Source organism: Pseudoclavibacter sp. VKM Ac-2867, assembly GCF_015351275.1.
Classification (GTDB): domain Bacteria; phylum Actinomycetota; class Actinomycetes; order Actinomycetales; family Microbacteriaceae; genus Pseudoclavibacter.
Genome location: NZ_JADKSL010000014.1, coordinates 1 through 113,309 on the forward strand (window position 1 = coordinate 1; position 113,309 = coordinate 113,309).

General features: G+C 68.0%; 106 protein-coding genes, 1 tRNA gene and 1 pseudogene (1 of these 108 running past the window's edge). 34 read left to right on the forward strand and 74 right to left on the reverse strand.

What is annotated here, in order from left to right:
• Positions 1-81: 81 nt before the first annotated feature.
• Complete coding sequence (locus tag ITJ67_RS13565) at positions 82-957, reverse strand: PHP domain-containing protein (RefSeq protein WP_194678002.1); 876 nt, start codon at positions 955-957, stop codon at positions 82-84.
• Positions 958-1,043: 86 nt separating this feature from the next.
• Here ITJ67_RS13565 and ITJ67_RS13570 point away from each other — a divergent pair, with 86 nt between their 5' ends.
• Both ITJ67_RS13570 and ITJ67_RS13575 read left to right on the forward strand, forming a co-directional pair.
• Complete coding sequence (locus ITJ67_RS13570; protein ID WP_194678003.1) at positions 1,044-2,099, forward strand: endonuclease/exonuclease/phosphatase family protein; 1,056 nt, start codon at positions 1,044-1,046, stop codon at positions 2,097-2,099.
• Between the two features lie 241 nt (positions 2,100-2,340).
• The gene (locus ITJ67_RS13575; RefSeq protein ID WP_194678055.1) at positions 2,341-3,747 is read left to right on the forward strand and encodes an aminopeptidase P family protein; all 1,407 of its coding nucleotides are present in this window, start codon (positions 2,341-2,343) and stop codon (positions 3,745-3,747) included.
• A 21-nt stretch (positions 3,748-3,768) separates the two neighbouring features.
• Here the strand turns inward: ITJ67_RS13575 and ITJ67_RS13580 are convergent, their stop codons facing one another.
• Complete coding sequence (locus ITJ67_RS13580; RefSeq protein WP_160072328.1) at positions 3,769-4,542, reverse strand: general stress protein; 774 nt, start codon at positions 4,540-4,542, stop codon at positions 3,769-3,771.
• 96 nt (positions 4,543-4,638) lie between these two features.
• On the opposite strand from ITJ67_RS13580, the gene ITJ67_RS13585 reads away from it, so the two are divergent.
• From ITJ67_RS13585 to ITJ67_RS13595, 3 genes are read left to right on the forward strand one after another with little or no spacing between them, the layout of a single operon-like run.
• On the forward strand, positions 4,639-5,979 hold the full coding sequence (locus tag ITJ67_RS13585) for a magnesium transporter MgtE N-terminal domain-containing protein (protein ID WP_104242117.1): 1,341 nt from the start codon (positions 4,639-4,641) through the stop codon (positions 5,977-5,979).
• Positions 5,966-6,643 (forward strand): DUF1003 domain-containing protein, encoded by a 678-nt coding sequence (locus tag ITJ67_RS13590; protein WP_104331544.1) that lies wholly within the window; start codon positions 5,966-5,968, stop codon positions 6,641-6,643. The genes ITJ67_RS13585 and ITJ67_RS13590 overlap by 14 nt, the downstream gene beginning before the upstream one ends.
• A 5-nt stretch (positions 6,644-6,648) precedes the next feature.
• Entirely contained in the window at positions 6,649-7,773 is a 1,125-nt protein-coding gene (locus ITJ67_RS13595) for an Mrp/NBP35 family ATP-binding protein (protein ID WP_416362330.1), read from the forward strand.
• 65 nt (positions 7,774-7,838) lie between these two features.
• Here the strand turns inward: ITJ67_RS13595 and ITJ67_RS13600 are convergent, their stop codons facing one another.
• Positions 7,839-8,249 carry a Sec-independent protein translocase TatB gene (locus tag ITJ67_RS13600; protein ID WP_194678005.1) on the reverse strand — a complete coding sequence of 137 codons (411 nt, stop codon included), beginning with the start codon at positions 8,247-8,249 and terminating at the stop codon, positions 7,839-7,841.
• Positions 8,250-8,384: 135 nt separating this feature from the next.
• Here ITJ67_RS13600 and ITJ67_RS13605 point away from each other — a divergent pair, with 135 nt between their 5' ends.
• Positions 8,385-9,014, forward strand: coding sequence for an O-methyltransferase (locus ITJ67_RS13605; RefSeq protein WP_194678006.1), 630 nt, complete (start codon positions 8,385-8,387; stop codon positions 9,012-9,014).
• Between the two features lie 86 nt (positions 9,015-9,100).
• On the opposite strand, the gene ITJ67_RS13610 is transcribed toward ITJ67_RS13605, so the two are convergent.
• Positions 9,101-9,271 (reverse strand): DUF3117 domain-containing protein, encoded by a 171-nt coding sequence (locus ITJ67_RS13610; protein WP_082775374.1) that lies wholly within the window; start codon positions 9,269-9,271, stop codon positions 9,101-9,103.
• Positions 9,272-9,488: 217 nt separating this feature from the next.
• On the opposite strand from ITJ67_RS13610, the gene ITJ67_RS13615 reads away from it, so the two are divergent.
• Positions 9,489-10,085: a superoxide dismutase gene (locus ITJ67_RS13615; RefSeq protein WP_104298556.1), complete on the forward strand. Its 597-nt coding sequence runs from the start codon at positions 9,489-9,491 to the stop codon at positions 10,083-10,085.
• Positions 10,086-10,169: 84 nt separating this feature from the next.
• On the opposite strand, the gene ITJ67_RS13620 is transcribed toward ITJ67_RS13615, so the two are convergent.
• The 3 genes from ITJ67_RS13620 to dapE form a co-directional block, all read right to left on the reverse strand.
• Complete coding sequence (locus ITJ67_RS13620) at positions 10,170-10,895, reverse strand: hypothetical protein (RefSeq protein WP_194678007.1); 726 nt, start codon at positions 10,893-10,895, stop codon at positions 10,170-10,172.
• A 133-nt stretch (positions 10,896-11,028) separates the two neighbouring features.
• On the reverse strand, positions 11,029-12,291 hold the full coding sequence (locus ITJ67_RS13625; RefSeq protein ID WP_160072334.1) for a hypothetical protein: 1,263 nt from the start codon (positions 12,289-12,291) through the stop codon (positions 11,029-11,031).
• On the reverse strand, positions 12,273-13,403 hold the full coding sequence (gene dapE / locus ITJ67_RS13630) for a succinyl-diaminopimelate desuccinylase (protein ID WP_194678008.1): 1,131 nt from the start codon (positions 13,401-13,403) through the stop codon (positions 12,273-12,275). Before dapE ends, ITJ67_RS13625 begins: the two co-directional genes overlap by 19 nt.
• Before the next feature lie 75 nt (positions 13,404-13,478).
• On the opposite strand from dapE, the gene dapD reads away from it, so the two are divergent.
• The gene (gene dapD, locus ITJ67_RS13635) at positions 13,479-14,462 is read left to right on the forward strand and encodes a 2,3,4,5-tetrahydropyridine-2,6-dicarboxylate N-succinyltransferase (RefSeq protein WP_104331550.1); all 984 of its coding nucleotides are present in this window, start codon (positions 13,479-13,481) and stop codon (positions 14,460-14,462) included.
• 192 nt (positions 14,463-14,654) lie between these two features.
• Here dapD and ITJ67_RS13640 read toward each other — a convergent pair whose 3' ends face one another.
• From ITJ67_RS13640 to ITJ67_RS13665, 6 genes are all read right to left on the reverse strand, one after another.
• Positions 14,655-15,989, reverse strand: a complete 1,335-nt coding sequence (locus ITJ67_RS13640) for a citrate synthase (RefSeq protein WP_160072338.1) — start codon at positions 15,987-15,989, stop codon at positions 14,655-14,657.
• Between the two features lie 130 nt (positions 15,990-16,119).
• Positions 16,120-17,250 carry a succinyldiaminopimelate transaminase gene (dapC, locus tag ITJ67_RS13645; protein WP_323741465.1) on the reverse strand — a complete coding sequence of 377 codons (1,131 nt, stop codon included), beginning with the start codon at positions 17,248-17,250 and terminating at the stop codon, positions 16,120-16,122.
• Positions 17,247-17,573, reverse strand: coding sequence for a ferredoxin (fdxA, locus tag ITJ67_RS13650; RefSeq protein ID WP_104241603.1), 327 nt, complete (start codon positions 17,571-17,573; stop codon positions 17,247-17,249). Before fdxA ends, dapC begins: the two co-directional genes overlap by 4 nt.
• Positions 17,574-17,587: 14 nt before the next feature.
• On the reverse strand, positions 17,588-18,040 hold the full coding sequence (locus ITJ67_RS13655) for a hypothetical protein (RefSeq protein WP_160072342.1): 453 nt from the start codon (positions 18,038-18,040) through the stop codon (positions 17,588-17,590).
• 45 nt (positions 18,041-18,085) lie between these two features.
• A complete protein-coding gene (gene typA / locus ITJ67_RS13660; protein ID WP_160072344.1) occupies positions 18,086-20,002 on the reverse strand; it encodes a translational GTPase TypA in 1,917 nt (638 codons plus the stop codon).
• Between the two features lie 106 nt (positions 20,003-20,108).
• The gene (locus tag ITJ67_RS13665) at positions 20,109-21,902 is read right to left on the reverse strand and encodes an ABC transporter ATP-binding protein (RefSeq protein WP_160072346.1); all 1,794 of its coding nucleotides are present in this window, start codon (positions 21,900-21,902) and stop codon (positions 20,109-20,111) included.
• Positions 21,903-21,982: 80 nt separating this feature from the next.
• Between ITJ67_RS13665 and ITJ67_RS13670 the strand changes: the two genes are divergently transcribed.
• Complete coding sequence (locus tag ITJ67_RS13670) at positions 21,983-22,588, forward strand: hypothetical protein (protein WP_146080229.1); 606 nt, start codon at positions 21,983-21,985, stop codon at positions 22,586-22,588.
• Between the two features lie 44 nt (positions 22,589-22,632).
• Here the strand turns inward: ITJ67_RS13670 and ITJ67_RS13675 are convergent, their stop codons facing one another.
• The 3 genes from ITJ67_RS13675 to ITJ67_RS13685 all read right to left on the reverse strand — a co-directional run bounded on the left by ITJ67_RS13675 (position 22,633) and on the right by ITJ67_RS13685 (position 27,383).
• Entirely contained in the window at positions 22,633-23,772 is a 1,140-nt protein-coding gene (locus ITJ67_RS13675; RefSeq protein ID WP_104331556.1) for an ABC transporter permease, read from the reverse strand.
• A 14-nt stretch (positions 23,773-23,786) separates the two neighbouring features.
• Complete coding sequence (locus ITJ67_RS13680) at positions 23,787-25,361, reverse strand: ABC transporter permease (RefSeq protein WP_160072348.1); 1,575 nt, start codon at positions 25,359-25,361, stop codon at positions 23,787-23,789.
• A gap of 153 nt (positions 25,362-25,514) precedes the next feature.
• Positions 25,515-27,383, reverse strand: a complete 1,869-nt coding sequence (locus tag ITJ67_RS13685) for an ABC transporter family substrate-binding protein (protein ID WP_194678009.1) — start codon at positions 27,381-27,383, stop codon at positions 25,515-25,517.
• A gap of 189 nt (positions 27,384-27,572) precedes the next feature.
• On the opposite strand from ITJ67_RS13685, the gene ITJ67_RS13690 reads away from it, so the two are divergent.
• On the forward strand, positions 27,573-28,379 hold the full coding sequence (locus ITJ67_RS13690; RefSeq protein ID WP_160072352.1) for a CPBP family intramembrane glutamic endopeptidase: 807 nt from the start codon (positions 27,573-27,575) through the stop codon (positions 28,377-28,379).
• Positions 28,380-28,441: 62 nt separating this feature from the next.
• On the opposite strand, the gene ITJ67_RS13695 is transcribed toward ITJ67_RS13690, so the two are convergent.
• The 7 genes from ITJ67_RS13695 to ITJ67_RS13725 form a co-directional block, all read right to left on the reverse strand.
• Entirely contained in the window at positions 28,442-28,987 is a 546-nt protein-coding gene (locus tag ITJ67_RS13695; protein WP_160072354.1) for a hypothetical protein, read from the reverse strand.
• 143 nt (positions 28,988-29,130) lie between these two features.
• On the reverse strand, positions 29,131-31,269 hold the full coding sequence (gene malQ / locus ITJ67_RS13700) for a 4-alpha-glucanotransferase (protein WP_194678010.1): 2,139 nt from the start codon (positions 31,267-31,269) through the stop codon (positions 29,131-29,133).
• On the reverse strand, positions 31,266-31,703 hold the full coding sequence (locus ITJ67_RS13705; RefSeq protein ID WP_160072358.1) for a Rieske (2Fe-2S) protein: 438 nt from the start codon (positions 31,701-31,703) through the stop codon (positions 31,266-31,268). Before ITJ67_RS13705 ends, malQ begins: the two co-directional genes overlap by 4 nt.
• Before the next feature lie 80 nt (positions 31,704-31,783).
• A complete protein-coding gene (locus tag ITJ67_RS13710) occupies positions 31,784-33,184 on the reverse strand; it encodes an MFS transporter (RefSeq protein WP_194678011.1) in 1,401 nt (466 codons plus the stop codon).
• A gap of 159 nt (positions 33,185-33,343) precedes the next feature.
• Positions 33,344-33,754 carry a VOC family protein gene (locus tag ITJ67_RS13715; RefSeq protein ID WP_194678012.1) on the reverse strand — a complete coding sequence of 137 codons (411 nt, stop codon included), beginning with the start codon at positions 33,752-33,754 and terminating at the stop codon, positions 33,344-33,346.
• A gap of 123 nt (positions 33,755-33,877) precedes the next feature.
• Entirely contained in the window at positions 33,878-35,443 is a 1,566-nt protein-coding gene (locus ITJ67_RS13720; protein WP_323741466.1) for a cryptochrome/photolyase family protein, read from the reverse strand.
• 31 nt (positions 35,444-35,474) lie between these two features.
• A complete protein-coding gene (locus ITJ67_RS13725; protein WP_194678014.1) occupies positions 35,475-36,725 on the reverse strand; it encodes an NAD(P)/FAD-dependent oxidoreductase in 1,251 nt (416 codons plus the stop codon).
• 138 nt (positions 36,726-36,863) lie between these two features.
• Here ITJ67_RS13725 and ITJ67_RS13730 point away from each other — a divergent pair, with 138 nt between their 5' ends.
• A complete protein-coding gene (locus ITJ67_RS13730) occupies positions 36,864-37,226 on the forward strand; it encodes a TraR/DksA family transcriptional regulator (protein ID WP_194678015.1) in 363 nt (120 codons plus the stop codon).
• Positions 37,227-37,231: 5 nt separating this feature from the next.
• Here the strand turns inward: ITJ67_RS13730 and ITJ67_RS13735 are convergent, their stop codons facing one another.
• Positions 37,232-37,591: a DUF2695 domain-containing protein gene (locus ITJ67_RS13735; RefSeq protein ID WP_194678016.1), complete on the reverse strand. Its 360-nt coding sequence runs from the start codon at positions 37,589-37,591 to the stop codon at positions 37,232-37,234.
• A gap of 69 nt (positions 37,592-37,660) precedes the next feature.
• The gene (locus ITJ67_RS13740) at positions 37,661-38,059 is read right to left on the reverse strand and encodes a VOC family protein (protein ID WP_160072371.1); all 399 of its coding nucleotides are present in this window, start codon (positions 38,057-38,059) and stop codon (positions 37,661-37,663) included.
• 179 nt (positions 38,060-38,238) lie between these two features.
• On the opposite strand from ITJ67_RS13740, the gene ITJ67_RS13745 reads away from it, so the two are divergent.
• Positions 38,239-38,673: a hypothetical protein gene (locus tag ITJ67_RS13745; protein WP_194678017.1), complete on the forward strand. Its 435-nt coding sequence runs from the start codon at positions 38,239-38,241 to the stop codon at positions 38,671-38,673.
• 52 nt (positions 38,674-38,725) lie between these two features.
• Here the strand turns inward: ITJ67_RS13745 and ITJ67_RS13750 are convergent, their stop codons facing one another.
• From ITJ67_RS13750 to ITJ67_RS13760, 3 genes are all read right to left on the reverse strand, one after another.
• Positions 38,726-39,337 (reverse strand): dihydrofolate reductase family protein, encoded by a 612-nt coding sequence (locus ITJ67_RS13750; RefSeq protein WP_160072375.1) that lies wholly within the window; start codon positions 39,335-39,337, stop codon positions 38,726-38,728.
• Positions 39,338-39,404: 67 nt separating this feature from the next.
• Positions 39,405-41,177: an HSP90 family protein gene (locus tag ITJ67_RS13755; protein ID WP_194678018.1), complete on the reverse strand. Its 1,773-nt coding sequence runs from the start codon at positions 41,175-41,177 to the stop codon at positions 39,405-39,407.
• Positions 41,174-43,411: a hypothetical protein gene (locus tag ITJ67_RS13760; RefSeq protein ID WP_194678019.1), complete on the reverse strand. Its 2,238-nt coding sequence runs from the start codon at positions 43,409-43,411 to the stop codon at positions 41,174-41,176. Before ITJ67_RS13760 ends, ITJ67_RS13755 begins: the two co-directional genes overlap by 4 nt.
• Before the next feature lie 152 nt (positions 43,412-43,563).
• Between ITJ67_RS13760 and ITJ67_RS13765 the strand changes: the two genes are divergently transcribed.
• A complete protein-coding gene (locus tag ITJ67_RS13765) occupies positions 43,564-44,757 on the forward strand; it encodes a N(5)-(carboxyethyl)ornithine synthase (RefSeq protein ID WP_194678020.1) in 1,194 nt (397 codons plus the stop codon).
• Between the two features lie 41 nt (positions 44,758-44,798).
• On the opposite strand, the gene ITJ67_RS13770 is transcribed toward ITJ67_RS13765, so the two are convergent.
• The 3 genes from ITJ67_RS13770 to ITJ67_RS13780 are packed head-to-tail and all read right to left on the reverse strand — an operon-like array spanning position 44,799 to position 46,165.
• Positions 44,799-45,539 (reverse strand): mismatch-specific DNA-glycosylase, encoded by a 741-nt coding sequence (locus ITJ67_RS13770; RefSeq protein ID WP_194678021.1) that lies wholly within the window; start codon positions 45,537-45,539, stop codon positions 44,799-44,801.
• A 49-nt stretch (positions 45,540-45,588) separates the two neighbouring features.
• Entirely contained in the window at positions 45,589-45,909 is a 321-nt protein-coding gene (locus tag ITJ67_RS13775; protein ID WP_194678022.1) for a HigA family addiction module antitoxin, read from the reverse strand.
• Entirely contained in the window at positions 45,884-46,165 is a 282-nt protein-coding gene (locus ITJ67_RS13780) for a type II toxin-antitoxin system RelE/ParE family toxin (protein WP_160072387.1), read from the reverse strand. Before ITJ67_RS13780 ends, ITJ67_RS13775 begins: the two co-directional genes overlap by 26 nt.
• A gap of 389 nt (positions 46,166-46,554) precedes the next feature.
• Here ITJ67_RS13780 and ITJ67_RS13785 point away from each other — a divergent pair, with 389 nt between their 5' ends.
• The gene (locus tag ITJ67_RS13785) at positions 46,555-46,908 is read left to right on the forward strand and encodes a hypothetical protein (RefSeq protein ID WP_194678023.1); all 354 of its coding nucleotides are present in this window, start codon (positions 46,555-46,557) and stop codon (positions 46,906-46,908) included.
• A gap of 83 nt (positions 46,909-46,991) precedes the next feature.
• Here the strand turns inward: ITJ67_RS13785 and ITJ67_RS13790 are convergent, their stop codons facing one another.
• Together ITJ67_RS13790 and ITJ67_RS13795 are read right to left on the reverse strand one after the other, a co-directional pair.
• Positions 46,992-47,933 (reverse strand): hypothetical protein, encoded by a 942-nt coding sequence (locus ITJ67_RS13790; RefSeq protein WP_194678024.1) that lies wholly within the window; start codon positions 47,931-47,933, stop codon positions 46,992-46,994.
• A gap of 94 nt (positions 47,934-48,027) precedes the next feature.
• Positions 48,028-49,524, reverse strand: a complete 1,497-nt coding sequence (locus tag ITJ67_RS13795; protein ID WP_194678025.1) for an ATP-dependent nuclease — start codon at positions 49,522-49,524, stop codon at positions 48,028-48,030.
• Between the two features lie 521 nt (positions 49,525-50,045).
• On the opposite strand from ITJ67_RS13795, the pseudogene ITJ67_RS20460 reads away from it, so the two are divergent.
• Positions 50,046-50,981, forward strand: a pseudogene (locus ITJ67_RS20460) (IS481 family transposase).
• Positions 50,982-51,041: 60 nt separating this feature from the next.
• A complete protein-coding gene (locus tag ITJ67_RS13805) occupies positions 51,042-52,298 on the forward strand; it encodes a hypothetical protein (RefSeq protein WP_194678026.1) in 1,257 nt (418 codons plus the stop codon).
• An 82-nt stretch (positions 52,299-52,380) separates the two neighbouring features.
• On the opposite strand, the gene ychF is transcribed toward ITJ67_RS13805, so the two are convergent.
• On the reverse strand, positions 52,381-53,454 hold the full coding sequence (gene ychF / locus ITJ67_RS13810; protein ID WP_104242123.1) for a redox-regulated ATPase YchF: 1,074 nt from the start codon (positions 53,452-53,454) through the stop codon (positions 52,381-52,383).
• A 68-nt stretch (positions 53,455-53,522) separates the two neighbouring features.
• Between ychF and ITJ67_RS13815 the strand changes: the two genes are divergently transcribed.
• Together ITJ67_RS13815 and ITJ67_RS13820 are read left to right on the forward strand one after the other, a co-directional pair.
• A complete protein-coding gene (locus tag ITJ67_RS13815; protein ID WP_228502886.1) occupies positions 53,523-54,152 on the forward strand; it encodes a 3'-5' exonuclease in 630 nt (209 codons plus the stop codon).
• A gap of 30 nt (positions 54,153-54,182) precedes the next feature.
• Positions 54,183-55,406, forward strand: coding sequence for a DNA recombination protein RmuC (locus tag ITJ67_RS13820; protein WP_194678027.1), 1,224 nt, complete (start codon positions 54,183-54,185; stop codon positions 55,404-55,406).
• A gap of 163 nt (positions 55,407-55,569) precedes the next feature.
• Here the strand turns inward: ITJ67_RS13820 and glpX are convergent, their stop codons facing one another.
• The gene (glpX, locus tag ITJ67_RS13825) at positions 55,570-56,502 is read right to left on the reverse strand and encodes a class II fructose-bisphosphatase (RefSeq protein WP_228502914.1); all 933 of its coding nucleotides are present in this window, start codon (positions 56,500-56,502) and stop codon (positions 55,570-55,572) included.
• Between the two features lie 232 nt (positions 56,503-56,734).
• Between glpX and fbaA the strand changes: the two genes are divergently transcribed.
• The 6 genes from fbaA (at position 56,735) to ITJ67_RS13855 (ending at position 62,037) form a co-directional block, all read left to right on the forward strand.
• Positions 56,735-57,760, forward strand: a complete 1,026-nt coding sequence (gene fbaA / locus ITJ67_RS13830; protein WP_104241631.1) for a class II fructose-bisphosphate aldolase — start codon at positions 56,735-56,737, stop codon at positions 57,758-57,760.
• Positions 57,757-58,203: a DUF6264 family protein gene (locus ITJ67_RS13835; RefSeq protein ID WP_146081981.1), complete on the forward strand. Its 447-nt coding sequence runs from the start codon at positions 57,757-57,759 to the stop codon at positions 58,201-58,203. Before fbaA ends, ITJ67_RS13835 begins: the two co-directional genes overlap by 4 nt.
• A gap of 210 nt (positions 58,204-58,413) precedes the next feature.
• Positions 58,414-59,694, forward strand: coding sequence for an exodeoxyribonuclease VII large subunit (gene xseA / locus ITJ67_RS13840; RefSeq protein ID WP_258063774.1), 1,281 nt, complete (start codon positions 58,414-58,416; stop codon positions 59,692-59,694).
• Positions 59,691-59,927 (forward strand): exodeoxyribonuclease VII small subunit, encoded by a 237-nt coding sequence (locus tag ITJ67_RS13845; RefSeq protein ID WP_104241634.1) that lies wholly within the window; start codon positions 59,691-59,693, stop codon positions 59,925-59,927. The genes xseA and ITJ67_RS13845 overlap by 4 nt, the downstream gene beginning before the upstream one ends.
• Positions 59,927-60,574 (forward strand): DUF4245 family protein, encoded by a 648-nt coding sequence (locus tag ITJ67_RS13850; RefSeq protein WP_160072395.1) that lies wholly within the window; start codon positions 59,927-59,929, stop codon positions 60,572-60,574. The genes ITJ67_RS13845 and ITJ67_RS13850 overlap by 1 nt, the downstream gene beginning before the upstream one ends.
• 59 nt (positions 60,575-60,633) lie before the next feature.
• The gene (locus tag ITJ67_RS13855) at positions 60,634-62,037 is read left to right on the forward strand and encodes a class II fumarate hydratase (protein ID WP_416362327.1); all 1,404 of its coding nucleotides are present in this window, start codon (positions 60,634-60,636) and stop codon (positions 62,035-62,037) included.
• An 86-nt stretch (positions 62,038-62,123) separates the two neighbouring features.
• Here ITJ67_RS13855 and ITJ67_RS13860 read toward each other — a convergent pair whose 3' ends face one another.
• The 3 genes from ITJ67_RS13860 to ITJ67_RS13870 all read right to left on the reverse strand — a co-directional run bounded on the left by ITJ67_RS13860 (position 62,124) and on the right by ITJ67_RS13870 (position 65,210).
• Positions 62,124-62,750 carry an A24 family peptidase gene (locus ITJ67_RS13860; protein WP_194678028.1) on the reverse strand — a complete coding sequence of 209 codons (627 nt, stop codon included), beginning with the start codon at positions 62,748-62,750 and terminating at the stop codon, positions 62,124-62,126.
• A gap of 105 nt (positions 62,751-62,855) precedes the next feature.
• A complete protein-coding gene (locus ITJ67_RS13865; protein ID WP_236558560.1) occupies positions 62,856-64,175 on the reverse strand; it encodes a PhoH family protein in 1,320 nt (439 codons plus the stop codon).
• Between the two features lie 258 nt (positions 64,176-64,433).
• Positions 64,434-65,210 carry an isoprenyl transferase gene (locus tag ITJ67_RS13870; protein WP_374953192.1) on the reverse strand — a complete coding sequence of 259 codons (777 nt, stop codon included), beginning with the start codon at positions 65,208-65,210 and terminating at the stop codon, positions 64,434-64,436.
• Positions 65,211-65,280: 70 nt separating this feature from the next.
• Between ITJ67_RS13870 and trhA the strand changes: the two genes are divergently transcribed.
• Positions 65,281-66,021, forward strand: a complete 741-nt coding sequence (trhA, locus tag ITJ67_RS13875) for a PAQR family membrane homeostasis protein TrhA (RefSeq protein ID WP_323741467.1) — start codon at positions 65,281-65,283, stop codon at positions 66,019-66,021.
• On the opposite strand, the gene ITJ67_RS13880 is transcribed toward trhA, so the two are convergent.
• Positions 66,018-66,371, reverse strand: a complete 354-nt coding sequence (locus ITJ67_RS13880) for a hypothetical protein (protein WP_416362328.1) — start codon at positions 66,369-66,371, stop codon at positions 66,018-66,020. The two genes, trhA and ITJ67_RS13880, sit on opposite strands and share 4 nt — an antisense overlap.
• Entirely contained in the window at positions 66,368-67,264 is an 897-nt protein-coding gene (mca, locus tag ITJ67_RS13885; RefSeq protein ID WP_258068455.1) for a mycothiol conjugate amidase Mca, read from the reverse strand. Before mca ends, ITJ67_RS13880 begins: the two co-directional genes overlap by 4 nt.
• A 94-nt stretch (positions 67,265-67,358) precedes the next feature.
• Between mca and ITJ67_RS13890 the strand changes: the two genes are divergently transcribed.
• A complete protein-coding gene (locus tag ITJ67_RS13890) occupies positions 67,359-67,799 on the forward strand; it encodes a DUF4307 domain-containing protein (protein WP_194678030.1) in 441 nt (146 codons plus the stop codon).
• A gap of 67 nt (positions 67,800-67,866) precedes the next feature.
• A complete protein-coding gene (gene greA / locus ITJ67_RS13895) occupies positions 67,867-68,352 on the forward strand; it encodes a transcription elongation factor GreA (RefSeq protein ID WP_104241642.1) in 486 nt (161 codons plus the stop codon).
• A gap of 88 nt (positions 68,353-68,440) precedes the next feature.
• Here the strand turns inward: greA and ilvA are convergent, their stop codons facing one another.
• From ilvA to ITJ67_RS13925, 6 genes are all read right to left on the reverse strand, one after another.
• Positions 68,441-69,688 carry a threonine ammonia-lyase gene (ilvA, locus tag ITJ67_RS13900; protein ID WP_160072403.1) on the reverse strand — a complete coding sequence of 416 codons (1,248 nt, stop codon included), beginning with the start codon at positions 69,686-69,688 and terminating at the stop codon, positions 68,441-68,443.
• On the reverse strand, positions 69,685-70,917 hold the full coding sequence (locus ITJ67_RS13905) for an AI-2E family transporter (RefSeq protein WP_160072405.1): 1,233 nt from the start codon (positions 70,915-70,917) through the stop codon (positions 69,685-69,687). The genes ilvA and ITJ67_RS13905 overlap by 4 nt, the downstream gene beginning before the upstream one ends.
• Before the next feature lie 40 nt (positions 70,918-70,957).
• A complete protein-coding gene (locus ITJ67_RS13910) occupies positions 70,958-71,527 on the reverse strand; it encodes a LemA family protein (protein WP_160072407.1) in 570 nt (189 codons plus the stop codon).
• 39 nt (positions 71,528-71,566) lie between these two features.
• Complete coding sequence (lipA, locus tag ITJ67_RS13915) at positions 71,567-72,559, reverse strand: lipoyl synthase (protein ID WP_160072409.1); 993 nt, start codon at positions 72,557-72,559, stop codon at positions 71,567-71,569.
• Positions 72,556-73,203 carry a lipoyl(octanoyl) transferase LipB gene (lipB, locus tag ITJ67_RS13920; RefSeq protein WP_194678031.1) on the reverse strand — a complete coding sequence of 216 codons (648 nt, stop codon included), beginning with the start codon at positions 73,201-73,203 and terminating at the stop codon, positions 72,556-72,558. Before lipB ends, lipA begins: the two co-directional genes overlap by 4 nt.
• A gap of 97 nt (positions 73,204-73,300) precedes the next feature.
• The gene (locus tag ITJ67_RS13925; RefSeq protein ID WP_194678032.1) at positions 73,301-73,669 is read right to left on the reverse strand and encodes a hypothetical protein; all 369 of its coding nucleotides are present in this window, start codon (positions 73,667-73,669) and stop codon (positions 73,301-73,303) included.
• A 495-nt stretch (positions 73,670-74,164) separates the two neighbouring features.
• Between ITJ67_RS13925 and ITJ67_RS13930 the strand changes: the two genes are divergently transcribed.
• Positions 74,165-75,643 carry an ATP-binding cassette domain-containing protein gene (locus ITJ67_RS13930; protein WP_194678033.1) on the forward strand — a complete coding sequence of 493 codons (1,479 nt, stop codon included), beginning with the start codon at positions 74,165-74,167 and terminating at the stop codon, positions 75,641-75,643.
• Between the two features lie 51 nt (positions 75,644-75,694).
• Here ITJ67_RS13930 and ITJ67_RS13935 read toward each other — a convergent pair whose 3' ends face one another.
• The 9 genes from ITJ67_RS13935 to hisS all read right to left on the reverse strand — a co-directional run bounded on the left by ITJ67_RS13935 (position 75,695) and on the right by hisS (position 83,703).
• Positions 75,695-76,510: a shikimate 5-dehydrogenase gene (locus ITJ67_RS13935; protein ID WP_194678034.1), complete on the reverse strand. Its 816-nt coding sequence runs from the start codon at positions 76,508-76,510 to the stop codon at positions 75,695-75,697.
• Between the two features lie 49 nt (positions 76,511-76,559).
• Positions 76,560-77,132, reverse strand: a complete 573-nt coding sequence (locus ITJ67_RS13940) for a GNAT family N-acetyltransferase (protein WP_160072417.1) — start codon at positions 77,130-77,132, stop codon at positions 76,560-76,562.
• Between the two features lie 50 nt (positions 77,133-77,182).
• Positions 77,183-77,256: transfer RNA gene (locus ITJ67_RS13945), tRNA-Leu, on the reverse strand.
• Positions 77,257-77,308: 52 nt separating this feature from the next.
• Positions 77,309-78,835 (reverse strand): FAD-dependent oxidoreductase, encoded by a 1,527-nt coding sequence (locus ITJ67_RS13950; RefSeq protein WP_160072419.1) that lies wholly within the window; start codon positions 78,833-78,835, stop codon positions 77,309-77,311.
• 51 nt (positions 78,836-78,886) lie between these two features.
• Complete coding sequence (locus tag ITJ67_RS13955) at positions 78,887-79,417, reverse strand: DUF501 domain-containing protein (RefSeq protein WP_228502888.1); 531 nt, start codon at positions 79,415-79,417, stop codon at positions 78,887-78,889.
• Positions 79,418-79,487: 70 nt separating this feature from the next.
• Complete coding sequence (locus ITJ67_RS13960) at positions 79,488-80,174, reverse strand: FtsB family cell division protein (protein ID WP_160072421.1); 687 nt, start codon at positions 80,172-80,174, stop codon at positions 79,488-79,490.
• A gap of 119 nt (positions 80,175-80,293) precedes the next feature.
• Positions 80,294-81,574 carry a phosphopyruvate hydratase gene (gene eno / locus ITJ67_RS13965; RefSeq protein WP_104241653.1) on the reverse strand — a complete coding sequence of 427 codons (1,281 nt, stop codon included), beginning with the start codon at positions 81,572-81,574 and terminating at the stop codon, positions 80,294-80,296.
• A 104-nt stretch (positions 81,575-81,678) separates the two neighbouring features.
• Positions 81,679-82,266: a hypothetical protein gene (locus ITJ67_RS13970; RefSeq protein WP_160072423.1), complete on the reverse strand. Its 588-nt coding sequence runs from the start codon at positions 82,264-82,266 to the stop codon at positions 81,679-81,681.
• 120 nt (positions 82,267-82,386) lie between these two features.
• Positions 82,387-83,703, reverse strand: a complete 1,317-nt coding sequence (gene hisS, locus ITJ67_RS13975; RefSeq protein ID WP_160072425.1) for a histidine--tRNA ligase — start codon at positions 83,701-83,703, stop codon at positions 82,387-82,389.
• Positions 83,704-83,728: 25 nt separating this feature from the next.
• Here hisS and ITJ67_RS13980 point away from each other — a divergent pair, with 25 nt between their 5' ends.
• A complete protein-coding gene (locus ITJ67_RS13980; RefSeq protein WP_160072427.1) occupies positions 83,729-84,979 on the forward strand; it encodes a winged helix-turn-helix domain-containing protein in 1,251 nt (416 codons plus the stop codon).
• 135 nt (positions 84,980-85,114) lie between these two features.
• On the opposite strand, the gene ITJ67_RS13985 is transcribed toward ITJ67_RS13980, so the two are convergent.
• The 6 genes from ITJ67_RS13985 to ITJ67_RS14010 all read right to left on the reverse strand — a co-directional run bounded on the left by ITJ67_RS13985 (position 85,115) and on the right by ITJ67_RS14010 (position 92,423).
• The gene (locus ITJ67_RS13985; RefSeq protein ID WP_194678035.1) at positions 85,115-85,966 is read right to left on the reverse strand and encodes a MazG nucleotide pyrophosphohydrolase domain-containing protein; all 852 of its coding nucleotides are present in this window, start codon (positions 85,964-85,966) and stop codon (positions 85,115-85,117) included.
• Positions 85,967-85,968: 2 nt separating this feature from the next.
• On the reverse strand, positions 85,969-89,583 hold the full coding sequence (gene mfd, locus ITJ67_RS13990; protein ID WP_416362329.1) for a transcription-repair coupling factor: 3,615 nt from the start codon (positions 89,581-89,583) through the stop codon (positions 85,969-85,971).
• A 72-nt stretch (positions 89,584-89,655) separates the two neighbouring features.
• Positions 89,656-90,093, reverse strand: a complete 438-nt coding sequence (gene dtd / locus ITJ67_RS13995) for a D-aminoacyl-tRNA deacylase (RefSeq protein ID WP_160072429.1) — start codon at positions 90,091-90,093, stop codon at positions 89,656-89,658.
• Positions 90,090-90,683 (reverse strand): aminoacyl-tRNA hydrolase, encoded by a 594-nt coding sequence (gene pth, locus ITJ67_RS14000; protein ID WP_194678036.1) that lies wholly within the window; start codon positions 90,681-90,683, stop codon positions 90,090-90,092. The genes dtd and pth overlap by 4 nt, the downstream gene beginning before the upstream one ends.
• A gap of 131 nt (positions 90,684-90,814) precedes the next feature.
• Positions 90,815-91,414 (reverse strand): 50S ribosomal protein L25/general stress protein Ctc, encoded by a 600-nt coding sequence (locus ITJ67_RS14005; RefSeq protein ID WP_160072433.1) that lies wholly within the window; start codon positions 91,412-91,414, stop codon positions 90,815-90,817.
• A 175-nt stretch (positions 91,415-91,589) separates the two neighbouring features.
• Positions 91,590-92,423 (reverse strand): hypothetical protein, encoded by an 834-nt coding sequence (locus ITJ67_RS14010; protein ID WP_194678037.1) that lies wholly within the window; start codon positions 92,421-92,423, stop codon positions 91,590-91,592.
• 212 nt (positions 92,424-92,635) lie between these two features.
• Here ITJ67_RS14010 and gndA point away from each other — a divergent pair, with 212 nt between their 5' ends.
• Complete coding sequence (gndA, locus tag ITJ67_RS14015) at positions 92,636-94,108, forward strand: NADP-dependent phosphogluconate dehydrogenase (protein WP_160072437.1); 1,473 nt, start codon at positions 92,636-92,638, stop codon at positions 94,106-94,108.
• Between the two features lie 507 nt (positions 94,109-94,615).
• On the opposite strand, the gene ITJ67_RS14020 is transcribed toward gndA, so the two are convergent.
• From ITJ67_RS14020 to nirB, 6 genes are all read right to left on the reverse strand, one after another.
• Positions 94,616-95,470, reverse strand: a complete 855-nt coding sequence (locus tag ITJ67_RS14020) for a formate/nitrite transporter family protein (RefSeq protein ID WP_194678038.1) — start codon at positions 95,468-95,470, stop codon at positions 94,616-94,618.
• Positions 95,471-95,619: 149 nt separating this feature from the next.
• The gene (locus ITJ67_RS14025) at positions 95,620-96,333 is read right to left on the reverse strand and encodes a sirohydrochlorin chelatase (RefSeq protein ID WP_194678039.1); all 714 of its coding nucleotides are present in this window, start codon (positions 96,331-96,333) and stop codon (positions 95,620-95,622) included.
• 26 nt (positions 96,334-96,359) lie between these two features.
• Positions 96,360-97,541 carry a uroporphyrinogen-III synthase gene (locus ITJ67_RS14030; protein ID WP_194678040.1) on the reverse strand — a complete coding sequence of 394 codons (1,182 nt, stop codon included), beginning with the start codon at positions 97,539-97,541 and terminating at the stop codon, positions 96,360-96,362.
• A complete protein-coding gene (cobA, locus tag ITJ67_RS14035; RefSeq protein ID WP_194678041.1) occupies positions 97,538-98,773 on the reverse strand; it encodes a uroporphyrinogen-III C-methyltransferase in 1,236 nt (411 codons plus the stop codon). Before cobA ends, ITJ67_RS14030 begins: the two co-directional genes overlap by 4 nt.
• Positions 98,770-99,159 carry a nitrite reductase small subunit NirD gene (gene nirD, locus ITJ67_RS14040; RefSeq protein ID WP_194678042.1) on the reverse strand — a complete coding sequence of 130 codons (390 nt, stop codon included), beginning with the start codon at positions 99,157-99,159 and terminating at the stop codon, positions 98,770-98,772. The genes cobA and nirD overlap by 4 nt, the downstream gene beginning before the upstream one ends.
• Positions 99,156-101,741, reverse strand: coding sequence for a nitrite reductase large subunit NirB (gene nirB / locus ITJ67_RS14045; protein WP_194678043.1), 2,586 nt, complete (start codon positions 101,739-101,741; stop codon positions 99,156-99,158). The genes nirD and nirB overlap by 4 nt, the downstream gene beginning before the upstream one ends.
• A 358-nt stretch (positions 101,742-102,099) precedes the next feature.
• Between nirB and ITJ67_RS14050 the strand changes: the two genes are divergently transcribed.
• Both ITJ67_RS14050 and ITJ67_RS14055 read left to right on the forward strand, forming a co-directional pair.
• Positions 102,100-102,747, forward strand: coding sequence for an isochorismatase family protein (locus ITJ67_RS14050; protein WP_194678044.1), 648 nt, complete (start codon positions 102,100-102,102; stop codon positions 102,745-102,747).
• A 4-nt stretch (positions 102,748-102,751) separates the two neighbouring features.
• On the forward strand, positions 102,752-103,603 hold the full coding sequence (locus ITJ67_RS14055; RefSeq protein ID WP_194678045.1) for a Cof-type HAD-IIB family hydrolase: 852 nt from the start codon (positions 102,752-102,754) through the stop codon (positions 103,601-103,603).
• A gap of 37 nt (positions 103,604-103,640) precedes the next feature.
• Here the strand turns inward: ITJ67_RS14055 and ITJ67_RS14060 are convergent, their stop codons facing one another.
• The 4 genes from ITJ67_RS14060 to ITJ67_RS14075 form a co-directional block, all read right to left on the reverse strand.
• Positions 103,641-104,699 (reverse strand): magnesium and cobalt transport protein CorA, encoded by a 1,059-nt coding sequence (locus ITJ67_RS14060; protein ID WP_194678046.1) that lies wholly within the window; start codon positions 104,697-104,699, stop codon positions 103,641-103,643.
• Positions 104,700-104,847: 148 nt separating this feature from the next.
• Positions 104,848-105,789, reverse strand: coding sequence for an alpha/beta hydrolase (locus tag ITJ67_RS14065; protein WP_194678047.1), 942 nt, complete (start codon positions 105,787-105,789; stop codon positions 104,848-104,850).
• 109 nt (positions 105,790-105,898) lie between these two features.
• Positions 105,899-107,140 carry a glycoside hydrolase family 1 protein gene (locus ITJ67_RS14070; protein WP_194678048.1) on the reverse strand — a complete coding sequence of 414 codons (1,242 nt, stop codon included), beginning with the start codon at positions 107,138-107,140 and terminating at the stop codon, positions 105,899-105,901.
• A 44-nt stretch (positions 107,141-107,184) separates the two neighbouring features.
• Positions 107,185-108,534 carry an MFS transporter gene (locus ITJ67_RS14075; protein WP_194678049.1) on the reverse strand — a complete coding sequence of 450 codons (1,350 nt, stop codon included), beginning with the start codon at positions 108,532-108,534 and terminating at the stop codon, positions 107,185-107,187.
• A gap of 139 nt (positions 108,535-108,673) precedes the next feature.
• Here ITJ67_RS14075 and ITJ67_RS14080 point away from each other — a divergent pair, with 139 nt between their 5' ends.
• Together ITJ67_RS14080 and ITJ67_RS14085 are read left to right on the forward strand one after the other, a co-directional pair.
• Positions 108,674-109,264 carry a TetR/AcrR family transcriptional regulator gene (locus ITJ67_RS14080; protein WP_194678050.1) on the forward strand — a complete coding sequence of 197 codons (591 nt, stop codon included), beginning with the start codon at positions 108,674-108,676 and terminating at the stop codon, positions 109,262-109,264.
• 117 nt (positions 109,265-109,381) lie between these two features.
• Positions 109,382-112,045: an alpha-L-rhamnosidase gene (locus ITJ67_RS14085; RefSeq protein ID WP_194678051.1), complete on the forward strand. Its 2,664-nt coding sequence runs from the start codon at positions 109,382-109,384 to the stop codon at positions 112,043-112,045.
• A 9-nt stretch (positions 112,046-112,054) separates the two neighbouring features.
• Here the strand turns inward: ITJ67_RS14085 and ITJ67_RS14090 are convergent, their stop codons facing one another.
• The 3 genes from ITJ67_RS14090 to ITJ67_RS14100 form a co-directional block, all read right to left on the reverse strand.
• On the reverse strand, positions 112,055-112,237 hold the full coding sequence (locus tag ITJ67_RS14090) for a hypothetical protein (RefSeq protein ID WP_194678052.1): 183 nt from the start codon (positions 112,235-112,237) through the stop codon (positions 112,055-112,057).
• Positions 112,238-112,364: 127 nt separating this feature from the next.
• Positions 112,365-112,862 (reverse strand): Asp23/Gls24 family envelope stress response protein, encoded by a 498-nt coding sequence (locus ITJ67_RS14095; protein WP_160075224.1) that lies wholly within the window; start codon positions 112,860-112,862, stop codon positions 112,365-112,367.
• 127 nt (positions 112,863-112,989) lie between these two features.
• Positions 112,990-113,309: the 3' portion of a GMC family oxidoreductase gene (locus ITJ67_RS14100; protein ID WP_228502891.1), read on the reverse strand. Its footprint extends 1,276 nt past the window's final position; 320 of the gene's 1,596 nt are visible here — the last part of the coding sequence; its start codon lies off the right edge, out of view — the gene reads right to left on this strand; the stop codon is at positions 112,990-112,992.

Here is a 113,309-nt window from a genome sequence, read left to right on the forward strand (position 1 = left end):
CGCCGAGCATCCGCTCGGCGCCGTCTGCCATTTCACGCGAAGGGCCGTCGACGTGCCGGTCAGCAGAAGGTGACGCGGCTGCTACAGCCGCAGCCCAGCGCCGCGCACGGGTTCACTTCCCGTCGCCTGTTCGATGATGCGCCGCAGCTGCCCGAGCTCGGTCGTGTTCTCGCCGAGCTGGTTGGGCTTCCCGGTCCCGTGGTAGTCGCTGGAGCCGGTGACGATCAGGTCGTGCTGCGCTGCGACCTCGAGGAGCATCGCTCTGCTGGCTGCGTCGTTCTCGCGGTGCCCGACCTCGAGCCCGCCGAGGCCCGCCTCGATCAGGCCTTCGAGGGTCTCCGTGTCCATGCCGCGCCTCCCCCTCGAACCCGGATGCGCGAGGACGGGGACGCCACCCGCTCGGCGGATGAGCTTGACGGCGTCGAAGGGGCTCGGGGCGTAGTGCGCCACGTAGTAGCCGCCGCGCCAGTGGAGGATCGTCTCGAAGGCGGCGACTCGGCTCTCGACGAGTCCCTTCGACACCAGCGCGTCGGCGATGTGCGGCCGGCCCACCGTCGCACCCGGCTCCGTGACGGCGAGGACGTCGTCCCAGGTGAGGTCGTGGTCACCGCCGATCATCTGCACCATGCGCTCCGCTCGCGAGACACGCGACTCGCGAACCTGCTGCATCTCGGCGAGCATGACCTCGTCTGCAGGGTCGATGAGGTACCCGAGCACATGCACGCTCGCGTGGTTGAGCTGCGAGGAGAACTCGATGCCCGGGATGAAGGTGATGCCCACGTCGACCGCGGCGGCTCGGGCCTGCGCCCAGCCTGCCGTCGTGTCGTGGTCGGTGAGCGCGACGGCGTCGAGGCCGGCTCTCGCCGCCTGCCGGATGACCTCCCCTGGTGCCTCGGTCCCGTCGGAGACCACCGAGTGGGTGTGGAGGTCGATGCCTGGCTTGTCGAAGGTGGTCATGCTCCGATCAAAGCACAGGGCCCGGATGGGCAATCGCCATGCGCCTCCCAGGCTCCCCGCTCGACGGAGACTACGCTGGGGCGGTCATGCCGAGTACCTCACCTCCACGCAGAAGATCCTCCATCGCCGGCTACCGGGCGGCGGGGCTCGTCCTCGGGCTCATCGCGCTCGCAGCGGCGGTCGTGCTCGGCTGGCCACAGTTGCTTGACCTGCAGCGGGCACCGCTCGTGGCCCAGGCGATCTCGTTCCGACTTCCCGTGGCGATCGGCGCGACGGCGATCATGCTGCTGCTCCTCATTCCGGTCCTGGCTTCCCGGAAGGCACGTGCGGTGCTCGGGATGACGACCCTCGTCATCGCCATCTTCGTCGCGTCCACGGCGGCGGTGCTTGTCGACCGGGGTCTGGGCTCCCCCGTCGCGGGGAGCGATTCGCCGGAGAGCATCAACATCCTCAGCTGGAACACCCGCGGCGATGCGCCCGGTTCTCCCTCGGTCGCTGAGCTCGCCGTCGAGGTCGGTGCCGATGTCGTGGTGCTGCCTGAGACGACGGAGGAGCTCGGCGTCGAGATCGCGGCACAGATGTCCGAGGCGGGTTCCCCGATGTGGGTGCACACGCACACGGTCGACGAGGACTACAAGGCGACCTCCACGACGCTGCTCATCTCCCCTGACCTCGGCGACTACGAGGTAGTCACCGATCGAGGCGACACGAGCACGCTGCCGACCGTCATCGCGGTGCCCGTGGATGGTGACGGGCCGACGATCATCGCGGCGCATCCGGTCTCCCCGACTCCAGGCAACATGAGCGCGTGGAACGCCGACCTCGAGTGGCTCGCCCAACAGTGCTCGAGCAACACGATCATGGCGGGCGACTTCAACTCGACCCTTGATCACCTCTCCGGCCTCGGGGTCGACGATTCGAGCCAGCTCGGTGCCTGCGCTGACGCAGCGCTCGCGACAGGCAATGGGTCCGTCGGCACGTGGACGGCAGGCGTCCCGCCGCTGCTGGGCGCGAACATCGACCGCGTCATGGCGACCAGCGAGTGGAGCGTCACGGGCTTCGAGGTGCTGCTCTCCCGCGACATGGCGGGCAGCGACCACCGTCCCGTCTTCGCGCAGCTGACACCGTCCTCCTCGGGCTGAGCCTGTCCGCTCGCGTGGTTCGGTCCTGCTGACCGCGCCACCCAGTTTTCCGCGCGAGAATGTGGGGGTGACTACTTCCGACCGCGCCAGCACCCTGTCCGCCACAGCCGCCCCCGCCGTCGCTCCAGCGACCGATGAGGCTGCCGAGACCGCAGGAGGCGTCAAGCCCGGCGAAGCGCCAGCGAGCGAGAACGAGAACCGCAGCACGACTCCGAAGAGCGATGCCTTCCGGGCGCAGATCATGCGCGGCTGGGCAGATCGAGACGAGCCCCTCCCCGAGGCTCGGGTCTCCGTCCCGACCGCTGCTGGCCACCGCGAGGCGATCTCGGCCAGGCACCGCGGGGCGCGACTCGTCGTGCCGGCCGGAAGCCTCAAGCAGCGCTCGAATGACACCGACTACCGGTTCCGCGCTCACTCGGCCTTCTCGCAGCTGACCGGATGGGGTTCCGACGCCGAGCCCGGGGCCGTCCTGGTCCTCGATCCGGTCGACGACGGGCACGAGGCGACGGTCTACTTCCGGGAACGTGCTGGTCGAGACAGCGATGAGTTCTACGCGAACTCCGAGATCGGCGAGTTCTGGATCGGGCCGCGCCCGTCGATCGCGCAGACCGCAGCCGACCTCGACGTCGCCGCCCGCGATCTGAGCGAGTTCTCCGAGCTCGGTCTCGTGACGAACGCCCGCACCCTGGTGCTTCGAGAGGCGGACCCGGACCTGACGGGGCGCGTCGACGAGGCTCGGCGCACCATGTCGCTGCCTGACGCCGAGTTCGACGCCCTGCTCGCAGAGGACGCGCTCCTCGCCCAGGACCTCAGCGAGCTCCGGCTCGTCAAGGACGCCTACGAGGTCGCTCAGATGCGCGAGGCCGTCGCCGCGACCGCGGCTGGCTTCGACGACATCGTCGGCTCCCTGGCGAGGGCAGCTCAGCACCCGCGTGGTGAGCGCATCGTCGAAGGGGTGTTCCAGGCGAGAGCCCGCCTCGAGGGCAACGACGTGGGCTACGACACGATCGCCGCCTCTGGCAGCCACGCGTGCATCCTGCACTGGACCAAGAACTCAGGAGCTGTGAACGCGGGCGAGCTGATCCTGGTGGATGCGGGAGTCGAGGTCGACTCGCTCTTCACCGCGGACATCACCCGCACCCTCCCCGTCACGGGCCGCTTCTCCGAAGAGCAGCGCCTGGTCTACGAGATCGTGCTCGAAGCCGCTGACGCCGCGCTGGCGATCGTCCGCCCAGGCATCACCTTCCGCACCATCCACGACACGGCGATGGAGGTCATCGCGGCGCGGACGCAGGAGCTCGGGATGCCTCTTGGCGTCGAGGGCACCGACCCCGCCGAGCAGCTCTACCGCCGCTACATGGTGCACGGCACGAGCCACCACCTCGGCATCGACGTGCACGACTGCGCGAAGGCGCGTCGCGAGCTCTACCTGGACGGCGTGCTCGAGGCCGGCATGGTCTTCACGATCGAGCCGGGACTCTACCTGCAGCCCGATGATCTGACCGTGCCGGAGCAGCTGCGGGGCATCGGCGTTCGCATCGAGGACGACATCCTCGTGACCGCCGACGGAGCGGAGAACCTCTCACGGGGCATCCCGCGCACCGTCGAAGAAGTCGAGGCCTGGCTCGCGAGTCGCATCTCCGACTAGCTCAGGTGCGGGCCGCCCGGGTCAGGACTGCGCGCTCGGCCCGGAGCGGTCTTCCGCGGCCTGCTTGGCTCGCTGCTCGCGCTCGAGGCGACGCATCTCCGCCTGCGCCTCCGAGTAGGTCCGACGGGGGGCCGCAGGCTCCTGCGACTCGGGAGTCGGCGCAGCCTGCCCGGCTGGTGCCGGCTCCGCACCCGGAGCGTGCGGGGCGGCCGAAGGCTGCTGCGGCGGCTCCGGGGCGAGCGCCGTCGGACGCGGAGCGGAGGCTGGCTCCCCGGGCACGTGCTGGGCCGGCGTGGCACTGACTGCCCCCTGCGGCGTTCCAACGAGGCCACGCGCCTTCGCGGCGTGCTCACGGGGAACGACGACGTCGAAGTGCGTCGCGACGACCTGCATGACCGACGTGAACTGCCTGCGCTGCGGGTTCAGCGCGTAGCCGATGACGCTCCAGATCACGGAGAAGCCGATCGCGACCGGGAGGATCGCGATGAGCGTCTCGAAGCCGACTCCAGGCGTGATGATGAGGACGAGGAGCCCGACGAAGAGGCCGAGCATCACGCCCGTGCCCACGGCGCCGAGCGCGGCCTTGCCGAACGACATGCGGCCCGTGACGCGTTCGACGGTGCGCAGGTGGCTGCCCAGGATGGAGACGGTGGAGACCGGGAAGTCCTGCTTCGCGAGACCGTCCACGACGGCGCGAGCAGCCTCGTAGCTGTCGAGGCTGGCGATCACGTCTCCCTCGGGAACCTTGGGGAACCGGCTGCGGGCGCCACGTGTCGTCGTGCCTGGGGTTGTCATGCCGCCATTCTCTCAGCACGTGCCTTGGAATGGCGGCGGACTGGTCACATGTTCGCTGTTGGCTGGCGAGTCGCCCGCGGCGACTACCATTGGCCCGTGAGCGTCTCCAAGGTCTTTACAGCGCGTCTTTCCGCGTGCCCCGTCTTCGACGAAGACGGCGACCGGATCGGCAAGGTCCGCGATGTCATCGTCGAGTACCGCGCGGCACACTCGCCGCGCGTCAACGGGCTCGTCGTCGAGACGAAGAGCAAGCGCCTGATCTTCATCCCCATCCGGCAGGTCGAGTCGATCGGGTCCGGTCAGATCGTCGTGAGCGGCGAGATCGACTCGCGCCCCTTCGTGCAGCACGGGCAGGAGGTGCGTGTCCTCGCGGACCTCGCCGACCGAGCTGTGACGTTCAACGACGGCACCGCATCCGGGACCATCGAGGACGTGCAGATCGAGGAGGACGCGCAGGGGAACTGGAGCGTCGGCCAGCTCTTCGTGCGCCTGCCCCGCAAGAGCAAGCAGCTGTTCGGGACGGGGCCGACCCGTTTCGCGCCATGGGGAGAGGTCACTCCTGAGCTCACCATCGGCGAGCAGCAGGCGGCGACGCAGTTCCTGACCGCGCACTCGGACATGAAGCCGAGCGACTTCGCCACGGCGCTCCTCGACCTGCCGGATGCACGCCTCAAGGAGGTCGTCAGCATGCTGCCGGACGAGCGGCTGGCGGACGTGCTCGAAGAGATGCGCGAGTCCGACCAGGTCACGATCATCGAGTGGCTCGACGAGGAGCACGCGGCCGACGTGCTGGACCGCATGCAGCCCGACGACGCCGCCGACCTCGTGGCGAAGCTCGACGCCGTGAAGAGCGAGGCGCTCCTGCAGCGCATGGACCCGGAGGAGGCCGAAGAGGTTCGCATGCTCCTCGAGTTCGCTCCGGACACCGCCGGCGGGCTGATGACCACGGACCCGGTGATCCTGCCCGGTGACGCGACGGTCGCCGAAGCGCTTGTGCTCATCCGCCGCAAGGACCTCCCCGCGGCACTCGCGACGAGCGTCTTCGTGACCCTCTCCCCCTACGAGCCGCCCACGGGCCGCTACCTGGGCCTCGTGCACTTCCAGCGGCTCCTCAGATATCCCCCGCACGAACGACTCGACACGATCCTGGACCGCGAGATGGAGCCTGCGCCCACGACGATGCGCGATGCCGAGGTGGCGCGCGTCCTCGCGAGCTACGACCTCGTCGCGCTTCCCGTCATCGACGACGCGCACCGCCTCGTCGGCGTCGTGACCATCGACGATGTTCTCGACCACCTCCTGCCGGAGGACTGGCGTCAGGTCGACGCCGAGGGCGAGGTCGTCCCCAGTCGCGTCTCGCAGCGCGTCGGCACCAAGCGTGTCGTCACCGCCCCTGCCAACTCTCCAGCCGCCCGGAGGACTCATGGCACGTCGTGAAGACGATCTCGAGCGCCCCAAGGTGAAGGGCCTCCATCTCCGACGCCCACGGCCGAAGCCGCGGCGTGACTCCCGCGACCCGCGCGATTCGCGCGGGGATGACTCGGAGAACCGCGACCACGACCGGAGCGACGCATTCGGCCGGGGAATGGAGGCGTTCGCGCGTGCCATGGGCACGCCGGCCTTCCTCGTCGGTCTCTCGCTCTTCGTCGTGTTCTGGGTGGTGTGGAACTCGATGGCTCCCATCGAGCTGCGCTTCGACTCCGCTGACCTCGGCTTCATCGCCTTGACCCTCATGCTGTCGCTGCAGGCCTCCTACGCGGCGCCCATGCTGCTGCTCGCGCAGAACCGGCAGGACGACCGCGACCGGGTGCAGATCGCCCAGGACCGGCAGCGAGCGGAGCGCAACTCCGCCGACCTCGAGTACCTCGCGCGCGAGATCGTGGCGCTCCGAGTGCTCACGAAGGACCTCGCTTCGAAGGACTTCATCCGCGCCGAGCTGCGGGCCCTCCTCGAGGACATCGAGGACCTCGATGACCCAGACGAAGACGGCTCAGAGACCATCTCGCGCGAGCAGCAGCGGGTGAGCGACTCGGCGAGGCGCCGCGCCGAGGCGATCCGAGACAGGAAGCGCGCAGCCAAGTCGGCAGAAGAGTCGGTGTGAGCGACGTGACGACCGCCGACAGCATCTGGAGCGCGCTCGCTCTCGTCAGCGACCCCGAGCTTCGCCGACCGCTGACGGAGCTCGGGATGATCGAACGCGTCGACGAGCGCCGCGACGGGTCCTTCGAGGTCGAGCTGCGGCTCACCATCGTCGGTTGCCCGGCAGCGCGTCAGATCGAGCGGGAGGTGCGCTCGGCGATCGAGTCTGTCATCGACGTCGCCGAATACGACCTCGAGATCGGGGTCATGACGCGCGAGCAGCGGACGGCCCTCACGGAGCGCCTGCGGGGCTCCCGCGCCGGCCGCGTGCATCCCTTTGGCCGTGATTCGCTGACCCGCGTCATCGCCGTCACGAGCGGCAAGGGCGGCGTCGGAAAGTCCACGGTCACCGCGAACCTCGCCGCGGCCTTCGCGCGTCGTGGCCTCAGCGTCGGCCTCATCGACGCCGATGTCCACGGCTACTCCATCCCCGGTCTCTTCGGGCTGGACCACGATGTTGCCCCAACTCGCATAGGGGACATGATCGTGCCCCCTGAGTCGCACGGCGTGAAGCTCATCTCCATCGGCATGTTCCTGGGCGACGACGCTCAGGTCGTCGCGTGGCGCGGCCCAATGCTGCATCGCACGATCGAGCAGTTCCTCACCGACGTCTACTTCGGGGATCTCGACGTGCTGCTGCTCGACCTGCCACCTGGCACCGGCGACATCGCGATCTCGCTCGGCCAGCTTCTCCCGAACGCCGAGGTCGTCGTCGTCACGACTCCGCAGGCGGCTGCCGCCGACGTCGCCTGGCGCTCAGGGGCACTGGCCAGGAAGACCGGTCAGAGAGTCGTCGGTGTCATCGAGACGATGTCGCCGTTCGCGTCGACGGACGGGGGCCGGGTCCCGCTCTTCGGCGAGGGCGGAGGGTTGGCTGTCGCGGAGCGCCTCAGCGCGGAGGGTGACGCCGTTGCCCTGCTCGCCGAGGTGCCAGTGAGCCAGACGCTCCGCGAGTCCGGAGACGCCGGCACTCCCCTGCTGCGGACGAAGCCCGCGGAGCCTGCGGGCGAGGCCCTCCAGCGTGCAGCGGATGCCCTGCTCGCTCAGCCTCGCGGCCTCAGCGGTCGAAGGCTTCCGGTCTCGCTCGTCTAGGCTCCCGGGCTCGCTCGTGTCTGGGTCGAGTGACGGGTGCGCCGACGACTCGGATCAGACTCGGATCAGGTGGCCTCGGCGTCGAACGGCACTGGGCCGACGATCGATGCGGATGGCAGCGCGCTCGAAGCCCAGCTCGGCCGCGAGGCGCTCCCGGGCGCGGCAGCTGCTGCTGCCCCGGCCGCGAGAGTCGCGGCGCTCGCAGTCGCAGAAGCGGCATTCACGGGGGCCGGCTGCGGCGCTGCCGGCTCGTCCTCGGCGAGGAGGGCATCACGGATGATGCGGCGAGGGTCGTACTGGCGAGGATCGAGCTTCCGCCAGTCGACATCGGCGAAATCGTCGCCCATCTCCTCTTTCATGCGCGACTTCGCGTTCGTGGACGCGCCACGAAGCCACTTGACCGCATCAGCGAGACGCTCGGCAGCTTTCGGGAGCTTGTCGGGACCGATGATGAAGGCCGCGATAATGCCGATCAACAGCAACTTCTCAAACGTCAGCCCAAACACCGTCCCATCATAGGGTCTGGGATGCGCCGACGGCTCACCCCGAGAGGCCAGAACCCGGATGCGGGAATCGGACTCCGGGACCTCGCCCGCCGCTAGTCTTGAGGAATGTCTGAACTGGAGCTCAGCTCGCGCTACATCAACGAGCGAATCGTGGACGACGCCCTCGTCCGGGATGCTCGTCAGCTGACGCTCGAGCTGGGACTGCCGCTCCCCTCTGCCGCAACCGCGGCTCACCTGACGTTCCTCGCGGCTGCGACAGGAGCATCCACGATCATCGAGATCGGGACCGGCGCGGGAGTGCTCACGCACGCCGTCTGGCGTGGGGCGCCGAAATCGACGATCACCTGCATCGACGCAGAGCCCGAGTATCTCGGGCACGCGCGGCGTCTGCTGATCTCCGCCGGCGCGCGCGGTGCGAGCCTCCGCTTCATCACGGGTCACCCGCAGGACGTGCTGCCTCGGATGACCGAGGGCGGCTACGACCTCGTCGTCATCGGAGGCGACATCGCGCACATCGGCGCACATCTGCAGCATGGTCTGCGCCTCATCCGCCCCGGCGGCACGATCGTCGCACTCGGCGCGCTCAACGGCGGCAAGGTCGCCTCACCCGCTCGACGCGACGCGCTGACCAGCGGCCTGCGCGCCCTCTACTCCGAGTTCGATCTCCAAGAAGACCTGCGCCTGGCCCTGCTGCCGCTCGACGGCGGCATCCTCCAGCTCACGAAGCTGCGCTGAGCGCAGCGCACTGAACGCAGAAACGAGGAACACAGAAGAAAGGCGCCGACCGTGGTGGTCGACGCCCTTCTCTCCGTGCGAATCGGCTATTCGCCGACGACTGCGCTCAGCGCGTCGCGAAGCTCGCGGGCCTCGTCGTCGTTGACGGACACCACGAGGCGCCCGCCACCCTCTAGGGGTACACGAACGATGATCAGCCGTGTTTCGCGGATGGCTTCCATAGGTCCGTCACCAGTACGCGGTTTCATCGCGGCCATAATTGCGCCTCCAAGATTTGTGCAGTGTCTCCCTAGTATCCCAAATTCGCGGACCGAGTGTGCATTCGGCCCTCCGGAATGCGAAAACTCGTGGATCGAATTCGGTCCGACTTGCGAGGAAACGGCGAGGGGAACGGCCAGAACCGAGGTGTAGCGTCGAATTTCGTTGGCGTCGATGGCGCCTTCTGCCCTGGCCAGATGATCGAAAGGACCTCACGTGGCTGAATACACGCTTCCCGACCTCCCCTACGACTACGCGGCACTCGAGCCCCACATCTCGGCACGCATCATGGAGCTGCATCACGACAAGCACCACGCGACCTACGTGAAGGGTGCCAACACGGCACTCGAGCAGATCGCGGAGGCACGCGACAGCGGCAACCTCGCGAACATCAACAAGCTCGAGAAGGACCTCGCCTTCAACCTTGGCGGGCACGTCAACCACAGCGTCTTCTGGACCAACCTCTCGCCGGAAGGCGGAGAGCCTGCTGGTGGCATCAAGGATGCTATCGACGAGCAGTTCGGCGGTCTCGAGAAGTTCCAGGCGCAGTTCACCGCTGTGGCGCTCGGCGTGCAGGGCTCCGGCTGGGCCGTGCTCGGCTACGACCAGACGGGTGGCAACCTCACCACGTTCCAGCTCTTCGACCAGCAGGGCAACATCCCCTTCGGCGTCACTCCCCTGCTGCAGCTCGACGTATGGGAGCACGCCTACTACCTCGACTACCAGAACGTCCGGGCCGACTACATCAAGGCCTTCTGGAACATCGTCAACTGGGAGAACGTGGGCCAGCGCCTCGACGCGGCGCGCGGCTGACGCGAACCCAGCACTCACCGCAGACGGCGATCGCCGCATCCAGTGACGGATGCGGCGATCGCCGTCTTGCTCGGGGCCGAAGGGTCAGCTCTTCGCGATGGTGAGCACCTGCTCGAGCGCGGCGACACACTGCCCGTCCGTCTCGCGCACGATCGTGACGACGGTCTGCCCCTCGACGTAGTGGCAGATGTCCGCGGGCACGGTCTCGCCGTGGGTCTTGTTCTCGAGGAGGTAGACGGTGCCGTCGCCGAGCCCCTGCGTCGCGTAGGGGTTCGTGCCGACCGAGATCCCCTCCGTGAAGCTCTCGAACTCGTCGAACATCGTCGCGGTGTCGACCGCCTCGCTGCCCTGGAGCGTCGCGATGTGCAGGAACGTCGAGCGCCACTTGCCATCTGGCCCGCCGCCACCGGTTCCTTCGACGTCTCCAGCCCTCGACGGAACCCAGTTGCAGAGCTCGGGAGCAGCAGCTGAGAGCTGTGCAAGATCGGGGTGCTGCTCGAGCGAGAAAGCCTGCTCGAAAGGCACGAGCCGCGGAGCGTTCAGCTCACCCAGCATGGCGTCGGTGAAGAGCCCGCACTCCTCAGCCGCGCCGATCGAGGAGATGCTCCAGGCCGCCGCGGGCTGCTCCGTCTCCTCGGGCATCGCCGCTGCGGTCGCGCTCGCAGTGGCCTCGGGCGCCGTCGAGGCGAGAACGGTGGCTGACGACGTGACCGCCGGAGCGGCACCCCCTTCTGTGCCCTGGCAGCCAGAGAGCGCCAGTATCCCGACCGTCGCCAGCACGGTGATCCGCCCAACCCCGAGTAGTTCCATCCTGATCTCCCCACGTCCTCGCAAAGCAGACGCGCCTGTACCGGCGTCTGCACTCAATGTAGGGCCTGACCTGGGTTTTGCGAGGCCGAGGCGGTAACGCTCCGGACACGGAACGGTGACGGTTCGGACCGGGCTAAGCGGGGGTCCAGTCACCCTCCACGGTGTACCAGCAGAAGTAGAGCCACAGGAGCTGCCCGACGAGCATGAGCACGACGACGCTCACCCGGTAGAGCGGGGACTTGGGGATCGCGACGGCACCGAGGATCGGGAACATCGGCATGAGCAGCCGGAACGTGCTCGACTGCGGGAAGAACACGGCGAAGAGGTACGTGAAGTAGCTGAAGAGCCAGATGCGGATCTCGATGCCGAGCCTGCGCATGATCGGCAGCGCGATGGCGCCGACCACGACGATGACGAACAGCACCACGATGATCGCCCCGATCGGCTGGCCGAACCAGAACGTCGAGCCGTGGAACCACCCCGTGAACGGCTCCAGCTCGATGGGCCCCGTGTAGTGGATGCGCCAGGCGAGCTCCGTGTCGATGTAGGCGGATGGGACCCCGGTCACGGCCCACGCGATGAGCAGCCAGCCGAAGCCTGCGACCGCAGAGAGCAGCCCGGCGGCCATGACCTTGATGACCTCAGGCCGTGGGAACGCCTCGCGTCCCTTCGCGTGCATCCACCAGCGTGCGAGGAAGTAGAGCCCGAGCGTCATGGCCCACGCGAGCCCTGTGGGACGCGTGAACGAGGCGAGCACGATGACGGGAAGCATGACAAGCCACTGTCGCTTGATGAGCAGGTACAGCAGCAGCGCGACGAAGAAGCTCTGCGCGCTCTCCGCGTAGCCGAGCTGGAGCAGCGGGCTCGTCGGTGCGATGCAGAAGAGCAGCGTCGCGAACGCCGTCGTGCTCTTGTCGACGACGAGCGCGAGGGTGCGGTTGAAGACCCAGGCCGCAGCGAACCCGAACGCCGTCGCGACGAGCACGGAAGCCACTTCCCACGGCAGCGTCGTCGCCACCATGAGGCCACGGACGAGGACCGGGTAGAGCGGCATGAAGGCCCACGCGTTCTCGGTGACCTGACCCTCATCGTTCCGAGGCAGCTCGCTCGAGTAGCCGAACGGCCCACCGGTCGCGATGCGCTCGAACCAGGCCGAGTCCCACAGGTTCGAGAAGGTCCACAGGTCGGGCTTCGCCGGCGACTGCCAGGTCTCCTGCTGCTGGGACGCGAACGCCAGCAGGAACACGGTCGTCACGACCCGTGTTCCGAAGAAGATGATGGCGACCTGCGCCAGCGCCGGGAGACGACTCCAGTAGTACGAGAAGTACGTCGGCCTGGTGTCCGCGGCGATCGTGAACTCCTCGCGGCCCGTTCTCGCTAGCGTGAGGTCAGCCACGTCCGCAGCCCCTCCTCGACACGCGTGATCTCGGAGAGCAGCACCCGTTCGTCGTCGGCGTGCGCCTTGAGCGGGTCGCCCGGACCGTAGTTCACGGCCGGGATGCCGAGCGCCGAGAACCTGGCCACGTCCGTCCACCCGTACTTGGGCTTCGCCTCGGCGCCGACAGCCTCCAGGAATCCGCGCGCCAGAGGGGCGTCGAGACCCGGCCTCGCGGCGGGAGAGCGGTCGACGAAGTCGAGCTCGAAGTCGCCGAACCATGCCATCAGCTTCGCCTCGGCTTCATCGAGCGTCTTGTCGGGGGCGAAACGGTAGTTGACGTGGACGACGCACTCGTCGGGGATCACGTTGCCGGCGACCCCGCCCGAGATGCGGACGGCGTTGAGCCCTTCCCGGTACTCGAGGCCCTCGACGGGCACCGTCGCCGGCTCGAACTCCGCAAGCCGCTCGAGGATCGGTGCCGCCTTGTGGATGGCGTTCTCCCCCACCCACGCGCGTGCCGAGTGGGCCCGCTTCCCCCTGGTCCGGATGTCGACGCGGATGGTGCCGTTGCAGCCGCCTTCGACCTCGCCCTTCGTGGGTTCGCCCAGGATCGCGAAGTCGGCGGCCAGGAGCTCCGGCCGGGCAGCCGCGAGCAGCCCCAGCCCGTTCAGCTCGGACGCGACCTCCTCGTTGTCGTACCAGATCCATGTCACGTCGACGGCGGGCTCCACGAGCTCGGCTGCGAGCCTCAGCTGCACGGCGACGCCGGCCTTCATGTCGACCGTGCCGCGCCCCCAGAGGTACTCCCCCGCCGGCGTATCCGGCACATCTGCCGCGGCCTGCTCGGGCGAGAGGACCTCGAGGCGCGTCGGGAGGTTCTCGTTGATCGGCACGGTGTCGATGTGCCCCGCGATCGCGACGCGCTGGGCCCGCCCGAGCGAGGTGCGCGCGACGATGGTGTTGCCGAGCCGCTGCACCTCGAGATGCGCGAACGGCGCCAGCGCGGCCTCGATGGCATCGGCGATCGTCGCCTCGTCGCCGGAGACGGACGGAATGTCACACAGCAGGCGCGTGAGCTCGGTCGAGGGTCGCGTCAGGTCGAGGGCGTCGCCACTCGCGAAGGAAGACATGGGTTCAAGCCTAAGTGCTCGGCAAGAGCACAGCGTGGTGCCCGCGCGGGCCCTTCGCTGGGTAGCCTGGAGCGCATGACCAACGATGCACCCACCTCCCACGACCAGCGGACAGCCTGGGGCGACGGCCTCGCCACGATCACGAACGACGGACAGGTGCTCGATGCCTGGTTCCCGACCCCCGCACTCGGCCCGCTGCCCGAGGGCCGCGACCCGCACATCTCTCCTGCGAGCTTCGCGGCACTCTCCTACGACGACGAGCGTCGCCAGGTGCAGGTCAGCCCGGTCACCGTGACGGTGCGGCTCGATGAGCCCGTCGAGAGCGTCGTCGACGCCTACCTCCGCCTGCACCTCCTGAGCCACCTCATCGTCGAGCCGAACAGCATCAACCTCGATGGCATCTTCGGCCACCTGCCGACCAACGCCTGGACCAACGTCGGCCCCATGCGACCCGACCTGGCCGCCTCGTCGCGCGCGATCCTCCAGCGTGAGGGCATCCAGGTCTACGCGATCGACAAGTTCCCGCGCCTCCTCGACTACGTGATGCCGGCGGATGTGCGCATCGCCGACGGCGGACGGGTCCGCCTCGGCGCGCACCTCGCACCAGGCACGGTTGTCATGCACGAGGGCTTCGTGAACTTCAACGCCGGCACCCTCGGCCGCTCGATGGTGGAAGGGCGCGTCTCGCAGGGCGTGATCCTCGGAGCCGGCAGCGACATCGGCGGCGGGGCATCCATCATGGGCACGCTCTCCGGCGGCGGCAAGGAGCGCATCCGCATCGGCGAGCGCGCCCTGCTCGGCGCGAACTCCGGCATCGGCATCTCGCTGGGCGACGACTCGATCGTGGAGGCCGGCCTGTACGTGACCGCCGGAACCAAGGTCTCGCTCATCGGCCAGAGCGACCCTGATGGCCAGATCGGCGAGCCGCAGTCGGTCAAGGCGTCGGCACTCTCCGGTGTCCCGAACCTGCTGTTCCGCCGGAACTCGCTCAACGGCGCGGTCGAGGCCCTCGCACGGACCGGGGCTGGCATCCAGCTCAACGACGCCCTGCACGCCTGACCCGGAGCAACTCCGAACTGAGGCTCCAGTCAGCACCCTGGAGACAGAACAACACTCCCCGCTGGCCACCTGTCGTGCGGCTCGAGCGGGGAGTGTCTTGTTCGATCAGCGTAGAACGCGTGCCGTCGCAGCGGAACCCCTCACAGGTGATTCCAGGCTGCGGCGGCACGCGTCGCCTGCGCGGGTCTGACGTCAGAGCAGCTGGAAGCCGCGGTTCTCCGGGTAGTGGCGCTCGGCCTCACCCGTGTAGAGCTGCTGCGGGCGCCCGATCTTGGTCTTGGCGTCCGCGTTCGCCTCACGCCAGTGCGCGAGCCAGCCTGGGAGGCGTCCGATGGCGAACAGCACCGTGAACATGCGCGTCGGGAAGCCCATCGCCTTGTAGATGAGACCCGTGTAGAAGTCGACGTTCGGGTACAGGCTTCGCTCTTTGAAGTAGTCGTCGCTCAAGGCGACCTGCTCGAGCTGCGTCGCGAGCTCCAGAAGCGGGTCGTTGACGCCGAGCGCGGCGAGCACCTCGTCCGCGGACTCCTTGACGAGCTTCGCACGGGGGTCGTAGCTCTTGTACACCCGGTGGCCGAAGCCCATGAGACGCACGCCGTCTTCCTTGTTCTTGACTCGCTCGACGAAGCGGTCGACGCCCTCGCCGGATTCCTGGATCTGCGCAAGCATCTTGAGGACGGCCTCGTTGGCGCCACCGTGCAGCGGGCCGTTGAGGGCGCTGATGCCGGCGGAGATCGAGGAGTACATGTTCGCCTCGGTCGAGCCGACGAGGCGCACCGTCGAGGTCGACGCGTTCTGCTCGTGGTCGGCGTGCAGGATCAGCAGGCGCTCGAGCGCCTTCGAGAGCACGGGGTTGACCTCGTAGGGCTCCGCGAGGTTGCCGAAGTTGAGCTTGAGGAAGTTGTCGACGAAGTCGAGCGAGTTGTCCGGGTACAGGAACGCCTGACCGATGCTCTTCTTGTGCGCATAGGCGGCGATGACCGGGATCTTCGCGAGGAGGCGGATGGTCGACTGCTCGACCATCTCAGGGTTGTGGACGTCGAGGGAATCCTCGTAGTACGTCGAGAGCGCGTTGACCGCGCTCGACAGCACGGACATCGGGTGCGCGTGCGGCGGCAGTGCCGTGAAGAAGCGCTTGAGGTCCTCGTGCAGGAGCGTGTGGTGCCGGATGCGGTCGGTGAAGTTCTCGTACTCCGACTCGGTCGGCAGCTGGCCGTAGAGCAGCAGGTACGCGACCTCGAGGAAGCTCGACTTGGAGGCGAGCTCCTCGATCGGATAGCCGCGGTAGCGGAGGATGCCGTTGGCACCATCGATGTACGTGATCGCCGACTTGGTCGACGAGGTGTTGACGAAGCCCTGGTCGAGCGTGGTGTACCCGGTCTGCTTCATGAACGTCGAGATGTCGACCGCGTCAGCGCCTTCGGTGGCGCGCAGAACCGGGAACTCAGCTGTCCTGTCGCCGATCCTGAAGGTGGCTGAGTCCGCCTCATTCCGGTGGGCCTCAGCCTGCTTGTGCTGTTCAGTCACAGATCCTCCTCGAGCGGGTGGGGGATGCTCCCCGGCGAGCACGCAGAACGCGCAGTGTTCTCATAGCCTAATCGGTCGACCAGGTGACTATGCGAATCCACAATGAAAGTCGCGATGTGCTGTTCGATACCTACTGAGCTTGCGCGGAATGGTCAGAAGTTGCCGCGAGGAGCCGCCGCGCGGCCTCGTCGATGTGCGCATCCGTGGCCGTCAGGGAGACTCGGACGTGCCGCCCGCCGGCTTCCCCGTAGAAGACCCCGGGACCCGCGATGATGCCGAGCTGCGCGAGCTCTTCGATCGTCACCCAGGAGTCGTCGCCCTTGGTGCCCCACAGGTAGAGGCCCGCCTCGCTGTGCTCGATGCGCAGTCCCCAGGCCTGGAGCGCGGGAAGGAGCACCTCTCGGCGACGGAGGTAGCGGTTGTACTGCTCGACGGCATGCTCGTCGTCGCCAAGCGCAGCCACGACGGCCGCCTGCACCGGAGCGGGGACGATGAGCCCCGCGTGCTTGCGTGCAGTGAGCAGCCGGGAGATGAGCTGCGGGTCACCCGCGACGTAGGCGGCCCGGTAGCCCGCCAGATTCGACCGCTTCGAGAGCGACGAGCACGCGAGGATGTTGCTCAGGTCGCCGCCCGTGACCCGCTCGTCGAGGATGCTCGGGATGCGCTCCCCCGACCAGTCCCCCCAGCCGAGTTCCGCGTAGCACTCGTCGTTGATGATGACGGCGCCCAGTTCGCGAGCACGGGAGACCGCGGCCGCCAGCTCCTCGACGCCGAGCACTCGTCCGTCGGGGTTCCCTGGACTGTTGAGCCAGATGAGCTTCGTCGATTCCGGCCAGGCCGCGGGGTCGTCGCCCGCGAAGCCCTCTGCTCCGGCGAAGACCGCGCCGATCTCGTAGGTCGGGTATGCCCGGGCAGGGTAGACGACCGTGTCGCCCGCACCGAGTCGCAGGAAGAAGGCCGTCGTCGCGACGAACTCCTTCGAGCCGACCGTGAGCATCGCGTTCGCGCGCAGCAGGCCGCTCACACCACGGCACCGCGCGAACCAGGCGACGACGGCGTCCCTGGCCTCCGGTGTGCCGATCGTGGTCGGGTAGGAGTGCGCGTCGGCGTGCTCCCGCAGCGCCGCGCGGACGACCTCCGGCGTCGGGTCGACGGGAGAGCCGATCGAGAGGTCGAGGGCGCCGTCCGGGTGCGCGTTCGCCTGGTCGATGTACGGCGTCAGCTGATCCCAGGGGTAGTCGGGGAGCTCGCCCAGCGTCACGCGCCCTCTCCCTGCGGTTCGAGCGCCGCGATGACCGGGTGGTCGTGGTGGATCACGCCGACCTTCGCCGCTCCCCCTGGCGAGCCGATCTCGGAGAAGAAGTCGACGTTCGCGGTGTAGTACTCGCTCCACTCCTCGGGCAGGTCATCCTCGTAGTAGATGGCCTCGACGGGGCAGACAGGTTCGCAGGCACCGCAGTCGACGCATTCGTCGGGGTGGATGTAGAGCATCCGATCGCCCTCGTAGATGCAGTCGACGGGGCACTCATCGATGCAGGCCCGGTCTTTCACGTCGACACAGGGAAGGGCGATGACGTAGGTCACTGAGGTGACTCCTCCTAGCTCGGTTGCGATCTCTCATCGTACTCGCCGCCGCCGGTCGCCGTTCGCGATCGGCGGCTGGGCAGGGCGGGCCAGAACGCGCAGCCCGCCGCGATGAGGGACGCCAGGGCGAGCCACGCGAGGCCGACCACGTCACCGACGACGACGACGCTCGAGCCGGGATTCCAGACGCCGAGGCCGACGACCGCGACGATGACCCCCACAGCGAACCCGGTGCTCATCCACCGGTCGACGAGGTACAGGCGCAGCCCGATGCCGAGGCACAGGATGCAGGCGAGGCCGAGCACGATGCCCACCCAGAGCGTCGTCTCGAAGAGCTCGACGCGGCCACGGTGGAGGAACGTCGTCACGGTGCCGACGATGAGGCCGAAAAGCGCGTAGAGCAGCGCCCCGAGGATGCGTTCCCCGGTTCGCTGCTCTGCGGCAGGCTGTTCGATGACTTCCGTCATACGACCTTACTGTTCACGTGTTGCCGTGCGAAGGCGCACGCGCAACTACTGCTTCTTGGCGCGCGACGTGGCACGCGCACGCGCGTTGCCGTCGAGGAGCAGCTTGCGGATGCGGATCTTCTCGGGCGTGACCTCGACGCACTCGTCCTCGCGGGCGAACTCGAGGCACTCCTCGAGCGTGAGCTGACGAGAAGGCGTCATCGACTCGAACGTGTCCGCGTTGGCGGAACGCATGTTCGTGAGCTTCTTCTCCTTCGTCACGTTGACGTCCATGTCGTCGGCGCGCGAGTTCTCGCCGATGACCATGCCCTCGTAGACCTCTTCGGTCGGCTGCACGAAGAACGACATGCGCTCCTGCAGTGCCTGCATCGCGAACGGCGTCGCGACTCCGGCGCGGTCGGCGACGATCGAACCCGAGATGCGGGTCGTGATCTGGCCGGCCCACGGCTCGTAGCCGTGCGAGATCGCGTTCGCGATACCGGTTCCACGCGTGCTCGTCATGAACTCGCTGCGGAAGCCGATGAGGCCTCGCGACGGGATGATGAACTCCATGCGGACCCAGCCCGTGCCGTGGTTCGACATCGACTCCATGCGGCCCTTGCGCGCGGCGAGAAGCTGCGTGATGGCACCGAGGTGCTCTTCCGGCGAGTCGATCGTGAGGTGCTCGTACGGCTCGTGCGTCTTGCCGTCGACGATCTTCGTGACCACCTGCGGCTTGCCGGCGGTGAGCTCGAAGCCCTCGCGGCGCATGTTCTCGATGAGGACGGAGAGCGCGAGCTCGCCACGACCCTGGACTTCCCAGGCGTCCGGGCGTCCGATGTCGAGAACGCGGATCGAGACGTTGCCGATGAGCTCGCGGTCGAGGCGGTCCTTGACCATGCGCGAGGTGAGCTTGTGGCCCTTGACCTTGCCCATGATGGGCGAGGTGTTCGTGCCGATCGTCATCGAGATGGCTGGCTCGTCGACCGTGATGCCGGGAAGCGGACGGATGTCCTCGGGGTCGGCGATCGTCTCGCCGATCATGATCTCGGGGATGCCGGCGACGGCGACGATGTCACCTGGGCCAGCGGAGTCGGTGGGGACGCGGTCGAGCGCCTTCGTCTCGAGCAGCTCCGTGATGCGCACGTTGTGCACCGAGCCGTCGTTCTTCACCCAGGCCACGTTCTGGCCCTTCTTGAGCGTGCCGTTGAAGACGCGCAGCAGCGCGAGACGACCGAGGAACGGGGAGCTGTCCAGGTTCGTCACGTGCGCCTGCAACGGCGCCTCTGGGTCGAAGGCCGGCGGCTGGATGTGCTTGAGGATCGTCTCGAAGAGCGGCTCGAGGTCGTCGTTGTCCGGCAGCTCTCCGTCGGCGGGCTGGTTGTGCGAAGCGGCACCAGCGCGGCCCGAGGCGTAGAGGACGGGCAGGTCGAGGAGCGCGTCGATGTCGAGATCGGGCGCCTCGTCGGCCATGTCGGAGGCGAGACCGAGGAGCAGGTCCTGGCTCTCGGCGACGACCTCGTCGATGCGCGCGTCCGGACGGTCGGTCTTGTTGACGCAGAGGATGACCGGGAGGTTCGCGGCGAGCGCCTTGCGGAGCACGAAGCGAGTCTGCGGGAGGGGGCCCTCGGAGGCGTCGACGAGCAGGACGACACCGTCGACCATGGACAGGCCGCGCTCGACCTCGCCGCCGAAGTCGGCGTGGCCGGGGGTGTCGATCACGTTGATCGTGATCGGCCCATCCGTGGCGTGCTTCCCCTTGTAGGAGATCGCCGTGTTCTTGGCGAGGATGGTGATGCCCTTTTCACGCTCGAGGTCGTTCGAGTCCATGACTCGGGCTTCGGTCGAGTTGCTGTCGTGCTCGCCAAACGAGCCCGTCTGCTTCAGCATGGCGTCGACGAGGGTCGTCTTGCCGTGGTCGACGTGCGCCACGATGGCGACGTTACGGAGTTCAGAACGGTGGGCGACAGGCACAGCAGTCATTCAGGGGTGCTTTCATTTGAGAAAAGGGCAGTTCATCCTACGTCACGGAGGACACGCCTCCCGACCAGCGTGAGATGGCCCCACGCTGGTCGAAGTTTCTACCGAGTCACTGGCCGGATTCGCGCTCCTCCGCCTCGGCCCGCAGGATGTCCTCCTGCTGTGCCGAAGGAGCATCGGAGGCCACGATGTCGTCGCCGAGGACCTCGGACGTGACCGCACCCTCGGTTGCGCGCTTGAGTGCGGCCCGCTCGGCTCGGCGGATCGCCTGCTCGTCGGGGTCCGGCACCGGCACGGCGGCGACGAGGCGCTGCGTGTACGGGTCCTGCGGCGCACGGAGGATCTGGTCCGTCGGCCCCTGCTCCACGATCTTGCCGTGGTTCATGACGATGACCCGGTTCGCCAGCTGGTCGACGACGGCCAGGTCGTGCGTCACGAACAAGACGGCGAACTGCAGCCGCTGCTGGATCTCCACGAGCAGCTCGAGCACGCGCTTCTGCACCGACACGTCCAAGGCGGAAGTGGGCTCGTCGGCGACGAGGAGCTTCGGTTCGAGCGCCAGGGCGCGGGCGATGCCGATGCGCTGACGCTGTCCGCCGGACAGCTCGTTCGGGTAGCGGTTGCGGAACGAGCGGGGAAGCTCGACCTGGTCGAGCAGCTCGCCGACTCGGGCCTCGATCTCCGCCTTCGTCAGCTTCTTCTCGAGGATGAGCGGCTCGGCGATCGACTGCCCGACTGGCCACCTCGGGTTGAGCGACGAGCCCGGGTCCTGGAAGACGATGCCGATATCGCGGCGCACCTTCGCGAGGTCGTGCCTCGAGACCCCGTTCAGCTCGACGCCGTTGAGCTTCATCGAGCCGGCGGCGACCGGCAGCAGTCCGACGACAGCGCGAGCGACCGTGGTCTTCCCCGATCCCGATTCTCCGACGACGCTCACGATCTCGCCTGGGTAGATCTCGAAGGTCGCGTCCTCGACAGCCTTGAAGGCGGGGACGCGGCCCTGCTTCGGGTACTCGATGTCGGCGTTCTGCACGACGAGCGCCGGCTCACCCGTGAACTCGCGCGCATCCAGTCCGCTCGCCTCTCCGGTCCCCAGGTGCGGAACCGCGTCGAGCAGCGTCTTGGTGTAGGCGTGCTGCGGGTTCTTGAAGATCTCCCGCACGGTGCCGCGCTCGACGATCTCGCCGCCCTTCATCACGATGACGTTGTCAGCGATATCGGCGACGACGCCCATGTCATGCGTGATGATCACGATCGCCGAGTTGAGACGCTCGTGCAGCGAGCGCATGAGCTCGAGGATCTCGGCCTGGATCGTCACGTCGAGGGCCGTCGTCGGCTCATCGGCGATGAGGAGGTCCGGGTCGCAGCTGAGCGATTGCGCGATCATGGCGCGCTGTCGCTGTCCGCCGGAGAGCTGGTGCGGGTACGAGTCGAACGCCTTCGACGGGTTGGGCATCTCGACGAGACGAAGGAGCTCGAGCGCACGCTCTCGGGCGGCGTTCGGCGTCATCGTGGGGTTGTGGATGCGCAGCGCCTCGGAGATCTGGAACCCGATGGTCAGCACCGGGTTGAGCGCCGTCATGGGCTCCTGGAAGATCACCGCGATGTCGTTGCCTCGAGCGCGGCGCAGCGTCGACTGCGGCGCCCCGATGAGCTCGGTGCCGTTGAGCTTCGCGCTGCCCGAGGTGCGCCCGTTCTTCGGGAGGAGGTCGAGGAGCGTCATGGACGACACGGACTTGCCGGAACCCGACTCGCCGACGATGGCGAGCACCTCGCCCGGCCGGACCACGTAGTTGATGTCCTTCGCGGCGGTGACCCAGTCGCCACCGACCCAGAACTCGACACTCAGATCCTGGACCTCGAGGATCGGCGTCGTGTCGTCTTTGCGTGAAGTCGAGCTCATGAGCGTGCCTCCCGGTGGGCTGCGGTTGCAGTGCGTGCTGTCTGGGGTGTGGGCCGTGCGGCCTCTGCGAGAATGGGCGGGTGTCCGAGCGAACCGTTCTCCGCCCCCGTATGGGTCTTGTCGTCTACGGCGTCATCGCCGCGATGGCGCTCGTCGCCGTCATCTCCGTGATGATCACTCCGGGAGCCGAGCGGCACCTGCTCTCGGTGCTGCCGCTGCCCATCCTGGCCCTCGGCCTCGGATGGATCACCCTGGTGAGCCCGAGTGTCGTCTTCACCGACGAGGCGCTCGAGGTGAACAACCCGCTCAAGAAGACGGTTGTGCCCTACGGGCAGATCGAGCTCGTCGAGACGACGCGCGGCTTCACCGTCACGACGCCGGAGGGCAAGGTCAGCGCGTGGGCCGCTCCCCCGCCCGACCGACTCAGCGCTGAGCGCATGGACCCGCGCGATCCGCTCCTCTGGAAGGACCCGCGCCGGCTCACGGACGAGTCCCAGAGCATCCGCACGAGCGCGGCTCCCGGAACCTACTCCGGCGACGCCGCCGTGAACCTCACGCATCGCAGGGCTCAGCAGCAGCGAGACGCCGGAACGCCGATCGGTCCGGTCGTGCGCACCCAGAACGTGGTGAACACGGTTGTGCTCATCACGACGGTGCTCGTGGTCGGCGCGCTCATCGCCATCTAGCCCGTCGAGGACCAGGCGAGGGGCGCGCTCTGCAACGAGGCGCGTCACGCATCCGCCTTGCTTGCGTCACCCGTGCTCGTGTCGCCCTTGGTGGGGCGTCCGTCGCGCGACGAGAGCGTGCGCCACATGCGCGACCAGGTGCCGTTGCCCGGGATCTTGCGCTGGCGCGGGTCGAACGCGTCGCGCAGGCCGTCGCCGATGAAGTTGATGCACAGCGCGATGGCGACGATGAAGGCACCTGGGAACCAGAACAGCCACGGGCGAGTGGCGAACGCACCCTGGTACTCCTGCACGATCTGACCGAGCGAGACGTCTGGCGGCTGGATGCCGAAGCCCAGGAACGACAGGTTGGCCTCGAGGATGATGGCCGCGCTCATGAGCAGGGTCGTGGAGACGATGACCACGCCGAGGGCGTTCGGCAGGATGTGTCGGAAGATGATGCGGCGACCTGATGCACCTGCGACGCGCGCCGCGTCGACGAACTCGCGCTCACGGAGCGTGAGGAACTCTCCGCGCACGAGGCGGGCAAGCGACATCCAGCCGACGAGACCGAGCACGACGGCGAGCGAGACGGCACCGTAGGCCCGGAGGACCTCGTTCTGGCCGGCGAGCTGGCCGAGGACGGCCGCGAAGACGAGCGTCGGGATGACGAGGAAGAGGTCGGTGACGCGCATGAGCACGTTGTCGACCCATCCGCGGTAGTAGCCCGCGATGCCGCCGACGATGATGCCGATGACCGCGGCGAGGATGCCGTAGATGAACATGACCGTGAGCGACTGCTGCGTTCCGCGCATGACGCGGGCGAAGATGTCGCGGCCGATCTCGTCCTGCCCGAACGGGTGCGAACCCCAGTCGAACAGGCTCACGAAGGTCGGGTTGCCGCCGTTCTCGATGGGGGCGATGGAGTTCCAGTCGTAGGCCCACCAGCCGGGGACCTGGATCTGCGTGAACTTGCCCTCGGAGAAGTCCCACCACGGCACGACGATGCCGACGGAGGTGAAGACGAGCAGCACGATGACCAGGAGGACGGCAGTCGAGACCATCGCCCCCGTGTGGCGCACGAAGCGGCGCCAGACGATCTGGCCCTGGCTCAGGCCGATGGTCTCTCGCTGCTCGATGGTCAGCTCGTCCCCGGGGCCGTGCGGCTGGGGTGAGGTGATCTCAGTGAAGTTCGGAGTCGTCATAGCTCAGCCCTCTCTCAGCTCAGGCGGATTCGCGGGTCGAGGACGGAGTACAGGATGTCGGCGATCAGGTTGAAGATCACCGTGAGGGCGGCAGTCACGAGGACGTAGCCCATGAGCGGATTGAGGTCGACGTTGCGCAGCGACTCGGAGAAGATCGAGCCCATCGCCCTCCAGCCGAAGATCTGCTCGGTCACGATCGCGCCGGAGATGATGGCTCCGACGTCGGCCGCGACGATCGTGGTGATCGGGATGAGCGAGTTTCGCAGTGCGTGGCGCATGACCACCGTGCGCTCCGGCAGGCCCTTCGCGCGAGCGGTCCGCACGTAGTCCTGGTTCATGATCTCGAGCAGGCTCGAGCGGGAGTACCGGCTGTAGCTCGCGATGGAGATAACCATGATCGCGATGGTCGGCAGCAGCAGGTGCGTGAAGCCGTCGAGCATCTGCAGCCAGATGGACGGGTCGGAGCCGAGCTGCGGGCTGGATGCGCCGACCGTCGCGATCGGTCGTCCGCCGGTCTGGTCGTAGTAGCCGGACCAGGTCTGCATGACGCGGTCGATGACGAGCAGCAGCGAGACGACGAAGCCGACGATCGCCGCGTTGCCTGCGACGTTGCGCTTGTCGAGGCCGCCGAAGAACTTGCCGACGAAGTAGGCGATGGCCGTGAAGGCGACGATGAGGACGATCGGGAACCAGGCGCCGATCTCGTTGGTCATCGCGAACTGCAGCGGGTACCATAGCGCTCCCCCGACGACTGCGACCGCGCCGGTGACGATGAGGTTGCGACGGTGGGAGAGGCCGACGGTCAGCGCCGCGGTGATGAGCACCGTCGCGAGGCCGAGGAAGATGATCAGCACCGTGCCGAGGCCCGGGTTGCGGAACCAGTCGAGCAGCTCCATCCCGAAGAGGATCGCGATGCTGCCAGCGGTGCCGGCGCCGAACACGATGGCTCGCGTCTTTGCGGGCCCTCCGATGATCGACATGAAGATGAAGCCGATGACCACGCCGATCAGCAGCAGCATCGGTATCGGTATCTGAGGCTCCTGCAGGAAGTCGTTGAAGCCGATGGCCATGTACTGCTTGAGAAGCACGGCGACGAAGAAGATCGGCAGCGAGTACGTGAGGAACGACAGGAACGTCACCGTGTAGTCGTAGCCAGAGTACTGGCGCAGGGCGGTCGTCACGCCGACGGCGACGCCGATCACGACGGCGATGAGCGTCGCGGCGGTGACGAGCTGCAGGGTCTGGCCGACCGCGGAGGCGATGAGCGGTCCCACGTCCTGGCCGACGATGTTGACGCCCATGGAGAAGTTGTTGCCGAGGAAGCCGAACAGCCCGTTCGGGTCATTGAAGGTCGGGATGAAGAACCCGAGGATGCCGCCGAGCCAGATGAAGAATCGGGCCGGGGCGGGCACATCCAGTTGCAGGAGCTCCACGCGCGCGGCGATGAGCTGCTCCTTGTTGGGAGCCGTGGACTCCAAGATGTCCGCGAGCGGGTCCTTCGAGATCGCGACGAGGTTGTACACGATGAAGAGCGCGCCAAGCAGGATGAAGATCGACACGAAGAGGCGTCGGAGGGTGAATCTCAGCACAGAGGTGTCCTGTTCTGGAGGAGGCATTCGGCCGGGGTGTGGCCGCGAACAGACGAGGCGGGAGTCCCGCAGTCGAGAAGACTACGGTACTCCCGCCGTCGCTTGGTCTGACCGCGCGGCGGTCAGCGCGTCGAGAGATCGACGCTGGTGTGACTACTCAGCGGCTTCCACGGGCGCCCACTCCCAGGCGTTCCAGAAGTACTGCGGGGAGAGGAATCCGGGCTTGACGTTCGCGACCTGGTCGCTCCAGGCGACCACGCCGGGGAACTGGAAGATCGGCACGGACCAGGACTTGTCCATGATGATCTTCTCGGCGTCGACGAGCTTGCCCTGAGCCTCAGCTGGGTCGAGGGTGACTTCGACGTCCTTGAGGATCTGGTCGAGCTCGGGGTCGCTCCAGCCGTAGTAGTTGTTGATGCCGCCCGTGATGTAGTTCGGGGACGGCTCGCCGACACCGAGACCCTCGGACTGCCATCCGAAGAGGGCCGCGTCGTAGGCGTCGGTCTGCGTCGTGAGCACGGTGGACCAGTCCTCGGCGCTCGCGTCGACGATCGTGAAGCCGGCCTTCTCAGCCGATGCCTTGATGAGCTGCAGCTCCTGCTGGCGGCGCGGGTTCGACGATGCCGTCATGAAACGGACGGACGGGTTGGCCTCGCCGGCCTGCGCGAGGAGGCCCTTGGCCTCTTCGATGGCCGCGTCGTCGCCCGAGTAGCGGTCGACGCCGCTGGCGTCGACGGATTCCTCGTAGCCGTCGGCTCCGGGGAGGAACACGAGCGAGTCGCGGGTGGTCGCATCCGGTGCGATCGGCGTGATGAGCTTCTCGACGATCTCCTGGCGCGGGATCGTGAGCAGGAAGGCCTCGCGGATCTGCTGAGCCTTGGCCTCGTCGCCGCCGTAGGTTGCGGGGTCGAAGACGCCGCCGTTGGCGACCTGGAGGTCGACGTGCTCGTAGGTGCCCTCGAGCGAGGACTCCCATTCGATGCCCTCGGTGGCCTCGAGCTGCTGCAGGAGGTCGGTCGTCGGCTGGCCGGAAACGATCTGGACTTCACCGTTCTGGAGCGCCTGCACCTGTGCCTGCGGGTCCGGGATGAAGCGGATCGTGATGGTCTCGTAGTGCGGCAGCGGGCCCCACGTGTAGTCCTCGCGGGCCGTGAGCGTCACGTACTGGTTCTCGACGAGATCAGTGATCGTGTACGGGCCGTTGGAGAGCGTCTTCTGCGGCTCCTCGGGCATCGAGGTGTAGTCGTAGCCCGTGCGGTACTCGGACGCGACCTTGCCGAGGAAGGCGGTGTCGTTGTCGTTGACGGCCGCGATGAAGGCATCCTTGGCGGCCTGTGCGTCGTCGTACTCGCCCGGGTAGGCGAGCTGGACGGTGCCGTGTGCCGAGATCGCCGTCGTGTCCGGCGCGAACATGGTCTTCCAGTCCGCGTACGGCTGGTCGTAGACGACCGTGAACGACTTGTTGTCGTCTGCCAGCGTCGGAACCGCGGATGCGAGATCGAGCTGCAGGCCGGGAGCCGGGTCGGTTCCCCAGTAGACACCGGCGTCTGCGGCCGCGTCGATCGCGTCCTGGTTGGTGACGTTGCCCTCGTCGTCGTACTCGGCCTCTGGGACCTCGCCGGCGGAGCGGTGCGTCGTGTTCGCAGCCCAGGTGAGGAGCAGGTCGGCGCCGTCGAACGGCGTTCCGTCGCTCCAGGTCACCGCGTCGTTGACCGTGTACTTGATGGTGAGCGGGTCGCTCGAAACCTCTTCGACGCTGCCGAACTCGGTGTTCTCCACGAGCTCAGGGGTTGGGTCGTAGTCGATGAAGCCGTCCGACGTGACGTGGACGATGTTGGCGTTCGCCGCGGCGTTGTTGGCCGAGGTGTTGACGTTGAACGCGAAGAACGGGTCGTTCCAGGCAACCGTGATGGCGGAGCCACCGACGATCTCCGGATCGCGGTTCGGGGCGGAGCAGCCAGCGAGCACCAACGCGCTTGTGGCGACGATGGCTCCCGTGGCGATAACTCGTGATGTCCTCATAGGACCTCCTTGGGGAAAACATGGGGCTGTGAGCGTCGAAGATCCACGGACTCTGTGAATTCTCGACAAATACCCGTTGAACCTACGCCCCCGCGCGCGCGCCCTCTTGCCAATTCAGAAGATTGTTACGCACACGAAACGGGTCTTGTTCATCTCACACAAGCCCGTCGGCGTTCGTAGACTGCCGACATGTCACATTCGCGCATTGACGTCACGGTCAGTGAAGGTCCCTCACCCCTGGACCGTTCCGCGCGCATCCGCACGCGCTGGGAGATCTGGATAGTCCTCGCGCTGGCGATCCTCCCGTCCAGCCTCTACGCCATCATCTCGCTCACCGAGCGGGCCACCCGCGACACGGCCCTCGCCGACCAGACCACCACGCTGAATGCCTCCCGCGACGCCAGACCGCTCTTCGACGCGCTCCTGCAGCTCATGAGCGTCGCAACCGACCTCGTCCCCGTGGCGCTCGTGATCTGGCTGCTCTGGACGCCGACGGTCTCCGGCTTCCGGAGGCTCGGCCTGGATGCGCGCCAGCCGGCCCGGGACGTGGGCCAGGGACTCCTGCTCGCCGCCTGCGTCGGCATCCCCGGCATCTTGTTCTACCTGGCGACGCGGGCCCTCGGCCTCACGCTCTCCGTTGAGGCGAGCGCCCAGGAGATCACCTGGTGGACCGTGATCCTGCTGCTGCTGGCCGCGCTCAGAGCGGCACTGCTGGAGGAGGTCGTCGTCGTCGGCTACCTCGTGACGAGACTGCGTGAGCTCGGGTGGGCGACGTGGCAGATCATCGTCGCCTCGTCACTGCTGCGCGGTTCCTACCACCTGTACCAGGGGCCGGGGATGGCCCTCGGGAACGTGGCCATGGGCGTGCTGTTCTCGTGGTGGTTCCTGCGCAGGGGACGCGTGGGCGGGCTCGTGGTCGCCCATTTCATCCTCGATGCCGTCTCGTTCCTCGGCTACCCCCTGGCTGCGGCAATCCTCCCCCAGCTCTTCACCTGAGCCCGCGGTCGAAGCGGTTCGCGGGTATCCCCTGCACCCCCCTCATCACGGCGTGAGGGTCATCACTGCATGAGGTTGACGTAGCGGAACGTCTGCTCCCCGTACTCCCAGACGACGTCGAACTTCTTCTTGGGCACGTCGAAGACGAGGTAGCCGGACTCCGCGCCGACCCCGTACTCGCGCTGCTCCACCGAGCCCTCCATGCAGTCCTCGGCGATGGCACCGCCGAGGCGCGACTCGGAGTTCTTCTCGAAGAGCTGCAGCTCGTTCAACCCGAAGACGGGGCCGTAGCCCGCGCCGTCACGCTCTGCCCCCAACGCGCCGTAGCCTTCGACCTGCAGCTGGATGGCCACGTAGCTCCCCTTCGCCTTCGGCGCGCCCTCAGCGAGGCACTTCACGCCGAAGACGACCCCCGTGACCGTGAAACGCCCGACGGGCTCTCCACTCGCTCCGAGAACCGTCGCCCACTGCCCGCGGGTGAAGCGCAGCTCGCCGTCGACCGGCTTGGGGTTCTCGTTCTCGGCGACGCGGGGGGCCGCCACGACCTGGACGTTCACGGGGCTTGAGGTCGCCGTCGGAACAGGCGTCGCCCCCGGAGTCGCGATCACGTCGGCCGCCTCAGCCGGGCCAGGAGAGGGCGCAGGCCACGCTGGCGAGCAGGCCGAGAGCAGCAGAAGGAGCACGAGCGCGCCGACCAGGGGAACGCCCCGGCCCCGCCGGGACCACCACCGGTCGACACGCCTTGTGGACATCACTCAGATCTTGCCGAGGAGGCCGCGATCCTCGCTGCAAGCGGCGAGGCGAGCAGCTCCTCGAGCAGCACCAGACGACCACTCGCATCTGTCATCGGGACGCGCCAGTTCGGGTACTCGTCAGCTGTGCCCGGCTGGTTCACGCCGCGGCGGTCACCGGCCAGATCGGAGACCCCGACGCCGAAGAGCTGGGCCGAAGAAGCCGCCAGGTATTCGTGGAGCGCGACGACGAGGTCCTCGTTGGAGGGATCCTCCCCCACCAGACCTGATGCCCGGAGCTGGTCCACGACCTTCGAGATCGTCTCGGTCTCCTCGGCCCGCGCATCCTCGACGGAGCCCTCGAGGAGGCCGAGACGCTCGCGAACGTCGAGGTGCTCGAGGGCCAGGAACCCGGCCGTCGGCGGAAGATCATGCGTTGTGACCGTCGCCAGGCAGGCGCGCCGGTAGTCTTCCGCGGCGAGTGGGACACCATTCTCATCCCATTCGAACCAGAGCACCGAGGCGCCGAGCATGCCCCGCTCAGCCAGCGCATCCCGAGCCTCGGGCGGCACCGTACCGAGGTCCTCGCCGATCACGACGGCGCCGGCGCGCTCGGCCTCGAGCGCGAGGATGCCGAGCATGGCCTCCGCGTCGGTGCGCACGAAGCAGCCGTCCTTCGCGGTGTTCCCCTCCGGGATCCACCAGAGGCGGAAGAAGCCCAGGATGTGGTCGATGCGGACGGCGCCCGAGTTGCGGAACACGGCGCGGAGCATGTCCCGGTACGGCGCGTAGCCGAGCTCGGCGAGCATGTCGGGGCGCCACGGCGGCTGGGACCAGTTCTGACCGAACTGGTTGTACTGGTCAGCAGGGACCCCGACCGTCACGCCACGGGCCATCGCCGCGCCGAACGACCAGGCGTCAGCTCCGCCTGCGTGCACGCCGACGGGGAGGTCGTGCACGACCCCCAGCGACATGCCGGCGGCCCTGGCCTCGGACTGCACCCGCCTCGCCTGGACTTCGAGGAGGCACTGGAGCCACACGTGGAACTCGGTGTCCTCGGCGTGCGCGATGGCGAACGGGAGCACCTCGGCGCCGCTGGCCGTCGCGAGCTCGCCCGGCCACTCGCGGGAGTCGCGGCCGTGCACTCTCGAGATGGCGCAGAAGACGCCGAACCGCTCGAGCGGCTCTCCCGAGGCTCGTCGGAAGTCCTCGAACTCATCATCGACCACGTTCGCCGACCGCCAGGCCTCGAACAGCGCGCGCAGGGCGGGTTCCTTCAGCGCCCAGGCCTCGTCGCGGTCGATCGTGTCGACGCCGTTCCCGACGATCGCCGCGGCTGCGAGCCCCGAGAGGAGCTCGATCGTCGAGGCCGAGAGCGGCGCGCGCTCCCCGACGAAGACGGCCGCCCAATCGATGTTGAGGATGAGGGGGTCGACGAACTGCCTCGAGGTCGGCAGGTACGGGGAAGGCTCGAGCGGTGACACCGGGGGGTTCGCGTTCAACGGGTTGACGAGCACGAAGTCGGCATCGCGCTCGGCTCCCCAGGCGGTCAGCACCGAGAGATCGCGGAGGTCGCCGATGCCCCAGGACGTCGAGGAGCGCAGCTGGTACAGCTGCGTGAAGAGTCCCCACGAGCGCTGCTCGGGCCATGGCGTGGTCGTCGGCACGACGATGAGCGTGCCAGACTCCGCCGGTTCCACGGCGGCAGCTCCCTCGCCGACGCTGGCGGAGATCGAGTGCCAACCCGTCGGCAGGTCGGTCGGCACGGCGAACGTGGCTCGCCCGACGAGCGCGCCGTCGATGCTGCGCGGGTCGACCCAGTTGTCGACCTGCTCGAGCTGGCGGACGGTGCCATCCTCGAGCCGCACCTCTGCGGTGACGGCGCTGCCGTGTGGCACGTGGATGAAGACGCTCGCGGAGCTCCCTGCTCGCACGGTCGTGCAGGCGGGCACCGTGCGCCGCCAGGGACGCTCCTCGAAGGCGACGGTCGATGCGGTCACCTCGTCATCGGTGTTCGCCGACAGCCCGAGCGCATCGAGCACCGCCGCCAACGTCTCCGGCGACACCTGCTCCTTCTCGCCCCGCCAGCCCCAGTACTCGACTTCCAGGCCGGCGTTCGCCGCGAGCTCGCGAATCGCCTCGATGTTGGTGATGCTCACGAGTATTCGACCTCAGTTTCGGTGACGGTGACGGTGCGCGGGGAGAGGGCCTGGTTGGCTGGTCCGGAGACGGGCTCGCCGGTCCTCGTGTCGTAGTGGCTCGAATGGCATGGACAGATGATGTGCTCCGCGGTGACCTGCGAGACCGGGCATCCCTGATGCGTGCAGATCGAGCTGAATGCGAAGAACTCGCCAGCCGCCGGCTGCGTGATGACGGTCTCGGTGGCTGCGACGATGGCCCCACCGCCCACGGGCACCTCGCTGAGCGGGATTGATCCGCTTGCCGCCGCATCGGCTTCTGCAGCGGAACCGCCGGCACCTTCGCCGTCTGGTCCTCCGCAGGCCGCGAGCAACGCCGCCGTCGCGATTCCACCGCCGACCGCCGCACTTCCCCGTATGACCCCGCGTCGTGAAGGATCCTGTCGTTCGCTCACGGCTCCAGGCTAGTCGGCGACCGCCTGGGGCGAGCTGCGGCGCGCGCTGTCGGCGCACGGAGCAGGGGCTGCACGCGACGCTACTCCTCGAGCTCGGTCCCCATGAGCTCTGGAAGGGTGAATGCCGCCGCGGCCGCGAGGAGGAAGGCCGCCGAGAAGACGCTGAAGACGAGCACGCCTCCGCCGGCGGCCAGCATGACCGGGACAAGCAGCGGCGCGATGATCGATGCGATTCTGCCGAAGCCGGCCGCTGCCCCGGTTCCGGATGCCCGCAACCTGGTCGGGTAGAGCTCGGGGCCGATCGCGTACAGGGCACCCCAGGCGCCGAGGTTGAAGAACGACAGGCACATTCCTGCGGCCAGGATGGTGCCTTCCGTGGTCGCGAAGCCGAACCAGAAGGCGGCACCCGCCGAACCGAGCAGGAAGATCGCCAGCGTCGCCCTCCTGCCGATCCGCTCGATGAGGAAGGCGGCTACGACGTAGCCAGGCAGCTGCGCGAGCGTGATAATCAGCGTGAACTCGAACGACTTCACGAGCGTGAACCCCTGGCCGACCAGCAGGCTCGGGATCCAGATGAACGCGCCGTAGTAGCTGAGGTTGATGCAGAACCACACCGCCCAGAGCGCCGCCGTCCTGCGGCGCAGCGCCGGAGCCCACAGGTCGCGCCACCGGGCCGGCCGCGCGCCGGACGCCGCACTCGCGCGCTCAGCGGCCTGCGCGCGGTCCGTGGCCTCGACGGCCGACGTTCCCGGCGCATCCACCCCCGCCGACTCCTCGAACTGTCGAACGGCGCGTTCGGCCTCGCCGTACCGGCCCTTGCTCTCGAGGAAGCGCACCGACTCCGGCAGCCCGAAGCGCACGACGACCGCGTAGATCGCGGGCAGCAGGCCCGTCAGCAGCGCCCAGCGCCAGCCGTCGTCGGACAACGGGATGATGAAGGCGCCGATGAGCGCCGCGCCGATCCACCCCACGGCCCAGAAGGCCTCGAGCAGCACGACGACTCGACCGCGAATGCGCTTCGGCGCGTACTCGCTCACGAGTGTGGACGCGACGGGGAGCTCGGCTCCGAGGCCGAGGCCGACGACGAAGCGGAGCACGATGAGCGCCGCCACTGACGCCGCGAGCGCCGAGGCTCCCGTCGCGAGGCCGTAGATGAGCAGCGTGGCGGCGAAGACCTGACGCCGCCCGAGCTTGTCGGCGAGCAGACCGCCGAGGCTCGCCCCGATCGCCATCCCGACGAATCCGATGGACGCGATGAACGAGAGCGTCGTGGCGTCGAGACTCCATTGCACCGCGAGCGCGGCCATGACGAACGAGATGAGGCTCACGTCCATGGCATCGAGGGCCCAGCCGATGCCGGAGCCGAAGAGCAGCTTCCGGTGCCTGCCCGTGAACGGGAGCCGGTCGAGGCGCTGGTTGCGCGTGAGGGGTACCTGCGGTGCTGCGGCGGCGGGGCTGTCTGCCGGGCGAGGCTCGGTCATGTGCGTATCCAAGGGTGCTGGAGTGGAGTGGACGCCTAACCGTGCCAGACGGGAATCGGCTCCACCAGTCCCTGTGCCGCAATCGGCAATGGAGCCAGGTGGAGCCGTGGTGCCGAGAGCTCACGCTGGGCGTTCGCCTGTGGGGTTGGCGCCGGCTGGCTACGCCTCAGGCGCGGCCATGTGGAAGACCTCCCACAGGTGCCCGTCGAGGTCATCGAAGGCGGCGCCGTACATGCCGAACTCGTTGGCTTCCGCGGGACGGTGGATCTTCGCACCACCCGCCTCGGCCTTCGACGTGATCTCGTCGACCTCCGCGTCGCTGCCGAGGAGCAGGGCTGTTGTGCTCTCGTGACGGTTGCCACCGAGGATCGCCTCTGCCCCCTCGGGGAGGAAGCCATGGAAGCGTTCCGTCTGCAGCAGCATGATCGCCACGTGCTCGTTCACGACGATGCAGCTCGTGCTGTCATCGGAGAACATCGGATTCACGGTGAAGCCGAGGCTCAGGTAGAAGTCGGTCGCAGCCTTGACATCGGCAACAGGGAAGTTCGGGAAGACCATGGACGCAACCATGAGCGGCTCCTTTGCACGTAGATCATGTGATGACGGGATCTTGTGATGGCGCGGTCCTCGTCGTCTCATGATTCTAGAAGGTGAACGCAGGTTTTCGGGCGCTGCGGTGGCCGATTTCGTGGATCAGCTATCCGCGTCTGCCCCCGCTGCTGACGGACGCAGGATCTCGGCCGCGGTCGCCAGGTGCTCGGCCAGCTTCTCCGGCTCCATCCGGTCGAGGAGCGCGACGGTCATCTGGGTGCGCGGGTTCCGCGCGAACACCGCACGATGGTCGTCCACGAAGGCCCAGTAGAGGGCGTCCCACCGAGCGGTCCAGTCGCCAGCGGGCAGGTCGGACATCTTGCGCAGGTAGTTGCTGCTGGAGACGTACGGCTTGGTCGTGATGTCCGCGCCCGCCGCGAACTGGCTCATCGCGTAGACGTTCGGCACCATCACCCAGTCGTAGGCATCGACGAACAGCTCCATGAACCAGCGGTAGACCTCGTCGGGGTGGATACGCAGCAGCGACATTGCGTTGCCGAGCACCATGAGCCGCTCGATGTGGTGGGCGTAGCCGGTCTCGAGGACACGGGAGATGACGAGGTCAACCGGCTCGAGTCCGGTCGTGCCCCGCCACCAGCCGGGCGCCAGGCGCCCATGATGGTCCAGCGCGTTCGAGGTCCGCAGCTCCCGCCCGCGGACCTGGTAGGTGGCCCGCATGTACTCGCGCCACCCGATGACCTGGCGAACGAAGCCCTCGAGGGAGGCGAGAGGCGTCTCCGCGTCGGCCGCATCCAGCGCGGCTCGGACAACCTGCCTCGGGTCCAGCAGGCCGATGTTCAGCGCCGGGGTCAGGAGCCCATGGTTGAGGAACGGATGCTCGCTCGAGATCGCATCCTCGTAGGGCCCGAAGTCGCGAAGCCGCTCCCGGACGAACTCCGCCAGGTGGCGTCGGGCCTCGTCGGCGTCCGTCGGCCACGCGAACGTCGTGGGGTCACCTGGGGCATCCGGGAACTCGCTGGCGACCCACTCGATGGCATCCTCGACATCGGCGTTCCTGGGCTCGGCGCTCCCTGCCGCCGACTCCTCCCCCAGGAGCGCGTCGAGGTCGAACGTCCCCTCCCGCTGCAGCACGGGGTGCCCCTCGAAGCGTGCGACCTTCGGTGGCGCGTACCCGCGGGGCAGCTTCTTGCGGTTCTCGGCGTCGAACGACCACCGCCCGCCGAGGGGCTCACCGTCTTCGTCGAGCAGGAGTCCGAGTCGCCGGCGCTGCCAGATGTAGAAGGCGTGCATTCGAGCATCGTTGCCGGAGAACCACGTGTCGATCTCGGCTCGCCCCGTGAGGAAGTTGGGCGACTCGAGCTCATCGTCGCCGCTCCACGTGTAGCCACCCGCTTCGAGCGCGCCGAGGAGGTCACGCTCGAGCCAGTCGTCGACCACGTCGAACCACGTGACCCGGCGGGGCGCCTCTCGGCGGATGAGCTCGGCCAGCTGCAGCCTGGATGGCAGCTCCTTCCTGCTCTCGAGGTACTCGACGGCGAAGCCGCGACCGATGAGCCTCTTCGCGAACCGCGCAAGGGAGGCCCGGTGGAGAACCAGCTTGTGCGCGTGGAATCGGTACTGGCGGAAGAGGAGCTCGTGCTCGATCAGCACGAAGCGGGTGCCGGACGGTGCAGCGAGATGCTCCTCGAACAGCTGGTGCGGGAACACCAGCCGCAGGCTGCCGCGCTTCCTGGCCGGATCAGGCAAGGGACTCGGCGACTGCCGCTGCCGCTCGCTGGCCGGCGACGAGTGCCCCTTGGATCGACCCCGTCTCGCGGTGGTCCCCTGTCACGACGACCCGCTCGCCCAGGAGCTGTGGCCCGCGGTCCCGCAGGGGTGGCAGCTGGACCGGAAGCGTGTGCGGGATGACGTGGTGCGTGATCACCTCCCAGTCGGCGGTGGAGGTCTTGTACAGGCGTGCGAGATCGCGGCGCACCTCTGCCTCGCTCGCCAGACCGTCCAGGCGATCGAGCAGGGTCGTCGCCTGCACGAGGTGCGCTCCTGCTGGGGCGTATGAGCGCGCGACCTCCGAGATGACGGCGGTGTTCCAGATGGGCCCCGCGGGTCCCCCGCCGGCTCGCGAGGCGTCGAGCAGCAGGAAGGGGCCGGTTCGCGGCTCACCCGTGGCGCGGAACCACCAGGTCGTCAGCCCGTGGGTCTCCGGTGCCTCTTGGCCTGTCACCGCGGGCAGTTCGTCGGGCGCCACCGCGACGATCGCGGCGCGAGCCAGGATGGTGCCGCGGTCCGTGGTCACCCTCACCCCGCCAGACGTCTCCTCGACGTCGCGCGCCGCGGTGCCGAGCCGCACGGGTTCGTGGAGCCCCGCGGCGATCTGTGCCGGCAGCGCGCGCATGCCGTCCTTGGGGAGTCCCGGTGCGCCGAGGGCGAAGTATCGAACCAGTTGCTTGACGTATGCGGCAGACGAGGTGCCGCTGCTGTCGGCGAGCACACCGGCGAGGAAGGTGTCGAGCAGGTCGGTGCGGAGGCGGCCGGTGAGCCCCGCATCGTCGAACGAGGCGCGGAGCTCCTGGTCGGCGCCTGCCTGCTCCGAGTCGGGTCTCATCAGCGTCGGGCCGAGCCACCGGGCAAGCGCGACGAGATCGGAGAGCGGGGTGTGCGCGCTCAGCAGGGTGGGCAGCGCGTGCTGAGGGTGGCGGATCGGATGCGCGAGCGTCGTCGTCTTCTCGCCTGACCGCACGATCGCCCCGACGCCGAAGCTCTGCAGGTCGAGCGCCCCCAGGTCGACGCACTCCCTGAGCGCCGGGTAGGCGGGGTTGAGCACCTGGAAGCCTCGGTCGCAGAGGAACCCGTCGATGGCCTCGGTGCGGACTCGTCCGCCGACCTCTTCGTGCGTCTCCAGGACGACCACGCTCTGTCCACGAGACTCGAGGCTGTGCGCTGCCCGAAGGCCGGCGAGTCCGGCTCCGATGATGACGACGTCCGTGTCCATAAAGCTCCGTTCGATGGCGTAGTGCGCCATTGTCCGGGAGCAACCCGGGCCGCCCCTGAGCGCTTCAAGTACTTCAGGCACTTCAGGCGGTTCGGGTTCCGTCAGGACTTCTGGCGCCTGCTGGACGAGAATGGCGGCATGGATGGAGCTGACCCGCACGCGGAACGCCTGGAGGCCCTGCGGTTACTCGCTGCGGGGCGCGTCGCGAGCACTGATGCCGCCCTCGAGACGCTGGTGCATGATCGTGCGTCACTCAACGATGACGACGAGCACGACCCCGATGGGGCGCCCCTCTCGGCGGAGTGGTCGAGGCTCGCGGGTCAGTCCGACGCCGCGAAGTCGGAGCTCCGGCAGATCGAAGCAGCGGCGCTGCGCCTGGACGCGGGCAGCTACGGTGTGTGCGTGACGTGCGGCAGGCGAATCCCGGACCAGCGCCTGCGCGTGCGCCCGTTCGCCGAGCAGTGCGTCGCCTGCGCGGAGCGGTCGCTCCCGCGTCGCTGACCGGGTCAGTAGGCGCTTCCGCGCTCAGTCCACCAGAGCCTGCATGGCTGCGTCGAGCCGCGGCGAACGCCCAGACAGGCTGGAAGAACCTGGGCTTCGCCCTCGCCGGCATCAGCGGCGTTCAGGAAGATCTCGCAGTCGCAGTAGGCGCCCATGCGGCCGAGTCGCTCGAGCAGAGCGGTTGCCCGCGGCGCCTGGCGCTCCTGGTACCACTTCGAGAAGCGATGCGTTCCATCGCAGCCGAACTCGTCCAGCTGGTCGGCGACGTAGCAGAGCACGCACTCCCCTGTTCTCGGCGCAAGGAGCTCACCGGCGAGGCTCCGCACGAAGGACTCGGCTTCTCTGTCAATTCGTTGATCTGTCATGCCGACAGTTTGGACCGGACCACCGACATTCCGACGGGCCATGGGCGGGGGTGGTGTGCGGGACGGCGCTCAGGACTCCCGAGACGAGAGGACGCAGAATTCGTTGCCCTCTGGGTCGCGCAGCACGACCCACGTCGTGTCCTCCCCCTGCCCCACGTCAGCTCGGCTGGCCCCGCGGGCGAGCAGTGCGTCGACATGCGCCACCTGGCTTTCGTGCAACGGGGCGGCGAGGTCGATGTGCAGCCGGTTCTTCACGGTCCGCTCGTCCGCGACCGGCACGAAGACGAGTCCGGGCCCGACCTGCTCGAACGGTACCCCCGGGCTGTCCTCGTCGAGCCACTTGGGGATGATCGCTGCCTCGTTCTCATCCTCGAAGCTCACCTGCCAGTCGAGCGTCTCCGCCCACCAGGCCGCGAGCGCGCGATGGTCGTGCGCGTCGACGACGGTCGAATACCAGCGAAGTCCCATGCGTGCCTCCTCAGACCTGCCCATCACGACCAGCCCATCCTGCTGGCCGGAGCTGGGTGCGAGCGGAATGCCGCGGGTCCTCGATGGCGAGTCCGAGCAGTTTCAGAGAAGCACGGAGCCCCGATGGGTCGTACGTTGGTTCTGAACCACCGGTCAGGAACACGGAGAAGGAGCTCGCTATGGCGGAGAAGACGGCTGGACTGTCGAAGGACGAGCGGGACGCGGTCAAACAGCGCGCCGCAGAGCTGCGCGCTGAGCAGAAGGCCGGGAAGAACCGCGCCGCTGGCGACGCCGCCATTCAGAAGGCCATCTCAGAGATGACGGACGAGGATCGAGTGCTCGCCGAGGGCGTCGACCGCATCGTCAAGGAGGTCGCCCCGCAGCTCATGCCGAAGACCTGGTACGGGTTCCCCGCCTACACCGACGCCGACGGCAAGGTCGTCGTGTTCTTCAAGGCGGCATCGAAGTTCACGACGAGGTACGCGACGCTCGGGTTCGAGGAGGCAGCGAGGCTCGACGACGGCGACCTCTGGGTCACGTCGTTCGCGCTCATCAGCCTCACCCCTGAGACGGAGGAGACCATCGCGGACCACGTCCGCAAAGCCGCCGGCTGAGCTGAGCCCCGCGAGGAGAATCGACCGGCAGACTGCTGTCGGCCTGGTGCGGTCAGCGCTGGGCCGACCTCCGGTAGCGGATGTGCGTCGACAGGGGCGAGTGCAGCACCTCGACGGGCTCGTAGTCGAACGCCTCGACGCCGTCGAACATCCGCTCGCCGGAGCCGAGCAGCACGGGCGCAACGTCGAGCGTGAGCTCGTCGACAACCCCCGCGTTGAGCGCCTGTCGAACGGTGGAAGCGCCGCCGGCGATGTCGACGCCCTTGCCACCGGCGGCCTCGACGGCCCTGGCGTAGGCCGCGTCGAAGCCGCCCGTGACGAAGTGGAAGCTCGTGCCGCCCTGCATCTCAATGGGGTCGCGTGCGTGGTGCGTGAGCACGAAGACCGGCGCGTGATACGGCGGCTCGTCACCCCACCACCCGCGCCAATCCTCATCCCACTCGCCGCGAACGGGACCGAACATGTTCCGCCCCATCACGTAGGCGCCGCGAGGTCGCATGAGCCAGCCGGTCGCGACCTCGTCGGCGTCGGTCGCCCGTGGGTCGCCGATGTGCCAGCCGTGCAGCTCGTGCCCTCTTCGGCCGAGCGGATGCTCCGCGCTCTGCTCGGGACCCGCGACGAAGCCGTCCAGGGAGATGGACATGTGGCAGGTGGTGTCGGACATCGGGAGTCCTTCCGTCGACGTGAGATCGGCCCGTGACCGCGACCCTACTCCCGGTCTCCTCGCCCTGTCACTCCCGGGAGCCCGCCGCGGCGATCAGCGTGTGCAGCGTGCTGCTGAGCAGCTCACCGTGCCGCTCGTCGAGCGTCTCGCCGGCCCGCAGGAGGCCGATGACGTACAGTCCGCTGATCGCTTCGGCACGCACGCGCTCGTCGCGCACCTGCCCAAGCGAGCGCACCGCGTCGCTCGACACGTTCATGACGAGCCTCGGCCGCGTGGGCGGCGACGCCGGTGCGCTGAGGAGGTCCGCCCACGGGTCCGCTTCCGCGTCGGCATCTGCCGGCTGGCCCCGGTACTGCTCGCTCGGTGCAGCGACGAACAGGGACGGGGTGGATGCCGGGGCGAACTCCCGCAGGTCGAGATCGACCCCGAGCCGGTCGAGGACGATGCGCGCCTGCGGCTCGAATCCTCGAGCCGCAGCGTCATCGTCACGCGGCTCCGGCAGCTCGTCGAGGAACGAGTGCGGGTCGAATGCCCGAACGCGCGCCGCGTGCCCACGACGCTCGCGCACCTTGCGCAGGATCTCGCTCCCGTACACGTAGGAGCCGTTCACCAGCAGCGCCTTCCTCGCGCGGAGCAGCGGCGCGAACGCCGTGAAGTCGGTCATCGAGGCGGTGTACTGCACGTCGTCCGAGATGCGCAGGATCTGGGCGAGGGTCATCGTGCCCTCGCTGGTCTGCCAGGGCACGTGGCCGATCACGAGGTCGAGCATGTCGTCGTCCCCCGCCGCCATCGCGAGGATGCCCTTCGCGTGCACCTCCATGAATCGGTCGAAGCCGACGGGATCGCGCAGCGCGAAGTGCTCGATGCCCTGCCGGAGCTGCGTCCCGATCTGCGCCTTCACCTCGCCGATCGCCGACGAGTCCTGGAGGGACTCGCGGGACGCGGTCAGGGGCAGGTCGCCGCCCTCGACGGCGAGCCGCACGAAGTAGGCCCAGTTCGGAGCGAGCTGCACGTTGTCGTCGGCGACGAACATGCCGTGCGAGTAGACCGTGTCGCCGTGTCGGTTCCCGACCCGCCCCGGGCTGTCCGAGATGAAGGCGACGCCGACCACACCCGCGGTCGGGACGTCGACGGGGAGCACTGCGAGGGGCGTGAACCCGAGCTCACGGCGACACCACTCGGCTGCCTCGAAATCGGAGCTCCGCCACGGTGGCGTCCTGGTGCTGACGAGCTCCGCCGGCTGCCGGGGAGTCGTTCGCAACGAGATCGGGAGCTCAAGCAGGCTGGCGAAGCGCTCGGCGAGCAGATGCACCCGCACCGGGTCGACCCATTCTCGGTCGTCGGCGCGAGCTTGTACTCGCACCTCAGTGCCCGCGTCCGGCAACGGGGTCTCCGCGGGTGTGATCGTGAACGTGCCGTCCGAGCTCCCAACCCAGCTCATCGTCGGTGCGTCCGCCGAGCGCGCGCTGCGCGAGCGCACCTCGATGCGATCCGCGATGAGGAAGCAGGAGAGGAGGCCGATGCCGAACTGCCCGAGGTACTGTCGGCGCACTCTGGTGAAGTCGCTGCGCTTGCTCGACGCGCCGATGGTAGCGAGCACCGACCGCATCTCCTCCTCGGTCAGCCCGATGCCATGGTCGCGGACCAGCACGGCCCCGCCGTCCTCGACCTCGACCGCGATCTCCTGGGGCGCGGTCGGATCGAGCTCGCTCCTGGCGACGACCGCGTCCCTGGCGTTCTGGATGAGCTCGCGGAGGTACACGCGCGGACTCGAGTACAGGTGATGGGACAGGATGTCGACGATGCCGCGCAGGTCGACGCGGAAGCTCTCGCCACTCATGCGGTCACCCCGAAGGAGGCGTTGCCAGGGAACCATCTGTCGCGCACCCAGGTGCTCCACCGGTCATCGCCGTTTCGCGCGTCCAGCCGGCGGGTGATGTCGGCGGCGCGCGCACGGAGGTCCGGCCCGCGAGGGTCGTCGGGGGCCGTGGCGAGCAGGGCGCTGCCGCACGCGGCGAAGATCATCAGGTCGCTCGGCGACTCGTCGACGTCCGCGAGCAGCGCGTCGATGAGCGGCCCAAGCTCGGTGCCGGGTGCGGCTATCCCCTCGAGCAGCACCCATCCGGGCAGCGGACCGAACGCGTCCACGTCGCCGTCGACACTCTCGAGGATGCGGGCCAGCTCGGCCGAGGCGGCAGCCCTGTCCCCTGACCGAGCGTCCAGCCAGCACAGCCAGGCCGTCGCGGCGCGCACCTGCTCAGCATCGCCGTCCGCGAGGATCCTTCTCGCGGTGGCCGCCGCGAACGCAGGTGCCGCGAACGCGGTGAGGCGAACGACTTCGAGGTCGACCGTGACGCGATCGAGCAGCTTGCCCTCCGCTTCGAGCTGGGGTCCGAGCTGCGAGAGGGCGGCGCGCAGCGACGCCGTGTCGCCGCGGTGAGCCGCCACTTCCGCGCGCGCGAGCGTGAGGTGGGCGGTGGGTCCCCCGGTGACCGCTCGGAGGCGCACCTCCGCCTCGATGAGCTCCTCGATCTCCGGCCACGTGACCTCGGGCGCGGCGACGGCCTGGTCGACGGTCACGGCGAAGAAGCGCTCGCCGATGGCCGCGATGGAGTCCTCGATCGCGTCCGAGTCGTTCCGAAGCTCCACCTGAGCCGCGCGGAAGTCGCGCACGAGCGTCGCGATATCGCCCTGCTGACCAGCGCGCAGGCCATGCAGCAGCGGCACGCAGTACCGAGTGGTGGCGCACTTCAGCTGCTCTGAGCGTGCGGAGAGCGAGGCCGCGAGGGCGTCGGCATCCTCGGATGTCTCGGCGGAGAGAAGGTCCATGGTGGCGCCGAGGTGCGCGACGTAGCGGTGCTTGATGGAGATGGGCGGCTCCTCCATGCTGACCGAGGCGGTGCGCGGCAGCCAGCCGGACGCGAGGATCGTCTCCGCTCGCTCTTCCACGTCACCCCAGACGTCCTCGTCGTCGACCACCTCCGGTCGTGTCGGTGCGGGCAGGCCGGCCCACCAGAACTCGTCGAGCTCCCGCGAGTGCACGTCGGTTCCGCCGCGTCGGTCGAGCGAGGCGGCAGCCTCCACGGCGAGCGCTCGCAGCAGCCCGCCCTCGTCCCCGATCGGATCGGCGAGGATGCTGTTGCGCGCCGTGGCGGCGGTGGCCTCCCAGTCGCTCCCCTCGAGGTGCAGGTTGCGGAGGGTGTGGTCGACGGCCTCGAGCGCGGCCTCCGGACGCTCCTCGAGGACTGGGATGAGGAACTCCGCGACCCCGTCTCGCGCGAGTCGGGAGGCCCCGATCCCGGCGAGGAGCTGGTCGGCGATGAGGTTCGCATCGCTTCGACGGCCGGCGCGCACGTAGAAGAAGGCGAGGAGGATGAGGAGGGGCGTGGCGTTCTCCGCGTCGGAGCGCGTGGCGTCGAGCTGGCCCGGGTCGATCTCGAGCATCCGCAGCCGCTGCTCGAGCGTCTCCGTCGCGCGCGGCAGATCGAAGCGTGCGACGAGCGGCAGCTCCATCTGGATGACGCCGGAGTCGTCCGGCCGCCACTCGACGCTGTTCTCGGATCGCCACCGTTGGATCCAGTCGAACGTCGCCTCGGCGTCTCCCCTGGCCGCGGAGACCACGGCTCGCGCCACGTAGACGCCCACGATGTCGGCACCGCGCTGTCGTATCTGCTGCTCGACGAGGTCGATGGCGCGGGTGATCTGCTCGAGCGGCACCGTCGGGTCGTCGACGAGCCTCATGCTCGCGGTCGCGATGGAATTGAGCATGCGCCCGACGTTCTCGGGCGCGATGAGGTCGCCGTGGCGGTGGATGACCTGCATGAGCCGCACGTACGCATCGAGCGCTGGGACTGCGAGTCCCGCCTTGACGAGGGTCGTGTACTGGCCGAAGCGGGCGCTCGCGATGAGGTGGGGGAACTCCGCGCGTTCGCAGTCCTCGATGAACTCATCCCAGATCTCGAGCTTGCCCTCGTCCTCGGGAAGATCCCAGATCGCGGAGCTGCGTTCGAACAGGGCTTGGATGCGTTCGTGCTGCTCGGGGTCGAGCGTGGCGATCTCTGAGTACGCGATCATCTGGGCCTCCAGGCTGCGGTCTGCTTCCCGAGGTCACCGCACGCTTGGACGCTGGGGAAGGTGGCTGCCGGTCACCCTAGCGAATGTGCCTGCCCGAAATGGGCGTACTGTCAGGGCAGGAGCTGACTCTGGTTCCCCAATGATGGGATCCCATGTCGTCCGCTGTCGCCTACACCCGTGCTCCGCTGCTCTCGCTCGGTGTCCTCGCCGACTCCTCGATGGAGAACGAACGCCGGCTTCCCCTCCACCCGCATCACCTCGATCGGATCGACGCGGACGTGCGGGCTCGCATGATCGTGGAGCGCGGCTACGGGGCCGACTTCCAGCTCGAGCCCGGCTACGTGGAATCGCGTGTCGGCAGGGTCGCCGAGCGAGCCGAGGTCCTCGCATCCGCTGACGTGCTCCTGCTCCCCAAGCCGCAGGCTGCGGATGTGGCGGCGCTCGCACCAGGGAGGGTGCTCTGGGGGTGGCCGCACTGCGTCCAGGACCCCGAGGTGACGCAGCTCGCGATTGACAGGAAGCTGACGCTGATCGCGTTCGAGGCCATGAACCACTGGACGCCGCAGGGTGACATGAGCCTGCATGTCTTCCACAAGAACAATGAGCTCGCCGGCTACTGCTCCGTCATCCACGCGCTCAGCCTCATCGGGCTGACGGGCCTCTACGGCCCTCGCCTCAGGGCCGTGGTGATCGGCTTCGGTGCGACCGCTCGAGGCGCGGTGACGGCGCTCAACGCGCACGGCATCCACGACATCGAGGTGCTCACGCAGCGCGGCGCGGCGGCCGTGGGCTCCCCCATCCACAACGCGCACATCACGCAGCTCAACACGGATGACGGGCCGACGCACCTCAGTACCGTCAGCACCGAGCAGGGCGATTGGCTGCTCCCCGATTTCCTGGCCACCTACGACATCGTCGTCAACTGCACCTTCCAGGATGTCGCCGCACCGTTGACCTACCTCCTCACGGAGAACCTCGCACGGTTCTCGACGGGGAGCCTCATCATCGACGTCTCCTGCGACGAGGGCATGGGGTTCGAGTGGGCACGGCCCACGACGTTCGAGCAGCCGATGTTCACGGTCGGGCAGGGCGTCAACTACTACGCCGTCGACCACAGCCCGTCCTACCTGTGGAACTCCGCCACCTGGGACATCAGCGAGGCCCTGCTCCCGTTCCTCCGCCCCGTCCTCGAAGGCCCGGAGGCGTGGGCTGAGAGCGCGACGCTCACTCGCGCGATCGAGATCCGGGACGGCGTGATCCAGAACCCGAGCATTCTGAGCTTCCAAGGGCGCGATGCCGAGTACCCGCACCGCGTTGCCGCCGCCCAGGTGCCGCTCGCATCCTGACGGAGCATGCCCGGAGTGTTCATGACGCGAGGTCTGCGTCGTCACTCAGCAGGAAGCGAATCCCAGACTTCTCGCCATTTGGCGGCGAGGGTGTCGATCGTCTCGTGCGCGTTCAGCCCGCTGGGCTGAGGGACGACCCACAGGGCGACGTCCTCCGGCCAGCCCACGACAGTCCCCGTCTCCTGACGCCCGAGCTTCGATTTCGGCAGGCCGAACGCGGTGCGGAAAGCGGTGATCCCGGCGACGGCAACTGCCTCGGGCCGCATCTCGTGCACGCGCTCGATGACTCGCCGCCCACCGTCGCGCAGCTCAGAGGGCGCCAGCTCGTCGGCACGCGCCGTCGCTCGGCCCACAAGGTTCGTGAGCGCGATGCCCCGGCCGAGCAGCTGCTGCTCGTCTGGCACAGAGAGGCCCCGCGATGCGTCGACCGTGTGGTCGGTGAGGCCCGCCCGGTTCAGTGATGGCCAGAATCGGTTCCCGGGCCGCGCGAAGGGGGCATTGACCGCCGCCGTCCACAGTCCCGGGTTGACGCCAACGATGAGCAGCCGCACCGTCGCGAGGTCGACGGGGAGGATGTCGTCCATCGCGTGCTCATCCGGCGTCTGGAACTGTGCCAGCTCGGCGGTCACGGGCTTGCGCCCGCCGAGTGGGGACGCGCGACGCTCCCTGGCCGGGACGTGCGAGGAATCCGGCGGGTCGATCTCGACTCCAGCCCCATGAGGCGAAGCGGGGAACGACCGCTTCACGCCATCCGCGGCATCCGGAGTCACTGGGACTGGCATCCAGCGTCGACGACGTCACCGTGCGCAGAGACACCGATCGACAGATCCGTCATGCGACCTTCAACGGTGTGATCGCGGCGACCTTGTCGTGCAGAGCCCTGCGCTCGAGCCGCAACTCGTAGTTCGACTGCAGGTTCATCCAGAACTCCTCCGACGTCCCGAAGTACCGCGCCAGTCGGATCGCTGTGTCGGCGGTGATGCCGCGCTTGCCGTGCACGATCTCGTTGATCCGACGCGGAGGCACACCAATGGACACCGCGAGCTTGTTCTGCGTGATGCCGAACCCCTCGAGGAAGTCCTCCATCAGGATCTCCCCCGGGTGGATCGGCTCGATCGCATCCGCGTCAGTGATAGTCGATGAGCTCGACATCTTCCGCCCCTCCCTCTCTCCAGACGAAGCAGATACGCCACTGGGAGTTCACACGAATGCTGTGTTGACCACGTCGATGGCCACCCAGCTTCTCCAGGCGATTCCCCGGAGGGATCGTCAGATCTTCCGCATCTTTCGCCGCATGGATCAGCTCGAGCTTCCTCAGGGTTGCTCGTTGAACCGCCCGATCGACGCCCTTGACATACCGCTCCCGCCAGATGCGCTCGGTTTCCTTGCTCCCGAACGATCTGATCACGAGGTCAGCGTATAACGCAGAGCGTCAATAACGCTAGACGTTAAAGCGGAACTTCTTCCGCCTGCGGCACAGCTCGGATGACCTGCACCGCGAGCTCGACGGATACTCGGTCGAGGCCACGATGGAGCACCGGCGCGCTCCGCGGACGCGCTCGACGACCGCCGACGTGTAGCGCCGCGCGGCGGGCTCGCACAACTGGCGGGACGACCTCCGGAAGCGGTGCGACGCCGCCGCGGCGCAGGCGAGCAGTGTGGGCGACTACATGAACAGGCTTCAGGCGGTCGGCGTCGAGGTCCTCCGCTCGGGCGGGCGGATCGAGGAGGCGAGGGGTCCCGAATGGCATCGGAGCGCGCTTCCTCCAGGTCCACGGGGAACGCTTCGGCGCTTCCGTGCTCGCGGCGCTGCACGAGCGCGAGGCCAAGAAGCAGGCGGTCAGCGAAGCGTACGAGGAGATGAAGGAACACCACGACCGCACGGTCGAGCTGCGCGAGCAGGGGATGCGCGACGACAAGACCGCCTCGGACAAGGCCTTCAAGAATGCCAAGAAGCAGCACGAAGCCCTCAGGGAGGAGCTGAGCGCGAGCGAACAAGACTCGCCTGCGGACAAGGCGGCGAAGGCGAGGGAGAAGGCGCTCGAGGCGAGCGGCGGCCTCGCCGAGAAGGTCAAGGACAGGGAGGAGCTGTTCAAGAGGGATAGCTTCCGGCGCGGCGCGTACGAGCAGCAGGAGTCGCCAGAGCTCTGACCGAGTCCTAAAGACGCACACCACCGCCCACGAGGGCACGAGCACCCTGCTGCACCGTGCTCTGCTCGCGGAGCGACGGAGCGCTAGCCGAACGTACCGCGTAGCGCGAGCCCCGTGATCGCCTCGACGGCGCCGGCAACGGCGGCGCTGACACCCTCGATCCCGATCCGCTGCGCGACCGAGCTCAACTTCCCAGCTCTCTTGACGACCTCACCAGTGTCAGGCTCGTCGCCGTCTGCTTCCGCGCGGAGCTCCTGAAGAGCTTCGAGCAACTCGTTTCGCTGGTCAGAGTCTTCAACGACCTGCGCCTGGCTCTGGACCGCGCCCATGAGCTGAAGTGCGTCCTCCAGGGTCAGTCCTTGGGTCGTAGTCTTCGCCCTGTTGCCGATGGCGGTGGGGCCGCTCGCCGCGTGAATGGTGGTGTTGTACTGGGTCCCAATGTGCTGGCCCACGGCGGCGTCCACTGCTGCCTTGCCTGGCAGGCTGGTCAACGGAACGCCTGCCGTGAGGTCGGCGACTACCTCGATCAGTTGGGTTCGCACTTTGCCGAGCAGCCCGATGATCACCGAGCCCGACATCTCGAAGCTCATGTCGGTGATCTGCTGGAAGTCACTCTCGAGCTGCCCGTTCCACACGACCTTCGCGTAGGCGAGGCTGTCGTGCTGCAGCGTGAGCTGGTGTGTGCCGGCCAGAGATTCGAGCTCTTCCACGCTCTGTCCCAGCCTCAGATAATCCGGGATGCGCTCAGCAGCCTTAGCAGGCAAGTCGAAGCGACTAATGCGCTGTCCGGTCGCAAAGTTGTTGCCCGAGACATAGTTCATCTTGATCACGGGGACGGGCACGCGCCTGTAGCTCGGCACCTCGACCTCGGCACCGTAACCGTTCAGCTCGTTCCTCGCCCAGTCGCGCAGTGAGCTCGAGCCGGTCTGGGCGCCAAGCAAGAGGCACTTACGAAGCAGCCCTGCGAGCGACTCTGATTCATCCATCAGTTGGCCCCTCAGGGACGTAAGCACCGTGGTCGTCATGTCGTTCTCCTGGCATGGGGCGTGGTTGCGGTGAGACGTCCCCAGTATCTGCGGGAATCGGAGACGCACGCAGATCTGGCCATGAGTTCGAGGCTCATTCCACGCTCTCGAGTTCAGCCTCGCGCTCGTTCTCGAGACCCTCGACGATCCGCACGAGCTGCTCAGTCGCTTCCAGCAGCTCAGCATCGGAGACCGGAGCGTTCCTGTTGTTCTCGGGGTGGTGGATCGAGTTGCGGACAAAGACCGGGAGGGTTCGTTTGTCCGTCTGACGCTCATGGCGCGTCCAGTCCTTGGCCCGCGGCAGACCCTTCAGGAAGAGGAACTCGTCGATCGCCTTCTCGCTCGCGAACGCCCCGTCGCGGCCCAGCTCCATGTGCCACTGCACGCGACCGAAGAGCTCATTGTGGAAATCGTTGCTACAGATTCCGAACGCTCGATAGTTGATCTCGCCCCAGGTGGGCTCCCCCGCCCCGAAGAGGCCGAACTCGGTGTGCGCATTCACACGGCGGCTCGCCCCGGTGCCCGCCAGCACCGTGAGTCGGTGACTGCCCGCGTCGAACTTGCGGATCAGGTATGGCGAGTGCGTGACGATAAAGACCTGTTCGTGTTCTCCAATCTTGCTCAGGGCCTCCCCCAGTTTTAGTTGAGCATTGGGGTGCAGCCAGGTCTCGGGCTCATCAAGCATGAGCACCAGAGGCGCATGGCTCCCCGCGTCGAGGAGCGCCGATGAACGGGCGTAAAGCTGGATGAAGCCGAGCGCGATGGCTCGCTGCATCCCGGACCCCTTGCCGTCCACGGGGGTCTCGCCGGACCCGTCGTCCACGTGCAGTCGCCCCTGCTTCATGAACACGGTCGAGTCGGGAAGGCCGAAGTCGAATCGGTAGCTGGCCGCGCCGTATTGCTCGTCCACGAGCCCCTTGATCTTGCCTGCGAGCTCTTGCGCCTCGGTCAGGAAGGAACCCTCACCCTCCGAGGAGAACGCCGTCTCGTGAGCCGTCTTGAGAGCCTCCCACTGAGGTGTCGTGACGAATCGCTTGAAAGCCGAGTCGAGGAGGCGTCCAAGCGTCTTAGTATTCGCGAAATCGATGTGATCTCCAGGCTGCGCGTCGGCCCAGACTGCCTCGAAGTCGAACAGCGATTTCACGCTGGCGTCGATGCCCGTGACATTCTCGAACTGCTTTCGGTCGGGGTGCCAGAAGCAGACTGCCTTAACGTTCACTTGCTTCGGCTTGCCGCCCTGCTCGACCGTGCGCTCCTCACTGCTGCGATCGAGGCGCAGCACCTGCTGCCCGTCATCATCGAAAATGAAGTCCGCGAACCGCTTGAACTTATCCTGCGTCACGAGCTCTCCGAGGTCTCCAGTGATCTCGACCTCGACGCGAGTCGGCCCGGTCGCACCTGTGGAGTAGAACTTCTCGGGCGGATTCTTCGCTGCGGATGACCCCTCAAAGAGGAAGATCAGCGCCTCCATAACCGTGGACTTCCCGCTGTTATTGTCGCCTACGAAGTAGTTCACGCCTCGCCCCAGGTCGAACCGCTGCTTGCCGCGGAAACTCTTGACGTTCTCGACAGTGACGCTTCTGATGTACATGGATACCCCGCAGCCTCGGCCTCCTCGGTCTCGGAAGCTCCAATTGAGGCCGAGCGTACTGGCGCTGTGCATGCTCGTAAAGCAATAGATCTCCGCGAGTCGAATCCCCATATCGACCCGGACAAGTACCTTTCCACCTCAGAGACATCAGTCACGGAACACTCATACCTAGCCGCCCTAGGCGTCAGCGACGGTGTCCCGGGCTCGATGTCGCGGCTGCACTTGCCTAGTCGACGGAGGGCTCAAGGCCCTCGGGGAGGCGATCGAGGAGGCCCGTGTCGCCGTCCAGCTCCTGCACGTAGCCCTTGAAGCTAGGCCAGCGCCCCGCCTAGGCCTCCACGAACACCTCCACGCTCGGTCGGCCTTCCTCGTCGAGCTCTCGGAAGTGGCCGTGTTCGCCCAGGCCCGCAGCGGCGATCTGAGAGCCTGCTGGACGGACTCGATCAGCCTGGCCAATGGCGGCGCGAGCTGCGGCGAGATCTCGTCATCACCAGGATGTGCTCGTGTTCTAAGACCCGGAGATCGTTGTTCTGGCCCCGCGGCACCGTTTGCGTCTCGCGCGTCCGATCGTCGAGGACGGGTGGACGCTCGCTGCCACCGCCCGATTCTTCCGAGTATTCTGGCCCACCTCCAATCGCTGGGCTTCCCGATACATCGCGCTGGGTAAGGCCGCGATGCAGCAGCGGTCGTCTCGCTCGCATCGCTCACCAACGAGTGACATCTTGTCCACTCGTGAAGCGGATAATCGCGTTGCGGTGGTGTAAGCGGTCGAGTTCACCGGGCAGCTGCACGTTCCGGCATCGACCGTGCACCCGGCCCAGCCCGCCTGATTCGACTCCCGCATGTCGATGTCAGAACCAGGGAGCCATTCCGTAGCTTGGAATTGCCCTGACGCGATGATTCACGTCGAAGTGAAAAAGCTCGGCAGCATCCTCGACGGCGCGGCTAATGCTTCGTCGGGAGACGAAAAGTCGACCGAAACCGCGCCGCGACGTCGGGTACGCCCCGCAACGTCTACCGGAACCCGAAGCTCGAGACCGCGTTCGTGCAGACCGTCATCGATGACCACTCCAGGGTCGCGTCCGCGGTGCTCCACAACGACGAGAAGGCGGTCGCCGAGATCGGGGTGCTGCACCCAGGCGCTTCCTGGTTCCGGGACCGCGGAGTGATCGTCGAACGAGTTCCCTCCGACAGCTGCTCCGCCTACACGTCCCACGCCTTGGTGCGACGCCTGCCGCGACCTCGAAATCACGCCGAACAAGGCGCTCCCCTACCGGCCGCAAACGAACGGCAAGATCGAACGCTTCCACCGCACCCTCGCCGCAGGGTGGGCCTGCGCCCGCCATTACCCGAACTAAACCACGCGTCGCTCAGCACTCCCGACCTGGCTCCACGCCGCAATCAGGAAGACCACCCCCATCAGCAGATTGACCAACCCACCCGAGCAGTTCACATAGCGCAAGATTCTGATGAACGGTGGAGGATCAAATTTCGGGACACGCTGAGATCATGTAGCTATGGCCGCGAGAGAAGAGCGCACGGTGACTCTGTCAGCAGACAACTACAGCATGTGGATTCTCGACTGGAAGGCGAACCAGATTCGCATAGTTATGCAATCGGGTGAAGTTCACGTCGCTCCGATGGACTCTGGTATGCGTCGACCTAGCGATGAGATCGCGCGAACTTTCTTCGACTGGGACCGTTGGTGGCTGACCATAGAGACAGAGAAGGGCCATCTCGTGGTTTCCGAGGTTTGGAGCCCTGTTGGCGATCTTGTCAAGGGCCGGCCGTCCGTTTATCTCGACCAAAATCACTGGAGCACGATTGCTAAAACGGTGGTCAAGCCGGAGGCGGTTTCTGCACAGGATCGCGCCGCCGCACAACGACTCATCAAGCTCGGGCACGATGGTGGCATCAGACTCCCCCTCTCGTCAGCAACGCTGCAGGAGACAGCCGCCCTGTTCGGAGACAGGCGCTACGAAGTCGGCATCACGATTGCATCGCTTAGCGGAGGCTGGCAACTTCGCGACCCGCTCGAACTTCGTCGTCAAGAATTCGCCGCGTGGTTTGCCGAGCGTCTCTCCATAAATGCGAACGTTCCTGAGTCTGACCCAGTCACGCTGGAGCCAGGAAGCGTGTTCGGCGACCGCGTCGCCCCTGCGCCAGACATCGACCTAAGCGACAGCATGCGGAGGTTCATGGACGCCCTAACGTGGCCATCAGTTCTAGTCTCTATCTTGATCGACTCCGAATCCATCCCTAGCGTTCGACCCACGCGTTGGGCCGACAGTAACGGCGACATCTCGAAGCGTGTGGCCTCGCTGACAAAGCCACACCGATCGTCCGCAACTACGTTGGCTGCGATCCGGGACAACGAGGGCTTGATGTCGTCTGCGCTATCACTCATCGGCGCACCCTCGTTACTGGACAGTCGTCTCGGCCCACGGGATATCGCTGATGCGGTAGCTAATACTCGTTTCGGCGGCCTCTACACCGCCGTCATGGCCGAGCGGCATCGAGATCCGAACCGCCGATGGTGGCCCAATGATCTCAACGACATCATGTTCCTGACCTGCGCTGCAACATACTGTGACTATGTAGCTGCCGAACGGTCGACCGGTCGCCAGCTGATGCGACTGTTGGCGCGACGCAACGAACGGCTGAACGTCTACACGAGTCTTCCCGACCTGGTCGAAGCACTTGACCGTGACGACGTCCGTTCTGTGTCCGAAGGAAAAGACCGTCACTCCAAGACCGCGACGAACAACCCCTAAGTACGGGCATGAAAGTAACCGTGGGTTCAGGCAGAAACTAGCGGCTACGACGGCAACGCAACTGTGGCCCACGCCGCTCGGTCTAGACGTTGAAGCGGAACTCCACGACGTCGCCGTCCTGCATGACGTACTCCTTGCCCTCCATGCGGGCCTTGCCCTTGGCGCGAGCCTCAGCAGTGGAGCCGGTCTCGACAAGGTCCTCGAACGAGATGACCTCGGCCTTGATGAAGCCGCGCTCGAAGTCGGTGTGGATGACACCGGCCGCCGCTGGCGCCTTCCAGCCCTTGCGGATCGTCCACGCGCGCGACTCCTTGGGGCCCGCGGTGAGGTAGGTCTGCAGCCCGAGCGTGTCGAAGCCGATGCGGGCGAGCTGGCTGAGGCCCGACTCGTCCTGACCGAGCGACGCGAGGAGCTCGGCGGCTTCCTCGGGGTCGAGGTCGATGAGCTCGGACTCGGTCTGCGCGTCGAGGAAGATTGCCTTCGCCGGAGCGACCAGCGCCGCGAGCTCAGCCAGCTTCTCCTCGCTGCTCAGCGCGGCCTCGTCGATGTTGAAGACGAAGATCATGGGCTTGGCCGTCAGCAGGCCGAGCTCCTTGATGGGCTCGAGGTCGATCTTGGTGGCCGAGAGGAGCGTGCCCTCGTCGAGCGCCGCCTTCGCCTCGTTCGCCGCCTCGAGCACGGAGGAGTCAAGACGCTTCTGCTTGACCTCCTTCTCGAAGCGCGGGAGCGCCTTCTCGATGGTCTGCAGGTCGGCGAGGATCAGCTCGGTGTTGATCGTCTCCATGTCGCTCGCGGGCTCGACCTTGCCGTCGACGTGCACGACGTCGCCGTCCTCGAAGCCACGCACGACCTGGACGATCGCGTCCGCCTCGCGAATGTTCGCGAGGAACTGGTTGCCGAGCCCCTCGCCCTCGCTCGCGCCACGCACGATGCCCGCGATGTCGACGAACGACACGGCGGCGGGCAGGATGCGCTCAGAGCCGAAGATCTCGGCGAGCACCTTCAGCCGTGCATCGGGCAGCTCGACGACCCCCACGTTGGGCTCGATCGTGGCGAACGGGTAGTTCGCCGCGAGAACCTGGTTCTTCGTGAGTGCGTTGAAAAGGGTCGATTTGCCGACGTTGGGCAGGCCGACGATGCCAAGAGTAAGAGCCACGAGCACCTATCGTACTTGCCCACCGGATGCGCCACACCCGATTCGACCGGCGCCAGGTTCGTGCCACCATGAATGACGTGACCATCGACTTCACCGCGATCGACTTCGAGACCGCCAACGGCTCCCCCGCCTCAGCGTGCGCCGTCGGACTCGTCAAGGTGCGGGACGGTGCCGTCGTCGAGCGCGCGAGCTGGCTCATCCAGCCCCCGCAGCCCCACGACGCGTTCCTGCCCTTCAACGTCCAGCTGCACGGCATCAGCCGGGAGATGACGCGCAGTGCTCCGACCTGGGAGGAGCAGCTCCCCCGTCTCCTGGCCTTCGTCGGGGACGATGTGCTGGTCGCGCACAACGCCCGTTTCGACATCGGCGTGGCAGTCACGATCAGCCTTGCGACGAACACGACGCTCCCACCGCTCGCCTACTTCTGCTCGCTCCGACTCGCAAGACGCAGCTACGAGCTGCACTCCTACCGCCTCCCGGTGGCCGCGGAGGCGGCAGGGTTCACGACGCTCGTGCACCACGACCCCGTCTCCGATGCGGAAGCGAGCGCCGCCATCGTCGTCGACGTCTCGCGAAGGCTGGGCGCTGTGGAACTCGCCGACGTGGGCGCGTCGGCGGGCGTCGACATCGAGCGCATCGAGCTCAGCAGGGAGCGGGAACTCGCCGCGACACTCACCGCGGCGGCCACCTTCGCCTGAAATGTCGGAGGTACCTGCGAGGGTGGATGCATGGACCTTCTCCCGCTCGTCATCGGCCTCCTGCTCGGCCTCATCGTCGGATTCGCGATCGCCGCGATGCGAGGAGCGAACCAGCGCCAACAGCTGGCGACCGAGCTCGCGGGTGCCAGCGCACGCGCCCTCGCAGCGAGCGAGGCACGCTCCACCGCCGAGCAGCATCTCGAGGAGGTGCTCGCACGGGAACGCTCGCAGCTCGAGGCGCGCCGCACGAAGGACGTCGGCGAACAGCAGGTGCTCACGGCGCTCGCCCCGGTGAACAAGCAGCTCGAGCTCATGCGCCGCGCCGTCGCCGCCATCGAGGAGCAGCGCCTGCAGCAGCACGGCGAGCTCAGCGAGCAGCTCCGCAACCAGCACGAAGCAGACGAGCGCCTGCGGGCGACAACCGACTCGCTCGCCTCCGCGCTGCAGTCCAACCAGGCACGAGGCGTGTGGGGCGAGGCCCAGCTTCGCAACATCGTCGAGGCCTCCGGAATGATCGAGCGCGTCGACTTCGACACGCAGGTCACGCTCACCGGGGAGCAGGGCGCGGGCCGCCCGGACATGATCGTGCACCTGCCAGGGGGCAAGCACCTCGTCATCGACGCGAAGGCCCCGATGGCGAAGTATCTCGCCGCGAGCCAGCTCAGCGAACTCGGCGACCAGGAAGAGACCGCACGCCGGCGCAGCCTCATGAGCGACCACGCGAAGGCCCTTCGCTCACACGTCACCGCCCTCGCCGCGCGCGGCTACCCGAGCGCGGTGCCCGGATCCCCCGAACTGGTCATCGCGTTCGTTCCCAGCGAGTCGGCGCTCTCGGCCGCAGTCGCCTCCGACCCGTCGCTCCTGGAAGACGCGATCCACCGCGGAGTCGCGGTCACGTCTCCCGTCTCGCTCTGGGCCACCCTCCGCGCCATCGCCTACGCCTGGCAGCAGGACGTGCTCGAAGACCAGGCCCACGCGATCTTCGAACTCAGCACCCAGCTCCACACGCGTCTCGGCACGCTGGCCACGCACATCGACAAGCTCGGCCGGTCGCTGGCTGGTGCCACCACCAGCTACAACGCGTTCCTGGGCTCCCTCGAGACGCGAGTCCTCCCCACCGCTCGAAAGCTGGACGCCCTCAACATCGGCTCCCCCATCAGCACGCCGCGCCCCGTCGAGGAGCAGCTCCGCGGGCTCACCGCGCCCGAACTCACCGAGCATCGAGAAACGCAGCCCGAGCTCACGGAGTACTGACCCCGACCCCTCGAACGGGCGAACTCCCGGAAGAACCGCACGCGAACGGCTCCTCAACGACAGACGCTGCCAGCCCGATGCCGCGACGGTGAACGCCGGGAACATCAGACTGGCAGCGCTTTGGCGGCAGCTCCGGAAGAACTGCGTCAGCTGCCGAAGGAGATCAGAGCCACTTGTCCGCGAGGTGCTCGGCCGTCACACGACGCACGGTGCCGGAACGGGACCGGAGCACCACCGAGTCCGTGAAGATGCGGTTGCCGGACCGGCGAACCCCGGCGCACAGTCCACCGTCAGTCACACCCGTCGCCACGAAGTACGTGTTCTCGGTGCGGACCAGGTCGTCCTGCGTGAGCACTGCGTCGAGGTCGTGCCCGGCAGCGATCGCCCGCTCGCGCTCCTCGGCGTTGCGCGGGTACCAGCGTCCCTGCAGCACGCCGCCGAGCGCCTTGATCGCGCACGCCGTGATGATGCCCTCAGGAGTGCCGCCGATGCCGACGCACATGTCGATGCGACCAGTGCCGCGCGCAGCATTGATGCCACCGGCGACGTCGCCGTCGAGCATGAGCTGCGTGCCGGCACCCGCCGCGCGGATCTCGTTGATGAGCTCCTCATGACGCGGACGGTCGAGCACGGCGATGACCATGTCCTCGACCGGCTTGTTCTTCGCCTTGGAGAGGGCGCGGATGTTCTCGGCGATCGGGCGAGCCAGGTCGATGACGCCGACGCCCTCGGGACCCGTGACGATCTTCTCCATGTAGAAGAGGTCCTTCGGGTTGTACATCGAGCCGCGGTCGGCCACGGCGATGACGCTCAGCGCATTCTGCCGGCCAGCGGCCGTGAGGCTCGTTCCATCGATCGGGTCGACGGCGATATCGCAGTCGGGGCCCTGCCCGTTGCCGACCTGCTCGCCGTTGAAGAGCATCGGGGCTTCGTCCTTCTCGCCCTCGCCGATGACGACGACGCCGGCGAAATCGACGGTCGAGAGGAACTTGCGCATGGCGTCGACGGCCGCACCGTCGGCGGCGTTCTTGTCACCTCGCCCGATGAACGGCGTGGCCCGAATGGCCGCAGCCTCGGTCGCACGCACCAACTCCATAGCGAGGTTGCGGTCGGGGTTCGCGAAGAGCTGCCCGTGCTCCGGAGTTGAAGTGGCGGAAGATGAGGTCACAAGGGTCCCTTTCGCTGGCGTTATGGACGTTCTCGCCGAGCAATCACACGACACCATTGCTCCGCGCCATCCGGTTCTCAACCCTAGTACGCGCGCTCGGAGAAAGTCGGCGGCCCTGGCTAGACTTCAGTCGTAAGTTCCAAGCGCTGAAGGAGCACATATGCCCATCGCAACACCGGACCAGTACGCCGAGATGCTGAACCGAGCCAAGGAAGGCGGCTTCGCGTACCCAGCGATCAACGTCTCCAGCTCGTCGACGATCAACTCCGTCCTCCAGGGTCTCACCGAAGCCGGCTCAGACGGCATCCTCCAGGTCACCACGGGCGGTGCCGACTACTTCGCCGGCCAGTCCGTCAAGGCTCGAGCCTCCGGTGCCCTCGCCATGGCCGCATTCGCGCACGAGGTCGCGAAGAACTACCCGATCACGGTCGCGCTGCACACCGACCACTGCCCGAAGGACGCGCTCGACGGCTTCGTCTACCCGCTCCTCGAGGCATCCGCTGACCAGATCAAGCGCGGCGGCGAGCCGATCTTCCAGTCGCACATGTGGGACGGCTCCGCAGTGCCGCTCACGGAGAACCTCGAGATCGCGTCGAAGATCCTGAAGCTCACGCAGGCCAACAACCAGATCCTCGAAGTCGAGATCGGCGTCGTCGGCGGCGAGGAAGACGGTGTCGCGCACGAGATCAACGAGCACCTCTACACGACGCTCGACGACGCCATCGCGACCGTCGAGGCGCTGGGCCTCGGCGACCGCGGCCGCTACATGGCCGCGCTCACCTTCGGCAACGTGCACGGCGTCTACAAGCCGGGCAACGTCAAGCTGCGCCCCGAGCTCCTCGCGGAGATCCAGGCAGGCCTCGCAGCCAAGTACGGCACCGGTGCCAAGCCGCTCGACCTCGTCTTCCACGGCGGATCGGGATCGACCGACGAGGAGATCGCCGAGGCGGTCCGCAACGGCGTCATCAAGATGAACATCGACACCGACACGCAGTACGCGTTCAGCCGCTCCGTCGCCGACACCGTCCTGAAGAACTACGACGGCTTCCTCAAGATCGACGGCGAAGTGGGCAACAAGAAGGTCTACGACCCCCGCTCGTGGGGCAAGAAGGCCGAGACCGCCATGGCGGCTCGCATCATCGAGGCCACCAAGCAGCTCGGCTCGTTCGGTCACTCGGCCGCGTGAGCGTGACGCCGGGATCCGAGCCGCAGGACTCGGTGCAGGAGGTAAAGCGGAAGAACGACCGCTTCCTCGGCATCGGGTTCCTCGTGCTCGGCCTCGTCGCCACAGTCCTGAACATGACGACGTTCACGGAGAACTCGTTGGCGGGCCAGATGGCCCTGCTCTACGAGGACTTCGGGATCAGCGGCTACGTGCGACCTGAGGGTCTCGGCTCCCTGTCCACCACCGCTGTCCTGGTACTGCCGGCGATCTACGCCCTCACGCTGTACCTGACGCTCGTCCGCTGGAAGGCCGGCAAGCGGGCCATGTGGATCCCGATCATCGGCGCCGTCGTCACCCTCATCACGATCTTCGGCTTCACGATCGCCGCAATCCTGATGCACGGTGAACTGCTCGAGGCCATCTCGAGCGGTGCCCTGCCGATGCCGACGCCAACCTCCACGTAGGACGTTGCGACAGCAGTCCCGCTGACGTCGCCACGTGCCTGCCCGGGCGAGCCACCTGGCCACCCGGGCAGGCTGGGTTCTCCACAGCACTGAAGCATCGGCCGCCGCACGCGATATCCTCGATCTCGCCTGCGGCGGCCGATTCTCTGCGCCCAGCAGCACGCTCCCTCCGCGACCGCAGCGGGAGACATCAGATTCGAGAAGAGGCACGTGGTCGTCATCCAGCCCCCGAAGTCAACGCCGGATGCGCCGTGGCCCGTCAGCGTCGTCTCAGAGCTCGTCCGCGACTGGATCGCACGGCTCGGGTCGGTCTGGATCGAGGGAGAGCTCACCGGCTGGAGCATCCGCGGTGGGCACGCCTACGGGAAGATCAAGGACCTCGACGCGGACGCAACCCTGTCCGTGACCGCTTGGCGCAGTGTCGTGCAGCGCCTCGACGGCGAGTTCAAGCAGGGCGACCGCGTCATCGCCAGCATCAAGCCCGACTTCTGGGTCAAGGGCGGAACGCTGTCGATGCAGGTCTCTGACCTCCGGCACGTTGGGCTCGGCGACCTCCTCGAACGGCTCGAGCGACTCCGCAAGCAGCTGGCCGCAGAAGGCCTCTTCGCCGACGAACGCAAGAAGCCCCTCCCCTTCCTGCCGGGCACCATCGGTCTCATCACTGGCCGCGAGTCCGACGCGGAGAAGGACGTGCGCCGCAACTCCGAGCTCCGCTGGCCAGCGGTGCAGTTCCGCACCATCCACACCCCCGTGCAGGGCGAGCGCACGGTTGCCGAGGTCTCGGCCGCGCTCCGCGAGCTCGACGCCGACCCCGAGGTCGACGTCATCATCGTCGCTCGCGGCGGCGGCGACTTCCAGCATCTGCTGCCGTTCAGCGACGAGAGCCTCGTGCGCCTCGTCGCGACGCTCTCCACGCCCGTCGTCAGCGCCATCGGCCACGAGGCGGACCGTCCGATCCTCGACGACGTCGCCGACCTGCGCGCCTCCACCCCGACAGACGCCGCCAAGCGCGTCGTACCGGACGTCGCGGAGGAGCTCGCCGGCGTCCAGCAGGCCAGAGCCCGCATCCTGCAGCGCATCGTCGACCGTGTGCGCAGCGAGTCCAACGCCCTCGAGTCGCTCGTCTCACGGCCAGCGCTCGCCAACCCATCGTGGATCATCGACCAGCGCGGCGAGGAGCTCATGCGCGCCTCCCAGCGTGGCGAAGAGCTCATCACTCGGCGAATCGACCGAGAGCATGACCGGCTCGAGTCGCTGGCGAGGCACCTGCGTGGCCTCTCGCCGCAGGGCACTCTCGAGCGCGGGTACTCCATCGTCGAACGCGTCGACGGTGATGCGAAGTCACTCGTCACCGGATGGCAGGACGCACCCGCGTCGACCGAGCTCCGCATCCGCACGGCCGATGGCCGCATCTCAGCCTCGTCGCTCGGCGGCGAGGCCATCATCACACCAGGCGCCCCGGACGGCGCAACGGAGGCGAACGTAGAATGACGACCATGCAGGAACAGACCGACATCGCCGAGCTCAGCTACGAGCAGGCACGCGACGAGCTCATCTCGGTCGTGAGCCAGCTCGAGCAGGGCAGCGCCTCCCTCGAGGCGTCGCTCAAGCTCTGGGAGCGCGGCGAGCAGCTCGCCGCGCACTGCGAGTCCTGGCTCCTCGGCGCCAGGAAGCGCCTCGAGGCGGCACGTCGACGCGACGACGAAGCTCTGGACGAGGCCTGATGGCCAAGCAGAAGCAGCCACCGGTCGTCGCGGAGCTCGGACGACCGGAAACCCCGGAGGAGACGTTCGCGCGCAAGGCCGAGTCTTCGCGGCTGTACCGGAAGCGCAAGACGATCAACAACCTCGTCTACTCGCTCCTGGTGTCGCTCGGCCTCGTGCTGTTCATCGTGGCGATCGTGCCGCGCAACGACACTCCCGTGACCTTCGACGTCGATTTCGCGTCAGAGGCGCAGAGCGCGCAGGGCGACTTCGCCGCCCCGCTGGTCGTGCCCCAGGTTCCGGCGGACTGGACGGCGAACGAAGCCGAGATCCGCACGAGCGCCGACGGCGTCAGCGAGTGGTACATCGGCTTCCTGGTCGGGCCGCAGGGCGCCCCCACCGAGTACGTCGGGGTCAGCCAGGGCATCGGCGTCAACCCGACCTGGCTGCTGGACGCGACACGCGAGCGCACTCCGACGGGCACCGTGCAGGTCGGTGGCCTCGACTGGATCGAATACGACGCGACCGACCTCAGCCCGGAGGACGCAGGCAACCGGGCCTACATGCTCGTCCACGAGCAGGACGGCCAGGCCTACCTCGTCTATGGCAACAACTCCCCCGAGACGGTCACGAAGCTGGCAGAGCTGGTCGCGGCCGACCTCGGCTGAGGCCAGGACTCGGTAGGCTGGCTCGGACAGAGATCGGCTACCTGGAAAGGTCACACAACGTGGTGGAAAATCAAGACGAGTACCGCATCGAGCACGACACGATGGGCGAGGTCCGCGTTCCCAAGAACGCCCTCTACGCCGCGCAGACGCAGCGCGCAGTCGAGAACTTCCCCATCTCCGGTGCAGGTCTCGAGCCGGGCCAGATCATCGCCCTCGCGCGCATCAAGCGCGCCGCCGCGATCGTGAACGCGAAGCTCGGAATCATCGAGCAGCCGGTGTCCGACGCGATCGTCGAGGCCGCTGAGCAGATCATCGGCGGCAAGCACCTCGACCAGTTCCCGGTCGACGTCTACCAGACCGGGTCCGGCACCTCCTCGAACATGAACATCAACGAGGTCCTCGCAACGCTCGCGACGCGCGGCCTCGGCGGCCCCGTCCACCCCAACGACCACGTCAACGCGTCGCAGTCGTCGAACGACGTCTTCCCGACCTCCGTGCACGTCGCCGTGACAGACGCACTCCTCAACAACCTCATCCCGGGGCTCACGCACCTCGCCGAGGCCCTGGATCGCAAGGCGCAGCAGTGGGCATCCACCGTCAAGGCCGGGCGCACGCACCTCATGGACGCCACCCCGGTCACGCTGGGACAGGAGTTCGCGGGTTACGCCCGTCAGATCCGCCTCGGCATCGAGCGCGTGCAGTCCACCATCTCGCGCGTCGCAGAGGTCCCCCTCGGCGGCACCGCGACCGGCACCGGCATCAACACGCCGGCTGGCTTCTCGCAGCAGGTCATCGCCGAGCTCGCCGACAACGCGAAGCTTCCCCTCACCGAGGCCCTTGACCACTTCGAGGCTCAGGGCGCACGCGACGGCCTCGTCGAGGCCTCCGGCGCGCTGCGCACCATCGCCGTGAGCCTCATCAAGATCAACAACGACCTCCGCTGGATGGGCTCCGGCCCGAACACGGGACTCGGCGAGATCCAGATCCCCGACCTGCAGCCTGGCTCCTCGATCATGCCTGGCAAGGTGAACCCGGTCGTCCCGGAGGCCGTGCTCATGGTCGCCTCGCGCGTCATCGGCAACGATGCTGCCATCGTCTTCGGCGGAGCGTCCGGCTCGTTCGAGCTCAACGTGCAGATCCCGGTCATGGGAACCGCGCTCCTCGAGTCGATTCGCCTCCTCTCCAACGGCGTGCGCGTGCTCGCCGACAAGACCGTCGACGGCCTCGTCGCGAACGAGGAGCGTGCCCGGGCGCTCGCCGAGTCGTCGCCCTCGATCGTGACGCCGCTCAACCGCATCATCGGGTACGAGGCGGCAGCCAAGATCGCGAAGTACTCGGTTGCCAACAAGGTCACGGTGCGTCAATCCGTGATCGACCTCGGCTACGTCGAACGCGGCGACATCACGGAAGAGCAGCTCGACGAGAAGCTCGACGTGCTCAGCATGACCACGCCCAACCTGTAGGCGAAGAGCCGACAGCAGAAGGCCCGCCGGGGCAACCCGGCGGGCCTTCTGCGTGCCCAGAGGCCCGCGCCTCGCGGGCCCGTGCATCACCCGAACGGCACGGCAAGCCAGACGGCGGGAATCCAGTACCCGGCGAGCAGCGCCGGCCCGAAGGCGATGCTACGACGGCGGTCTCGGGTCCGTGCCAGGACGATGACGCTCTGCACTCCCCCGATGAGGATCGCCAGCACGCCGAGGAGTGCGGCGAGCGAGGGCTCGACGAGCGCCGCCGCCCAGCTGAGCACGGCTCCGAGCTTCACATCGCCCATGCCCAGTCCGCCGGTGAGCGCCAGGACGAACAGGACGGCCCCTGCCGAGGCGCCGGTGACGAGGGCGGGGAGATCCGGCGTTCCGTGCAGCGCCCAGTCGGCGAGCCAGGCGAAGAAGACCCCGATCGCCCCGAGCGCGACGAGGCGATTCGGCAGCCGGTGCTCGCGAGCATCCACCGCCACGAGTCGCGGAGTGACCGCTGCGACCGCGAGCGACGCCGGCAGGAGCTCCGGGTGCTGCGGGAAGGCCGAGGTCACGCCCACCACGAGCAGCGCCCCGACGCACAGCGCCTCCCCGACGCGCGACCACCGTGACCGCGGGGCCGGACCCTGCGCGGCCGAAGCACTGCGCAGGGGATCCGGCCCCATCACAGTAAGGGGGTCGGCCTGCGCTCGTTCTGCCATGCCCGGACACTAGTCAGCTCTCGAGCCTCCCGCAGAAGTTCCCCACAGGCCAGGTCGACGAGGCCCGACTCGGTGCAGCGCAACCGAGCCGGACCCGCGTCCCCATCACACCTCGTAGTCTCCGAGCAGCTCCGTGACGAGCGCCGCGATGTCGCTGCGCTCGGACCGCGTGAGCGTCATGTGGGCGAAGAGCTTGTGCCCCTTCAACGTCTCGATGACCGATGCCACCCCATCGTGCCGGCCGACGCGCAGATTGTCCCGCTGCGCCACATCGTGGGTGAGCACCACGCGAGAGTTCTTGCCGATCCGAGAGAGCATCGTGAGCAGCACGTTCCGCTCGAGCGACTGCGCCTCGTCGACGATCACGAACGCATCGTGCAGCGAGCGGCCCCGGATGTGCGTCAGGGGCAGGATCTCGAGCATCCCCCGGTCCATGACCTCGTCGATGACGTTCTCCGACACGATCGCCGACAGGGCGTCGTAGACCGCCTGGCCCCACGGGTTCATCTTCTCGCCTTGATCGCCGGGCAGGAAGCCGAGCTCCTGCCCGCCGACGGCGAAGAGCGGCCGGAAGACCATGATCTTGCGGTGCAGCCCGCGCTCGAGCACCGACTCGAGCCCTGCAGCCAGGGCGAGGGCACTCTTCCCAGTGCCCGCGCGCCCGCCGAGGGAGACGATGCCGATCGACGGATCGAGCAGCAGGTCGATGGCGAGCCGCTGCTCTGCAGATCGCCCGTGCACGCCGAACACATCCAGGTCTCCGCGGACGAGTCGGACGGCGCCCTTCCCCGACACGCGTCCGAGTGCTGATCCGCGGTCCGAGTGGATCACGAGGCTCGTGTTGATGGGCAGCTCGTCGACGGTGGCGGTCGTGACCGTCTCGTCCGTGTACAGCGTGTCCAGCTCGTCTGCGCCGAGGGATATCTCGGCGACCCCCGTGTAACCGGTGTCGCGGGCCAGCTCAGCTCGGTACTCCTCAGCAGCCAGGCCGATCGCCGAGGCTTTCACGCGCATCGGGAGGTCCTTGGACACCACCGTCACGGCGAGGCCTTCACCAGCGAGGTTCTGCGCGACGGCCAGGATGCGCGTGTCGTTGTCCCCCAGCTGCATTCCGCTGGGGAGGACGCTCATGTTCGAGTGGTTGAGCTCGACGCGCAGCGTGCCGCCTGCCTCCCCGATGGCGATGGGGAAATCGAGGCGCTCATGCTTGATGCGCAGCTCGTCGAGGAACCTGAGCGCCTGGCGGGCGAAGTACCCGATCTCCGGGTCGTGGCGCTTCTTCTCCAGTTCCGTGATCACGACCACGGGGATGACGACCGCGTGTTCCGCGAAGCGGAAGAGGGCCCTCGGATCGCTGAGCAGCACCGACGTGTCGAGCACGTAGGTGCGGGTCGAGATGGACGAGTCGGGAACCGCGGCATGCACGGCGCCCCCTTCCTCGTTCTCGAGGTGGTCGGTGTTGCGCTGTGCGGGTATCACGGCAGTTCCGCTCCTTCGCCAAGCTCTCGCTCGTCGCTGGGTTACGTTCCGACCACAGGGGCACTCGGTAGGGGGAAACGAACTTCGGGAACCTGTGGCCGTTTCGATCAGGCACCGTACCTGATGGCATTAACGTACGACGGCGGGGACCACGCCACGCGCAGGTGAAAGTTAAATTTTGTGTCGTGTCTGGGAGCGTCGCGACTACTGGCCGTAGCGTCGCTGGCGGGACGCGAAGTCGCGCAGCGCGCGGAGGAAATCGACCTCGCGCAGGTCGGGTCCCAGGGCCTCGACGAAGTAGAACTCTGAGTGCGCAGACTGCCACAGCATGAAGTCGCTGAGCCGCTGCTCACCGGAGGTGCGGATGACCAGGTCGGGGTCCGGCTGGCCGCCCGTGTAGAGGTGCTCGGCGATGAGGTCAGGCGTGAGGATGTCGGCGAGAGCCGCGACGTCGCCACCATCTGCCGCGTGGGCGCGCACGATCCTGCGCATCGCGTCGACGATCTCGCTGCGGCCTCCGTACCCCACTGCGAGGTTCACGTGCATGCCTCGCCGCTGCGCCGTGTCGCGTTGCAGACGCTCGAGGGTCGCCCCGAGTCCGGAAGGGAGGTGCTCGGGAGATCCGGCGTGGTGCACCCGCCAGCGTGCGTTGTCGGCGATCTGCATCGCGAGCTTCTCGATGATGTCGATGAGCGCGTCGAGCTCTTCGCTGCTGCGGTTCTTGAGGTTGTCGTTCGACAGGAGGTAGAGGGTCACGACCTGGACGCCTTCACGGTCGCACCAGGCGAGGAACTCCATCATCTTGGCGGCCCCCGCTGCATGCCCCTGGGCCGCATCCCGCAACCCGAGCTGCCTGGCCCAACGCCGGTTGCCGTCGATGATCATCGCGACGTGCTTCGGCTTGGGACGACCGTGCAGAGATCGGCGCAGTCGCCTCGTGTACAGCCCGTACAGGAAGCTCCGCAGGCTCGTGGGAATCATCGACATGGTTCGAACAACGTACCGGACCACGGGTCAGATGCACGTGCACGGGGCCGCGTAGAGTGCGAGGGTGGCTTCAGAACATCACGCGGATTCGGAACTCGACTCGGGCCAGGAGCCCACCGTGCACTTGCCCCTGCTCGAAGCCGAATCAGGCGCGAGCGTCGCCGAGGCGAAGCCGTCGTGGCGCGGCTGGGTGCACGCCGGCACGCTTCCCGTCTCGATCGCGGCGGGGATCGTGCTCATCGTGCTCGCCGAGGGCACGACGGCGAAGCTGGCCTGCACGCTCTACGCGATCTGCTCCTGGCTGCTCTTCGGCATCTCTGCGCTCTACCACCGCTTCAACTGGAGCGAGAAGACGCGTGTCGCCCTCAAGCGGTTCGATCACGCGAACATCTTCCTGCTCATCTCTGGGACCTACGCGCCCATAGCGCTGGTCGCGCTGCCGCCGGAGAAGGGGTGGCCGCTGTTCGCGATCGTGTGGGGCGCAGCGCTGCTTGGCATCTGCTTCCGCGTGTTCTGGATCGGCGCCCCGCGGTGGCTGTACGTCGCCCTGTACATCGCGCTTGGCTGGGCTGCCGTCGCCTACCTCGGCGACATCGCCGCTGTGAACGTGGCCACTGTGGTGCTCATCGTCGTCGGCGGCCTGTTCTACACGGCTGGAGCCGTCTTCTACGCGCTCAAGCGCCCCAACCTCTGGCCGGGGCACTTCGGCTTCCACGAGCTCTTCCACGTGTTCACGGTGCTGGCGTTCCTCAGCCAGTGGACTGGCATCCTGCTGCTCTGCATCGACCCGCCGGTCTTCGCCTAGGGCTTGGCCGCCGGAGGTTCGTGGTCGGGTTCGCGACCCTCAGTCGCCGCCTGCCCCTCGGGCTCCTGGCCGAGCTGAGGGCTCTCGGTGCCCTCGGCCGCCGCACCCTCTTTCGCTGCCATCTCGGCCTGCAGCTGTTCGCGGATACGAGCCCTCGCCTGCACCCGGCTCGTGCGGCGGATGAGGTCCATCACCAGGAGGCCGGTCGCGACGGCGACGAAGATGAAGACGAAGAAGCCGAGCGGGCCCGGCGTCACGTCGTCCGGGTTGAAGGGCAGCTCCTCCCCTGGTGTCGGCGCCGTCGCCGCAAGCGACAGCACCCAGGACTGGGCGGAGGCGAGCAGCATCACTCGGAGGCCTCCGCAGCGCCCTGCTTGTCGTCGTTGCGTTCGTCGACGCCGGAGAACAGGTCAGTCTCTGGCGTCGGGGCATCCACTCGGGAGTCGACGAGCTCGAAGTCGTCGTACGGGTACGCCGCGGCCTCGATGTCGCGCGGAATCGCGAAGAACCCGCTGTCAGGTGCCACCTGGCTCGCATGCGAGCGGAGCGCCGAGTCGCGGGCGTCGAAGAACTCGTCGATCTGGATCTGCGTGGTCACGTTGCTCGGCTTGTCTCGCATCCAGGCGAGCATCTGCTCGAGGCGCTCGAGCAGCGGCGACTCCGGGTCGAGCGCCTTGATGTGCTGCAGGAGGCTGTCCGCACGCTTCCCGTTCATGGTGCGGTCGTAGTACAGCTTCGAGATGCGCCACGGCGAGCCGAGCTCAGGATGCGTCGCGAGGCCCGACTCCCGCCACACGCGCATCGAGATGTCGTGGGTGCGGATGTGGTCGGGATGCGGGTAGCCGCCGTTCTCGTCGTACGTGACGAGCACGTGCGGCCGGAACTCCCGGACCAGGCGCAGCAGTGGACGTGCGGAGATGTCGAGGGGGATGCTCGCGAAGGAGTTCAGCGGCAGCGATCCGTCCTCCGAGGCCATGCCGGAATCGACGTACCCGAGCCAACGGTGCTCGACGCCGAGGAACTCCTGGGCGGCAGCCATCTCGACGCGCCGGAGTCCCGCCAGGTCGCGCTGGGCGTGCGAGACGGACTCGAGACCCGGGTTGAGGATGTCGCCGGCCTCGCCTCCGGTGCAGCTCACCACCATGACCTCGGCGCCCTTCGCACGGTACGCGGCGTATGTCGCGGCGCCCTTGCTGGACTCGTCGTCGGGATGGGCGTGGACCGCCATCAGTCGAAGTGTCACTGGTCTCCTCGTGGAACGTTAACCTAGACAGAGAGCCTATCTCGCGCGGCCCGCACTTTCTGGCCGCGCCCGCCCTCAGCCGAGAGGAATCCACGTGTCAGCTGAACGCGAGACCCGCGCCGACACCGCCGCCACGTCAGCTGACCTCGTCGACCGCTACGGCACACGCGCACCCCGCTCGGAGAAGAAGCCGGAGCGCTGGATCTGGATGGTCGTCGGCATCTTCGTCATCGCCGTCGTCGCCTTCTGGGCGACGACCACGGTGGGCCCCGTGTCCTCTTCCGCGATCCGAGCCGACACCGTGCGCTTCTCCATCGTCGACGACGCGAACGTGAGCTTCGACTACCGAATCACCGCCCCTGCCGGAACCGAGGCGACCTGCGCGATCGAGATCCGCGACGAACAGCAGGCGGTCGTCGGCTGGGACATCGTCGACGTCCCGGCGACCGACGGGGCCTCGCAGGTCCTCAACGCGCAGGTGCGCACCACGAAGGCCGGGACAACGGCTTTGGTGAAGGAATGCTGGTTGCCGTAGAATGGCACCAGAGGCCCTGACTCGCGTCAGGGCTTTGGTCGTATCCGGCTGCACAAGGAGTTCCAGCATGGCTAACCCATCGGTGACCTGGCTCACCCAGGAGACGTATGACCGCCTCAAGGCGGAGCTCGACGAGCTCGCTGTGAACGGTCGCGAAGAGATCGCCAAGCGCATCGAAGAGGCGCGCGAAGACGGCGACCTCAAGGAGAACGCCGGCTACCACGCGGCGAAGGACGAGCAGGGCAAGATCGAGGCCCGCATCAACCAGCTCGAGACGATGCTGAAGAACTCCGAGGTCCGCGAAGCGCCAGAAGCATCCGGCATCGTCGAGACGGGCACCGTCGTGACGGCGAAGATCGGCGGCAAGGAGCAGAAGTTCCTCCTCGGCAGCCGCGAGATGGCTTCGCAGACCCAGTTGCGCGTCTACTCGGGCGAGAGCCCGCTCGGAGCCTCGATCCTTGGCCTCGCGATCGGCGCATCCACGAGCTACGAGGCGCCGAACGGCAACTCCATCGACGTCGAGATCACCGAGGTCGAGACCTTCCACCCGTAGCCGTCCGACGCGGCCACGCACTCGGACACACACGAAGAGGACCTCCCGAGGGAGGTCCTCTTCTCGTTCCTGCGAGGGTGCACGCAGCTCAGGGAAGCGGGGACGCGTCCCTGCTCGTCCGCGGCTGGTAGCCCAGCGCACGCAGAGCATCCATCACCTGGTGGGAGTGCTCGGTGCCTCGAGTCTCGACCGACACCTCGAGCTCGACGTGACTCACCTGCAGACCCTTGTTGTGGCGGGTGTGCAGCACCTCCACCACGTTCGCGTTCACCTCGCTGATGGTCTTCGCGATCAGCGCGAGCTGGCCGGGAACATCCTGCAGCTCGATGACGAGCTTCAGGTAGCGGTCCGAGGCGGCGAGGCCGCGGCTCAGCACCTTCTCGAGCATGAGCGGGTCGATGTTGCCGCCGGACAGGATGGCCACGGTGGTGCCCGCGTCCTTGATCTTGTCCGCGAGGATGGCCGCGACGGCGGTCGCACCGGCCGGCTCGGCCACGAGCTTGGCCCGCTCGACGAGGAGCAGGATGGCCCGCGAGATGTCGTCCTCCGAGACGGTGACGACCTCGTCGACGAGGTCGCGGACCACCTCGAAGGTGATGTCGCCTGGCATGTCGACGGCGATGCCGTCGGCGATGGTCGGGCGAGCCTGGATCTTCACGGGGTAGCCGGCCTCGAGCGAGACGGGGAACGGCGCCGAGTTGGCTGCCTGCACTCCGATGATGCGGATGGGGCGCCCGCGCTGCTCACCGAGGAGCTTCGCCGCGACGCTCACGCCCGAGATGAGCCCGCCGCCGCCGATGGGCACGATGATCGTGTCGACGTCGGGCGCCTGCTCGAGGATGTCGAGCGCGAGGGTGGCCTGGCCCGTGATGATGTCCGCGTGGTCGTACGGGTGGATGAACTCGGCCCCGGTATCGACGGCGAACTGCTTGGCCGCGACCAGCGCATCCGCCACGTTGACGCCGGTCAGGACGACCTCAGCACCGTAGCCGCGGGTCGCCTGCAGCTTCGGCAGCGGAACGCCGACCGGCATGAAGATCGTCGCCTTGATGCCAAGCTCGCGCGCCGCGAAGGCGACGCCCTGCGCGTGGTTGCCGGCCGAGGCGGCCACGACTCCACGCGAGCGCTGCTCCTCGCTCAGCCGCGAGAGGCGGTACGTCGCCCCGCGGATCTTGTACGAGCCCGTGCGCTGCATGTTCTCGCACTTGAGGAGCACAGGAGAGCCGAGCTTCTCGGACAGGAACCGGGCCGAGTCGATGGGGGTCTGGGAGATGACCTGCCGCACGATTTCACGTGCGGCGACGATCTGTTCCAGCGTGATGGTGGGAGCGGTCATACCGTGCTTGCCTTCTTCTCGCGCTTGGCCTTCTCGCGCTTGGATACGGGGGTTTGCGTGATCTTCGTCGGGTCTGGGTCATCGCGCCAAGTGCCACGCGAGATGAACTGGACCATGACCTTGCCTGCAGCGACAAGGGGGACGGCGAAGACGGCGCCGGCGATTCCGCCGAAGATGGTTCCTGCGCTCACCGACAGCAGCACTGCGAGCGGATGCAATTTCACGGCGCTGCCCATGATGAGCGGCTGCAGGATGTGCGACTCGATCTGCATGACCGCGACGACGACGATGAGCATGATGAGCGCATTGAGGAAGCCGTTGTAGGCCAGCGCCACGGCGACGGCGATCGTGCCGGCCGAGATTGCGCCGATGTAGGGGACGAACGACGCGAGGAAGACGATCACGCCGATCGGCAGCGCGAACGGCACCTGCAGGATGACGGCACCGAGGTAGATGCCGACGGCGTCGATGAGCGCGACGAGCACCTGGACGCGCACGTAGTGGCCGACCGAGATCCAGCCCCGCTGGCCAGCCCCGTCGATGGCGGCGCGCGCCTTCTTGGGGAAGATCGACACGATGAAGAGCCAGATGCTGCGGCCGTCGAGGAGATAGAAGATCAGGGCGAAGGCGGTGACGAGCGTGCCGGCGAGGAAGGCGACGACGTTGGAGCCGACCGAGACCGCCTGAGACGCGATGGAGTTCACGTTCGACTGCACCCAGCCGACGATCTCGCTGAGCCCCGCGTCGACCTGCTCCTCGGTGACATGCAGCGGGGAGTCCCTGAGGAACTGCAGCGCCAGCTGGTACTGGGCCTCGAGCTTGCCCAGGTCGAGGTTGAAGCCCTGCGCGAACTGGCTGACGACCAGGCTGATCAGCGTTCCGATCGCGAGCAGCAGGACGATGAGCGACAGGATGAGCGCCGCCCACCTGGGGAGGCCGACACCCACGAGCCACTTCATGAGCGGTGCGAGCAGCGACGCCAGGAGCGCGGCCACGAGCAGGGGTATGACGAGGATCGAGGCCTGTGCGACGAGCCACCCGAGGGGAATCAAGGCAAGCAGGATCGCCACGGTGCGCCAGGCCCAGGCCGCGCCGATGCGCAGCCCGCGGGGCACGAGCTCGTCCTCGCTCTCGTTGCGGAGCGCTGGCGTGGGGTTCTGCGCCAGGGTGGAGCCGGTTCTCGTCGATGCAGCCTTGTCGGCAGGCTCGTCGAGGTCGCGTTCGGTCATAGGCTCAATACTAGGAGCGCCCGCGGACGCTGCGATGCCACTAGAACTGCACCCGAGGGGGCTGCGAGATGGCAGCTCGATCGGCGACCTCGAAGAAGGTCCGCTGCTCGAAGTGGAGCGGCCCCGCGACGAGGTTGTTCGGGAACACCTTCACCTTGGTGTTGTATTCGCGCACTCCCCCGTTGTAGAAGCGACGCGACGCCTGGATGCGGTTCTCCACGTCGACGAGGTCTGACTGCAGCTGCAAGAACTCACGGCTGGACTGGAGCTGCGGGTACGCCTCTGCTGCGGCGAACACACCGCGGAGCGAGCCCTGCACCAGGTTCTCGGCGGCGCTCACCTCTTCGGGTGTCGTCGCGCGAGAACTCGCAGCGCGAGCCTCCTCGAACGCCGCGAAGACCTTGTCCTCGTGCGTCGCGAGACCCCGCACTCGAGTCTCGAGCTGCGGGAGCAGCTCCTCTCGGGCCGCCAGCTGCGTCGTGATGTCGCTCCAAGCTCCGTCGACGCGGGCGCTCAGGCGCTTCAGCGAGCGATTGGTGACGACGACGTAGACGACTACGGCGATGACGATGAGGAGCACGGCTCCGACGGCGATCCAGACTTCGAGCATGCCGGAATGGTAACCCGCTTCGACTGCGAGACGGCGGGGTCAGCCCACCGCCTGGGCGAATTCGCTGGATGCAGAGTCCGCGAGGTGCTGAAGATGCTGCGGGATGGGCATCCCGCGGCGTCGAGCAGCTTGCGCCCAGAGTCGACCGGCGCGGTAAGAGGAGCGGACGAGCGGGCCGGCGAGCACCCCGAGGAAGCCGATCTCCCCAGCCACGGCCTTGAGCGCGATGAACTCCTGCGGCTTGACCCACCGCGCCACGGGTAGATGCCTCGGGCTCGGCCGGAGGTACTGCGTGAGCGTGATGATGTCGCAGCCAGCCTCGTGGAGGTCGACGAGCGCCTGCTCGATCTCGTCGCGCTCCTCCCCCATGCCGAGGATCAGGTTGGACTTCGTGACGAGACCCGCGGCCCTGGCCTGCGTGATGACGTCGAGCGAGCGCTCGTATCTGAAGGCGGGGCGGATGCGCTTGAAGATGCGGGGAACGGTCTCGACGTTGTGCGCGAAGACCTCGGGCCTCGAGGAGAAGACCTCTCCGAGAAGCGCAGGGTTGCCGGAGAAGTCCGTCGCGAGGATCTCGACCCCGGTCCCCGGGTTCTCGGCGTGGATGCGCCGGACCGTCTCCGCGTGCAGCCAGGCGCCCTCGTCCGGCAGGTCATCACGGGCGACTCCGGTCACGGTCGCGTAGCGCAGCCCCATGGTCGTGACGGACTCCGCCACCCGGCGCGGCTCGTCGGTGTCGTAGTCGGCAGGCTTGCCCGTGTCGATCTGGCAGAAGTCGCAGCGACGCGTGCACTGCGAGCCGCCGATGAGGAACGTGGCCTCCCTGTCCTCCCAGCATTCGTAGATGTTCGGGCAGCCCGCCTCCTGGCAGACGGTGTGCAGGCCGCCCGCCTTGACGAGCTCCGAGACCTGCCGGAACTCCGGCCCCATCTTCGCTCTCGTCTTGATCCACTCCGGCTTGCGCTCGATGGGGGTCTGCGCGTTCCGTGCCTCGACGCGAAGCAGTTTGCGGCCCTCGGGCTTGATCGTCACGCCGCGACTCCCGCTTCGACATCCAGGTGAGCGGCGAGCAGTTCCGCTGCTCTCGGAGCGACCTCGGCGGGAGTGATCGGCCGTCCGAGCTCCGCACTCAGGGACGTGACTCCGGCGTCGGCGATGCCGCACGGCACGATGCGGCTGAAGGGCTCGAGGGAGTTGGAGCAGTTGAGCGCGAAGCCGTGCATCGTGCAGCCTTCGACGACGCGGACCCCGATCGCGGCGACTTTGCGAGCACCGTGGTCGTCATCGACCCACACGCCGGAACGGCCGGCGACCTGCACGCCCTCGACGCCGAACTCGGCGATGAGTTCGATGAGGGCCGCCTCGAGGCGGCGGACGTGTGCGACGACGTCGATGGGCTCTGGCAGCTTGACGATCGGATAGCCGACGAGCTGGCCGGGCCCATGCCAGGTCAGCCGCCCTCCGCGGTCGACCTCGACGACGGGCGTGCCGTCACTGGGCCGTTCGCTCCGCCTGGTGAGGCGCCCCGCCGTGTACACGCTCGGGTGCTCGAGGAGGACAAGCGCGTCGCCCCGGTCTCCTCGAACGCGCTCGGCGTGCAGCCGCCGCTGGAGCGCGAGAGCCTCCGCGTAGTCGACCGTGGTGGGCTCGAATCCCGGCGTCAGCACATGCATCATGACGACAGTGTTGCATATTCTGTACGAAGTACAACAACTACTCGCCGGCACGAGGGGCGCCGTCCTGGCCGCCCCTCCCCGGCTCGACGGGCGCCGGTCAGACCGCGATCTGCGCAGCCACCACCTTCAGCTTGTGGCGAGCCAGCGCCAGGTTGGCGCTCGTCCGATTGAGCACGAGATAGATGAACAAACCGCTCGACCCCTGCGAGTTGAGGACGTTGATGAGGTGGTACTGCGAACTCAGCGTGATCAGGATGTCGTCGATCTCATCGGCGATGCCGAGCTCGGACATCGTGCTGAGCTTCGCGCGCACGACGTTGGCGTTACCCGCGGCGGCGATGCCGAGGTCGAACGACGGGTTGCCGCCCTGCACCAGCGCCATGCCGCTCGCGTAGTCGACGATCGCAGCCCCCGTCGCGCCTTCGATGCTCAGCAGCTGGTTGATGGCCTCATCGAGTGAACTCATGTCTTGTCTCCCCTTGTCCTTGTGTCGCCGCCTCACCGACCCCGGAACCTGCAGCTCAGATGCAGTCCTGCATCATCGTCCAGTTCGAAGTGAATGAGGCATCCGAATCCCCATGCCGACCAGAGCACCATCCGCGACCGGACCACCGCACGCGAGCAGTTCTGCTCGCTCACGAAGCGATCGCCTGCCACGTCGGCCGTTGTCCACGCGGCAGGAAAGCACATCTCCCTCATCCGATCGATCGGTGAGGAGAGTGTCTGCGCGTACACATCAGCCGCGATGATGAACGCATCGGCATCGACTGCAGGTAGCAGCCGACACGACAGTAGCGCACACCCGAGGAAGACAATGGACACGAATAGCGCCGATCTCATATAGGTTCGAGTCGTCTGAGTTCGCGGATCTCCGTGAGGGGGCAGACACGCGGAGCTGCTTCGATCTCAGAATCAGGCTTCGCACATCTATCGAGGGGGAACGATGGAAACTCTTGTGCGCATGAGCGGCGCAACGACTTCGTACGGCAGCCGGCAAGTACTCCGGGCGGTCGACCTCACCCTCTTTCGGGGGCAGATCGTCGGACTCATCGGCGTCAACGGCGCAGGCAAGAGCACGCTCGTGAGCACGCTCATCGGACGCCAACAGCTCGAATCCGGAACCATGATTCTCGGCGAGGAGCCCTACGCCCCGGCCTCACCCGAGGAGGCGCAGGCCTGCGGCGTGGGAGTGATCACCCAGAACGCGGAACCACCGAGGGGGTTGACGGTCGCGCAGGCGCTCTTCCGCAACACCTATCGGGCCGATGAGTCGCACGAGGCGGTTCTCGAACGCGCACAAGAGCTCGTCGAGCAGACCAGCACCCGACTCGATCCTCACGCGATGGTCGATGAGCTCGACCGGGGGCGTCGCGCGCTCGTCGAGGTCGTTCGCATGCTCGCCGAGGAGGCGCAGCTTGTCGTCATCGATGAGGTGGCCGTCACGCTCGCCGACCACGAGATCGCGCTCCTGCACCGAGTGCTGCGGCAGCTCGCCTCGCAGGGCCGAAGCATCCTGTACATCACGCACCGCATGGACGAGGTGCAGTCGATCGTCGACCGCGTCCTCCTGCTCCGTGACGGCACGATAGCCGTCGACACCCCCATCGGCGGGCTCGGCGCCGAAGAGCTCACGGTCATGCTCGTCGGCGAGGTGCCAGACGCGGAAGCGAGCCTCGCGAGCTCCGGGGAGGATGCGCACCGTGCAGCGCTCGCTGCATTCGGCGTCGGTGACGGCCGCCTCCTGCACGGCGTCGATCTCCACGTGCGCCCGGGCGAGGTCGTTGGCGTCACGGGGACGCACGACTCGGGTGTGCGTCAGCTCATCGAGATCCTCGGCGGAGCGACCCGGCAGCAGCAGGGCCACGTGGAGCTGTTCGGAGAGCCTGTCGACCTGGCAGAGGCAGGCGTCGCCGAAGCACACGGCGTGAGCTTCCTCCCGGACGCAGTGCCGGCGTTCGACGCCGATCGGAGCCTCCTCCACGGCGTCGGTGCGACGGATGCGACCATCGGCGCGGAGATCTCACGGGCGAGGAAGATGATCGACCTCGTGCACCGACTGCGCATCAGCACCGCGAGCATCCACACCGCGCTCGCCGAGCTCTCCGGCGGAGACCAGCAGAAGGCCGAGTTCATCCGTGCCGTCGAGCGCGGCGGCACGGTGCTCGTGCTCGCTCACCCGACGCAGGGCGTCGATGTCGGCGCGCGTCGTGCCGTCTTCACCTTCCTCCACAGCCTCGCCCAGACCGGCACGGCGGTCGTGTTCCTGGGCACGGATCTCACCGAGCTGCTCAAGTGGAGCCACCGCGTCGTGGTCCTCGCCAATGGCAGGACCGCGCTCGAGGGACGCTCCGAGCTGCTCGACGAGGACATGATCGTGCATGCGATGCTCGGCGCCCAACGCGCAGAACATGTCGGACGCCGAGCAGTCACGACCACGTAGCGGGTCGAGGCCCGCCACTGAGACCGCGGTACTCCGGTGACGTCGAGCGGCCTAGAGCTCGCGAGAGAAAGCGGCCGCGCGCTCGACCTGCTCGGCGGTGATGCTCTCCCCCGTGTACTTCTCGAACTGCCGAGCCGCCTGCAGGGCGGCAACAGCGGCACCGGTGACCACGGGAACACCCTGCGCTCGTGCGAGCCTGATGAGTGGGGTCTCCGCCGGGAAGGCGACGACGTCGAACACGAGTGCAGCGGCGGCCACCTGCTCCTCGCTGAATGACAGCGCGGCCTCGTCTTCCCCGGTCATGCCCAGGGGTGTGACGTTGACCAGCACGAAGGCACCTGGCTCGGGGTCGACGTCCTGCCACCGGTACCCGTACTTCTCAGCGAGGGCGCTGCCAGCGATCTCGTTGCGGGCGACGACGGTGAGGTCGCCGAAGCCGGCGTCTCTGAACGCCGCGACGACCGCCTTCGCCATGCCACCGGCGCCGCGCACGACAACCGGCAGCGACGAGCTGATGTCGTGTTCCGCGATGAGCTCGGCGATGGCCTCGTAGTCGGTGTTCGACGCGACAAGTCGACCGCCGTCATTCACGATCGTGTTGACCGACTCGATAGCCAGCGCGGAAGGGTCGAGCTCGTCGACGAGCGCGATAACGGCTTCCTTGAACGGCATCGAGACCGAGCATCCGCGGATGCCGAGCGACCTGACACCGCGGATCGCCCCCTCGATGTCGTCCGTCGTGAAGGCCTTGTAGATGAAGTTGAGACCGAGCTCCTCGTAGAGGTAGTTGTGGAACCGCGTCCCCAGGTTCGACGGCCGCGCAGCGAGCGAGATGCAGAGGGTCATGTCCTTGTTGAGAATCGGCATACCGCCAGTATCGCGGGTGAGAGCCGAGTGCACCCCAGCAGCTGCGACATCAACGCAGGTCGAGTCGCATGAGCACCCGAGGGAAGCCGTTCAGCACCGAGTCGGTCTCAGCTGCCTGCTCGAAGCCCGCCCTCTCGAACAGGCCGCGTGTGCCGACGTACGCCATCGTGAGGTCCACCTTCTCGCCCCTGTTATCGACGGGGTAGGCCTCGACGACGGGGGCATCGTGGTCTCTGGCGAGCTGCACGGCGCCTTCGACGAGCTGGTGGGAGATGCCTCGGCCCCGGTAGCCGGGACGAACGCGAACACACCACAGCGACCAGACGGGCAGGTCGTCGAGGTGAGGGATGCGGCGGTTGCGTGCGAAGCTCGTCTCGCTCCGCGGATGCACTGCGGCCCAGCCGACAACCTCGTCGCCCTCGTAGGCGAGCACGCCAGGCGGCGTCTTCTGCCGCAGGAGGCGCTTGACTCGCTCGCCGCGCTCCGGGCCCACGAGTGACAGGTTCTCCTTCGAGGGGATGCGGTAGCTCAGGCACCAGCACACGTTGGCATCCGGCCGCTTGGGCCCGACCATCGTCTGCACATCAGCGAATCGCTTCGCTGCTCGAACCTCGATCACCATGGCGGCATGGTGCCACGCGAAGCTCGACGCGAGCCGGAGCCGTTGCGTAGTGCCCCCACTGGGATTCGAACCCAGAACACAAGGATTTTAAGTCCTCTGCCTCTGCCAGTTGGGCCATAGGGGCGTACACGTCGGGGCCGCCGCATCCGAAGATGTGACGGCCCCGACGAGGTCAGCTACTTGCTGTCGCCAGCAGGCGCCTTGGCCGAGCGCGCGGCGGGCTTCGGAGCAGCCGATCCCGCTTCAGCGGCGACCTTCTCGGTCACCGTCTTGCCGCTGGTGTCAGCCGCAGGCTTCTCGGTCGAGGCGGCAGCCTTGTCGCCACCGTGCTCGCTCGACGCGGGGAGCTTCTTCGGGGCATCCGCCTTGGCCTCGGGGGCTGCGGGGCGGGGACGCGAAGCGAAGCGCTCGAAACCGGCGCGAGGCGTCTCGCGGGCGCTGAGCGAGACGAAGTCGCGGCCGAGCACGAAGTTGTTGATCCAGCCCGTGAGCACGCGGATCTTGCGCTCGACAGTCGGGATCGCCAGGTCGTGGTAGCCACGGTGAGCCAGCCAGGCCAGCACGCCGGTCAGGGCGAAGGTGCCCGACTGGAATGCGCCCACGCCGATGCCGAGACCGGCAACCGCGCCCATGTTCTCGTGGTAGTAGTCCTTCGGCGTTCCGCCGCGGAGCGTCGCCACGAGGTTGGAGGCCATGAGCTTGCCCTGACGGACCGCGTGCTGGGCGTTCGGCACGCAGAAGCCGCCGACTCCACCACCGGAGAGGTCGGGGACCGCCGAGACGTCGCCGGCTGCCCAGGCGTCCTGGACAATGCCGTTGTCGCCCTCGACGCGGAGGTCGGCGCGTGCCCGGAGGCGTCCGCGCTCGTCGACCGGGAGGTCGCTGTTGCTCTTGATGATCGGAGCTGCCATGACTCCAGCGGTCCAGACGATGACATCGGTGGGGAACTTGTCGCCAGCCGAGGTCTCGACGACGCCGTCGAGTGCAGAGGTGACCTGCGTGTTGAGGTGCACCGTCGCGCCGCGCTCTGCAAGGTTCTTGATGACCCACAGTGCGGTGTCTTCCGACACCTCGGGCATGATGCGCCCGGCAGCCTCGATGAGGTGGAAGTGCACGTCGTCGAACTGCAGCGACGGGTAGTCCTCGAGCAGCGCGGTCGCGAGCGAGCGCATCTCGGCGAACGACTCGATGCCGGCGAAGCCACCGCCGACGACGACGAACGTGAGGAGGCGCGTGCGCTCCGGGCCCGGGGCCATGGTCGACGCCTTGTTGAAGTTGTCGATCATCGTGTCGCGGATCCACGTGGCCTCTTCGACCGTCTTCACGCCGATGGCGTTGTCGGCGATGCCGGGGATCGGGAAGGTGCGCGAGACGGCGCCGGCGGTGACCACGATGATGTCGTAGTTGACCGTGTACGGCTCGCCGATCTGCGGCGTGATGGTCGCCGTCTTCGTGGCGTGGTCGATGTTCGTGACCTCAGCCGTGATGACGCGCGAGCGCTTGAGGTGGCGACGCAGCGAGACGACTGCGTGACGCGGCTCGATGTTGCCGCTGATGACCTCTGGGAGGAATGGCTGGTACGTCATGTACGGCAGCGGATCGACGACTGTGACCTGGGCTTCGCCCGGGTTCAGCTGCTTCTCGAGCTGCCACGCCGTGTAGAAGCCGGCGTAGCCTCCGCCAACGATGAGAATCTTAGTCACGTACTTGTACTCCCTGCATGCGATGGTTGGGCGAGGAAAACCTTGTCAAGTCTACTCCTGCGCGTCACGGGCGAGTGCATCGCCCGGGTTCGCGCACACGCAGCGCTTCGGAGACCAGGTGGACAGCTCGAGCGCCCAGTCTCCGACGGGGTTCACTCCGGGCCCCGCGACCAGCGAATGGGCGGCCAGGGCGTGGAGGCACTTTACGCGCGTGGGCATTCCGCCGGCGGTGACTCCGGTGATCTCCTCGACGACCTCGAGCGATTCGCGTTCGGCGAGGTAGCGCTCGTGCGCGGCCAGGTAGGCGGCACGGAACTCCTCGTCGTCGCTGAGCCGCTGCTGCATCTCCGGCATGATCTGCTCCGCCTCGATCTGCGACATCGCGATGGTCGCGGCGGGATGAGACAGGTAGTAGAGCGTGGGGAACGGCGTGCCGTCTGGCAGCCGTGGGCGCGTGACGACGACCGTCGGGTTGCCGCAGACGCACCGGGCGCCGATCCCGACGACACCCCGCATGGGGCGGCCGAGCTGCTCCCCCATGACCTCGAGGTCGCGTTCGCTGGCTACTGAGTACTCGAGCATTGGTCGCTTTCGGTTCTGCGGGCGGATGCGCTGGAGTGACGATCCGCGGGGTTCGATGTGCTTCGTGGTGCTAGTCGCCCGGGGTGGGCGCGGGTGCCGGCGCGGTGCCGGCGGTCACCATCGACTCGACGAAGCTGTCGAGCCAGCTGGCCTGCGTCTCGTGGAGCTCGGTGCTGATGTTGCTCTGCTGCTGCTTGTTGGTGACGGGTGGGTCGAGCACAAGGTAGCTCGTGTCGCCGGGCATGACGAATAGGAGACGCCCTCGGGCCTGCGACTGGATGTACGCGGGGTCGCTCCACCTGTCGCGTTCCGTGGCGATCTCATCCACGCTCTGCTGCGTCTCGACGAGCTCGGCCTGCAGCTGGGCGACATACTGCCGTTGCGCGATGTAGCGCTGCGCGGTCGGTGCCAGCACCGCGATACCGAGGATCACGACGAGTGCCACGAGCACGGTCGCGCCGTTCGGGCGCACGGTCGGAATGCGGCGGCGCTTCGACGGCCCGCTCGACGACTGCTTGCGAGGTGACGAGGACGACGGCTTGGAGCGGGGCTTCGATTTCGAGGGTGCGGACTTCGAGGGTGTGGACTTCGAAGAGCCCTTCGCCGCCCCCTTGGCTGGGGTGCCGCCCTTCGGCTTCACGTTCCCGTTCGACTTCGCGCTCGAGTTCGCATTCGGCCTCGACGGAGCGCGCGGAGTGGCTTTCGACTCGGCTCCCCCGCTCCGACTCGAGCTCGACTTTCCCGTCGACTTCGCCATGCGCATCCCCCTCCCGTGTCGGCTTCCCATCATGCCGAACGGGCCGGGGACTTGCCCCGACCCGTTCGTGTGTCGCGCCGATCAGCGCGGCGGTAAGCCGCGCCGACCGGCCCGGACCCCTATGCCTTGTGGCGGGGGAAGGCGCTGCGGCCTGCGTAGACGGCTGCGTCGCCGAGCTCTTCCTCGATGCGGAGGAGCTCGTTGTACTTGGCGACGCGGTCGGTGCGGGCAGGCGCACCGGTCTTGATCTGGCCGGAGTTCGTGGCGACCGCGAGGTGCGCGATCGTCGCATCCTCGGTCTCGCCCGAACGGTGCGACAGGATTGCCGTGTAGCCGGCGCGCTGCGCGAGCGAGACAGCGTCGAGCGTCTCGGTGAGCGTGCCGATCTGGTTGACCTTCACGAGGAGCGAGTTCGCTGCGCCCTCCGTGATGCCGCGCTGGAGGCGCTCCGGGTTGGTGACGAACAGGTCGTCGCCGACGATCTGCACCTTGGCGCCGATGGCGGCCGTGAGAGCCTGGTAGCCAGACCAGTCGTCCTCGTCCAGCGGGTCCTCGATCGTGACGATCGGGTAGTCGGCGACGAGCTTCTCGTAGAAGGACGTCATCTCCTCAGCCGAGACCTCAGCACCCTCGAAGTGGTACTTGCCGTCCTTGAAGAACTCGCTCGAGGCGACATCCATGCCGAGCACGATGTCGGTGCCGAGCTCGTACTTCGTCGCGCCGATGGCCTCGACGATGAGGTCGAGTGCCGCACGCGTGTTGGGCAGGTCGGGGGCGAAGCCGCCCTCGTCGCCGAGGCCCGTCGCGTAGCCCTTGGAGTGCAGGGTCTTCTTGAGCTGGTGGTACACCTCGGTGCCCCAGCGAAGCGCCTCGCTGAAGGTCTCTGCACCGATGGGGAGGATCATGAACTCCTGCACGTCGATGCCGTTGTCAGCGTGCGCGCCACCGTTGATGATGTTCATCATCGGCACGGGGAGCACGTGAGCGTTGGGGCCGCCGACGTAGCGGAAGAGCGGGAGGCCAGCCGAGTCGGCTGCTGCCTTCGCGACTGCGAGGCTCACGCCGAGGATGGCGTTCGCGCCGAGGCGCTTCTTGTTGGGGGTGCCGTCGAGCTCCTTGAGCTCCTCGTCGACGAGACGCTGGTCGCTGGCGTCGAAGAACTCGATGGCGGGGTCGATCTCGTCGATGACGGCCTCGACGGCCTTCTGGACGCCCTTGCCGAGGTAGCGGTCGGCGTCGCCGTCGCGCAGCTCGAAGGCTTCGAAGGCGCCGGTGGATGCGCCGGACGGCACAGCCGCGCGGCCGGTCGATCCGTCATCGAGCAGAACCTCGACCTCGACGGTTGGGTTGCCTCGGGAATCGAGGATCTCGCGGGCGTGGACGACGTCAATAAGGGCCACAGGATGCTCCTTGCGAATCAGTAGCGTACGGACCGCCAGAGACGCGGTCCTTCGTCAGTGTATCGGGGTCGGCGGAACGTGAGGAGGGAGCGGACGCGCTGACGTCACGAGGTGGGCGAGGGCAGCTCGGCTGTCTCCGCCGCCATCAGCTCCTCGAAGCTCGGAACCCGCCAGACGACCGGGTTCTCCGCATACTCGGGATCCCCATCCGCTGGCCCCCACCGGACCTCGACGAGGGACCGCCCCGCGGGAACCAGGTAGATCGCGCAGCGGAGTTGCTGATCGCCAGCTGCGTCCTGTTGCGGGGGTCCCATGCCATCGCCGCAGTGGATCGCGTCAGGTGCCTCGTCCATCGTCGCTCGCGGGGCAACCGAGCCATCATCGAGAATCCCGACGAGATCCGGTGGGAGTGCCGACGTACCGTCTTCGGCGTCGCCCTGCAGGCCGACTGTGAAGTTGAGAGATTCCGGGTGCGTCCATTCAGGCCCGATCTCGGTGAGCCCCGAGTTCTCCGGGCCGCCGGTCGCCAGCTGCGAGAAGGTGATCGCCACCTTGCGACCATCCTCCAGGGGCAGAAGCGCGGTCTCCCGGTACTCGAATCGGCTGCCGGGCTCGGCAACGGACTCTGGGATCACAACTTCCTGGTAGGCGAGGGGTTCGTCCCATTCACCGAGCAGTGAGCATCCGCTCAATGACGTTGTCGTTGCCGCCACCAGGCCCACGGACGCGAGCCACCGCCTGCGGACTCTGCTGGCAGGCGTCCCCTGTCGAGTGCTCGATTCCAAGGCTCCCCCTCGTTCGGAGGTGCCAGGCTACGAGCCCTGGAGCGCTTCGAAGCTGAGCGTCTCGGGCGCGTCGACGTGCTCGTCCCGCACGTGAGCCGCGTGCGTGAACCCCTGCTCGGCGAGCGAGGCAAGTAGGCCGCGCACGTTCTTGGGTTTCTTGGCGACGCGCACGCGCGACGCTCCGGAGCGCACGACCGCGCCCTTGACCTTCGCGATATCGGCGACGGACGCCCGCTTGTCGAAGAGCAGCGCCACGGCACGCTCCTCGCCCGAGTCGGGCAGCTGCGCGAGGTCGACGATGCGCTCGAAGCCGATCGAGAACCCGCACGCCGGCACATCCTGCCCGAGGAAACGGCCGATCATGCCGTCGTAGCGTCCGCCGCCACCGACCGAGGAGCCCGACTCCGGGTGCGCCGCCTCGAAGATCGTGCCCGTGTAGTAGCCCATGCCACGCACGAGGCTCGGGTCGAACACGAGCCGGATGGAGGCGCCCGCCGCGAAGGCCGCATCCGCGATCTCGACCATGCCCTCGACGATCTCGACGACGGCCGGGTCCTCCCGGAGCGCACCGGGCAGGCTCGTGAGGACCGTCGCGCGATCGAGACGGATGCCGGTCTCGAGCAGGGGCGCCCACGTGGCGAGCGCCGCCGCGAGCTGCAGCGCGGCCGTGGCGTTGAGCGTCGCGAGCTCAGCGGCTACTCCCTCTGGCCCGATCTTGTCGAGCTTGTCGATCGTGATGAGTGCGGCGCCGTGCTCGGCCTCCGCGAATCCGCAGTGCACGAGCAGAGCGGTGAGCAGGCGCCGGTCGTTGACTCGGATAGTGCAGTTGTCGAGGCCGAGCTCGACGAGCGCGGCCGAGGATGCCACCAGCAGCTCGACCTCGGCGAGCGCACCCGGCTCGCCGATGATGTCGATATCGCACTGCACGAACTGCCGGTAGCGACCCTTCTGCGGGCGCTCGGCGCGCCAGACCGGCGCCATCTGCAGGCTGCGGAACACCCCAGGCAGGGTTCCGCGGTGCGTGGCGACGAACCGCGCGAGCGGCACCGTCAGATCGAAGCGCAGGCCCAGGTCGCTCAGCGCGAGGGGGTCGCCGGCCTCGGCGGCAGCAGCAAGGGCCTCGCCGTCGAGCGCACGCTTCATGACGGCGAAGGACAGCTTCTCGTTGTCCCCGCCGAGCCCAGAGTGCAGGCGCGCTGCGTCCTCCACGACCGGCGTCTCGATCTCATCGAAGCCGTGCCTCGTGTACACCTCACGGATCGTCCCGAGGATGCGCTCACGCCTGCGCTTGTCTGCCGGAAGGAAATCGCGCATGCCACGAGGCGGAGTGATCTGAGAAGCCATTGCACTATTCTCGCAGGATGATCGCATGCGACGGATTCGGGGGCGCCGCGTGACCGACCAGCTCCCCCTCATCGGTGCGGCTCAGGCCAGACGCATCGCGCTCGCGGCCCAGGGGTTCGGCGGGCGGAAGGCCGCGACCGAAGCCGGAACGCGGCAGCTGGGCTCGCTGCTCTCGCGCATCCACCTGCTGCAGATCGACTCCGTGAACGTGTGGGAGCGCAGCCATTACATGCCCGTCTTCTCTCGACTGGGCGGCTACGACAAGGCGGCGCTCGACCGTCTCGCGTCCGGTCGCCAACCGCGCCTCACGGAGTATTGGGCCCACGAGGCGGCGCTGCTCCCCGTCTCGTCACTGCCGCTCTTCGGGTGGCGGATGCGCGACAAAGAGGAACGGGACCGCCGCAAGAACGCAGAGTTCCTCGAGGGCCACGCGGCGACGATCGCGTGGCTGCGTGCCGAACTCCTCGAGCGAGGCCCGCTCGCGGCAAGCGAGTTCGAGCACGAGGCCAACAAGCGGCGCGGCTCCTGGTGGGAGTGGTCGGACGTCAAGATCGTGCTCGAGCACCTCTTCCGCTGGGGCGAGCTCGCATCAGCACCCCGCAAGGGCTTCGAGCGGCGCTACGCGCTGCCCGAGCAGGTTCTGCCGCCCGAGGTGCTCGGCGCCGAGGTGAGCACGCGCGACGCGGTCCGTGCGCTCACCGGCATGGCCGCCGCCGCCCACGGCATCGGCACCACGGCCGACCTGGCCGACTACTTCCGCGTGCCGATGGCGCTCACGAAGACAGCGCTCGAGGAACTCGCTGACTCCGGCGAGGTGCTACCCGTGCGAGTCGCCGAGTGGGGCAAGGACGGCCAGCCGGGAACGGCGTGGCTGCATCGCGACGCCAAGCGGCCACGCGCGATGGACGCGGCAGCGCTGCTCTCGCCCTTCGACCCCGTCGTCTGGTTCCGGCCGAGAGCCGAGCGGATGCACGACTTCCACTACCGCATCGAGATCTACACACCCGCCGAGAAGCGCGTCTACGGCTACTACTCCCTGCCGATCCTGCTCGGCGACGCGGTGGTTGGCCGCGTCGACCTGAAGAACGACCGGCAGTCGCGCATCCTACGCGTGCAATCGGCATGGAGCGAGGCGGATGCACCCGCCGACATCGCCGAACGCACTGCCGTGCTGCTGCGCGACGCGGCCGCCTGGCAGCACCTCGACGACATCGTCGTGGCCGACCGCGGCAATCTCGCCCGCGGCCTTGGTGGCGCGCTCACCTCGAATCGCTAACGCGACGCCGCGGCCTGCCTGCCCGCCCGTCTGCCTGGCTGGCTGCCGGCCTGCCCACCTAGTCGAACGCTGCCCGGCGATTCGCCCTCCAAGCCTTGCCCCAGAGGGGCATTCAACGGGCAGCGATCAAGCAGCTCAGGCGTCTCGCGCTTCGGCTTCGGCTTCGGCTTCGGCTTCGGCTTCGGCCGAGCGGATGCGCGCCTCGAGTTCGCGGTTGGCGAGCCGCATCGCGCGCTCGGCGTCGAGCCCCCGTGCATCCGCGTCTCGAACGAGCGCGAGTAGCCTTCGCCCCAGCGCCAGTTCCTCGTCAACCGCCTCCCCTGTGGCTGCGCCCATTTCTGCACTGACCTCCCCCACCCCAGGATTCGGGATGGCTTCCTCGCTCTCGGATGGCTTGCTTTCCATCCCGAAGCGATTTACCCATCCCGAATCGCTGGGCGAGGCGGCGGGCGAATCGCTGGGCGAGGCGGCGGCGGGCGAGGCGGCGGCTGAGACAGCGGCCGCGCCGACCTGGCGCTCCTTGCCGAGCATCTTCTGCGAGAGCGCAAGCGCCGACATCCCTCGGGGCACGCCGTCGAGCACGCTCGTGCGGTCGCGCTTCTCGACGGCCTTGGCCTCCTGCCAGAGGCGGATGATCTCGTCGATGTCGCGGGTGGGTGTCGGCCCGAAGACGTGCGGGTTGCGGCGCACGAGCTTGTCGGCCTGCTCGCGCGCGACGTCCTCGAGCGTGAAGGCGCCCTGCGCCCGCTGGGCGGCGATGTCCGAGTGGAAGAGCACCTGGAAGAGCACGTCGCCGAGCTCCTCGCGGATGTCGGTGGGGTCGTCGCTCTCGAGCGCCTCGACGAGCTCCGCGGACTCCTCCGTGAGGTACTTCACGAGCGTTGCGTGGGTCTGCTCCTCGTACCAGGCGCATCCTGCGTCTCCACGGAACGCCTCCACGACGCTGAGCAGCCGGAGCAGCTCAGGACGATCGCTCGCCTCCCCCACGATTACTTGGCCTCCGTGTCACTGGGAACCTCGACGACCTCATCCTCCACCTCGAAGATGGCCTTGAGGATGCTGCGCACCCAGATGAGCATCTCCTCGTCGCTCGGCGGATTGCCGTCGCGGCCCTCGAGGATGGGGATCGCGAGCGAGTTCGTGGCGTCGACGATCTTCGATCCCGGGTACATGCGGCGCAGGCGCATCTGCTTGGAGTCGCTCAGCTCGGCGGGTCCGATGCGCAGCGTCTTGCCGAACACGACGAGCTCGCCGAGGCCAGCCTTCACGGCGAGGCGGCGCAGCTTCGAGACCTCGATGAGGCGCTGCACCTCGATGGGCGGCTCGCCGTAGCGGTCCTGCAGCTCCTCGAGGACGAGCCCGATCTGGCCCGGCTTCGCGTTGGGGCTCGAGGCGCTCGAGAGCTTCTGGTAGGCCTCGAGGCGCAGTCGCTCGCTCGCGACGTAGTCCTCGGGCACGCGGGCATCCACGGGAATCTCGAGCCGCAGCTCGGTCTGCCCCTCCGCGACCTCGCCGCGGAAGGTGTTGACGGCCTCGCCGATCATGCGCAGGTACAGATCGAAGCCGACGCCGGCGATGTGGCCGGACTGCTCGCCGCCGAGCAGGTTTCCCGCGCCGCGGATCTCGAGGTCCTTGAGGGCCACCTGCATGCCGGAGCCGAGCTCGTTGTTGGCCGCGATCGTCTCGAGGCGGTCGGTCGCGGTCTCCGTGAGCGGGCGCGTTCCGTCGTACAGCAGGTAGGCGTAGGCGCGCTCGCGTCCGCGACCCACACGTCCGCGCAGCTGGTGCAGCTGGCTGAGCCCGTAGCGCTCGGCGTCGTCGATGATGAGCGTGTTCGCGTTGGCGATGTCGAGGCCGGTCTCGACGATGGTGGTCGAGACGAGCACGTCGAACTTGCGTTCCCAGAAGTCGACGATGATCTGCTCGAGTCGCGCTTCGCTGAGTTTGCCGTGCGCGACCGCAACCCGCGCTTCCGGCACCAGCTCGGCGATCTCCGCCGCCACCCGGTTGATGGATGCGGTGCGGTTGTGCACGTAGAACACCTGCCCCTCGCGCAGCAGCTCGCGGCGGATTGCGGCGGCGACCTGGCGCTCGGACTTGGCGCCCACGAACGTGAGGATCGGGTGCCGGTCTTCCGGCGGGGTCGCGAGGGTCGACATCTCGCGGATCCCCGTGACCGCCATCTCGAGCGTTCGAGGGATGGGGGTCGCACTCATTGCGAGGATGTCGACGTTGGCCTTGAGCTTCTTGAGGGCGTCCTTGTGCTCGACGCCGAAACGCTGCTCCTCATCGATGACGATGAGGCCGACGTCCTTGTACGCGATGGTGTCGGTGAGGAGGCGATGCGTTCCGATGACGATGTCGACGGAGCCGTCGGCGAGCCCTCGGATCGTCTCCTCCGACTCCTTCTTCGACTGGAACCGGCTGAGCGGCTTGATGGTGACGGGGAAACCCGCCATCCGCTCGGAGAAGGTCTCGTGGTGCTGACGGACGAGCAGCGTCGTCGGCACGAGGATGACGACCTGCTTGCCGTCCTGCACCGCCTTGAACGCGGCACGCACGGCGACCTCGGTCTTGCCGAAGCCCACGTCGCCCGAGACGAGGCGGTCCATGGGGATGGGTCGCTCCATGTCGCGCTTGATCTCGTCGACGGTCTGCAGCTGGTCGGGCGTCTCCACGAACGGGAACGCCTCCTCGAGCTCGTGCTGCCAGGGCGTGTCGGGCCCGAACGCGTACCCCTTCGAGGCCATGCGGGTGCTGTAGAGCTTCACGAGCTCCACGGCGATGTCGCGCACGGCCTTGCGGGCCTTGCCCTTCGCGGCCGACCAGTCGGAGCCGCCCATCTTCGAGAGGGCGGGCGCCTCGCCGCCGACGTACTTCGTGAGCTGGTCGAGCTGCTCGGTCGGGATGAACAGCTTGTCACCGGGCTGGCCGCGTTTGGACGGCGCGTACTCGATGAGGAGGTACTCGCGCACGGTCTTGGGGGCGTTCCTGCCGCCCGCCTGGACCTCACGCTGGCGCAGCTCGATGAACTTGCCGATGCCGTGCGTCTCGTGCACGACGAAGTCGCCGGCTTTCAGCTGCAGCGGGTCGACGACCGAGTTGGCGCGTCGTCTGGCGAGCTTCTTCGGCTGGCGCGAGTCGTATCCGACGGCTCGTCCGAAGAAGTCGGTCTCGGTGACGAGCGCGAGCTTCTGGCCGGGCACCTGGACGCCCGTGGAGACGGGTGACTGCGTGAGGTAGGCGACGCCGGTCTCGAGCTCGTCGGGCAGCTCGTCGACGAGCCTCGCGGCATCGCCATGCTCGGAGAGCAGCTGGCTGGCACGCTCCACGAGGCCGGGCCCCTGGCTCGTGACGACGACACGCCAGCCCTCCTTGAGGAGCGCCGAGACGTGCTCGATCGCGCCGTCGGCGTTGCCGGCGAAGCTGGGCACCGCGTCGCCCTCGATCTTCACGGCGAGGATCTCGCTCGCGTCGAGCTGCTCCTCCGGGATCTCCAGCGACTGGAACGGCGAGAGCGACCACCACGGTCGGGCACCGCGAGCGTCGCGGAGGCCGGAGACGCTGAGGAAGTCGCCCGAGCTGAGGTCGATGGGGGCATCCGCGCCGGCGGTCGCGGCACTCCAGGCAGCCTCGAGGAACTCGTGGTTCGTCTCCGAGAGGTGCACGGCGCGCGTGGCGACTCGCTCAGGCGAGAGCACCGCCATGGCGGCGTCCTCCGGCAGGTAGCTGGTGATCGGGACGAGCTCGCTCACGAGCGCCGGGGCGAGCGATTCCATGCCCTCGGAGGGGATGCCCTCGGCGATCTTCGCGAGCATCTGCTGCAGGTTCGGGAACTCGTGCTGCATCTCGCGTGCGCGCTGGCGCACGCTCTCGGTGAGCAGCAGCTCTCGGGCCGGGGTGATGAGGGCCTCGGTGACCTCGGACTCGAGCGAGCGCTGATCCGCGACCGAGAACACGCGGATCTCGTCGACCTCGTCGCCGAAGAAGTCGATGCGGAGAGCGTGCGACGCATCCGGTGGGAACACGTCGAGGATTCCGCCGCGGACGGCGAACTCGCCTCGTCGCGTGACCATGTCGACGCGCGAGTAGGCGAGGTCGACGAGCTGCAGGGCGAGGCTCGAGAGGTCGTTGCCGCGAGAGCCGCGCTCGAGGCGGATGGTCGTGGCCGCGTCGAGGCCGGGCAGGAGCGGATGGAGGGCGGCGCGCACGGAGGCGAGCAGCACGAACGGCGCAGCGCGCTCCCCCGCCTTCCAGTCGGTGAGCTCGCGCATGGCACGAAGTCGGCGGCCGGTGGTCTCGACGGACGGGCTCAGCCGCTCGTGCGGGAGCGTCTCCCATGCCGGGAACTCCGCGATGTGCGCATCCGGCACGAACGTCTGCAGGTCGGCGCCGAACTGCTCGGTCTCACGGCTCGTCGCGGTGAGCACGAACAGCATCGGGGCGGCACCGAGCTCGGCCTGGCGCGCGGAGAGGAGGTTCGCGATCAGCGGGGCCCTCGCCCCATCGACGAGCGAGAAGTCGGTGTCGCGACCGGCGCGCCCCATGGCGCGCTCGAAGGAAGGGGTGGACTGGATGGAGCGTACGAAGCCGTGCAGAGTCACTCGGGGAATTGTACGCGCCGAGGGGAAGATACTTCCTACAGTCCCCGGGCTCTCTTCTGCGCTGAGAGCGAGCTAGGCGAGTTCAGCGGACTCGAGCAGCACGGTGAACGGTCCGTCGTTGACGCTCGCGACCTTCATCATCGCGCCGAACTCGCCGGTCTCCACGCGCACTCCACCGGCGCGGAGGTCCGAGACGAAGGCCTCGACCAGCGGCTCTGAGTGCTCCCGACCGCTCGCGAGCGACCAGGACGGGCGCCGCCCCTTGCGCGCATCCCCGTACAGCGTGAACTGGCTGACGACGAGCAGCGGCGAGCCGGTGTCGACGACGGACTTCTCGTCGTTCAGGATGCGCAGCCCGAGCAGCTTGCGGGCGAGCTTGGCCGCATCCGCCTCGGTATCCGCGTGCGTCACGCCGACGAGGACGAGGAGCCCAGCTTCGTCGATGCGGCCGACCGTGCGATCGCCGACCGTGACGCTCGCCTCGGTGACCCGCTGGACGACGAGCTTCACGCGCCAGCTGCCGTGTGCACTCGAAGCTGCGCGGCCTGCATGCCCTCGAGCGCGATGAGCTCGACCGCGTCTGCCGCGTCGCCGACGAGGACCGGGAGCACGTCCCGCTCGCTGCCGGCGAAGTCCTTCAGCACGAAGTCCGCAGCGTCCTGACGCCCAGGCGGGCGCCCGATGCCGACGCGCACTCGCAGGTACCCGGGATCGCCCAGCGCCGCGCTGATGTCGCGCAGACCGTTGTGGCCGCCGTGACCGCCGCCGACCTTGAGCTTCAACGTGTCGAAGGGCAGATCGAGCTCGTCGTGCACGACGACGACGTGGTCGACGTCGACCCCGTAGTAGTCGACGAGCTGCGAGACGGGGCCGCCCGAGGTGTTCATGTAGCCGTTCGACTTCGCCAGCACGAGCTTCGGGCCGCCGGGAGCCGTGCGCCCCTCCGCTACGCGAGCGTTCGCCTTGGTGTGCCGCGAGAAGCCGGCCCCGATGCGCTTCGCGAGCTCATCCACGACGAACTGCCCGACGTTGTGACGGTTCTTCGCGTACTTCTCGCCGGGATTGCCGAGTCCGACGACGAGCCAGGTGTCTGCTGCCATGCTGCAAAGCCTTTCATGAGAGGGGACGCGGCGGGCGGCGGCTCGTCCACGGATGATGGAACGCGAAAGGCGGGCAGCCGAAGCCACCCGCCTTCCGAAGATACGTCGAGTCAACGACGCCAGACGAGGAACTACTCGGCCGCGGCTGCTTCTTCCTCGGCGTCCTCGTCCTCGTCCTCGCCACGAGGCGTCTGGATCGAGACGAGAGCGACCTCTTCGGCGTCCTCAGCGAGCTCGACGAGAACGGTGCCCTCGGGGAGCTTGAGGTCTTCGCGGTGGATGAGCGTGCCATCCTCGAGGCCCTCGACCGAGACCTCGATGAAGCTCGGGATGGCCGTCGCGTCTGCGGCGACGAGGATCGTCGTCGCGTCCTGGACGGCGATCGTGCCCGGGAAGGGCTCGCCGATGAGGTGCAGCGGCACGTCGACCTCGACGCGCTCGCCCTTGCGGATGACCGCGAGGTCGAGGTGCTCGATGATCTGGCGCACCGGGTCGCGCTGGACGTCGCGGACGAGCGCGAGCTGCGTGTCACCCTCGATGTCGAGCTCGATGAGCGCGTTCGCCTTGCGGATGAGCAGCATCGTCTCGTGACCCGGGAGGGTCAGGTGGCGGGGGTCGGTGCCGTGGCCGTAGAGGACCGCGGGGATCTTGCCGGCAGCACGGATCTTGCGTGCTGCACCCTTGCCGAACGATTCGCGCAGTTCGACACTGAGCTTGTTGGTCTCTGCCATGTTGTCTCCTTGATGGTGGTTCTCGACAGACTGAGGAAGCGTGTGGAGGCCCATTCAAGGACACATCACCGCGTCGATCACGGGCCTTACGGCCCCTCGCCGAAGTTCAGCCCCCCACTTTACGCCATGACGGGCGCCGCGTGGTGCCGTTCCTCGAAACCACCGGATCGAGCTGCTAGAAGCCGACGGCCTTGCGCCAGCCGTGGCGCCTGGCGCTGCTGACAGCCGCACCAGCGCCCAGCATCGCGAACCCGAAGACGACGAGCTCGGCGGCGAGCAGCGAGACCGCCATGCCGGATGCCGGACCCGCGAACAGCTGGAATGTCGAGAGCTCCTCCTGCCAGAGGGGAGCAGCGACGAGCGCGGCCGTGATCTGCGCGTGCAGCAGGAAGCAGCCGAGTCCCGCGAGCACCGACAGCGCCCCGGAGACGACCGAGCCCGTACCGGAGAGCCGCATCGTGAGCGCCATGAGGAAGAAGCCGACGGCCGCGAGCATCGTGACGAGCATCGTCCACACCGGCGAGACACCCACACCGTCGCCGAGGAAGCTGCCCGCCGACGACGAGAAGCCCGAGACGATGATCAGCACGGGGATGGCGCTGAACGCGACCACGCAGATCGCGTAGAGCGGGACGGCAAGAAAGACCGAGCCGATGCGTGCCCACACGCTCGGGCTCGCCGACTCGCGGGCGCGTCCGCTTCGGCCCTCGCTGCCACGCGCATCCGCGAGACCCGACTGCTGACCAGCTCGCGGCGGCCGAGCCGCCGCGGCCGGACGACCAGGTGCCGCGGGCGCGGACACCGGAGCCGGCGGCGGTGCCTGCTGCGGGATGACGCGGGTCGACTCGTCGCTTCCCTCGTACAGGCTGGATGACGACGCCCGAGAGGTGGACGGCGTCGCACGAGTCCGCGGCATCGCCGTCGTGGGCTGCTCATCGGTGATGGCGTCGCCGTCATCGTCTGGGCGCCCGAAATCATAGGCTCTCGTGCGGGCGTCATGGTCAGCCACTGGAGTGTCTCCTGTCTTGGTGCTCGCGGTCACGCATGCAGCCAGCTATCGTCCTGGCTGTGTGCCGAATCCGGCGCCGTTTCGTCATGTTCGGAAATGGTTGCCTCGCTCGTGCCACAAGTCAGGGTACGACTGCCCGTCGTGCAATACCGTGGAGTGTCCCGTGCATCGCCCTGACGGGAGCTCGCATCCACTTTGAAAGAGACGCATCTATGACCACTGACGCTGCCCCCTCGATCTCCTCGGAAACCGGCTCGTCCCCAAGCGCGAACATCGGCGTCGTCGGCATGGCCGTCATGGGCTCCAACCTCGCCCGCAACCTCGCGAGCCGCGAGGGCAACACCGTCGCCGTGTACAACCGCTCGCCAGAGCGCACCCGCACGCTCGTCGCGGAGCATCCAGAGGCCGGGTTCGTGCCCTCCGAGTCGGTCGCCGACTTCGCAGCGTCACTCCAGAAGCCCCGCACCGCGATCATCATGGTGCAGGCAGGCGCCGGCACCGATGCCGTCATCAACCAGCTCGTCGAAGCGTTCGAGCCGGGCGACATCATCGTGGATGGCGGCAACGCCCTCTTCACCGACACCCGCCGCCGCGAGGCAGCCGTGCGCGAGACGGGCATCCACTTCGTGGGCTGCGGCATCTCCGGCGGCGAAGAGGGCGCCCTCAACGGCCCCTCCCTCATGCCGGGCGGCACCGTCGAGTCGTACGAGACCCTCGGCCCGATCCTGCGCACCATCGCCGCGGTCGCCGAGGGCGAGCCCTGCGTCACCCACGTCGGCACCGACGGCGCCGGCCACTTCGTGAAGATGATCCACAACGGCATCGAGTACGCCGACATGCAGCTCATCGCCGAGGCCTACGACCTCATCCGCCGCGGCACCGGCAAGTCCCCCGCCGAGATCGCGGAGATCTTCGCCGAGTGGAACAAGGGCGAGCTCGAGTCGTACCTCATCGAGATCACCGCAGAGGTGCTCCGCCAGGTCGACGCCGACACGCAGCTCCCGCTCGTGGATGTCATCCTCGACGCCGCCGGCGCCAAGGGCACCGGCGCCTGGACAGTACAGACCGCCCTCGACCTCGGCGTGCCCGTCTCCGGCATCGCCGAAGCCGTGTTCGCCCGCTCAGTGTCCTCCAAGCTCGAGCAGCGCGCCGCATCCCGCACCCTCCCCGGCCCCGACGGCTTCCAGGTCGAAGACGCCGACGGCTTCGTCGAGGACGTGCGCCTCGCGCTCTACGCGTCCAAGATCATCGCCTACTCGCAGGGCTTCGACGCCATCATCGCCGGCGCCGAGCAGTACGGCTGGGACATCAAGAAGGGCGACATCGCCGCGATCTGGCGTGCAGGCTGCATCATCCGGGCCCGCTTCCTGAACCGCATCACCGAGGCCTACGCCGAGAACCCCGAGCTCGTCGCCCTCGTCACCGCACCGTTCTTCCGCGAGGCCGTCGACACCGCGCAGGCAGCATGGCGCCGCGTCGTCGTGCAGGCAGCGCAGGCCGGCATCCCCGCCCCCGCGTTCTCCTCGTCGCTGTCCTACTACGACGGGCTGCGCGCCGAGCGCCTCCCCGCCGCCCTCATCCAGGGGCAGCGCGACTTCTTCGGCGCCCACACCTACAAGCGCGTCGACCGCGACGGTGTCTTCCACACCGACTGGTCCGGCGACCGCACCGAGCACAACGCGTAGCGAGCTCAGCGAGCCGCAGAAGCAACGCGCGAGGCCCCGGCCTTCAGGCAGCCGCCTGAGGGCCGGGGCCTTTCACGTGCGCGGCGAGGCGTGGAGCTCCCCCGCTGGGTGACTGCTCTGCGCTGCCGGGCTCTCACCCGCTCTGCGCTCTGCTCTGGCCTGCTCTGCGCCGGCCTGCTCTGCTCTGCTCCCACCTCCGGCTCCCCCTCTCCGCCCGCCGTGCCACCGCATCCGGAGCCGCAGACGTCAGCGAGACGCACCCTCACAACGGCGTGAGCGTGCATCTCGCCAACTCCTGCGGCCGGGGCCGGATGCGCCAGGCTGGGTGGGCGGGAAGGGGTGGGCGGCGGTGGTGGCGGTGGCGGGGCGGTGACGGCGGGCTGAAAACAGCGCAGAAACCTGAGAAGAGTCAGCCAGAAGCAGGCTCCCGAACGGAGGAGGATGCATCTGGCTGACTCTTCCACTCGGATGAGCGGGGACAGCCGGGTGAGCTGGGAAGCGGGCAGCTCAGACGGCGGCGGGCGCCTTGGCCTCGGTCGCAGCGAGCTTGGCGGCCACCGGTCGACGCGAACCGGTGCGGCCGTAGGTGAAGTAGAGCGGCAGGCCCACGAAGAGCAGTCCTCCGACGAGGTTGCCGACGACTGTTGGGATCTCGTTCCAGATGAGGTAGTCCAGGAGCGTGAAGTCTGCGCCGAGGAGCAGGCCAGACGGGAACAGGAACATGTTCACGATGGAGTGCTCGAAGCCCATGAAGAAGAACAGCATGATGGGCATCCACATGGCGATGACCTTGCCGGAGACGCTCTTGGAGATCATGGCGAGTGCAACTCCGGTCGCGACCATGGCGTTGCAGAGCACCGCGCGGACGAACAGCGTGAGCATCCCGGAGGCACCGTGCTCGGCGTAGCCGACCGTTCGGCCTTCGCCGATGTGGCCGATGGCCTCGCCCACCTCGTTCGGGGGTGTCGCGAAGCCGTTCGTGACGACGATGGCCATGAGGACGGCGATGGTGAAGGCGCCGATGAAGTTGCCGACGAACACGAGCCCCCAGTTGCGGAGCACGCCGCGGAGGGTGACGCCCGGCCGCTTGTCGAGCCAGGCGAGCGGGCCGAGCACGAAGACGCCCGTGAGGAGGTCGTAGCCGAGCAGGTACAGCATGATGAAGCCGACGGGGAAGAGCAGAGCGCCGAGGAGCGGGACGCCGGTCGTCACGCTGACGGTGACGGCGAAGGCCGCGGCGATGGTGAGGAAGGCACCTCCCATGGTGGAGCGGATGATGGTGTCGCGGGTCGAGAGGAAGATCTTGCTCTCGCCGGCATCGATCATGGTGGTGACGAGGTCGTTCGGCTTGACGTAGGACACAGGTTCCCTTTCGCTCTGGCGGTGCTCTGTGGCCGTGATCGGCCCGGTGTCCACACGCTATTCGCGTGCAGTTTCGGCCCCGTGGCTCGTGCGGTGCGTTCTGGTTTCCATTCCCTCTCGCCTCCGTCCGAGCCCTGTGAGAAGCGCCGTCAGACGAGTGCTGCCGGAGTGACGACGGCGTCGAAGCGCTCGAGGATGATCTCCGCGATGCGGTCGTCCACGCCGAGGGGCGCCGCCACGATGTCGGCTCCCGCCCCCGACACGCGGTCGTGGAAGAACCCCGGGGTGAGCAGGTAGCTGGCGATGCTGACGCTCGCGCCGGGTCGCTGGCGCCTGGCGATGTCGACAGCGGCGGGCACGCGGGGGTCGAGGGCCGCGCCGTAGCCGAGGACCGCATCCGCGCCGCCGATGCCGTTGAACTGCTCGCGCAGCTCGTGGAAGCGGGGCACGGCGGCGGCGGCCGTGGAACCCGCGACGGCGATCACGACTCCGTCTTCGGCACTGCCGCCAGCTTCGAGGAGACGGTCCCAGAGCAGCTGCGAGAGGCGCGCGTCGGGGCCGAGCGGGGCGGCCACGGAGGTGCCGGGGCGTGCGGCGACGGCTTCGGCGATGTCGACCTGCGTGTGGAATCCGACCGTGAGGAGCACGGGCACGACCACGACGTCGGCGTCCTCCGGGAGCCCCGCGAGCACCTCGACGAGGCTCGGCTGCTGGACGTCGACGAACGCTCCGACGACCTGCACGTCGGGCCGCAGCTGCTGGGCGCGCCGCAGCAGCTCACGGATGACGGCCTGCCCGTCGGTGTTGTCCGTCCCGTGGGATGCACCCACGAGGATCGTGGGACGCGGGCCCTGCTCGTTCATCTCGTGCTCACTCTCTTGGGCTGGGTTCAGCTCGTGCGGATGCGCAGTCGGTAGCCGCGCTTCACGACGGTCTGCACGATCGCTCGGTCGCCGAAGGATTCGCGGAGGCGTGCGACGGCGACGTCGGCCGCATGGGTGGTCGTCGGACTGCCCGGCAGTCTGGCGAGGATCTGCTCCCTCGTGACGACACCGCCCGGGTTGCCGGCGAGGAGGCGCAGGACGCGCAGGGCACCCGGCGAGAGCTCGATGACGTCGTCGCCGATGACGGCACAGCTGGAGCGGAGGAAGAGGCGGCCGGCTTCGGTCTCGATGCCTTCGGCCGCGCGCTGCGCGTAGTGCTCTATGAGCTCGCGGATGAGCGCGCCGAGCCGTCCGCGCTTCGGGACGACGGGTTCGATACCGACCGAGCGGAGCGGGGCGGCGGTGATGGGGCCGACGGCGACGGTCACGAGTGACCCGTCGCGGCAGCGCTGGCGGATGCGGTCGAGCGCGCCGCCGGTCTTCTCGGCGTCGTCCGCGTCAGCGTCGCCGGAGAACGACTCGAGCCAGGCGGAGACACCCGGCGCCGACGTGAACACGATCGCGTCGACCTCGCCGTCCGCCGCCTTGAAGGCCCACCGCGAGAGCAGCGCCGGGTCGGCGGGTGGCCCCCACCGGTAGACGATGAGGCTCTCGACGTCGGCCCCCGCGGCGAGGAACTCCTCATCGAGTCCGTCGGCTCCCGAGCCGTGGTGCTGCAGGGCGATGCGCGCGCCCTCGACGCCTTCTGCGAGCAGGAACTGGGCGAGTTCGGCGGAGGTCTCCGACTCGGCCACCCAGTCGGCGTTGAGCCCGGCCGCTTGGATCGCCCCGCGCGCCTTCGGCCCCCTGGCGACGATGCGCGCGTGGGAGAGCACCGCGACGAGGTCCTCAGCGAGCCCGTGCGCATCCGCTGCGTCGATCCACCCTCGGAAGCCGACGCCGGTGGTGGCGACGACGATGTCCGGAGGGTTCGCGATGACGCGCTTCGTCGCGTCGAGCAGGTCGGCGTCGTCTTCGACGGCGGTCATGGTGAGCGAGGGCGAGTGGCGGATGATCGCCCCGCGTCGTTCGAGGGCGGTCGCGAGCTCACCGGAGCGGCGGTCGCTCGTCACGACGACGACGACGCCTGCCAGGTGCTGTTCCTGGGGAGCGCGGGTGCGCGCACCGCTCGCTGGTGGGAGGCTCATGCTGACAGTGCGTCCTGTTCCTGGAGCGAACGAGTGGCCTGCAGGAGGCCGAATTGGGCGACTTCGCCGATGACGATGATGGCGGGGTTGACGACGCCGACGCTGCGCGCTGTGGCGTTGATCGTGCGGAGGCTGCCGCGCGTGACGCGCTGGCGTGGCGTGTGTCCGTTCTCGACGATGGCGACGGGCATGTCGTCTCGCACTCCGGCGTCGACGAGCTCGTCGCAGATGCGGCCGAGGGCGGAGACTCCCATGAGCACCACGAGGGTGCACGTGTCGCCCTTCACCGACCGGAGGAGTTCGGCTCCGAGCCGCTGGTGGCCGGTCACGACCTGGAATGAGTTGGCGACACCGCGGTGCGTGACCGGGATGCCTGCAGCGGCCGGGACGGAGATGGCGCTGCTGATGCCGGGGACGACCTCGACGTCGATGCCCGCTTCGTTGCAGGCGAGCACCTCCTCGCCACCCCGCCCGTAGACGAAGGGGTCTCCGCCTTTGAGGCGCACGACGACGAGCCCATGCTTGGCCCTCTCGACGAGGATGCGATTGATCTCGTCCTGCGGCACGGGGTGGTGCCCAGGCTGCTTGCCCACGTCGATGATCTCGACGTCGGCGGGCAGCTCAGCGAGCACCGAACGCGGCCCGAGGCGGTCGGTGACGACGACGTCGGCCTCCGCGAGGGCGCGTCGGCCGCGGAGGGTCATGAGGTCGGCGTCGCCGGGTCCCCCGCCGACGAGCACGACCCGACCTGTGCCTGCACGGTGGCGGCGCAGGTCGATGTCTCCGGCGCGCAGGTTCTCGGCGAGCTGGTCGCAGATGAGGCGGCTGCGGCGCGGGTCGGCGCCCTGCTTCGAGACGACGCCGATCTCGACGGCCCCTGCGTCGGAGGTGGCGGGGGTCTTGGCGCTGCCGGCGGATGCGTCGCTCGCGTTCACGCACCAGACGCGTCGCTCGTTGGCCCATTCGGCGACGAGCAGGTCGGTGGTCCTGTCGCCGGTGGCGGTGTGCACGAACCAGGCACCGTCGAGGTGGTCTGCGCGGACGGGTTCGGCGAGCCAGGTGACGAGCCCGTCGGCGACGAGCCCGCCGAGCGTGCCGCCGAGTTCGGGGGCAACGATGGTGACGGATGCGCCGGCCGTGACGAACTTCTGGGCGCGTCTCGCGGAGACGGCGCCCGCGCCGACGATGACGACGTCGCGGCCGGTGAAGTCGAGTGCCATGAGCGTGCTCATCGTGTGCCTCCGAGGTCGACGAGCACGGTGCCGTGCTCGATGCGGACGGGGTAGGTGAGGAGGGTGCGCTCCTCTTTGCCGACGCTGTCGAGGCATTCGCCCGTGGCGAGGTCGAAGACCTGCTTGAACATGGGCGAGGCGACGGTGAGCCGTCCGCCGCGAGTACCGACGAGGCCACGGCTCATGACCTGCGAGCCGGAGTACGGATCGGATTGCTGCACGGCGAACACCGACTCGTCGCCGAGGCGGAAGAGCGCGATCTGCGTTCCGTCGAGGATGGCGGCGACCCCACGTTCCGGGTGGAGGGCGCTCAGTGGGCACACGGCGACCCACTGCGCCTGCGCGGTCGCGGCGTCGGCCGCCTGCGTGTCGATGGCGATGCTCATCGTCGGACCTCCAAGGTCGTTCCTGCGATGACCGTGCCGGCGCTGCGGTCGGTGTCGTTTGCCGGGCGGAGCTGCCCGCGCTCTCGCACGTAGCCGAGCGAGGGGTCCGGCGTGGTGGGGGCGTTCACGAAGGAGACGAATCGCTCCATGACCTCGGGGTCGTTGAGCGCTTCCTGCCATTCGTCCTTGTAGTTGTCGACGTGGTTCGCGACCATGGCGTCGAGGTCCGCCGCGATGCCGAGACTGTCCTCGAGGACAACGGCGCGGAGGGTGTCGATGCCGCCGTCGAGGTCCTCGATCCAGCGAGCCGTGCGCTGCATCCGGTCGGCGGTGCGGATGTAGTAGCCGATGAAGCGGTCGATGGCGGTGATGAGCTGCTCGTCGTCGAGGTCCTCGACGAGGAGCTCCGCGTGGCGTGGCGTGAAGCCGCCGTTGCCGCCGACGTAGAGGTTCCAGCCCTTCTCCGTGGCGATGACGCCCACGTCCTTCGCGCGCGCCTCGGCGCATTCGCGTGCGCATCCCGAGACGCCGAACTTCAGCTTGTGCGGGGAGCGGAGGCCGCGGAAGCGCAGCTCGAGGAAGATGGCCATGGCCACCGAGTCCTGCACGCCGTACCGGCACCAGGTGGAGCCGACGCACGACTTCACGTTGCGCAGCGCCTTGCCGTACGCCTGCCCTGACTCGAACCCGGCGTCGATGAGCTTCTTCCAGATCTCGGGCAGCTGCTCGATGCGGGCGCCGAAGAGGTCGATGCGCTGGCCGCCGGTGATCTTCGTGTAGAGGCCGTACTCCTTGGCGACGGCGCCGATCGCGATGAGCCCGTCCGGGGTGACCTCGCCGCCGGGGATGCGTGGGACGACCGAATAGGTGCCGTCCTTCTGCATGTTCGCCATGACGTGGTCGTTGGTGTCCTGCAGGGCTGCCTGCTCGCCCTTGAGGATGTGCCCGTTGCCGAGGGACGCGAGGATCGAGGCGACGACCGGGCGGCAGATGTCGCAGCCGCGGCCCCCGTTGCCGTGCCGCTCGATGATGCCCGTGAAGGTGTGGAGGCCAGTGACGCGGACGGCGTCGAAGAGCCCGGCGCGGGACATCGCGAAGTGCTCGCAGAGCGCGTTGCTCACCTCGACGCCGGTCTTCGCGAGCTCCGTGGAGAAGATCTTCTTCACGAGCGGCACGCAGGAGCCGCACGCGGTGCCCGCGTTGGTGCAGGCCTTGACGCCCGCGAGGTCGGTGCAGGCGTGGTCGGTGACGGCACCGCGCACCGAGCCGACAGAGACGTTGTTGCAGGAGCAGACGGTGGCGTCGTCCGGCAGGTCGCCGCCGACCTCCGGCATGCCGTCGGCCGGCAGCAGGTACGCGGCCGGGTCGGTGCCGAGCTCGCGCCCGACCATCGGGCGCAGGGAGGTGTAGGCGGAGGCGTCGCCGACGAGCATGCCGCCGAGCAGCACCTTCCCGTCGTCGGACATGACGAGCTTCTTGTAGACGCCGCCGACCGGGTCGGCGTAGGTGACCTCGAGCGCGCCGGGCGACTCGGCGAAGGCGTCGCCGAAGCTCGCCACGTCGACGCCCGTGAGCTTGAGCTTCGTCGAGAGGTCGACTCCGGGGAAGGTCGCTTCTCCCCCGGTGAGGCGGTTCGCGACGACCTCGGCCATGGAGTATCCGGGGGCGACGAGCCCGAAGCACTCACCGTCGATGGACGCGACCTCGCCGATCGCGAAGATGTCGGCGGCGGATGCTCGGCAGGCGTCGTCGACCTCGATGCCACCGCGAGCGCCGAGCGCGAGCCCGGCGTCGCGGGCGAGCTCGTCGCGGGGCCTGATGCCGACGGCGAAGACGACGAGGTCGGCGAGTTCGGGTTCGCCGTTCGGGAAGTCGAGGCCCGCCGCGCGGCCTTCGGAGTCGAGGACGACGGCGCTGGCTCGTGAACCGGTGCGCACATCCACGCCGAGGTGCTCGATGAGGAGACGGAGGGCTTCGCCGCCGCCCGCGTCGAGCTGGGCGGACATGAGGTGGCCGGACGATTGGACGACGGTGCACTCGGCGCCGAGGGCGACCATGGCGCCGGCGGCTTCGAGGCCGAGGAGTCCCCCGCCGACGACCGCGCCGCGGACGGTGCGGCCGAGTCGCTGTGACAACTCCGCAACCTCTGCCTTGAGCGCGACCACGTCGTGGATGGTGCGGTACACGTGCACGCCGGGCGCATCCACTCCCGCGATCGGGGGCTTCGCAGCGGCGGACCCGGTGGCGATGACGAGCTCGTCGTAGTGCTCGGTCGCGCCGAGGGAGGTGACGAGGGTGCGGGTCTCCGGGTGGATGCTCGTCACGGTCTCGGAGGCGCGGAGCGTCACGTTGGGGTGCGACCACATGAGCGGCCTGCCCAGCTCGAGCGCGGCCGGGTCGACGCCCGAGAAGGTGCTCGTGAGCTGCACCCGGTCGTAGGGGCGCCACGGCTCGTCGCCGATGACGGTGATCGCCCAGACCCCATCGGAGTCCTGCGATCGCAGCGACTCGACGAAGCGGTGCGCGACCATGCCGGCGCCGATCACCACGACGTGGCGAGAGCGGGGCGAGGGGGTGGGCATGTCGTGAGCGTAGGTCTGGGATGTTTCGTCACCGTGCGGCGATTGTTTCGGGGTCATCACAGCTCGTCTCGGTGTGCTCGAGTGGGTGCGCGCATCGTGGCTCCTCCGTGGATGAACGGCGACGGGTGGTCGCTGACATGGTCAGAGCGTAGAAACCGCATGTTTCACGAGGCGCGTGCTGCTGTTTCCCCGAGGCAACTTCCTTGGCACGCGCGCTCGCGGAGGGTGTGAGAAGTGAGAAATGGGAAATCACTCTGGCGATGTCAGTGGGCTCCCGGGAGGCGAGGGCAGATGATGGATGCGGGCGGCGAGTTGCCGCGCCATCCCGTATCCCGCATTCCCCATAGGAGCGCAGATCATGACCTCCCCCCGCAGAGCACTTGTCCTCGTCGACGTCCAGCTGCAGTACTTCTCGGGGCCCCTCGAGATCCACCACCCGCCCCACGCTGATTCGCTTCCTCGCATCACGGCGACGATCGACGCCGCGGAGGCGGCGGGCATTCCGATCGCCGTCATCCAGCACTCGTCCGGAGATCAGGCTCCCGTGTTCAACCCGACGATGCCGGAGTTCGCGCTGCACCCCGACGTCGAGGCACGACGGCGGCCCGAATGGAAGGCGATCACGAAGCGCTTCAGCTCGGTCTTCGCCGAGACCGAGCTGCTCGCCTGGCTGCGGGCGGCCGACGTCGACACGGTGACGTTCGTCGGCTACATGACCAACAACTGCATCATCGCGTCTGCAGCCGCGGCTGAGGAGCTCGGCATCGACGTGGAGGTGCTCTCCGACGCGACGGGCGCGATCAACCTCGCGAACAGCGCCGGCTTCGCATCGGCCAAGACCGTGCACTCCACCCTGATGGCGCTCCTGCAGTCCAACCTGGCGGCGGTCGCGGCGAGCGGCGACTGGATGGCGGCCGTCGAGGCGGGGCGGCCACTCCCGAAGGACGACCTGCCGACCTCGGCCGTGGCCGGTGTCGGGCGTTCGGCCCATCAGGCTGGACAATAGTCAGGTGACGATCAGCACCACTTCTCGGCGGGCCGTGTTCCTCGACATCGACGGAACCCTGACGGACGGACTCGGCAACGTGCCGCCCTCAGCGGCGGCGGCCATCCACGCTGCCCAGTCCCGGGGCCACCTCGTCTTCCTCGCTACCGGTCGGAGCCCGCTCGAGATCGACCCCCGAGTGGAGGAGATCGGCTTCGACGGCATGGTCGCGGGCGCGGGCGCCTACGTGCAGCACGCGGGTACCTGGCTCGTGGACCTGCACCTGGACGAGGCGGACGCCCGCTCGCTCGCTGCCGAGCTGGACGAACTCGGCATCGACTACAGCCTGCAGGGGCGACACGGGATGCACACGACCGAGGGCCACCGTTCGCGCATGCGGCGCCTGCTCACGGGGTTCGGCTACACGGACATCGAGAACTCGGGCCTGCGGCACCACGTCGTCGACTCCGGCCCGATGAAGTTCGACCAGACCGCCAAGGTCGTGTTCAGCAGCGACGACGAGGCCTCCTTCGATCGAGTGCAGGCCCGGCTCGGGAGCGCGTACGCGATCGTCGGCGGCACCATGCCGGGCCTCGGCAACGGCGGGGGCGAGATCTCGATGCGCGGCGTCCACAAGGCGGCGGCGATCGAGGCCCTGCTCCCCGTGCTCGGCCTCGGCATGGAGGACACGATCGCCGTCGGAGACAGCGGCAACGACCTCGAGATGCTGGTCGCGTGCGGCGTTGGCGTCGCGATGGGCAACGGGACCGCCGAGGCCAAGGCTGCCGCCGACCTCGTCACCGGGGCTGTGGACGAGGACGGACTCCACGCGGCGTTCGTGCGTCTCGGCCTCATCGAGGCGCACGCAGGCCGGTGAGCTCACCGGCGGTCGGCGACACCTCGTCGGACACGCCCTAGAGCCACTTCTTCCATTTGAAGACCGACCAGAGGACGACGCCGAGCGCTAGCATCCCGAAGAGCGCGAGCGGGTACCCCCATTCGGCCTCGAGCTCCGGCATGTTCGTGAAGTTCATGCCGTAGACCGTGCCGACGAGGCTCGGGGCGAAGAGGATCGCCGCCCAGCTGGTGATCTTCTTGATCTCCTCGTTCTGGGCGATGCTCTGCTCGGAGAGCTTCTTCGTCTCCTCGCTCTGCGCGAGGCTGGCCTCCGAAAGTTCCCGCATGGCCTCGTTCTGCTGCTGCGTGACCAACGTGCTGTGCACGGTCAGGGCGTTCTCCAACAGCACGCGGAAGGAGTCGGCGCGCTCCGCGATGCGCAGCGAATGGTCGAGGACGTCTCGGTAGCGGGCGCGGAGCTCCTCGCTGGTGTTGTACTTCTCGGCGCCCCGCAGGAGCGCTTCGAGGATGGTTCGCAGTGGACTCGTCGCTCGCTGGAAGTTGATGACCTCGCCGAGGAGCTCGTAGATGCGGCGCGTGACGCGTTCGTCACCCGCGAAGAGCTGATCCTCGATCTCGTCGATGTCGTTCTCGAGGCCGGCGGTCACCGGACCGTATCCGTCGACGACCTGGTCGAGCACCGAGTAGAGGACGGCCTCGGGGCCGAGGCTCAGGAGGGCGGGACTCTGCTCCATCCGGTGCCGCACGTCTCCCAGCTCAGGGCGTGCCGCGTGCCTGACCGTGACGACGAACTCGGGGCCGACGAACAGGTGGATCTCACCGAAGTGCACCGTCTCGGTTGCATCGACGTACCAGGCGGGTCGCAGCACGACGAAGAGGGTGCTGCCGTAGCGTTCGATCTTCGGCCGCTGGTGCCCGACCCGTGCGTCCTCGACGGCGAGCGGATGCAGATCGAACTCCTTGGCGACCGCGTCGAGCTCCTCGTTGCTCGGCTGGAAGAGGCCAATCCAGGCCATTCCAGCGTGCTCGCGCAGCTTCTCGAACGTCTCGTCGAGTGTCACCGGGGTGAAGCAGCGACGCCCCTTCACGTAGATCCCATTGTCGATCAAGGCCATGGCTGCCCTCCTAGCGCGTCGGATGTCGATGGGGCTTCCACGGCAGCTGAGCGATCAGCCGCGGACCATGGTGCTGCCCCGCCGACTGACACTACTTCCTCGCACGTCGACAAGGAGCCGCCCCTGGATACGCGGGCAAGGGCGCCCGTCAGAGGGAACGCGCCTGCTGCCACTCCCGGAAGTCCTGCGCGATCTCGGCGGCGTGCGTGTGGTGGAGGTAGTGCTCCCCATCCACGGGAATGACCGTGCCGTCACTGACCTCGGCTGCCTGCCGCTCGTGGAGGCCCATCCAGTCGCCGTTGTTCGTGTTGTCGGCCTCCACGAAGAGGAGGAGCGGCAGCTGCTCTGGGAAGCTCGTGCCGACCGCGTTCCCGAAGTTGCTGCCGAAGTGGTCCATCTCGTCGAGGTAGGTCGGGCTGAGCGAGTTCCGATTGCTGATGAGCGTGATCTGCTCGCGAGCTTCATCGGTGTAGACGGGCTCGTCGTAGCCGACTCCCCCGATGGCGGTGATGACTCGCATGAGGCCGAGGTTCCTAACCGCTGCGAAGAGGCCCGTCGGGAACTCCTCGTCCATGCCCGGCTGACCGGGGACGCTGGTGTCGATGCCCACGAACGCCATCACCTCGTCGGGGTAGCGCTCGGCGAACTCGAGCCCGTAGATGCCGGCGATGGAGTGGCCCATGAGGATGTAGCGATCGACGCCGAGCTCCTGCAGCGCCGCGTGCACCTCCGCGACGACGTTCTCCGTGGTGCGCTCTCGATCCGTGCCGTCACTGAGCCCATAGCCGAACGGCTCGACGACGATGACGCGGTGATCCCGCGCCAGGTCGTCGACCAGGGGCTGGAAGTCGAGCACCGGGGATGCCGTGCCGGAGCCGGGCAGCAGCACGATCGTGTCGGCGGCGTCGCCCGCGACGAGGACGTTCATCTGGCGACCGTCGACATCCACCTTCTGCCCGTACTGCTCGATCCGGCCACTCTCGATCCCGGACGCCACCGCGTGCACGACCGTCGTCGACACCAGGGCGAGCGCGACCACCGTGCATACCGCCGCAACCCCGAGCAGCACTCTCTTCACGAACTTCTTCACGCACGCCTCTCCTGCGGCGCACCACGCGCCGACCAGATGAGTCTTCCGCTCGGCATTGCCGAGCGCATCGGCCGAAGGCGTGAGTTCTGGCCTTCAGCCGATGGCATCCTCAGGCGTGGACCGAGCGAGCGGCGGCGACGGCCGCGGCGTACGCCGCCGCGCTCTGCTTTGCAGTGCGTTCGAGGGTGCCGCGGTCGACGCTGAACAGGCCGAGCTTGGGGCCGTATCCGAAGATCCACTCGAAGTTGTCCATAAGCGTCCAGTGCTGATAGCCGAGCACGGGGACCCCCTCGGCGAGCAGCTCCCCGAGCGACTCGAGCGCCGCCGGGATGAACTCGGCACGCTGCGTGTCGTCATCGGTCTGGATGCCGTGCTCGGTCACGAGCACGGGCACACGGGACACCTCGTGCGCGTATCGAGCCGCGCCAGCCAGCGAGCCCGGCTCGATGACGGTGCCCATGCCGTTCCGCGGCCCCTCCCCCACGAAGGAGCCGCCCGGACCGTGCAGGTCGCGCTCGTAGTTCTGCACGCCGATGAAGTCGTCCTCCCTCGCGACTCGAAGCCAGTGGTCGTAGACCGCGGCCCGCTTCGCGTCGCGGCTCGACTCCCCGCCGGGGATGGCGACGTCGTCGCTGATCGCGATCGACACCCCGACCGGCAGCTCCGGGCGGACAGCCTTGATCGCGGACCTGGCTGCGAGGTGCGCGCGGGTGAACGCCTCCTGGAACTCTCCCTGGGCGGTCACCGGGATGACGTTCGAGGCGAAGTAGCGCTCGGTGCCCGCCGCTTCCGCTGCCGCCGCGAGCATGTCGAGCTTGAGCACTTCGAGCTCAGGTGGCAGCTTGCCGCCGGCTTGCAGGAGCTGCTCCAGGTTGGGTTCGTTCAGCGTGACGACGGCGCGGATGCGGTCGCCGAACCTCGTGACGACCCGAGCGCTGTGCGCCGCGAACAGCGACGCGGCGTCCTCGGCAAGCCACGACCCCGACGCTGAGAACCAGTGCGGGGCAGCGAAGTGGTTCAAGGTGACGATGGGTGCGAGGCCTCGGGCGACGCAGCCGTCGACCAGCGCCTCGTAGTGGTCGAGCGCGGCTTCGTCGATGACACCGCGCTGGGGCTCGACCCTCGCCCACTCCACGGAGAATCGGAACGAGTTCAGGCCGAGCCCGACAACGAGGTCAAGGTCGGACTCCCAGCGCGCGTAGCCGTCGCAGGCCGCCCCGCTGTGCTCGCGAAAGAGCGACGGCGCCGTGTGCTCGAGGAACCAGATGTCGCTATGGCGGTTGTCGCCCTCGTTCTGGTGGCCGGCCTGCGCCACGCCCCAGAGGAAGTCGACGGGGAATGAGGTGGTCATGTGTTGCCTTTCGGGGATTGCTGGGAAGCTGGCAGCGGAGCGAGTCAGCGCGCCGAGCGGACGAAGAGGATGGCGAAACCGCCGAGCACGGCCGAGACCGCGCCGAGGATGAAGAGGGCGGCGAAGTTCTGGCCGCCAGCGGCTCCGACGCCGACCGCGAGGATCGCGGGCGCGAGGGCGGAGACGATGGAGACGGGCAGGTTGTCGGCGATCTTGATGATCGCCAGATCCTTGGCTGGGTTCTCCGGGTCGGGCACGACGCGGGTCGCGAGGGCGAGCTCGACGGCGAAGTAGACGCCCTGTCCGAGGGCGACCACGCCGCACGCGATGAGGTAGACGCCGAAGTCCGGCGCCATGGCGGCGAACACGAGACCGGCACCGAGGATGACGGCGGCGGCGAGGATGAACGGCTTGCGGACGCCGAGCTTGTCGCTGAGCTTCCCGATCGCCGGTGCCACGGCGAGCGAAACTCCCGTGTTCACGATGACGGTGAGGAGGATGGCGCCGCCGAGCTCGGCAGGCGCAAGCCCGATGTTCATGAGCAGGTAGATGGCCTGGTAGCCGTTGAGGGCCGCGACGCCGGAGAAGACAAGCATGCGGCTCGTGAAGACCGCGGCGAAGTCGGGGAACTTGATCGGGTTGACCCAGAAGATGCCGAGCAGCTCCCGCAGCGAGCGGCTCGCGCGGCGCTCCTCGAACTGCGGGTCCCGGATGAAGAACGCGAGCAGCAGCACAGCAGCAACCGCAAACGCGGTTGGGATTCCAACGAGCGGGGTGAGGTCGGCGCCGAACGGGAGGGCGATCGCCGTGCCGAGGAGAGCGCCCATGGGGGTGCCGAGGCTCACGAACGCCGAGGCGACGCCGCGGCGGTTGGGCGGCAGCTGATCGGCGATCAGCGCGATCGTCACGATGCCGGTGGCGACGAAGCCGATCGTGATGAAGAGGTGCGCGGCGACGAACATCCACGTGTTGAGCGCGGAGACGAGCAGGATGCCACCGATGGTGAAGGAGGCTGCAGCCGCGAAGAGGAACGGTCGGCGTCGCCCGAACCGCGACCGCGACCGGTCACTGAGTGAACCGATGATCGGAAGCGCGAAGAGCGTCAGGATGCCCGCGATGCCGCTGGAGATTGAGATGATCGTCGTAGCCGCGTCAGCGTTGAGCTCGGTCGCCTTGAGCGTGAGCGTCAGCAGCGCCGCGGACATCTGGGCCGCTCCCGCGCCGACCATGGCGAGGACGACGAAGAACACGAAGCCGCGGCGCGGGCTGGCTTGCGCCCGGAAGGCCTCCGTGGGGGTCGGTTCGTGCACGGTGGTGTCGAGATCCGGGCCGTCTCCGCCGAGGGATGCCGCCGCCGAGGCGGTCGGGATCTGGGGTGTGGTTGGTGTTGTCATGTGGCTTCCTTGCCTGACGATGCGCCTGGGGCGTCTGGTTCTGCGGTGAACGAGGTTCCTCTGGCCGAGAGTGAGAGGAACGTAACACGAAAATATGCAGGTCTCAATATTTTCGCCCGGAAGCTGGTACCGTAACGCTGTGGCCGGACCAAGAGGCGAGTACAAGAAGAGCGCGATGCGACGCGAGCAGATCCTCGACGCCGCGTTCACGATCTTCTCGAAAGGCGGCTACACGGCGAGCTCGGTGAACGAGATCGCCCGCGCCGTCGGCATGACCCAGACCGGCGTGCTGCACCACTTCGCGGGCGGCAAGGTCGCCCTGCTCCGAGCGATCCTCGAGCAGCGAGACGCGCGCGCCCAGACGATCCTGGCCGAGCAGCACGGCCGCGATTTCCTCGCCGGTCTCGTCGAGATCTCCCGCACCCAGGAGACCCAGCGCGGCGCAGTCCAGCTCTACACGATCCTCGCGGCCGAGGCCACCGACCCGGACCACCCTGCTCACGACTACTTCATCGAGCGATTCACGCGCATCACCGGTGCAGTGGCCGCAGCCATCGCGGAAGTCGGTGACGCGAACGGCCTCGTCGACGGGGTCGACCCGAAGCGCACCGCCACCGAGCTCATCGCCATGGTCGAGGGCCTCGAACTGCTGTGGCTCAACGGACTCGACGTCGACATGGCGGAGGACATGCGCAGGCGCATCAACAGCATCCTCACGACCCCGATCTAGCCAGCGCTCGACCCCGAGCGCACCCCACCATCGCCTCCCGACGCTGACGAGGCGATGCGTCCCGTACCCGGAAACCTCCGCACCCGATATCGGGTGCCCCCGAAAGCGAAGGTCACCATGAGTGTCACCGTGCATCCCGTCACCATCGAGCACCACAGAGCGCCGTTCGGCATCGGGGAGGCGTCCCCCAGGCTCTCCTGGGTGACGGATGCAGCCCAAGCTGGCTGGGCGCAGGCCGCATACGAGGTGGAGATCAGCGACCCGGCATCGAGCCAGGCCGAGGCGAGCACGTTCACCACCGGCCGACGAGCATCCACGGAGCAGGTGCTCGTCGACTGGCCGACAGCGCCGCTCGAGAGCCGTGATCGCCGCTCCGTCCGAGTTCGGGTCTGGGGAACCGCGGACGATGTCGCGTCCGAGTGGAGCGAGCCCACCGAGCTCGAAGTCGGATTGCTCGACGCGAGCCTGTGGGAGGCGAGACTGGTCGAGCCCGAGCTGCCTGAGACGTCGGAGGCCGGCGGGCCGGTGATGCTGCTCCGCGGCGAAGTCGAGGTGCCGACCGGGATCGTGCGGGCGACGATCCGCGCAACCGCCCACGGAGTCATGACCCTGCGCGTGAACGGGCTGCCGGTCGGCGACGATGTCCTGCACCCCGGGTGGACGAGCTACGCCAAGCGCCTCCGCTATCGCAGCTGGGACGTCACCTCGATGCTCCACACCGGGGCGAACGCGATCGGCGTGCAGCTCGGCGACGGCTGGTACCGCGGGTACCTTGGCTTTGCGGGCCTGCGTGAGGTCTACGGCGACCGGACGGGCGCGCTCGTCCAGCTCGAGGTCGAGCTCGACGACGGCACCCGCGTGGTCCATGGAACAGACGAGAGCTGGCGCTCGTCCACGTCGCCGATCATCACCGCGGACCTCTACCAGGGTGAGACCTTCGACGCCCGCCTGGCCGTCTCCGGCTGGGACTGCGCCGGCTTCGACGACCACTCCTGGTCGCCCGTCGCCCTCGGTGAGCTCGATCTCTCGACGCTCGTCGCGCCGGACGGCCCGGCAGTGCGGCGCATCCAGTCGCTCGCCCCCGTCGAGACCATGCTGTCCCCTTCAGGGAGAACGCTGCTCGACTTCGGACAGAACCTCGTGGGTCGACTTCGCGTGCAGGTCCCCGCCGGCGTCGCCGGAGAACGCATCCGATTCCGGCACGCTGAGGTGCTCGAGCGCGGCGAACTCGGCACTCGCCCCTTGCGCGCTGCCAAGGCCACGGACGAGGTCGTCCTGGACGGAACCGCCTTCAGCTGGGAGCCCGAGTTCACGTTCCACGGGTTCCGCTACGTGGAGGTGGACGGCTGGCCCGGAGACGTCGACCCGACCGCGATCGAGGCCGTCGTCCTGCACACGGACATGCGGAGACTCGGCACGTTCGCGTGCTCCGACGCGCAGCTCGACCGCCTGCACGAGAACGTCGTGTGGGGCATGCGGGGCAACTTCCTCGACGTACCGACCGACTGCCCTCAGCGCGATGAGCGCCTGGGGTGGACCGGTGACCTGCAGGTCTTCGCGCCGACCGCCAGCTTCCTCTACGACACCTCCGGCATTCTGACCGGCTGGCTCGCAGACCTCGCCATCGATCAGCACGCGAACGGCAACGTCCCCGTGTACGTGCCCTGGGCGGATGTCGACCCCGAGCTGCCGCCGCTCGGCGCCGAGGCAGGCTGGGGAGACGCGGCGACCGTCGTGCCGTGGACCATGTACGAGCGGTCGGGAGATCTCGGCATCCTGCGCCGTCAGTGGGAATCCATGACGGCGTGGGTCGAGGCGTTCGCCGCGCGCGCCGGAGAGGAGCTCGACTTCTCGAGCGGCGGCTTCTCGTTCGGCGACTGGCTCGACTCGGCAGCGCCCGACGACCAGCCCTGGGCCGCCCGACTCCCTTGGCAGGCCGTCTCCACCGCCTACCTGGCCCGTTCCTCGCAGATCGCGCGCGACACGGCCGCCCTGCTCGGCGACACCGACGCACGCGCCCGGTACTCGCTGCTGGCTGACCGCGCGGCCGAGCGGTTCCGCACCGAGTACGTGACGCCGAGCGGTCGAGCCGCGTTCCCGTCGCAGACGGCCTACGCACTGGGGCTCTGCTTCGGACTGCTGCTTCCCGCCCAGGTCGAGCGTGCCGGAGCACTGCTCGCAGCTCAGGTCGCTGCCGACGGGTATCGGATCGGATCGGGATTCCTCGGCACGCCCCTGGTCTGCGATGCGCTCGCCGATGCAGGCCACGGCGCGACGGCCTGGGAGCTGCTCCTCCAGACGCAGAGCCCGTCGTGGCTGTACGCCGTGACCATGGGGGCGACGACGATCTGGGAACGGTGGGATTCGATGCTGCCGGACGGGACGATCAACCCGGGCGACATGACGTCGTTCAACCACTACGCCTTCGGCGCCGTCGCTGATTTCCTCCACCGCCGCGTCGCGGGCCTCGCTCCGGCCGCCCCCGGCTACCGGAGGCTTCGGATCGCTCCGCTTCCGGATGCTCGACTGGAGTGGGCACGGGCGTCGCTCGAGACACCCTACGGACTGGCGTCAGTCTCGTGGACGCTGGACGCTGGGGAGTTCGCACTGCACGTGGTGGTCCCCCCATCGACAGAAGCGGAGGTCCTGCTTCCGGATGGGTCGGCGGCCGTCACGGTGACCTCCGGCACCCACACCTTCTCGTGCTCCTTCCGGCAGCTCGAGGCGACCACGCGGTCCGCGAGCTTCCTGGACAGCCACGATCCGGTGCAGGGGGCTTGACGGGCAGGATCAGCGTCGACGGCCGCGGCTGCTCGAGCTCCGCTTTGAGCTTGCACCGTGCTTGGCCTTGCCGGACTTCTTGGACTTCGCGGTGTGCTTGGCGCGGGCGTCCGCCTGCTGCTGGCGCTTCTTCTTGGCGGTGCGCTTCTTGACGACGATTCCGAGCACGAAGGTGACGATTCGCAGGAACATGGGTGACTCGCTTTCGGGGGTGTGTTAACTGGCGCGGCCTGGCCGCCGATCGGCGGCCAGGCCGGCTGAGGTGATGGGTTCCGAGGCAAGGCGCCCGCTTGGAGGCGCGCCAGCTTCGTGTCTCGGACTACTGGACGCGCGCTTCTGCGGGCTCTTCCTGGTTGTCGTCGCTCGGCAGGTGCACGTCGTTGATGGTGACGTTCACCTCGGTGACCTCGAGGCCGACGATCGACTCGACGGCGCGGATGACGTCGGCGCGGACTCCGTCGGCGACATCCTGCAGCGAGACCGGGTACTCGGCCACGATCGTGATGTCGACGGCGACCTGCTTCTCGCCGACCTCGACGCTCACGCCCTGGCTCTGGTCGCTTGCGTTGAGCGCGTTGCGGATGGCGCCGATCGCGCGGGCCGCACCGCCACCGAGGTCGTAGACGCCGCGGGCTTCGCGGGCAGCGATGCCGGCGACACGGGCGACGACACTGTCTACGACGGTCGTCGTGCCGTGGGTGGATGCGAGCTCAGTGCCCGCGTGGCCGGACGTCACGACGCTCTTCGAGGCCGCATCCGTCTTCGGCGTTGCCACGGTGCTGGGGGTGGCGGAAGCGTTGGGGGTGACGTTCGTCATGGGATGCTCTCCTTGGTTTCGAGCCCTGGTGCCGGTGCACCGCTGTGGGGCGTTACAAGGGAGACGTGGGCCACCGCCATTGCGTCACAAAGTTCTCGAGCCTCTCGGCGAACGCTCAGGGAGGAGCTCAGCGCGCCCCTGCTTGCTCGCGGATGAAGTCGACGGCTCGCTCCGCGACCGTCATGACCGTGCCGACCGGGTTCAGCGCCGGGATCGTGGGGAAGACTGACGCGTCGGCGATGCGCAGACCCTCGATGCCGTGCACGCGCAGCCTCGAGTCGACCACCGCGAGCGCATCCCCCGCCGCGCCCATCCGTGCCGTGCAGGACACGTGGTAGACGGTCTGGTGCGTCGCGCGGAGCACTTCGGAGAGCTCCTCGTCGGACACGACGTCGGGGCCGGGGAACACCTCCCGCACGAGGTGCGAGGCGAACGGCTCCTGCTGCG

What these genes read in the sequence shown, in the direction of transcription:
- ITJ67_RS13565 (WP_194678002.1), bottom strand. Translation starts at nt 957, where the DNA reads ATGACCACCTTCGACAAGCCAGGCATCGACCTCCACACCCACTCGGTG.
- ITJ67_RS13570 (WP_194678003.1), top strand. Translation starts at nt 1,044, where the DNA reads ATGCCGAGTACCTCACCTCCACGCAGAAGATCCTCCATCGCCGGCTAC.
- ITJ67_RS13575 (WP_194678055.1), top strand. Translation starts at nt 2,341, where the DNA reads ATGCGCGGCTGGGCAGATCGAGACGAGCCCCTCCCCGAGGCTCGGGTC.
- ITJ67_RS13580 (WP_160072328.1), bottom strand. Translation starts at nt 4,542, where the DNA reads ATGACAACCCCAGGCACGACGACACGTGGCGCCCGCAGCCGGTTCCCC.
- ITJ67_RS13590 (WP_104331544.1), top strand. Translation starts at nt 5,966, where the DNA reads ATGGCACGTCGTGAAGACGATCTCGAGCGCCCCAAGGTGAAGGGCCTC.
- ITJ67_RS13605 (WP_194678006.1), top strand. Translation starts at nt 8,385, where the DNA reads ATGTCTGAACTGGAGCTCAGCTCGCGCTACATCAACGAGCGAATCGTG.
- ITJ67_RS13610 (WP_082775374.1), bottom strand. Translation starts at nt 9,271, where the DNA reads ATGGCCGCGATGAAACCGCGTACTGGTGACGGACCTATGGAAGCCATC.
- ITJ67_RS13620 (WP_194678007.1), bottom strand. Translation starts at nt 10,895, where the DNA reads ATGGAACTACTCGGGGTTGGGCGGATCACCGTGCTGGCGACGGTCGGG.
- dapE (WP_194678008.1), bottom strand. Translation starts at nt 13,403, where the DNA reads ATGTCTTCCTTCGCGAGTGGCGACGCCCTCGACCTGACGCGACCCTCG.
- dapD (WP_104331550.1), top strand. Translation starts at nt 13,479, where the DNA reads ATGACCAACGATGCACCCACCTCCCACGACCAGCGGACAGCCTGGGGC.
- ITJ67_RS13655 (WP_160072342.1), bottom strand. Translation starts at nt 18,040, where the DNA reads ATGACGGAAGTCATCGAACAGCCTGCCGCAGAGCAGCGAACCGGGGAA.
- typA (WP_160072344.1), bottom strand. Translation starts at nt 20,002, where the DNA reads ATGACTGCTGTGCCTGTCGCCCACCGTTCTGAACTCCGTAACGTCGCC.
- ITJ67_RS13665 (WP_160072346.1), bottom strand. Translation starts at nt 21,902, where the DNA reads ATGAGCTCGACTTCACGCAAAGACGACACGACGCCGATCCTCGAGGTC.
- ITJ67_RS13675 (WP_104331556.1), bottom strand. Translation starts at nt 23,772, where the DNA reads ATGACGACTCCGAACTTCACTGAGATCACCTCACCCCAGCCGCACGGC.
- ITJ67_RS13685 (WP_194678009.1), bottom strand. Translation starts at nt 27,383, where the DNA reads ATGAGGACATCACGAGTTATCGCCACGGGAGCCATCGTCGCCACAAGC.
- ITJ67_RS13690 (WP_160072352.1), top strand. Translation starts at nt 27,573, where the DNA reads ATGTCACATTCGCGCATTGACGTCACGGTCAGTGAAGGTCCCTCACCC.
- ITJ67_RS13710 (WP_194678011.1), bottom strand. Translation starts at nt 33,184, where the DNA reads ATGACCGAGCCTCGCCCGGCAGACAGCCCCGCCGCCGCAGCACCGCAG.
- ITJ67_RS13715 (WP_194678012.1), bottom strand. Translation starts at nt 33,754, where the DNA reads ATGGTTGCGTCCATGGTCTTCCCGAACTTCCCTGTTGCCGATGTCAAG.
- ITJ67_RS13725 (WP_194678014.1), bottom strand. Translation starts at nt 36,725, where the DNA reads ATGGACACGGACGTCGTCATCATCGGAGCCGGACTCGCCGGCCTTCGG.
- ITJ67_RS13730 (WP_194678015.1), top strand. Translation starts at nt 36,864, where the DNA reads ATGGATGGAGCTGACCCGCACGCGGAACGCCTGGAGGCCCTGCGGTTA.
- ITJ67_RS13735 (WP_194678016.1), bottom strand. Translation starts at nt 37,591, where the DNA reads ATGACAGATCAACGAATTGACAGAGAAGCCGAGTCCTTCGTGCGGAGC.
- ITJ67_RS13740 (WP_160072371.1), bottom strand. Translation starts at nt 38,059, where the DNA reads ATGGGACTTCGCTGGTATTCGACCGTCGTCGACGCGCACGACCATCGC.
- ITJ67_RS13745 (WP_194678017.1), top strand. Translation starts at nt 38,239, where the DNA reads ATGGCGGAGAAGACGGCTGGACTGTCGAAGGACGAGCGGGACGCGGTC.
- ITJ67_RS13750 (WP_160072375.1), bottom strand. Translation starts at nt 39,337, where the DNA reads ATGTCCGACACCACCTGCCACATGTCCATCTCCCTGGACGGCTTCGTC.
- ITJ67_RS13755 (WP_194678018.1), bottom strand. Translation starts at nt 41,177, where the DNA reads ATGAGTGGCGAGAGCTTCCGCGTCGACCTGCGCGGCATCGTCGACATC.
- ITJ67_RS13760 (WP_194678019.1), bottom strand. Translation starts at nt 43,411, where the DNA reads ATGATCGCGTACTCAGAGATCGCCACGCTCGACCCCGAGCAGCACGAA.
- ITJ67_RS13765 (WP_194678020.1), top strand. Translation starts at nt 43,564, where the DNA reads ATGTCGTCCGCTGTCGCCTACACCCGTGCTCCGCTGCTCTCGCTCGGT.
- ITJ67_RS13770 (WP_194678021.1), bottom strand. Translation starts at nt 45,539, where the DNA reads ATGCCAGTCCCAGTGACTCCGGATGCCGCGGATGGCGTGAAGCGGTCG.
- ITJ67_RS13775 (WP_194678022.1), bottom strand. Translation starts at nt 45,909, where the DNA reads ATGTCGAGCTCATCGACTATCACTGACGCGGATGCGATCGAGCCGATC.
- ITJ67_RS13790 (WP_194678024.1), bottom strand. Translation starts at nt 47,933, where the DNA reads ATGACGACCACGGTGCTTACGTCCCTGAGGGGCCAACTGATGGATGAA.
- ITJ67_RS13795 (WP_194678025.1), bottom strand. Translation starts at nt 49,524, where the DNA reads ATGTACATCAGAAGCGTCACTGTCGAGAACGTCAAGAGTTTCCGCGGC.
- ITJ67_RS13805 (WP_194678026.1), top strand. Translation starts at nt 51,042, where the DNA reads ATGGCCGCGAGAGAAGAGCGCACGGTGACTCTGTCAGCAGACAACTAC.
- ITJ67_RS13815 (WP_228502886.1), top strand. Translation starts at nt 53,523, where the DNA reads ATGAATGACGTGACCATCGACTTCACCGCGATCGACTTCGAGACCGCC.
- ITJ67_RS13820 (WP_194678027.1), top strand. Translation starts at nt 54,183, where the DNA reads ATGGACCTTCTCCCGCTCGTCATCGGCCTCCTGCTCGGCCTCATCGTC.
- glpX (WP_228502914.1), bottom strand. Translation starts at nt 56,502, where the DNA reads ATGGAGTTGGTGCGTGCGACCGAGGCTGCGGCCATTCGGGCCACGCCG.
- fbaA (WP_104241631.1), top strand. Translation starts at nt 56,735, where the DNA reads ATGCCCATCGCAACACCGGACCAGTACGCCGAGATGCTGAACCGAGCC.
- ITJ67_RS13845 (WP_104241634.1), top strand. Translation starts at nt 59,691, where the DNA reads ATGACGACCATGCAGGAACAGACCGACATCGCCGAGCTCAGCTACGAG.
- ITJ67_RS13850 (WP_160072395.1), top strand. Translation starts at nt 59,927, where the DNA reads ATGGCCAAGCAGAAGCAGCCACCGGTCGTCGCGGAGCTCGGACGACCG.
- ITJ67_RS13860 (WP_194678028.1), bottom strand. Translation starts at nt 62,750, where the DNA reads ATGGCAGAACGAGCGCAGGCCGACCCCCTTACTGTGATGGGGCCGGAT.
- ITJ67_RS13870 (WP_374953192.1), bottom strand. Translation starts at nt 65,210, where the DNA reads ATGATTCCCACGAGCCTGCGGAGCTTCCTGTACGGGCTGTACACGAGG.
- greA (WP_104241642.1), top strand. Translation starts at nt 67,867, where the DNA reads ATGGCTAACCCATCGGTGACCTGGCTCACCCAGGAGACGTATGACCGC.
- ilvA (WP_160072403.1), bottom strand. Translation starts at nt 69,688, where the DNA reads ATGACCGCTCCCACCATCACGCTGGAACAGATCGTCGCCGCACGTGAA.
- ITJ67_RS13905 (WP_160072405.1), bottom strand. Translation starts at nt 70,917, where the DNA reads ATGACCGAACGCGACCTCGACGAGCCTGCCGACAAGGCTGCATCGACG.
- ITJ67_RS13910 (WP_160072407.1), bottom strand. Translation starts at nt 71,527, where the DNA reads ATGCTCGAAGTCTGGATCGCCGTCGGAGCCGTGCTCCTCATCGTCATC.
- lipB (WP_194678031.1), bottom strand. Translation starts at nt 73,203, where the DNA reads ATGATGCATGTGCTGACGCCGGGATTCGAGCCCACCACGGTCGACTAC.
- ITJ67_RS13925 (WP_194678032.1), bottom strand. Translation starts at nt 73,669, where the DNA reads ATGAGTTCACTCGATGAGGCCATCAACCAGCTGCTGAGCATCGAAGGC.
- ITJ67_RS13930 (WP_194678033.1), top strand. Translation starts at nt 74,165, where the DNA reads ATGAGCGGCGCAACGACTTCGTACGGCAGCCGGCAAGTACTCCGGGCG.
- ITJ67_RS13935 (WP_194678034.1), bottom strand. Translation starts at nt 76,510, where the DNA reads ATGCCGATTCTCAACAAGGACATGACCCTCTGCATCTCGCTCGCTGCG.
- ITJ67_RS13940 (WP_160072417.1), bottom strand. Translation starts at nt 77,132, where the DNA reads ATGGTGATCGAGGTTCGAGCAGCGAAGCGATTCGCTGATGTGCAGACG.
- ITJ67_RS13955 (WP_228502888.1), bottom strand. Translation starts at nt 79,417, where the DNA reads ATGCTCGAGTACTCAGTAGCCAGCGAACGCGACCTCGAGGTCATGGGG.
- ITJ67_RS13960 (WP_160072421.1), bottom strand. Translation starts at nt 80,174, where the DNA reads ATGGCGAAGTCGACGGGAAAGTCGAGCTCGAGTCGGAGCGGGGGAGCC.
- hisS (WP_160072425.1), bottom strand. Translation starts at nt 83,703, where the DNA reads ATGGCTTCTCAGATCACTCCGCCTCGTGGCATGCGCGATTTCCTTCCG.
- ITJ67_RS13980 (WP_160072427.1), top strand. Translation starts at nt 83,729, where the DNA reads ATGCGACGGATTCGGGGGCGCCGCGTGACCGACCAGCTCCCCCTCATC.
- pth (WP_194678036.1), bottom strand. Translation starts at nt 90,683, where the DNA reads ATGGCAGCAGACACCTGGCTCGTCGTCGGACTCGGCAATCCCGGCGAG.
- ITJ67_RS14005 (WP_160072433.1), bottom strand. Translation starts at nt 91,414, where the DNA reads ATGGCAGAGACCAACAAGCTCAGTGTCGAACTGCGCGAATCGTTCGGC.
- gndA (WP_160072437.1), top strand. Translation starts at nt 92,636, where the DNA reads ATGACCACTGACGCTGCCCCCTCGATCTCCTCGGAAACCGGCTCGTCC.
- ITJ67_RS14025 (WP_194678039.1), bottom strand. Translation starts at nt 96,333, where the DNA reads ATGAACGAGCAGGGCCCGCGTCCCACGATCCTCGTGGGTGCATCCCAC.
- ITJ67_RS14030 (WP_194678040.1), bottom strand. Translation starts at nt 97,541, where the DNA reads ATGAGCCTCCCACCAGCGAGCGGTGCGCGCACCCGCGCTCCCCAGGAA.
- cobA (WP_194678041.1), bottom strand. Translation starts at nt 98,773, where the DNA reads ATGAGCACGCTCATGGCACTCGACTTCACCGGCCGCGACGTCGTCATC.
- nirD (WP_194678042.1), bottom strand. Translation starts at nt 99,159, where the DNA reads ATGAGCATCGCCATCGACACGCAGGCGGCCGACGCCGCGACCGCGCAG.
- nirB (WP_194678043.1), bottom strand. Translation starts at nt 101,741, where the DNA reads ATGCCCACCCCCTCGCCCCGCTCTCGCCACGTCGTGGTGATCGGCGCC.
- ITJ67_RS14050 (WP_194678044.1), top strand. Translation starts at nt 102,100, where the DNA reads ATGACCTCCCCCCGCAGAGCACTTGTCCTCGTCGACGTCCAGCTGCAG.
- ITJ67_RS14060 (WP_194678046.1), bottom strand. Translation starts at nt 104,699, where the DNA reads ATGGCCTTGATCGACAATGGGATCTACGTGAAGGGGCGTCGCTGCTTC.
- ITJ67_RS14070 (WP_194678048.1), bottom strand. Translation starts at nt 107,140, where the DNA reads ATGACCACCTCATTCCCCGTCGACTTCCTCTGGGGCGTGGCGCAGGCC.
- ITJ67_RS14075 (WP_194678049.1), bottom strand. Translation starts at nt 108,534, where the DNA reads ATGACAACACCAACCACACCCCAGATCCCGACCGCCTCGGCGGCGGCA.
- ITJ67_RS14085 (WP_194678051.1), top strand. Translation starts at nt 109,382, where the DNA reads ATGAGTGTCACCGTGCATCCCGTCACCATCGAGCACCACAGAGCGCCG.
- ITJ67_RS14090 (WP_194678052.1), bottom strand. Translation starts at nt 112,237, where the DNA reads ATGTTCCTGCGAATCGTCACCTTCGTGCTCGGAATCGTCGTCAAGAAG.
- ITJ67_RS14095 (WP_160075224.1), bottom strand. Translation starts at nt 112,862, where the DNA reads ATGACGAACGTCACCCCCAACGCTTCCGCCACCCCCAGCACCGTGGCA.